This is a genomic window from Rhodococcus sp. KRD175, from assembly GCF_017168275.1.
Lineage (GTDB): Bacteria > Actinomycetota > Actinomycetes > Mycobacteriales > Mycobacteriaceae > Rhodococcoides > Rhodococcoides fascians.
Window position 1 is genome coordinate 56356 of the sequence record NZ_JABFAQ010000004.1, and the last position, 91670, is coordinate 148025.

General features: G+C 65.0%; 95 protein-coding genes, 3 pseudogenes and 3 riboswitches (1 of these 101 running past the window's edge). Of the genes and pseudogenes, 40 read left to right on the forward strand and 58 right to left on the reverse strand.

Annotated features, from left to right (window positions below; translation table 11 throughout):
• Positions 1-80: the 3' end of a VOC family protein gene (locus J1M81_RS04720; protein ID WP_032399578.1), read on the forward strand. The gene continues 274 nt to the left of window position 1, outside the view; 80 of the gene's 354 nt are visible here — the last part of the coding sequence; its start codon lies beyond the left edge, outside the window; the stop codon is at positions 78-80.
• 115 nt (positions 81-195) lie between these two features.
• On the opposite strand, the gene groL is transcribed toward J1M81_RS04720, so the two are convergent.
• Positions 196-1821 carry a chaperonin GroEL gene (groL, locus tag J1M81_RS04725; RefSeq protein WP_008713461.1) on the reverse strand — a complete coding sequence of 542 codons (1626 nt, stop codon included), beginning with the start codon at positions 1819-1821 and terminating at the stop codon, positions 196-198.
• A gap of 406 nt (positions 1822-2227) precedes the next feature.
• Here groL and J1M81_RS04730 point away from each other — a divergent pair, with 406 nt between their 5' ends.
• Complete coding sequence (locus tag J1M81_RS04730) at positions 2228-3709, forward strand: amino acid permease (protein ID WP_027498447.1); 1482 nt, start codon at positions 2228-2230, stop codon at positions 3707-3709.
• A gap of 65 nt (positions 3710-3774) precedes the next feature.
• Here the strand turns inward: J1M81_RS04730 and J1M81_RS04735 are convergent, their stop codons facing one another.
• The gene (locus J1M81_RS04735) at positions 3775-4692 is read right to left on the reverse strand and encodes a serine/threonine-protein kinase (RefSeq protein WP_032390649.1); all 918 of its coding nucleotides are present in this window, start codon (positions 4690-4692) and stop codon (positions 3775-3777) included.
• Between the two features lie 289 nt (positions 4693-4981).
• Between J1M81_RS04735 and J1M81_RS04740 the strand changes: the two genes are divergently transcribed.
• A complete protein-coding gene (locus tag J1M81_RS04740) occupies positions 4982-6850 on the forward strand; it encodes a BCCT family transporter (protein ID WP_032382256.1) in 1869 nt (622 codons plus the stop codon).
• A gap of 49 nt (positions 6851-6899) precedes the next feature.
• Here J1M81_RS04740 and J1M81_RS04745 read toward each other — a convergent pair whose 3' ends face one another.
• Entirely contained in the window at positions 6900-7229 is a 330-nt protein-coding gene (locus J1M81_RS04745; RefSeq protein ID WP_032399579.1) for a helix-turn-helix domain-containing protein, read from the reverse strand.
• 79 nt (positions 7230-7308) lie between these two features.
• On the opposite strand from J1M81_RS04745, the gene J1M81_RS04750 reads away from it, so the two are divergent.
• The gene (locus tag J1M81_RS04750; RefSeq protein WP_032399598.1) at positions 7309-7656 is read left to right on the forward strand and encodes a DoxX family protein; all 348 of its coding nucleotides are present in this window, start codon (positions 7309-7311) and stop codon (positions 7654-7656) included.
• On the opposite strand, the gene J1M81_RS04755 is transcribed toward J1M81_RS04750, so the two are convergent.
• From J1M81_RS04755 to J1M81_RS04780, 6 genes are all read right to left on the reverse strand, one after another.
• Positions 7636-8238 carry a DJ-1/PfpI family protein gene (locus tag J1M81_RS04755; RefSeq protein WP_032399580.1) on the reverse strand — a complete coding sequence of 201 codons (603 nt, stop codon included), beginning with the start codon at positions 8236-8238 and terminating at the stop codon, positions 7636-7638. The genes J1M81_RS04750 and J1M81_RS04755 overlap by 21 nt on opposite strands.
• Positions 8239-8244: 6 nt before the next feature.
• Positions 8245-8922, reverse strand: a complete 678-nt coding sequence (locus tag J1M81_RS04760) for a GPP34 family phosphoprotein (RefSeq protein WP_032399581.1) — start codon at positions 8920-8922, stop codon at positions 8245-8247.
• Between the two features lie 80 nt (positions 8923-9002).
• Positions 9003-9347, reverse strand: a complete 345-nt coding sequence (locus J1M81_RS04765; protein ID WP_032382254.1) for a UBP-type zinc finger domain-containing protein — start codon at positions 9345-9347, stop codon at positions 9003-9005.
• A complete protein-coding gene (locus J1M81_RS04770; protein ID WP_032399582.1) occupies positions 9344-10777 on the reverse strand; it encodes an ATP-binding protein in 1434 nt (477 codons plus the stop codon). The genes J1M81_RS04765 and J1M81_RS04770 overlap by 4 nt, the downstream gene beginning before the upstream one ends.
• Entirely contained in the window at positions 10774-12429 is a 1656-nt protein-coding gene (locus J1M81_RS04775) for an FAD-dependent oxidoreductase (RefSeq protein WP_032399583.1), read from the reverse strand. The genes J1M81_RS04770 and J1M81_RS04775 overlap by 4 nt, the downstream gene beginning before the upstream one ends.
• A 97-nt stretch (positions 12430-12526) precedes the next feature.
• Positions 12527-12664: a hypothetical protein gene (locus J1M81_RS04780; RefSeq protein ID WP_155288428.1), complete on the reverse strand. Its 138-nt coding sequence runs from the start codon at positions 12662-12664 to the stop codon at positions 12527-12529.
• Positions 12665-12928: 264 nt separating this feature from the next.
• On the opposite strand from J1M81_RS04780, the gene J1M81_RS04785 reads away from it, so the two are divergent.
• The 6 genes from J1M81_RS04785 (at position 12929) to J1M81_RS04810 (ending at position 18576) form a co-directional block, all read left to right on the forward strand.
• Positions 12929-13705: a DUF1206 domain-containing protein gene (locus J1M81_RS04785; RefSeq protein ID WP_027498457.1), complete on the forward strand. Its 777-nt coding sequence runs from the start codon at positions 12929-12931 to the stop codon at positions 13703-13705.
• 126 nt (positions 13706-13831) lie between these two features.
• On the forward strand, positions 13832-14296 hold the full coding sequence (locus J1M81_RS04790) for an SRPBCC family protein (RefSeq protein WP_032399584.1): 465 nt from the start codon (positions 13832-13834) through the stop codon (positions 14294-14296).
• Between the two features lie 87 nt (positions 14297-14383).
• Positions 14384-14653 carry a GlsB/YeaQ/YmgE family stress response membrane protein gene (locus tag J1M81_RS04795; protein ID WP_027498459.1) on the forward strand — a complete coding sequence of 90 codons (270 nt, stop codon included), beginning with the start codon at positions 14384-14386 and terminating at the stop codon, positions 14651-14653.
• Positions 14654-14792: 139 nt separating this feature from the next.
• Positions 14793-15509: a phosphatidylserine decarboxylase gene (locus J1M81_RS04800; RefSeq protein WP_027498460.1), complete on the forward strand. Its 717-nt coding sequence runs from the start codon at positions 14793-14795 to the stop codon at positions 15507-15509.
• A 7-nt stretch (positions 15510-15516) separates the two neighbouring features.
• Entirely contained in the window at positions 15517-16371 is an 855-nt protein-coding gene (locus tag J1M81_RS04805; RefSeq protein ID WP_027498461.1) for a phosphatidylcholine/phosphatidylserine synthase, read from the forward strand.
• A gap of 21 nt (positions 16372-16392) precedes the next feature.
• Positions 16393-18576, forward strand: a complete 2184-nt coding sequence (locus tag J1M81_RS04810; RefSeq protein ID WP_032399585.1) for an AAA family ATPase — start codon at positions 16393-16395, stop codon at positions 18574-18576.
• A 79-nt stretch (positions 18577-18655) separates the two neighbouring features.
• Here the strand turns inward: J1M81_RS04810 and J1M81_RS04815 are convergent, their stop codons facing one another.
• The 3 genes from J1M81_RS04815 to J1M81_RS04825 form a co-directional block, all read right to left on the reverse strand.
• Complete coding sequence (locus J1M81_RS04815) at positions 18656-19210, reverse strand: integrase core domain-containing protein (protein WP_241257734.1); 555 nt, start codon at positions 19208-19210, stop codon at positions 18656-18658.
• Positions 19211-19315: 105 nt separating this feature from the next.
• Complete coding sequence (locus J1M81_RS04820) at positions 19316-20068, reverse strand: isocitrate lyase/phosphoenolpyruvate mutase family protein (protein ID WP_032365137.1); 753 nt, start codon at positions 20066-20068, stop codon at positions 19316-19318.
• A gap of 60 nt (positions 20069-20128) precedes the next feature.
• On the reverse strand, positions 20129-20539 hold the full coding sequence (locus J1M81_RS04825; RefSeq protein ID WP_052061644.1) for an NUDIX domain-containing protein: 411 nt from the start codon (positions 20537-20539) through the stop codon (positions 20129-20131).
• Between the two features lie 248 nt (positions 20540-20787).
• Here J1M81_RS04825 and J1M81_RS04830 point away from each other — a divergent pair, with 248 nt between their 5' ends.
• From J1M81_RS04830 to mnhG, 6 genes are read left to right on the forward strand one after another with little or no spacing between them, the layout of a single operon-like run.
• Positions 20788-23637 carry a Na+/H+ antiporter subunit A gene (locus J1M81_RS04830; protein WP_032401070.1) on the forward strand — a complete coding sequence of 950 codons (2850 nt, stop codon included), beginning with the start codon at positions 20788-20790 and terminating at the stop codon, positions 23635-23637.
• Complete coding sequence (locus J1M81_RS04835) at positions 23634-24305, forward strand: Na(+)/H(+) antiporter subunit C (protein ID WP_032401071.1); 672 nt, start codon at positions 23634-23636, stop codon at positions 24303-24305. Before J1M81_RS04830 ends, J1M81_RS04835 begins: the two co-directional genes overlap by 4 nt.
• Positions 24302-25945 carry a Na+/H+ antiporter subunit D gene (locus J1M81_RS04840; protein WP_027498466.1) on the forward strand — a complete coding sequence of 548 codons (1644 nt, stop codon included), beginning with the start codon at positions 24302-24304 and terminating at the stop codon, positions 25943-25945. The genes J1M81_RS04835 and J1M81_RS04840 overlap by 4 nt, the downstream gene beginning before the upstream one ends.
• 2 nt (positions 25946-25947) lie before the next feature.
• On the forward strand, positions 25948-26589 hold the full coding sequence (locus J1M81_RS04845) for a Na+/H+ antiporter subunit E (protein WP_371828124.1): 642 nt from the start codon (positions 25948-25950) through the stop codon (positions 26587-26589).
• A complete protein-coding gene (locus J1M81_RS04850) occupies positions 26586-26843 on the forward strand; it encodes a monovalent cation/H+ antiporter complex subunit F (RefSeq protein ID WP_032401073.1) in 258 nt (85 codons plus the stop codon). The genes J1M81_RS04845 and J1M81_RS04850 overlap by 4 nt, the downstream gene beginning before the upstream one ends.
• Complete coding sequence (gene mnhG, locus J1M81_RS04855) at positions 26840-27181, forward strand: monovalent cation/H(+) antiporter subunit G (protein WP_032374729.1); 342 nt, start codon at positions 26840-26842, stop codon at positions 27179-27181. Before J1M81_RS04850 ends, mnhG begins: the two co-directional genes overlap by 4 nt.
• Here the strand turns inward: mnhG and J1M81_RS04860 are convergent.
• From J1M81_RS04860 to J1M81_RS04880, 5 genes are all read right to left on the reverse strand, one after another.
• Complete coding sequence (locus tag J1M81_RS04860; protein ID WP_032401074.1) at positions 27147-28436, reverse strand: phosphatase PAP2 family protein; 1290 nt, start codon at positions 28434-28436, stop codon at positions 27147-27149. The genes mnhG and J1M81_RS04860 overlap by 35 nt on opposite strands.
• A gap of 38 nt (positions 28437-28474) precedes the next feature.
• Positions 28475-29605: a glutamate--cysteine ligase gene (locus tag J1M81_RS04865; protein WP_027498472.1), complete on the reverse strand. Its 1131-nt coding sequence runs from the start codon at positions 29603-29605 to the stop codon at positions 28475-28477.
• A 1-nt stretch (position 29606) separates the two neighbouring features.
• Positions 29607-30329 carry a superoxide dismutase family protein gene (locus J1M81_RS04870; RefSeq protein ID WP_032365131.1) on the reverse strand — a complete coding sequence of 241 codons (723 nt, stop codon included), beginning with the start codon at positions 30327-30329 and terminating at the stop codon, positions 29607-29609.
• Between the two features lie 96 nt (positions 30330-30425).
• Complete coding sequence (locus J1M81_RS04875; RefSeq protein ID WP_230593534.1) at positions 30426-30962, reverse strand: LytR C-terminal domain-containing protein; 537 nt, start codon at positions 30960-30962, stop codon at positions 30426-30428.
• Between the two features lie 103 nt (positions 30963-31065).
• Positions 31066-31401: a DUF3263 domain-containing protein gene (locus tag J1M81_RS04880; RefSeq protein WP_032365130.1), complete on the reverse strand. Its 336-nt coding sequence runs from the start codon at positions 31399-31401 to the stop codon at positions 31066-31068.
• A 295-nt stretch (positions 31402-31696) separates the two neighbouring features.
• Here J1M81_RS04880 and J1M81_RS04885 point away from each other — a divergent pair, with 295 nt between their 5' ends.
• Genes J1M81_RS04885 through J1M81_RS04895 form a run of 3 tightly spaced genes read left to right on the forward strand, consistent with a single transcriptional unit; the run spans position 31697 to position 34091 of the window.
• On the forward strand, positions 31697-32299 hold the full coding sequence (locus J1M81_RS04885) for a peptide deformylase (protein WP_027498476.1): 603 nt from the start codon (positions 31697-31699) through the stop codon (positions 32297-32299).
• Between the two features lie 35 nt (positions 32300-32334).
• Positions 32335-33279 carry a GNAT family N-acetyltransferase gene (locus tag J1M81_RS04890; protein ID WP_045840665.1) on the forward strand — a complete coding sequence of 315 codons (945 nt, stop codon included), beginning with the start codon at positions 32335-32337 and terminating at the stop codon, positions 33277-33279.
• The gene (locus J1M81_RS04895) at positions 33276-34091 is read left to right on the forward strand and encodes an exodeoxyribonuclease III (RefSeq protein ID WP_206497881.1); all 816 of its coding nucleotides are present in this window, start codon (positions 33276-33278) and stop codon (positions 34089-34091) included. Before J1M81_RS04890 ends, J1M81_RS04895 begins: the two co-directional genes overlap by 4 nt.
• A 16-nt stretch (positions 34092-34107) precedes the next feature.
• Here J1M81_RS04895 and J1M81_RS04900 read toward each other — a convergent pair whose 3' ends face one another.
• The gene (locus J1M81_RS04900; RefSeq protein ID WP_045840626.1) at positions 34108-34464 is read right to left on the reverse strand and encodes a GNAT family N-acetyltransferase; all 357 of its coding nucleotides are present in this window, start codon (positions 34462-34464) and stop codon (positions 34108-34110) included.
• 114 nt (positions 34465-34578) lie between these two features.
• Positions 34579-34905 (reverse strand): GNAT family N-acetyltransferase, encoded by a 327-nt coding sequence (locus J1M81_RS04905; protein WP_027498479.1) that lies wholly within the window; start codon positions 34903-34905, stop codon positions 34579-34581.
• A 301-nt stretch (positions 34906-35206) separates the two neighbouring features.
• Between J1M81_RS04905 and thiD the strand changes: the two genes are divergently transcribed.
• Positions 35207-36061, forward strand: a complete 855-nt coding sequence (gene thiD / locus J1M81_RS04910) for a bifunctional hydroxymethylpyrimidine kinase/phosphomethylpyrimidine kinase (RefSeq protein WP_032365126.1) — start codon at positions 35207-35209, stop codon at positions 36059-36061.
• On the opposite strand, the gene J1M81_RS04915 is transcribed toward thiD, so the two are convergent.
• From J1M81_RS04915 to thiO, 7 genes are all read right to left on the reverse strand, one after another.
• On the reverse strand, positions 36023-36844 hold the full coding sequence (locus J1M81_RS04915) for an adenylate/guanylate cyclase domain-containing protein (RefSeq protein WP_032365125.1): 822 nt from the start codon (positions 36842-36844) through the stop codon (positions 36023-36025). The two genes, thiD and J1M81_RS04915, sit on opposite strands and share 39 nt — an antisense overlap.
• A gap of 36 nt (positions 36845-36880) precedes the next feature.
• On the reverse strand, positions 36881-38347 hold the full coding sequence (locus J1M81_RS04920) for a M28 family peptidase (RefSeq protein ID WP_206497675.1): 1467 nt from the start codon (positions 38345-38347) through the stop codon (positions 36881-36883).
• 25 nt (positions 38348-38372) lie between these two features.
• Positions 38373-39143 (reverse strand): ABC transporter permease, encoded by a 771-nt coding sequence (locus J1M81_RS04925; protein ID WP_032369837.1) that lies wholly within the window; start codon positions 39141-39143, stop codon positions 38373-38375.
• Positions 39143-40105, reverse strand: coding sequence for an ABC transporter ATP-binding protein (locus J1M81_RS04930; RefSeq protein ID WP_027498484.1), 963 nt, complete (start codon positions 40103-40105; stop codon positions 39143-39145). Before J1M81_RS04930 ends, J1M81_RS04925 begins: the two co-directional genes overlap by 1 nt.
• A gap of 266 nt (positions 40106-40371) precedes the next feature.
• Positions 40372-41124 carry a thiazole synthase gene (locus J1M81_RS04935; protein WP_032374723.1) on the reverse strand — a complete coding sequence of 251 codons (753 nt, stop codon included), beginning with the start codon at positions 41122-41124 and terminating at the stop codon, positions 40372-40374.
• A complete protein-coding gene (thiS, locus tag J1M81_RS04940) occupies positions 41117-41332 on the reverse strand; it encodes a sulfur carrier protein ThiS (protein ID WP_027498486.1) in 216 nt (71 codons plus the stop codon). Before thiS ends, J1M81_RS04935 begins: the two co-directional genes overlap by 8 nt.
• On the reverse strand, positions 41329-42381 hold the full coding sequence (thiO, locus tag J1M81_RS04945; protein ID WP_080733361.1) for a glycine oxidase ThiO: 1053 nt from the start codon (positions 42379-42381) through the stop codon (positions 41329-41331). Before thiO ends, thiS begins: the two co-directional genes overlap by 4 nt.
• A riboswitch (TPP riboswitch) is annotated at positions 42382-42493 on the reverse strand.
• 46 nt (positions 42494-42539) lie between these two features.
• Between thiO and thiE the strand changes: the two genes are divergently transcribed.
• On the forward strand, positions 42540-43232 hold the full coding sequence (gene thiE, locus J1M81_RS04950; protein ID WP_027498488.1) for a thiamine phosphate synthase: 693 nt from the start codon (positions 42540-42542) through the stop codon (positions 43230-43232).
• A gap of 2 nt (positions 43233-43234) precedes the next feature.
• Here the strand turns inward: thiE and J1M81_RS04955 are convergent, their stop codons facing one another.
• Positions 43235-44071, reverse strand: a complete 837-nt coding sequence (locus J1M81_RS04955; RefSeq protein WP_032365122.1) for an NUDIX hydrolase — start codon at positions 44069-44071, stop codon at positions 43235-43237.
• 85 nt (positions 44072-44156) lie between these two features.
• Here J1M81_RS04955 and J1M81_RS04960 point away from each other — a divergent pair, with 85 nt between their 5' ends.
• The 3 genes from J1M81_RS04960 to J1M81_RS04970 are packed head-to-tail and all read left to right on the forward strand — an operon-like array spanning position 44157 to position 48924.
• Positions 44157-45461: a hypothetical protein gene (locus J1M81_RS04960; protein WP_032365121.1), complete on the forward strand. Its 1305-nt coding sequence runs from the start codon at positions 44157-44159 to the stop codon at positions 45459-45461.
• Complete coding sequence (locus J1M81_RS04965; RefSeq protein ID WP_032365120.1) at positions 45458-46429, forward strand: glutamate ABC transporter substrate-binding protein; 972 nt, start codon at positions 45458-45460, stop codon at positions 46427-46429. The genes J1M81_RS04960 and J1M81_RS04965 overlap by 4 nt, the downstream gene beginning before the upstream one ends.
• 11 nt (positions 46430-46440) lie before the next feature.
• A complete protein-coding gene (locus J1M81_RS04970) occupies positions 46441-48924 on the forward strand; it encodes a serine/threonine-protein kinase (protein ID WP_206497676.1) in 2484 nt (827 codons plus the stop codon).
• Between the two features lie 7 nt (positions 48925-48931).
• Here J1M81_RS04970 and J1M81_RS04975 read toward each other — a convergent pair whose 3' ends face one another.
• Positions 48932-50116, reverse strand: coding sequence for an acetate kinase (locus J1M81_RS04975; protein ID WP_206497677.1), 1185 nt, complete (start codon positions 50114-50116; stop codon positions 48932-48934).
• A complete protein-coding gene (gene pta, locus J1M81_RS04980; protein ID WP_179274113.1) occupies positions 50113-52230 on the reverse strand; it encodes a phosphate acetyltransferase in 2118 nt (705 codons plus the stop codon). Before pta ends, J1M81_RS04975 begins: the two co-directional genes overlap by 4 nt.
• 60 nt (positions 52231-52290) lie before the next feature.
• On the opposite strand from pta, the gene J1M81_RS04985 reads away from it, so the two are divergent.
• On the forward strand, positions 52291-52815 hold the full coding sequence (locus tag J1M81_RS04985; protein ID WP_032369841.1) for a nitroreductase/quinone reductase family protein: 525 nt from the start codon (positions 52291-52293) through the stop codon (positions 52813-52815).
• Here the strand turns inward: J1M81_RS04985 and fgd are convergent, their stop codons facing one another.
• The 3 genes from fgd to J1M81_RS05000 form a co-directional block, all read right to left on the reverse strand.
• The gene (gene fgd / locus J1M81_RS04990) at positions 52816-53829 is read right to left on the reverse strand and encodes a glucose-6-phosphate dehydrogenase (coenzyme-F420) (protein WP_032369842.1); all 1014 of its coding nucleotides are present in this window, start codon (positions 53827-53829) and stop codon (positions 52816-52818) included.
• A gap of 63 nt (positions 53830-53892) precedes the next feature.
• On the reverse strand, positions 53893-54225 hold the full coding sequence (locus tag J1M81_RS04995) for a YidH family protein (RefSeq protein ID WP_027498497.1): 333 nt from the start codon (positions 54223-54225) through the stop codon (positions 53893-53895).
• Positions 54222-54560: a hypothetical protein gene (locus tag J1M81_RS05000; protein ID WP_206497678.1), complete on the reverse strand. Its 339-nt coding sequence runs from the start codon at positions 54558-54560 to the stop codon at positions 54222-54224. Before J1M81_RS05000 ends, J1M81_RS04995 begins: the two co-directional genes overlap by 4 nt.
• A 117-nt stretch (positions 54561-54677) precedes the next feature.
• Between J1M81_RS05000 and J1M81_RS05005 the strand changes: the two genes are divergently transcribed.
• Positions 54678-54971, forward strand: a complete 294-nt coding sequence (locus J1M81_RS05005) for a DUF222 domain-containing protein (RefSeq protein WP_032374718.1) — start codon at positions 54678-54680, stop codon at positions 54969-54971.
• Positions 54972-55407: 436 nt separating this feature from the next.
• On the opposite strand, the gene J1M81_RS05010 is transcribed toward J1M81_RS05005, so the two are convergent.
• Positions 55408-56103 carry a GNAT family N-acetyltransferase gene (locus J1M81_RS05010; protein WP_094643879.1) on the reverse strand — a complete coding sequence of 232 codons (696 nt, stop codon included), beginning with the start codon at positions 56101-56103 and terminating at the stop codon, positions 55408-55410.
• 103 nt (positions 56104-56206) lie between these two features.
• On the opposite strand from J1M81_RS05010, the gene map reads away from it, so the two are divergent.
• Positions 56207-56977: a type I methionyl aminopeptidase gene (gene map / locus J1M81_RS05015; protein WP_032366687.1), complete on the forward strand. Its 771-nt coding sequence runs from the start codon at positions 56207-56209 to the stop codon at positions 56975-56977.
• An 18-nt stretch (positions 56978-56995) separates the two neighbouring features.
• On the opposite strand, the gene J1M81_RS05020 is transcribed toward map, so the two are convergent.
• Complete coding sequence (locus J1M81_RS05020) at positions 56996-57409, reverse strand: GNAT family N-acetyltransferase (protein WP_080736226.1); 414 nt, start codon at positions 57407-57409, stop codon at positions 56996-56998.
• A 279-nt stretch (positions 57410-57688) separates the two neighbouring features.
• Between J1M81_RS05020 and J1M81_RS05025 the strand changes: the two genes are divergently transcribed.
• Positions 57689-58168, forward strand: a complete 480-nt coding sequence (locus J1M81_RS05025) for a winged helix-turn-helix domain-containing protein (protein WP_032366689.1) — start codon at positions 57689-57691, stop codon at positions 58166-58168.
• A gap of 14 nt (positions 58169-58182) precedes the next feature.
• Here the strand turns inward: J1M81_RS05025 and J1M81_RS05030 are convergent, their stop codons facing one another.
• The 4 genes from J1M81_RS05030 to J1M81_RS05045 form a co-directional block, all read right to left on the reverse strand.
• Complete coding sequence (locus tag J1M81_RS05030) at positions 58183-58707, reverse strand: hypothetical protein (RefSeq protein WP_027494251.1); 525 nt, start codon at positions 58705-58707, stop codon at positions 58183-58185.
• A gap of 78 nt (positions 58708-58785) precedes the next feature.
• On the reverse strand, positions 58786-60132 hold the full coding sequence (locus J1M81_RS05035) for an LLM class flavin-dependent oxidoreductase (protein WP_032374717.1): 1347 nt from the start codon (positions 60130-60132) through the stop codon (positions 58786-58788).
• Between the two features lie 12 nt (positions 60133-60144).
• Positions 60145-61017 (reverse strand): LLM class flavin-dependent oxidoreductase, encoded by an 873-nt coding sequence (locus J1M81_RS05040; RefSeq protein WP_032374716.1) that lies wholly within the window; start codon positions 61015-61017, stop codon positions 60145-60147.
• Positions 61018-61344: 327 nt separating this feature from the next.
• Positions 61345-61755, reverse strand: a complete 411-nt coding sequence (locus J1M81_RS05045; RefSeq protein WP_027494254.1) for a nuclear transport factor 2 family protein — start codon at positions 61753-61755, stop codon at positions 61345-61347.
• Positions 61756-61881: 126 nt separating this feature from the next.
• Here J1M81_RS05045 and J1M81_RS05050 point away from each other — a divergent pair, with 126 nt between their 5' ends.
• Positions 61882-63696, forward strand: coding sequence for an FAD/NAD(P)-binding domain-containing protein (locus J1M81_RS05050; RefSeq protein WP_032374715.1), 1815 nt, complete (start codon positions 61882-61884; stop codon positions 63694-63696).
• Between the two features lie 29 nt (positions 63697-63725).
• Here J1M81_RS05050 and J1M81_RS05055 read toward each other — a convergent pair whose 3' ends face one another.
• Positions 63726-64316 carry a TetR/AcrR family transcriptional regulator gene (locus tag J1M81_RS05055; protein WP_032374714.1) on the reverse strand — a complete coding sequence of 197 codons (591 nt, stop codon included), beginning with the start codon at positions 64314-64316 and terminating at the stop codon, positions 63726-63728.
• Between the two features lie 93 nt (positions 64317-64409).
• On the opposite strand from J1M81_RS05055, the gene J1M81_RS05060 reads away from it, so the two are divergent.
• On the forward strand, positions 64410-65429 hold the full coding sequence (locus J1M81_RS05060) for an aldo/keto reductase (protein ID WP_032369853.1): 1020 nt from the start codon (positions 64410-64412) through the stop codon (positions 65427-65429).
• A 19-nt stretch (positions 65430-65448) separates the two neighbouring features.
• Positions 65449-66099 (forward strand): annotated as a pseudogene (locus J1M81_RS05065) (LLM class flavin-dependent oxidoreductase); the annotation flags it as partial.
• Here the strand turns inward: J1M81_RS05065 and J1M81_RS26175 are convergent.
• The 11 genes from J1M81_RS26175 to J1M81_RS05115 all read right to left on the reverse strand — a co-directional run bounded on the left by J1M81_RS26175 (position 66073) and on the right by J1M81_RS05115 (position 77577).
• Entirely contained in the window at positions 66073-66210 is a 138-nt protein-coding gene (locus tag J1M81_RS26175) for a hypothetical protein (protein WP_241257703.1), read from the reverse strand. The pseudogene J1M81_RS05065 and the gene J1M81_RS26175 sit on opposite strands and share 27 nt — an antisense overlap.
• Before the next feature lie 101 nt (positions 66211-66311).
• Complete coding sequence (locus tag J1M81_RS05070; RefSeq protein WP_206497679.1) at positions 66312-67247, reverse strand: NADP-dependent oxidoreductase; 936 nt, start codon at positions 67245-67247, stop codon at positions 66312-66314.
• 37 nt (positions 67248-67284) lie between these two features.
• Positions 67285-68409: an LLM class flavin-dependent oxidoreductase gene (locus J1M81_RS05075; protein WP_032374711.1), complete on the reverse strand. Its 1125-nt coding sequence runs from the start codon at positions 68407-68409 to the stop codon at positions 67285-67287.
• A complete protein-coding gene (locus J1M81_RS05080) occupies positions 68406-69146 on the reverse strand; it encodes a DUF1684 domain-containing protein (RefSeq protein WP_283348668.1) in 741 nt (246 codons plus the stop codon). Before J1M81_RS05080 ends, J1M81_RS05075 begins: the two co-directional genes overlap by 4 nt.
• A complete protein-coding gene (locus J1M81_RS05085; protein WP_032374733.1) occupies positions 69143-70507 on the reverse strand; it encodes an NtaA/DmoA family FMN-dependent monooxygenase in 1365 nt (454 codons plus the stop codon). Before J1M81_RS05085 ends, J1M81_RS05080 begins: the two co-directional genes overlap by 4 nt.
• Positions 70508-70509: 2 nt before the next feature.
• The gene (locus tag J1M81_RS05090; protein ID WP_206497680.1) at positions 70510-71589 is read right to left on the reverse strand and encodes an LLM class flavin-dependent oxidoreductase; all 1080 of its coding nucleotides are present in this window, start codon (positions 71587-71589) and stop codon (positions 70510-70512) included.
• Complete coding sequence (locus J1M81_RS05095; RefSeq protein WP_206497681.1) at positions 71582-73180, reverse strand: ABC transporter ATP-binding protein; 1599 nt, start codon at positions 73178-73180, stop codon at positions 71582-71584. The genes J1M81_RS05090 and J1M81_RS05095 overlap by 8 nt, the downstream gene beginning before the upstream one ends.
• Positions 73177-74073: an ABC transporter permease gene (locus tag J1M81_RS05100; protein WP_206497682.1), complete on the reverse strand. Its 897-nt coding sequence runs from the start codon at positions 74071-74073 to the stop codon at positions 73177-73179. Before J1M81_RS05100 ends, J1M81_RS05095 begins: the two co-directional genes overlap by 4 nt.
• On the reverse strand, positions 74066-75046 hold the full coding sequence (locus J1M81_RS05105; protein WP_032366702.1) for an ABC transporter permease: 981 nt from the start codon (positions 75044-75046) through the stop codon (positions 74066-74068). The genes J1M81_RS05100 and J1M81_RS05105 overlap by 8 nt, the downstream gene beginning before the upstream one ends.
• Positions 75043-76653 carry an ABC transporter substrate-binding protein gene (locus J1M81_RS05110; RefSeq protein WP_032374707.1) on the reverse strand — a complete coding sequence of 537 codons (1611 nt, stop codon included), beginning with the start codon at positions 76651-76653 and terminating at the stop codon, positions 75043-75045. The genes J1M81_RS05105 and J1M81_RS05110 overlap by 4 nt, the downstream gene beginning before the upstream one ends.
• Before the next feature lie 220 nt (positions 76654-76873).
• Positions 76874-76967, reverse strand: a riboswitch (SAM riboswitch).
• 103 nt (positions 76968-77070) lie between these two features.
• The gene (locus tag J1M81_RS05115) at positions 77071-77577 is read right to left on the reverse strand and encodes a hypothetical protein (RefSeq protein ID WP_155289598.1); all 507 of its coding nucleotides are present in this window, start codon (positions 77575-77577) and stop codon (positions 77071-77073) included.
• Positions 77578-78127: 550 nt separating this feature from the next.
• On the opposite strand from J1M81_RS05115, the pseudogene J1M81_RS26180 reads away from it, so the two are divergent.
• The 4 genes and pseudogenes from J1M81_RS26180 to J1M81_RS05125 all read left to right on the forward strand — a co-directional run.
• Positions 78128-78715: pseudogene (locus J1M81_RS26180) on the forward strand (DUF222 domain-containing protein); the annotation flags it as partial.
• Between the two features lie 458 nt (positions 78716-79173).
• Positions 79174-79233: pseudogene (locus tag J1M81_RS26185) on the forward strand (hypothetical protein); the annotation flags it as partial.
• Positions 79234-79410: 177 nt separating this feature from the next.
• Positions 79411-79659 carry a hypothetical protein gene (locus tag J1M81_RS26190; protein ID WP_241257826.1) on the forward strand — a complete coding sequence of 83 codons (249 nt, stop codon included), beginning with the start codon at positions 79411-79413 and terminating at the stop codon, positions 79657-79659.
• 146 nt (positions 79660-79805) lie between these two features.
• The gene (locus J1M81_RS05125; protein WP_032374705.1) at positions 79806-80138 is read left to right on the forward strand and encodes a TfoX/Sxy family protein; all 333 of its coding nucleotides are present in this window, start codon (positions 79806-79808) and stop codon (positions 80136-80138) included.
• 68 nt (positions 80139-80206) lie between these two features.
• Here the strand turns inward: J1M81_RS05125 and J1M81_RS05130 are convergent, their stop codons facing one another.
• The 4 genes from J1M81_RS05130 to J1M81_RS05145 are packed head-to-tail and all read right to left on the reverse strand — an operon-like array spanning position 80207 to position 83471.
• Positions 80207-80731 carry a GNAT family N-acetyltransferase gene (locus tag J1M81_RS05130; protein ID WP_045840623.1) on the reverse strand — a complete coding sequence of 175 codons (525 nt, stop codon included), beginning with the start codon at positions 80729-80731 and terminating at the stop codon, positions 80207-80209.
• 50 nt (positions 80732-80781) lie between these two features.
• Positions 80782-81774 carry an ABC transporter substrate-binding protein gene (locus J1M81_RS05135; RefSeq protein WP_206497684.1) on the reverse strand — a complete coding sequence of 331 codons (993 nt, stop codon included), beginning with the start codon at positions 81772-81774 and terminating at the stop codon, positions 80782-80784.
• A gap of 42 nt (positions 81775-81816) precedes the next feature.
• The gene (locus tag J1M81_RS05140) at positions 81817-82614 is read right to left on the reverse strand and encodes an amino acid ABC transporter ATP-binding protein (protein WP_032371471.1); all 798 of its coding nucleotides are present in this window, start codon (positions 82612-82614) and stop codon (positions 81817-81819) included.
• Positions 82611-83471, reverse strand: a complete 861-nt coding sequence (locus J1M81_RS05145; protein ID WP_371828125.1) for an amino acid ABC transporter permease — start codon at positions 83469-83471, stop codon at positions 82611-82613. Before J1M81_RS05145 ends, J1M81_RS05140 begins: the two co-directional genes overlap by 4 nt.
• A 213-nt stretch (positions 83472-83684) precedes the next feature.
• Positions 83685-83778: riboswitch (SAM riboswitch) on the reverse strand.
• Between the two features lie 156 nt (positions 83779-83934).
• On the opposite strand from J1M81_RS05145, the gene J1M81_RS05150 reads away from it, so the two are divergent.
• From J1M81_RS05150 to J1M81_RS05165, 4 genes are all read left to right on the forward strand, one after another.
• The gene (locus J1M81_RS05150) at positions 83935-84336 is read left to right on the forward strand and encodes a hypothetical protein (RefSeq protein WP_032374702.1); all 402 of its coding nucleotides are present in this window, start codon (positions 83935-83937) and stop codon (positions 84334-84336) included.
• A gap of 100 nt (positions 84337-84436) precedes the next feature.
• Positions 84437-84778, forward strand: coding sequence for a WhiB family transcriptional regulator (locus J1M81_RS05155; protein WP_370878629.1), 342 nt, complete (start codon positions 84437-84439; stop codon positions 84776-84778).
• A 33-nt stretch (positions 84779-84811) separates the two neighbouring features.
• A complete protein-coding gene (locus J1M81_RS05160; protein ID WP_045840622.1) occupies positions 84812-85627 on the forward strand; it encodes an HAD-IIA family hydrolase in 816 nt (271 codons plus the stop codon).
• On the forward strand, positions 85627-86700 hold the full coding sequence (locus J1M81_RS05165; RefSeq protein WP_032374701.1) for an isochorismate synthase MenF: 1074 nt from the start codon (positions 85627-85629) through the stop codon (positions 86698-86700). The genes J1M81_RS05160 and J1M81_RS05165 overlap by 1 nt, the downstream gene beginning before the upstream one ends.
• 5 nt (positions 86701-86705) lie before the next feature.
• Here J1M81_RS05165 and J1M81_RS05170 read toward each other — a convergent pair whose 3' ends face one another.
• The 4 genes from J1M81_RS05170 to J1M81_RS05185 all read right to left on the reverse strand — a co-directional run bounded on the left by J1M81_RS05170 (position 86706) and on the right by J1M81_RS05185 (position 89856).
• Positions 86706-87929, reverse strand: coding sequence for an O-succinylhomoserine sulfhydrylase (locus tag J1M81_RS05170; protein WP_032364984.1), 1224 nt, complete (start codon positions 87927-87929; stop codon positions 86706-86708).
• Positions 87926-88339 carry a rhodanese-like domain-containing protein gene (locus J1M81_RS05175; protein WP_032371475.1) on the reverse strand — a complete coding sequence of 138 codons (414 nt, stop codon included), beginning with the start codon at positions 88337-88339 and terminating at the stop codon, positions 87926-87928. Before J1M81_RS05175 ends, J1M81_RS05170 begins: the two co-directional genes overlap by 4 nt.
• A 45-nt stretch (positions 88340-88384) precedes the next feature.
• A complete protein-coding gene (locus tag J1M81_RS05180; protein ID WP_032374700.1) occupies positions 88385-88912 on the reverse strand; it encodes a hypothetical protein in 528 nt (175 codons plus the stop codon).
• An 80-nt stretch (positions 88913-88992) separates the two neighbouring features.
• Positions 88993-89856 (reverse strand): TauD/TfdA family dioxygenase, encoded by an 864-nt coding sequence (locus tag J1M81_RS05185; RefSeq protein ID WP_032374699.1) that lies wholly within the window; start codon positions 89854-89856, stop codon positions 88993-88995.
• A gap of 304 nt (positions 89857-90160) precedes the next feature.
• Here J1M81_RS05185 and J1M81_RS05190 point away from each other — a divergent pair, with 304 nt between their 5' ends.
• Positions 90161-91546 (forward strand): FAD-dependent oxidoreductase, encoded by a 1386-nt coding sequence (locus J1M81_RS05190; protein WP_032364954.1) that lies wholly within the window; start codon positions 90161-90163, stop codon positions 91544-91546.
• The last annotated feature ends 124 nt before the right edge of the window (positions 91547-91670 follow it).

Here is a 91670-nt window from a genome sequence, read left to right on the forward strand (position 1 = left end):
CCGAGCCGTGGGGTGTGCGCCCCTTCTTCGTTCGCGCTCCCGACGGCAACGTCGTCAACATCGCGTATCACCGGGACTGACTACAGCACATCGGGTGCAGCCGACCGCGCTGAGCGCGGCTGGTTGCACCCGATTCGAACGTGAAAAAGCCCGGCACCTCGAAAGGTGCCGGGCTTCTTCAGTGCAAGACGGGACTCAGAAGTCCATGCCGCCCATGCCACCGGTCGGATCGCCAGCGGGCGCTCCGGCCTTCTCGGGCTTGTCGGCGACGACGGCCTCGGTGGTGAGGAACAGAGCCGCGATGGACGCTGCGTTCTGCAGTGCCGAGCGGGTGACCTTGACCGGGTCGTTGATGCCTGCAGCGAGCAGGTCCTCGTACTCGTTGGTCGCGGCGTTGAGGCCGTGACCTGCGGGCAGGTTGGAGACCTTGTCCGCAACGACGCCGGGCTCGAGGCCTGCGTTGAATGCGATCTGCTTGAGCGGGGCGGACAGTGCGACGCGAACGATGTTCACGCCGGTTGCCTCGTCACCGTCGAGCTTGAGGTTGTCGAGTGCGGGCGCTGCCTGGAGCAGTGCCACGCCGCCACCGGCGACGATGCCTTCTTCGACGGCTGCCTTGGCGTTGCGCACTGCATCTTCGATGCGGTGCTTGCGCTCCTTGAGCTCGACCTCGGTTGCCGCTCCGGCCTTGATGACTGCAACGCCACCGGCCAGCTTGGCCAGGCGCTCCTGCAGCTTCTCGCGGTCGTAGTCGGAATCGGAGTTCTCGATCTCGGCGCGGATCTGGTTGACGCGACCGGCGATGGCGTCGGAATCTCCCGAGCCTTCGACGATGGTGGTCTCGTCCTTGGTGATGACGACCTTGCGTGCCTGACCGAGCAGCTCGAGTCCGGCGGTCTCCAGGGAGAGGCCGACCTCTTCGCTGATGACCTCGCCACCGGTGAGGATGGCGATGTCGGCGAGCTGCGCCTTGCGACGGTCACCGAATCCGGGAGCCTTGACGGCGACGGACTTGAAGGTGCCACGGATCTTGTTCACCACGAGTGTGGAGAGAGCTTCGCCCTCGACGTCCTCGGCGATGATGACGAGCGGCTTGCCGGACTGGATGACCTTCTCCAGCAGCGGCAGCAGGTCCTTGACGGTGCTGATCTTGGAGCTGACGAGCAGGATGTACGCGTCTTCGAGGACGGCTTCCTGACGCTCTGCATCGGTGGCGAAGTACGCCGAGATGTAGCCCTTGTCGAAGCGCATGCCCTCGGTGAGCTCGAGCTGCAGGCCGAAGGTGTTGGACTCCTCGACCGTGATGACGCCTTCCTTGCCGACCTTGTCCATTGCCTCGGCGATGAGCTCGCCGATGGACGGGTCGCCTGCGGAGATGCCAGCGGTAGCAGCGATCTGCTCCTTGGTGTCGATCTCCTTGGCGGACGCGAGCAGCGACTCGGTGACGGCTGCAACAGCCTTCTCGATGCCGCGCTTGAGGCCGAGCGGGTTCGCGCCGGCTGCGACGTTGCGCAGGCCTTCACGGACGAGTGCCTGAGCGAGAACGGTAGCGGTGGTGGTGCCGTCGCCTGCGACGTCGTCGGTCTTCTTGGCGACCTCCTTGACGAGCTCGGCACCGATCTTCTCGTAGGGATCTTCGAGCTCGATCTCCTTGGCGATGGAAACACCATCGTTGGTGATCGTGGGAGCTCCCCACTTCTTCTCGAGTACGACGTTGCGACCCTTGGGGCCCAACGTCACCTTTACTGCGTCGGCGAGGGCATTGAGGCCTCGCTCGAGGCCACGGCGTGCCTCTTCGTCGAACGCGATGATCTTGGCCATTGCGAAGTGATCCTCCGGATTGGGGGTGACACATTGCTGGCCGAGCTCGGTGCCCGCGACGGACGACCAGGGGTGTCGTTGATTCCCCGGCCTCACCGTGTCCCGACCTGGCACTCACGTGTCGAGAGTGCCAACTGCATTTCTAGCACTCGCCCATGGTGAGTGCAAGGTCGTCCGCCGCCAGCGAACCGCCGCACCCCCCATGCTCGACGCCACCGCGGGACGCAGGTCTCGAGCAGATGCTCGGCCGAGCCGGTATCCGTCACACACTGTTCACACCCGGACGCATTGTTAACATCCGAATACTGTGCATCGAACCCGCGACGCTAATACCGTTGAGCGACAACGGTTTCGACACCCGAAAAATTCGGGCAAACCCCCGCAAAAGCGACAGTGAGGATCGAATATGTCCGATACGGTCGACACGTCGTACGACAACTCGGCGATGGACCACGAGGAAGAGGGCTACCACAAGGGCCTCAAACCTCGACAGTTGCAGATGATCGCGATCGGTGGCGCAATCGGCACCGGCCTGTTCCTCGGCGCGGGCGGACGCCTCGCCAGTGCCGGCCCCGGCCTGTTCCTCGCCTACGCCCTCTGTGGAATTTTCGTCTTCTTCATTCTCCGCGCCCTCGGCGAATTGGTGTTGCACCGCCCGTCGTCGGGCAGCTTCGTCTCGTACGCTCGCGAGTTCTTCGGCGAGAAGGCCGCATTCGTCGCCGGGTGGATGTACTTCCTCAACTGGGCGATGACGGCCATCGTCGACGTCACGGCCATCGCGACCTACATGCATTACTGGGGAAGTTTCGAGGTGATTCCGCAGTGGGCCATCGCCTTGGTCGCACTGGTTCTGGTGATGAGCCTGAACCTGGTGTCGGTCAAGTGGTTCGGTGAAATGGAGTTCTGGGCGGCCATGATCAAGGTCATCGCGCTGGTGACCTTCTTGATCGTCGGCATCGTCTTCCTGGCCGGCCGCATCCCCGTCGGCTCCGAGATGCCCGGAATCAGCTTGATCACCGACAACGGCGGTCTGTTCCCGTCCGGCGCGTGGCCCCTGGTCATCGTCATCTCGGGCGTCGTGTTCGCCTATGCTGCAGTGGAACTGGTGGGTACCGCCGCCGGTGAGACCGAGAACCCGGAGAAGATCATGCCGCGGGCGATCAACTCGGTCATCGCCCGTATCGCACTGTTCTACGTCGGCTCGCTGGTACTGCTCGCACTACTGTTGCCGTACACCGCATATCAGGCCGGTACCTCGCCGTTCGTGACGTTCTTCTCGAGCATCGGCCTCGGGGGCGCGGGCACCATCATGAACATCGTGGTGCTCACCGCGGCGCTGTCCAGCCTCAATGCCGGTCTCTACTCGACCGGCCGCATCCTGCGGTCGATGGCGATGAACGGTAGTGCGCCGGAGTTCACCAAGAAGATGACCAAGGGCGGAGTGCCGTTCGGCGGCATTCTGCTGACCTGCTTCATCACGTTGTTCGGTGTCGCCCTCAACGCCATCGCCCCCGGCGAGGCCTTCGAGATCGTGCTCAACATGTCCGCACTGGGCATCATCGCCAGCTGGGCGACCATCGTGCTGTGCCAGATTCAGCTGTACCGCTGGTCCAAGAAGGGCATCCTGAAGCGGCCCAAGTTCCGACTGTTCGGTGCGCCGTACACGAGCTACGCGACGCTGGTGTTCCTGTTCGGCGTGCTGGTCCTGATGGCCTTCGATGCCCCGATCGGCTCGTGGACCATCGCGACCCTCGTCGTCATCATCCCCGCACTGATCGGCGGCTGGTTCCTGGTGCGCACCAAGGTGCTCTCGGTGGCCGAGGAACGAATGGGCTACACCGGCCAGTACCCGGTGGTGGCCAACCGTCCGACCGAACCGGAGGAGTGACCCTTCCCAACCCCCTCTCGAGCCAGGGCCCCGCATCGACCCGATGCGGGGCCCTGCTCATGGAGTCAAGAAAACCTGAGCCATCGCGAGCGGGTGAACGGTGAGCGTCGCGCCGGCGGCTCCGGCACTCCGGCAGAAACAGCAGCAGCGACGGCGTCGGCAAGCTCCACGCAGGTCTGGAATCGATCCGCCGGGTCCTTGGCCAACGCGCGTGCGACCACCGCGTCGAGACCCCGCGGCAGTGATCGGCGGCGCCGCGTCACCGCAGGAGGTTCGGCCGACAGATGTGCGGCGGTGATCGCGAGCGGCGTGGCCAACGGGTACGGCGTTCGCCCGGTCAGCAATTCGACCAGCGTCGCCCCCAATGCGTAGACGTCGGTCTGCGCGCTCAGCACTCCCCCGCGAAGCAGTTCCGGTGCCGCGTAGTGGATGGACGCCAGCACCGTTCCGCCGACGACCAGCGGCGTCGAGTCGTCGACCAGACGCGCAATTCCCCAGTCGGACAACAACACCTGCTCGTACCCGTCCACCCGCTCGGTGGAGATGAGGATGTTCGACGGCTTGACGTCGCGGTGCAGGACGCCGTTCGAGTGGGCGTAGTCGAGGCCCTTGGCCACCTCGGCGACGATGCGTGCCACGCGGGAGACGTCGAGAGCGATCTGACCGCGAGCGACCAACCGCGCCGCGCTGTACCCGTCGACGTAGTGCATCGACATCCACAACTGGCCCTCGAACTCACCGTGTTCGTGCACCGACACGATGTTCGGATGCACCAGCAGCTCGGCCACCGTGGCCTCGGTCCGAAATTTGGTGCGCAGTCGCGGCGAGCGCGAGGCGTCGCGGTCGAGGATCTTCAGAGCTTCGAGCCGATCGTGTCCGCGGCCGAGTACGAGGTACACCTCACTCATGCCGCCGACCCCGAGGCGACGCTGCACCCGGAAGCCGGCGAACTCCGCACCCGGCTGCAGCTGGCCGGGATTCACGGAATCTCCTGTGCAGCAGTGCTACTCGCGGCACATCGACTCCACAAGGGGACGACCGGGCGAGACCGCAACATCGACAGAACTGTAGTCCGTTCGGGTGCTCGCGGCGACTCGGCAGACTTTCGACGCGGGCCTGTCTCCCCAGCTCACCGGCTCGGTCACGTTTCGCCGCCCGCGCCGACGTCGTTTATGGTGATTACCGGTACTTGACCAAAACAAGGGAAAAAGAACGGCATACCGATAGTGGTCAGCCGATCACCTCGACTCGAGTTGTAAGGAAGTCAAGTAAGTGAAAGCAGTAAAGGAAGCGTGGGGCGGCCTGCTCAAACCGGTCTTCGTGCCCGCGTCCGTCATCATCTTCGTCATGATCGCCTTCTCCGTGGTCTATTCGAGCACCGCGGCGGATTCGTTCGACACACTCAACAAGGCGATCACGTCCGGCGTCGGCTGGTGGTACATCCTCGCCGCGACCGGCTTCGTACTGTTCGCGCTGTACTGCGGCCTCAGTAGGGTCGGCAATATTCGCCTGGGCCGAGACGACGAGAAGCCGGAGTTCGGCGTCCTGTCCTGGTTCGCGATGCTCTTCAGCGCCGGCATGGGCATCGGCCTGGTGTTCTACGGCGTCGCCGAGCCCCTCTCGCACTACGTGACACCACCCGAGGCCGGAGGCATCCCCGGCAGCACCGACGCGTCCGCACGCCAGGCGATGGAGCTGACGCTCTTCCACTGGGGTCTGCACGCATGGGCCATCTACGTGGTCGTCGGCCTCGGTATGGCGTACATGACCTACCGCAAGGGTCGCCCGCTGACCGTGCGTTGGCTGCTCGAGCCACTGCTGGGCCGCAAGCGCATCGAGGGCGCAATCGGGCACACCATCGATACGGTCGCCATCGTCGGCACCCTGTTCGGTGTGGCGACCTCGCTCGGATTCGGTGTACAGCAGATTTCGGCGGGGCTGGAATACCTCGGCTGGGTGGAGACCACCAACTGGTTCGTCATCCTGCTCATCGCCGCCATCACCGGCATCGCCACCTTCTCGGTGGTCAGTGGAGTGTCCAAGGGCCTCAAGTGGCTGTCCAACATCAACATGGGTCTGGCAGCTGCGCTCGCCCTGTTCGTGCTGCTCCTCGGCCCGACGCTCTTCCTGATGCAGTCCTGGGTGCAGAATCTCGGCGGTTACGTCCAGGCCCTGCCCGAGTTGGCGCTGCGCACCTCTCCGTTCTCCGACGACGGTTGGGCCGGCGGCTGGACCATCTTCTACTGGGGCTGGTGGATGAGCTGGGCACCCTTCGTCGGCATGTTCATCGCCCGCATCTCTCGCGGTCGCACCATCCGTGAATTCGTCTTCGGCGTACTGCTTGCACCGACCATCGTCGGTTCGCTGTGGTTCACGATCTTCGGTGACACGGGCATTCTGCGTCAGCGCAACGACGGCGATCTGCTCGACGCCGAAGGGGCCGTGAACACCAACACCAGTCTGTTCCAGGTGCTCGACGGTCTGCCGATTGCGGCGTTGACCAGCGTCATAGCCATTGCTGTGATCGTGTTCTTCTTCGTGACGTCCTCGGACTCCGGCTCGCTGGTGATCGACATCCTCGCGACCGGCGGCGAGCTGGAAACCCCGAAGATCACGCGGGTCTACTGGGCCGTCCTGCAGGGCGTGGCTGCGGCCGTGCTGCTGCTGATCGGAGGAACCAGTTCTCTGACTGCCCTGCAGACGATGTCGATAGCCACGGCAGTACCGTTCTCGATCGTGTTGGTGCTGGCATGCGTGTCGATGCTCAAGGCCTTCCGCTACGACGTCGCCACCACCCCGCGGTACCTGCGCGTCACCGCGACACCCGATGTCGGGGAGGACGAGCCTCAGGCAGCACCGGTGTCACCGGCGGCACGCAAGCGAGTGAGTGCCGGGATTTCGTCGACATTCTCCGGCTTGGCACCGTCTCGGGAAGGGGTGACGCCGCCGCGCACGGACGGCAGCGTCGTACTGGCGGTGCACGAGGTGCCCACCGAACAACTCGAGATTCACCCCGAGACGGGTGCGGTCGAGTACTCCGGCGACAACGCGCCGGTCGATCCCCTGGGCGGCGAAGTGTTCGACACTCAGGAGTTCGCAGATTCGGCCGAAGGCCAGAACGTCAGCAAGAACGCGGACTGAACGCCTTCTCACCCACCGATCTCTGGCCCTCGCGACATGTTCGCGGGGGTCAGAGGTTTTTCGAAGCCCAGTCGGTCAGTGCCTGCAGGGACGGCAGCAGCGCCGCACCGGACTGAGTCAGGCTGTACTGCACCGACAGCGGCGGTCCGTGATCCACTGTTCGCTGAACCAGGCCGGCTTTGCCGAGCTCTCCGAGCCGCTCGGACAGGACCGAATCGCTGATGCCACCGACGGCCCGGCGTAGGTCCGCGAATCCCATCGCCCCGTTCATCAGGGTGGCCAGCAGAATTCCGTTCCATCGCTTGCCGAGGAAGCCGAACGCTTTGGTCAAGGCTCCGTCGCAGGCACGAGGTTCGTGAGTGGGTTCGTTCGCGGCCATGACCCCACCGTACCGAAGTGCTACTGTCTGCCTTGCCACTTCTGATTCACTAGTGGCCTCAGAAATGAAAGCAGGGCTCATGTTCATCGCAACAGTCGTCGTATCGGTGCTGCTGGCCGTGGCACTCTCGTTCTCCGCCGTCGGGAAGCTGACGCGCAACCCCTCCGTCGTCCCGATGCTCGAGCAGGTGGGCGTGCCCGCAGACAAGATTCCGTGGTTGGCCTACGCAGAGATCCTCGGTGCCGTCGGCCTGCTCGTCGGCCTGTTCGCGTGGCCGATCGGGGTCGCGGCAGCCATCGGCGTCATCGCGTACTTCGTCGGAGCAGTCGTCGCGCACCTGCGCGTCAAGGACAAGGAATTCGGGCCGGCGGCAGGCCTGGCCGTGTTCGCCGTCGTCGCCCTGGTCCTACGGGTGCTCAGCGCCTGACCAGTCGTAGTCCATCTGGCCCGCGGTGGCGAGAGCCTGATCGGTGCTCGTCCACCGCGCGACCAGATGCAGTGCAAGGTCCAGGCCCGCACTGATACCGGCCGACGTCGCCAAATCACCGTGGTCGATGTATCGAACTCCCTCGTGCACAGCCAGCGCAGGCCAGCGCGTGCGCAACAGGTCGAGGTCCTCCCAGTGCGTGGTGACCGGACGCGAATCGAGCAGGCCCGCCGCGGCGAGAACGAACGCACCGGTGCACACCGATGCGACAACTTCTGCGGTGGGTCGAAGTCGCTGCAGCCACTGAAGAACTCGGCCGTCCGCTTCGACCGCGTCGACGACACCCCCGGGAATCAGGACGAGGTCGTAGGTCCGTGGATCGTCGATCGTGGTGTCGACGCCGATCCTCATCCCACCTCGCGCGCGTACCGCTCCGTTTTCGAGCCCGACGAGCGTCACGTCGAAAGGCACCGCGCCACCGGCACGTTGGGCCACCCGATTGGCCACCGAGAACACCTCGAACGGCCCGCAGGCATCGAGCACCTCGACGTCGTCGAACAACAGAATCGCAATGCTTCTCATTTCGCCTCAGCTGCTCGTGGTCGAAACGATGACGGGAACCATGATCGCTGCCGTCACCGCGGCATTGACGTCCGAGACCGCTTTGCGGACAGCCGCACCCGCCCACTCACCCTCGGCGATCTGCTTGGCCCTGGTCTTCAGTAGTTTCTTGTCGGCGTCGACGATGACCTTGTGCGTCAGATCGACTGCCGAGATCAGTGAGATCAGGGCAGCCGAATGCGGCGTCGGCGTCGTGTCGTCGACGAGGGCACTACGCAGTGCATCCCGCAGCACCTTCTCCCGAGAGGTGTCGCGAGCCGGCCACGTCATCGTCGGGAACAGTCCCCAGACCTTGTCCTGCTTCTCGGTGACGAAACCCTGCGCGACCAGACGCGCAGCCAGTTCCTTCGCCAGGTTCTTCTGCGACTTCTCGATCACCTTCTGCGGCTTCATCGGCCGCGACGCCGTTGCCACGAGATCGAACACCCGGCGCAGCAACGGGTCTGCGGGCGGATCTCCCGCGACGACGACGTGGTCCTTTTTGGTCTGCTCACCGGGACCGGTGATGCGGAGCGACCCGCCCAGGGCGAGCTCGACGACCAGCGCACCCGCGAGAACACGGGGCAACTTGGTGGAATCGGCCGATGGCTTGCCCGATTCGTCGTCGAGCAACAACAGCAGCAGGTCCTCCGCAATCAAGGTCATGCTGCGAGATTACCCACAGTGCGCGCTGGATTTGCGGTGTTCATCCGGGCGAAATCGACTGTTCAGTCGGCCCCGCCCACTCAGTTGATCAGACTCTGCCAATTCGAGGGCACCCGTTCACGGGGGCCCGGAACCGTCTGATCGAGCGGATGATGTTGCGGCGGAGCAAGTTCGGGCCCGTCGTACATCTGCTCGTCCTCGTAGTTGTAGAACCAGTCCTCACCGGGCTCGTAGCTGCGCACGAATTGGTGCCGAGTGGATTCGGCGTGCTTGCTGGCATGCTGCGACGGAGACGAGTCACAGCACCCGATGTGCCCGCACTGCGCACATCGCCGCAGATGCACCCACCACCCCTGCGTCTGCGTGCACTCCACGCAGCCCGGACCGGACGGCGGGACCGTCGGATCGATACCGTCGATTGTCATGATGCCTCCTCGATTGCTGGATGAACGGGCAGTCGCACGATGAACCGGGTGTCCCCTGGCTCGGACACCACTCGCAGATCGCCCTGATGTTTCTTCACCACGATCCGCCACGAGATGTCCAGACCCAGTCCCGTGCCCTCACCGACGGCCTTGGTGGTGAAGAACGGCTCGAATATTCGTGACCGAATGTCCTCCGGCACACCGGGTCCGGTGTCGCACACCTCGATCTGCACCTGATCGTCGTCGAGAAGTGTGCGGACGGTGAGTGTGCCGCGGCCCTCCATGGCCTGCACCGCGTTGTCGGTCAGATTGGTCCACACCTGATTGAGCTCGGCGGCATATGCGGGAATCGGCGGCACCGACGGGTCGTATTCCTTCACCACGCGGATATCGTCACCGATCTTGCGCCCCAGCATGATCAGCGTGCTGTCGAGTAGTTCCCGCACGTCGACGGTCTGGTACGGCGCTCGATCCATCTGCGAATACTGCTTGGCTGCGCCGACCAGAGTGGAGATGCGAGTGGTCGAATCCGAGATCTCGTTCATCAACAACTCGGTTTCCACCGTGTAGTTGAGCCACCTGATCGCCCCTTCGAGCATGGCCGGATCCCCCACCGTCGCCGACACCCGATCCAGCCACGGCACGTCGAGACCCGCCGAGACGAAAGTGGGGGCCAGATCCCATCCCCCGTCGATTCCGTTGTCGTCGAACCACTCTCCGAGCTCGTCCTCCCTGTCCGACGCCTCCATGGCCGTCAACTGGGGCGCCTTGGCCACCAACTCCACGGCCTCGTTCTGCAGTCCGACCAGATGCGACAAGCTCGAGCGATCGAGAGTCCCGCCGGCAATCATTGCCAATTTCTGCCGCATGTGCGCCACCCGATTTCGCAACGCGGACGTCGCCCGCACCGCGGCCGCGGCCGGATTGTTCAGCTCGTGCGTCAACCCGGCCGACAGAGAACCCAACGCCAACAAGCGTTCTCGTTGCTCGACGACCTGCTTGGTGTTCTGGTTTCCGAAGAACAATCCCTCGAGCAGATGCAGGGCCATCGGGAACCACTCGCGCACGATCGAGGCGAAGCAGTCGGCATCGAGGACGAAGAACCGGGACTGCGCGGTCACCCGCATCGAACCCTGATAGGTCTGCGGCACTCGATCACCCAGATATGCCTGCCACGCACCGGCATACACCCCACGCTGCGAGGTGCGATTGACCACCAGGTCTTCCCCGCCCGAGAGCTTCGAGAGCACCACCGAGCCCTCGATCAACACGTAGAAGCACGTCGCTGGGTCGCCCTCCGCGTACACCGGCCCCGGCTCGATCGTCTCGATGCGGCCGTCTCGACACAGCTCGGCGAGCTGTGCGTCGGTGAGCTGCTCGAACAAGAACAGCGTCCGCAACTCCTCCGGATCACACAGGGGCGCGTTCACGGGTTCGCCAGATATCTGTGCACCAACATCACGGCCATCGCTCCCTCTCCCACTGCCGACGCGACACGTTTGGCCGAGTCGGATCGAACGTCCCCGGCCGCGAACACCCCGGGCACACTGGTCTCGAGGTGATGCGGCAGCCGCGCGGGGGTCCACCCGGCAGGACCGCGGCCGTCGACGACCAGATCGGGGCCCGTCACCACGAATCCATGATCGTCACGAACGAGCACGCCCTCGAGCCAATCGGTGCGCGGTGCCGCGCCGATGAACAGGAACAGGTACTGCGCGTCCACTGTCGTCGTCTCGTCGGTTGCCCTGTTGTGCAGCGTGATCTGCTCGAGGTGCCCGTCACCGGAGACGCCGACGACCTCGGTGCACGGCCGAACGCTGATCTTCGGGTTCTCCTCGATCTGCTTGATGAGGTAGTACGACATCGATGCTTCGAGGGACGCCGCGCGGATCAGGATCGTCACCGACCTCGCGCCTCGCGAAAGATAGACCGCTGCCTGGCCGGCCGAGTTCGCGCCGCCGACGATGAAGACGTCCTGCTCGGCGCAGCGAGCTGCCTCGGTCATCGCCGACCCGTAGAACACCCCGCGGCCGGTGAAGTCGTCGATTCCGGGGGCCTCCAACCGGCGGTAGGCGACGCCGGTGGACAGGATGATCGTCTGGGCGCTGATGCTGCGGCCGTCGGCGAATCGCACGGTCCGCGCAGCGCCGTTGGTCTCCAAGGCCACGACGTCCTGCGTGGTGACCACCTCGGCACCGAACTTCAGCGCCTGCCGCCGAGCCCGCTCCGCGAGTTGTGCACCCGAGACGCCGTCGGGAAAGCCGAGGTAGTTCTCGATGCGTGAACTCTGCCCGGCCTGCCCGCCCGTCGCAGTGCGCTCGATCAACGTGGTGCGCAGTCCCTCGGACGCGCCGTAGAGCGCAGCGCCGAGACCGGCCGGGCCGCCGCCGATGACGACGAGGTCGTAGAACTCTTCCGACGGTGAGACCGTCAGCCCCAGGCGGTTGCCGAGTTCGGCATCGGACGGCTCGATCAGCGCGTCACCTTCGGTGGTGATGACCACCGGGAGCCGGTCGTCTGCCACTCCGGCCGCGGCCAGCAGACGCGCGCCCTCGGACTCGTCGGACATGTACCAGCGGTACGGCAGTCGATTGCGGGCGAGAAACTCGCGAATCTCCGACGACCGCGCAGACCATCGGTGGCCGACGATCTTGGTGTCCTCGACGGCTCGGTGGTCGTACGCGCACCAGGCCTCGAGTTGGGCGTCGAGCACGGGGTAGAGCTTTTCCTCGGGTGGGTCCCACGGCTTGAGTAGGTAGTAGTCGAGATCGATGACGTTGATGGCGTCGATCGCAGCGTCGGTGTCGGCATACGCGGTGAGCAGGATTCGCCGCGCCGTCGGGAACAGATCCATGGCCTGTTCGAGAAATTCCATGCCGCTCATGTTCGGCATGCGGTAGTCGGCCAACAGAATCGCGACCGGAGTGCCGCGCAACGTCAGCTCCTTGAGCGCATCGAGCGCCCCGGCACCGGATTCCGCGCGCACGATCCGGTACTGCTCGCCGTACCGGCGGCGCAGGTCGCGGGCGACCGAACGCGATACTCCGGGATCGTCGTCGACGCTGAGAATGACCGGTTTCATGACCCTCCAGGACTGGTGCTCGTCAACCTCATGAGCATGCCACCACCGGACCCCTTATGGGAGGTGAGTGACGGCGTCGAGCCTGGGAACAGCAGGGTCAGATTCGGCCGCGCCTGATCAGATCGATCTCCTGCGGGGTGAGCAGCCGCTCGAGCTTCTCGGCCGGCCAGGTACGCGGACTGCCGCTCATCCTGGCGGTCTTCAACAGGGGCAGATCACTGCTGGTACGACGCATTATCGACTGTAATTTCACGGTGGATCACTCCGAACAATTTCTTCGTTGGTCCCGACACTCCGCTTGCTACATCGATCAGTGTCCGCCCGGCGTTAACGCCGGGCTGGGATCTCGTACGGCGTTTCGCGCCGAAAGACCGTTTCTCCCCGCTCTACGTGGGGTAAACATCGGCCCACATCAACTGATCGGGGAACGTTCGTGAACACGTCGGGAAAATCCACGTCGGGACATTCGGGAACAGGCAAATCGGCTACAGGAAAATCACTGGCCAATTCGGTTCAGGACAACGGTGCATTCGAGAAGGCGGCCCGGGCCGGACACTTCGTCAGCGGAGTGCTGCACATCCTGATCGGATACATCGCCATCCGATTGGCGTTCGGTCAGGGCGGTAACGCCGACCAGTCCGGAGCACTCGCCGAACTGGCCGAGAAGCCCGGCGGCAAAATCGCACTGTGGGTTGCCGTCGTCGCGTTCGTGGCACTGGCCCTGTGGCGCATCGTCGAGGCCATCGTCGGCAAGAAGTCCGATTCCGACGAGGGCAGCGCGATGGATCGACTGAAGGCGGCGGCGCTGGCCGTCGTCTACATTGCCTTCGCGTTCTCCACCTACGGTTTCGCGACCGGGTCCGGTAAGTCCAGCGGACAACAGAACGCCGGCTACTCCGCGCGATTGATGGAATCCGGTGGCGGCAAGCTCGTTCTGATCGTCATCGCCCTGATCGTCATCGGCGTCGGCGGATACCACGTTTACAAGGGCGTCTCGAAGAATTTCCTCGACGACCTCGAAGGCAGCCAGAGCGGAGCGGTCGTCAAACTCGGCATCGCCGGATACGCGGCCAAGGGCACGGCGCTCGTGGGAGCGGGAATCCTCGTCGTCGTGGCGGTACTGCAGTCCGACCCGTCGAAGGCCACCGGAATCGATGGTGCTGTCAAGACCCTGGGAGCCCAGCCGTACGGGCAGGTTCTGTTGATCCTCGCCGGCGTGGGAATCGCTCTGTACGGCCTGTATGCGTTCGTCCTGGCTCGCTTCGCTCGCATGTGAGTGGAAGTTCGTAGTGGGCTACGAGGTTTCACTCACATGGTGGCCGAGTGTGGTCACGGCCACATAGGATGCACACGATTGGTGTGACGATCAGTTGCAGCTATTCCTACAACCCGGAGGCCCACGTTGAGCAAGACCCTCGAAGCCACGATCGACATCGATGCCAGTCCGCAGGCCGTGTGGTCGGTCGTCTCGGACCTACAGCGCATGGGCGAGTGGAGTCCGCAGTGCAAGAAGATGAAGGTCTTCGGCGGACCCGTCGGCAAGGGCACCCGAACGCTCAACATCAACCGCAAGGGCCTGCTCGTCTGGCCGACCAGCGCCAAGGTCGTCACCTTCGAGCCGAACAAGGCACTGGCGTTCCGCATCGTCGAGAACAAGACGACCTGGTCGTACACGCTCACTCCTACGGCAACCGGAACCACCGTCGTCGAGAAGCGGGAAGCCCCCAGCGGCACCTCGGCCGTGTCGTCGTTGCTGGTCAAGCGGATCCTCGGCGGGATCGACGAGTTCGATGTCGAGCTGGTCGAAGGCATGAACAGCACGCTCCGACGAATCAAGACCGAAAGCGAAAAGTCGAGCCGAAAATAACTTTTCTCAGGAAGGTTTCAGGTTTGTTGCCCCTGGGCATCCATGGTTTCGACAAGCAATCGAACACACGGAAAGTGGGGGCAACACATGTTGGGTCTCGGAATCATCGGCTGGATCATCATCGGCGGGCTCGCAGGCTGGATCGGCAGCAAGATCATGAAGACCGATGCTCAGATGGGCATCATCCTGAACATCGTCGTCGGCATCATCGGCGGCCTCATCGGCGGTTACCTGCTCAAGGTCTTCGGCGTCGACGTCGAAGGTGGCGGCCTGATCTTCAGCTTCATCACCTGCATCCTCGGTGCATGCATCCTGCTGTTCCTGGTCAAGCTCGTGACCGGTCGCAGCCGCGTCTGATTTCACTCGCACTTCCCGACTGCCGGGGCCGCTCACGTACTCTGTGAGGGCCCCGGCAGTCGTTTTGTTCGCCGTCCGATCAGTCCCCGGCGTCCAATCCCTGCCCGCATCCGAGCTCGCCCAACAGTAAGAGGAGACCGTGGCACGCCGTCCCGCCCCGATTGATCAACCACCCCGCACGGGAGTGGCTCACATCGTCGACCTGGTTCGCGAAACGGTTCCACCGCTACACCCCGCCGGACTGCCCTTCGTCGGCGGTCCCCTGGCCGTCGCAGTGCTCGGCCGTCGGTCGAAGTGGGTCCGCAATGCCGGGCTCGTCGCCGCAGGAGCCTGCGCCACCTTCTTCCGCCACCCGTCGCGGGTGCCGCCGAACCGCCCCGGCGTCGTCGTCGCTCCCGCCGACGGTTTGGTCACCCTCGTCGACACCGCCGTCCCGCCCGCCGAGCTCGATCTCGGTGCACAGCCCGTGCCGCGAGTGAGCATCTTCCTGTCCGTTCTGGACGTGCACGTGCAGCGTGTTCCCGTCGGCGGACGCGTGGTCGAGGTCGTGCATCGCCGCGGTCAGTTCAAGTCCGCAGACCTGGCCGAGGCCAGTGAGGTCAACGAACGCAACAGCATGCACATCGAAACCGATTCCGGTCACCACGTCGGCGTGGTGCAGATCGCCGGTCTCATCGCTCGACGCATCGTCAACAACGCGAAGGTCGGAGACGTGCTCTCCATCGGCGACACGTACGGCCTGATCCGATTCGGCTCCCGCGTCGACACCTACTTCCCGGCCGGGACGACGCTCCTCGTCGAACGCGGCCAACGAGCGGTCGGTGCCGAGACGGTACTCGCCGAGCTCCCCCAGTAGAAACGACATGATCACCAGACGCGCCAAGCCGCCTGCTGCTATCCGTCTGCTTCCGTCGGTCGTCACCATTCTCGCGTTGTGCTCCGGGCTGTCGGCGGTCAAGTTCGCTCTCGACGGTCAACTCGGAACCGCACTCGCGATGATCGGTGCCGCTGCGATACTCGATGCACTGGACGGCCGCATCGCTCGTCTGCTCGACGCCACCAGCAAGATCGGTGCCGAGCTGGATTCTCTGTCCGATGCAATCTCGTTCGGCGTCGCGCCCGCCCTGGTGCTCTACGTGACTCTGCTCGAGGGCAGTAGTGGCGGTTGGATCGTCGCACTGGTGTACGCCGTGAGCATCGTGCTCCGCCTCGCCCGGTTCAACACCCTGCTCGACGAGGACGACACCCCGGCGTACGCCCGCGAGTTCTTCACCGGGGTCCCCGCACCCGCAGGTGCACTCATCGCGCTCGCCCCGATCGCTGCGTTCGAGGAATTCGGCGACGGCTGGTGGGCCTCGTTCTACGTCGTCGCCGGCTGGTCGATCCTCACCGCAGGTCTGATCGTCAGCACCATCCCCACTCTCGCGCTCAAGACGGTCTCGGTGCCACCGCGCTTGGCCGCCGGTTTGCTGGTGTTGGTCGCGCTGCTCGCTGCCGCGCTCATCACCTTCCCGCTGGTCCTGCTGATGGGATTGGTGTTCGCCTACCTCGTGCACATTCCGTTCGCGGTGCGCTCGCAGCGCTGGACGGCTGCACGCCCGTACACGTGGGATGCGAAGCCGGCCGAGCGTCGCGCGGAACGCCGCGCCATTCGACGGTCACCCGGCAACGCGCGCCGGTCGCAGGCGCGTCTGGGACTTCGCCGACCGCGCAGCTGACGACCCCATTAGGTTGGACGTGTGACCGAATCCCGAACCCCCGAGCTCGTTCTCACCACCCGATTGAACACCTCCGCTGCCGACGCCAGACGAGGCGTCGTCCGGCTCCATCCCGAGGTCTTGGCGGCGCTCGGTCTGCGGGAATGGGATGCCGTCTCGCTCATCGGTTCTCGGCGTACGGCTGCGGTGGTTGCCGAGGCTCCCAGCGGAATCCCGCAGGGTACCGCGCTGCTCGACGACGTCACGCTCTCCAACGCCGGACTACGCGAAAATGCCTCTGTGGCAGTCGCTCCCGTGACGGTCTACGGGGCGAGAACCGTCAAGGTCACCGGATCGGCCCTGGCCACCGGTTCCATCTCCGACGCCACCCTGCGCCAAGCGCTACTCGGCAAGGTCCTCACCGTGGGCGACACCGTGTCGCTCCTCCCCCGCGATCTGGGGCCCGGCACATCGACGTCGACGGCCACGCAGGCACTGTCGCGAACGTTCGGGGTGGCGTGGACGACCGAACTGTTGACGGTCTCGGCCGTCGAACCCTCCGGCGGTCCCGTGAGCGTGCAACCCAATTCTGCGGTGAGCTGGGGACGCGGCACGGTCGCCTCGGGATCACCCGAATCGGCCTCGGCCACATCGGTTCCGACGCCCGGAGCTGCGGCCCCGCCACGCGTCAGCGCAGCCGACCTGGTGGGTATGAGCACTGCACAGGCCAAACTCACCGAGTGGCTACGACTGGCGCTCGACGAGTCGGAACTGCTCGCCACCCTCGGCGCATCTCCGCATCTGGGTGTGCTGATCACCGGCCCCGGCGGAGTGGGCAAGACGACGTTGGCACGCGCCGTCATCGGCGAACGGCGATGCGTCGTGCTGGACGGGCCGTCGATCGGCGCATTGGAGGCGTCGGCTCGCGTCGAACGCGTCACTGCTGCGGTGGACGAACTGACCGGCTCGGGGGTGCTGCTGATCACCGATGTCGACGCGTTGCTGCCGTCCGATCCGGAGCCTGCGTCGACGTTCGTCCTCGATGTGCTGCGCCGTGCCGTCGACACTCCCGGCTTCGCACTGATCGTGACGACGGCACATCCCGAGGCCACCGACGCCAGAGTGCGTGGGCAGGATCTGTGCGATCGCGAACTGACCCTCACTCTCCCCGATGCCGCCGGTCGCAGAGCGTTACTGGAGCATCTACTGAAGAAGGTCCCTCAGGAAGATGTCGACCTTGTCGAAATAGCCTCACGGGCACCGGGTTTCGTTGTCGCCGATCTCGCTGCCCTGGTGCGCGAAGCGGCGCTACGAGCGGCTGCGCGGGCATCCAACGATGCCACCGCCGCCTCACTGATGCACGACGACCTGATCGGCGCGTTGCAGGTGATTCGGCCGTTGTCGCGCTCGGGTGCCGAGGAATTGGCGATCGGCAGCCTCTCCCTCGAGGACGTGGGAGACATGGTCGAGACCAAGCAGGCCCTGACCGAGGCCGTATTGTGGCCGCTGCGTCATCCGGATTCGTTCGCGCGCTTGGGCATCGAGCCACCGCGAGGGGTTCTACTGTACGGCCCACCCGGATGCGGCAAGACGTTTCTGGTGCGCGCCCTGGCCAGTTCGGGCCAGCTCAGCGTGCACTCGGTCAAGGGCGCGGAACTGATGGACAAATGGGTCGGGTCCTCGGAAAAGGCTGTGCGCGAACTGTTTCAGCGCGCCCGCGACTCCGCCCCCTCGCTCATCTTTCTCGACGAAGTAGACGCCCTCGTACCGCGTCGCGGGCAGAGTTCGGATTCCGGTGTCGGCGACCGAGTGGTCGCGGCACTGCTGACCGAGCTCGACGGCGTCGAACCACTGCGCGACGTCGTCGTTCTCGGCGCAACGAACCGGCCCGATCTGATCGACCCGGCTCTACTGCGGCCCGGCAGGCTCGAGCGCCTGGTCTTCGTCCCGCCGCCGGATGCCGATGCGCGAGTGGACATCCTGAAGGCGTCGGGCAAGTCGATCCCGCTCGCCGAGGATGTCGATCTCGAAGCCCTCGCACGCGATCTCGACGGCTACTCCGCCGCGGACTGCGCGGCCCTGCTGCGCGAGGCCGCACTGACGGCGATGCGTCGGTCGATGGACGCAGCGGACGTCACCGCCGACGATGTCGCCACCGCTCGGGCGACGGTCAAACCGTCACTCGATCCCGAGCAGGTGGCGCATCTGCGGGCCTACGGGTCGTGAGCGGAAACTCGTAGCAGGCTACGTGTGCTGTCTTGATACATGTGGGACACGGGTGTCTCGATACATGTGAGACACGATTCTAGGCTGCGGGGCGGTGGAGTTGTCCTTGGTAGCGCTTGTCGGTGTTCAGGTGCAAGTGGCCGAGGACTTCTCCGCTGGCCGTGTAGGTGGTGATGTGGTTGCCGTCGCGCAGGACGGTCACGCGAGTGTGTGCGTGGGGCCGTCCGACCGAGATCGTGTGGTCGCCGACGGAGATCACGCCGGAGCCGGAGACGGAGTGGGTGCCGACTGTGGCGTCGACCTGGGTGGGTAGGTGCTGCGGGCCGCCCAGGGTTGCAGCGCGGTTCCATGCCTGCTGCGGGGGCATGTTCACGGCACTGTGGCGGCGGTCGTTGTTGTAGAACTTCTGGTAGCGGTTGCACGATGTCTGCAACTCGGCGGTGGTGGCGGGCCGGGTGGGTTGGTCGGTGAGCCACTGTTTGAAGGTGCGGTGGTGGCGTTCGACTTTGCCGTTGGTCTGCGGGTGGTACGGGCTCGAGTGAATGAGCCTGGCACCGGACCCGGTGACGACATCCGGGCATCCGATCTGGCCATGGATTACTCCATAGCCGGTCACAGTGCCCCGCAGCATCATCACAGCCCGTGTGTCACATGTCCGTGGACATCTCGTGTCTCATATGTCCCCAGACTGAACACGTAGCAGGCTACGAAGTTTCACTCACATGCGGCGCAGCCGCTCTCACTTCCAGCGGGCCAGAACTTCTTCGGCGCGCTTGGCGAGCACCATCTGGAAGATCGGGCCGAAGCTGATGCGACCGACGCCGAGGGAAGCGAAGTGCGAGAGGTCGCCCTCGGCGGGGTTGGCGATGGCGTTGATGGGCAGCGGGAGTTCTTCGGCGAGACGCTTGTAGTCGTCGTCGTTGTGGAAGCCGACGGGGTAGAGCGAGTCGGCACCGGCAGCGGCGGCCAGTTTCAGGCGTGCGATGGCGCGGTCGACGCGATCGTTCTCGTCACCGATCTGCTTGACGAACAGGTCGGTGCGAGCGTTGATGACGACGTGGACGTCGGTGGCGTCGGATGCCGCGCGGAGGGCTCCGACGAAGTCGGCGTGTTCCTGTGCTTCACGAAGTCGGCCGCCCTCGCTGTGGACGGTGTCCTCGATGTTGAGGCCGACGGCTCCGGCGGAGATCAGTCCGTCGATCAGGCGCTTGGGGTCTTCTCCGTAGCCGGACTCGATGTCGACCGAGAGCGGTGCGTCCACGGCGGCGGAGATCTGGGAGATGCGGGTGAGCAGTTCGTCGAAGGTGATGCCCTCGTTGTCCGGCTTGCCGATCGAGTCGGAGACGGGGTGGCTGCCGACGGTCAGTGCAGTGAAGCCGGCGGACACGGCGAGGTTGGCGGACCAGGCGTCCCATACGGTCGGCAGGACGACCGGGTTGCCCGGCTGGTGCAGCTCGAGCAGGGTGGTGGCCTTCTGGGACAGGTCGGTCATGGAGACTCCTTCGCGGCGGTTGTGGAGAACGTACGTTCTCCCACGTCCAACATACGCGCTTCAGTCGATCAAATCGAGGGCCTTCATTCGGTCGAACACCATCAACGACCCCGGGGCGACATCGGGCATGGCGGCGTACTCGTCGCGAGTGAAGTACCGAATCTCGGCGATCTCGCTGGTCGGCGTCGGCTCGTCGGCAAGATCGGCGAGAAAACACGTGATCTCGAGCGGGGTGCCCATCGGATGGCCCCAGGCCTGGCACTCGAATACTCCGAGCAGCCGAACGTCGATGACCGCGGCGTCGAGTTCTTCCCTGATCTCGCGGTGCAGCGCCTGCTCGGGCGACTCGCCGGGATCGATCTTGCCGCCGGCCATGTAGAAGGCAGATTTGCCCGTCGACCGCGTCTGAAGCATGCGGCGGTGGCGAACGTAGGCAAGACCGGCGGTGCGAATGGGTCTCGAATTACTCATCGACGATCGACTCTCTCTATCGGAAACGTCCGGTTTGTACCGCATGGCACGCCGTCGACCACGCAAAGTAGGATGGAAACCGACAAACGTGCCCGCCACCGTTCGGTGGTCGGTCCGCTATTTCTCAAAGACCGAGTCTTCGGAGACCCAGGTCGATTTCACACACAATTTCACGACCCTACTCATCGCCGCCCTACGACCACCGCCCCGGCCCGAAAGCCGAGGCGACCGAGACGACGGAGTGATTTTTGCTCTCTATTCTTCTTGCGCACGCCGCCGCCGCGCTGCTCGCGCCGCTTCTCGTCCGATGGTGGGGACGTACTGCATTCTTCCCTTTGGCCCTGGTGCCACTGCTCAGCCTGATCTGGGTGTTCGGCAACTGGAACACCGACCAGAAGCTGCACATCGAATGGGTTCCCGGCCTGTCGATGGACATCGACATGCGCTTCGATTCGCTCGCCGCCATCATGTCGTTGCTCGTTCTGGGCATCGGTTCGCTGATCCTGCTGTACTGCGCGCGCTACTTCGAGGACGACGAGCCCAGGCTGGGCCTGTTCGCCGCCGAGATGGTCGCGTTCTCCGGAGCCATGTTCGGTCTGATCACCAGCGACAACATGCTCGTGCTCTACATCTTCTGGGAAATCACGACGGTGTTGTCGTTCCTGCTGGTCGGCCACTATGCAGAACGCGCGTCGAGTCGGCGCGCCGCGACGCAGGCTCTGCTCGTCACCACCGCAGGTGGTCTGGCGATGCTGGTGGGCATCATCGTCCTCGGCCAGGCCGCTGGGTCGTACAACCTGTCCGACGTCGTCGCGAACGCCCCGGGCGGCTGGCTGCCCGGAGTGGCGATCGTGTTGATCCTCATCGGCGCACTGAGTAAATCGGCCATCGTGCCGATGCACTTCTGGCTGCCCGGTGCCATGGCCGCGCCGACACCGGTCAGTGGGTACCTGCACGCCGCCGCGATGGTCAAGGCCGGTATCTACCTGGTCGCGCGTCTCGCTCCGGGTTTCGCGGACTCCGGTCCGTGGCGCGCCACGGTCATCAGCCTCGGATTGCTGTCGATGATTCTGGCCGGCTGGAGAGCACTCCGTGCCTTCGACCTCAAGCTCATTCTGGCGTTCGGCACGGTCAGCCAGCTGGGCTTCCTGATGGTCCTGGTCGGCATCGGATCCGAGAAGGCCATGCTGGCCGGTCTGACGATGGTGATCGCGCACGCGATGTTCAAGGCCACCCTGTTCATGGTGGTCGGCATCATCGACCACACCACCGGCACTCGAGACATTCGTAAGCTCGCCCACCTGGGCAAGAAGGCCCCGTGGCTCGCCGCCATTGCAGCGCTCGCGGCGGCGAGCATGGCCGGACTACCACCGATGATCGGGTTCGTCGGCAAGGAAACAGCCCTGTCGGCCGTGATCAGCACTCCGACGCTCGACCCCACGGTCGCGGCTGTCGTCGTCGCAGGCCTGGTGATCGGCTCGATTCTGACAGTCACATACAGCATTCGGTTCGTCTGGGGCGCGTTCGCCCGCAAACAGCTCAAGCGTCCGAGCCCGTCCGTCAGAGCAATGCATGCACCCTCCGCTTTGTTCCTCGCCGCGCCCGCGTTCCTCGCCGTTCTGGGTCTGATCGCCGGATTCACGTCCTCGGTCGTCGACCACATCGTCAGTCCCTACGCCCGAACCCTGCCGTCGTACGGGCAGGAGCCTTACCACCTGGCGTTGTGGCACGGGTTCAACCTGCCGCTGGCGTTGACCGTCGTCGTCGTCACCGGCGGCGTCGGGCTGTTCATCGCACATCGGGTGGTCAACCGACTCAAGTTCGAGCATCCCCCGCTCGGCAACGCAGACCGCATCTACGACAACGTGCTCAAGTTCATGGACACCCTGTCCATCCGCCTCACCGGCACCACGCAGCGCGGTTCGCTCCCCCTCACCCAGGGCACCATCTTGCTGACCCTGGTGCTGCTGCCGATCATCGTGTTGCTCGTCGGGCAGAAGCCAGGCCTGGAGTACACCCTCTGGAACACCCCGCTGCAGTTGGTCATCGGAGTGATCATGATCGCGGGTGGCCTCGGCGCAACAGTGATGCGCAACCGTCTGGCCAGCGTCATCCTCGTCGGACTCACCGGATACGGCTGCGGCGTCATCTTCGCCATCCACGGTGCACCCGACCTCGCCCTGACTCAGTTCCTCGTCGAGACGCTGACCCTCGTGGTCTTCGTGCTGGTGCTGCGCAAGCTACCGGCCGAGGTCGACGACCGGGGCTCGGCGGGTTCGCGTGGCCCCCGCGCCGCACTCGCCGTCGCCGTCGGAGCGACCGTCAGCGTGCTCGGCGCGTTCGCGATGAACGCCCGCAGTGCCGCGCCGGTCTCACTGCAGTTCCCCGAGGCCGCGTACGAGCTCGGCGACGGCAAGAACATTGTTAACGTGATCCTCGTCGACATCCGCGCCTGGGACACACTCGGCGAAATCTGCGTACTCCTCGTCGCCGCGACCGGCGTGGCCAGCCTGGTGTTCCGCAACCGCCGGTTCGGCAGCGCTCCGCGGGTGTCCGACGCCCCCGCATCGTCCTCGGACACGAACGACGCGGCGGAGACGACGTGGCTGCTCGGCGGCGATCTGATCGATCCGCGGCATCGTTCGTTGATTCTCGAGGTCACGACGCGGTTGATCTTCCCGACGATCATGGTGCTGTCGATCTACTTCTTCTTCTCCGGACACAATGCCCCCGGCGGCGGTTTCGCCGGTGGTCTGACGGCGGGCCTCGCGCTGGTGCTGCGGTATCTCGCCGGCGGCCGGTACGAGCTCGGTGAAGCGGTCCCGATCGACGCAGGCAAGATCCTGGGTCTCGGGTTGATCTTCGCGGCCGGCACGGCGGTGGCGTCGATGTTCCTCGGCGCTCCGGCACTGTCGTCGGCGACGTTGGAAGTGACACTGCCGATTCTCGGTGACATCAAGCTGGTCACCGCATTGTTCTTCGACCTCGGTGTCTATCTCATCGTGGTCGGGTTGGTACTCGACGTGCTCCGCAGTCTCGGCGCGCGTCTCGACGCACAGGTGGAAATGCAGAGCCAAGGCCGAGTGAGTGCCCGATGACCGCAGATGTCGGAATGCTCGTCATCGTCGGCGTTCTCGTCGCATCGGGTGTGTACCTGCTGCTCGAACGCAGCATCACCAAGATGCTGCTCGGTCTGCTGCTGTTCGGCAACGGAGTCAATCTGTTGCTGCTCACCGTCGGCGGCCCGGCAGGTACCCCGCCTATCGTCGGTCGAGACAACTCGCTGCACCAGAACATGGCCGATCCGCTGGCTCAGGCCATGATCCTGACGGCGATCGTCATCACCATGGGTATCGCCGCCTTCGTGCTCGCGCTGGCGTATCGATCGTTCACGCTCAACACCAAGGACGACCTCGAGAACGACCCCGAGGACACCAAGGTCTCCCAGCGCCGTTCGATGGCCGAAGCACCGGACCGCGACCGTTCCGACGACCCGGTCACCGGTGAGCCGAGCTTCGGCGGCGACGCTTTCGACTCGAAGGGCAATCCGATCCCGCTCGAGCAGATCAGGAACCTCGAAGACCTGGAGTGCTACGAGGATCTGCACGACGGCGACTTCGACAACGACGACGACAACCCCCAGCTCCGCGGTCTCGACGGACTCGACACGGCCGAGAAAGACGACAGCCGACCGGAGCACCCCAGCACCGACGACTCCAGCACCGACGACTCCAGCTCCGACGACACGAAGGGAGACGACAAGTGACGATCTCCCCGGGCGTGATCGATGCCCTGACGCCGCTGCCCGTGCTCATCCCGATGCTCGCCGCGGCACTGACGCTGGTGCTGGGACGTCGCCCCCGCGCGCAGCGTTTCATCACTCTCGCCGCGCTGACCGCGGTGGTCGCGATTTCGTCGATGATGCTCTACCTCGCCGATCGCGATGGGACCAGCGCACTGCAGGTCGGCGGCTGGGATTCACCACTGGGCATTTCGCTGGTGGTGGACCGGCTGTCGGCGATGATGCTCGTCGTCTCGTCGATCGTGTTGCTCGCGGTCATGGTGTACTCGATCGGCCAGGGCATCCGCGACGGCAGCGAGAATCAGCCAGTCTCGATCTTCCTGCCCACCTATCTGGCCTTGACCGCAGGCGTCTGCAACGCGTTTCTCGCCGGCGACCTGTTCAATCTGTTCGTCGGCTTCGAGGTACTGCTCGCCGCCTCGTTCGTGTTGCTGACGCTCGGTGCGAGTGCCGACCGGGTCCGCGCCGGCGTGTCCTACGTGATGGTCTCGATGGTCTCCTCGCTGATCTTCCTGATCGGCATCGCATTGGTCTACGGCGCCACCGGAACACTGAACTTGGCCCACATCGCAGTGCGGATGGACGACATCCCGTCCGGCACTCGTACGGCCATCTTCGCGGTGTTGCTGGTTGCGTTCGGCATCAAGGCCGCGGTGTTCCCGCTGTCCACGTGGCTGCCCGACTCATACCCCACAGCCCCGGCTCCGGTCACCGCGGTGTTCGCCGGCTTGCTGACGAAAGTCGGTGTCTACGCCATCATTCGCGCGCACACGCTGCTGTTCCCGGACGGCTCACTCGACAACGTGCTGATGGTCTGCGGCCTGCTGACGATGCTCGTCGGCATCCTCGGCTCCATCGCACAGAGCGACATCAAACGACTGCTCTCGTTCACTCTGGTCAGCCACATCGGCTACATGATCTTCGGCGTCGCGCTGTCGACTCAATCGGGACTGTCCGGCTCGATCTACTATGTGGCCCACCACATTCTGGTGCAGACGACCCTGTTCCTCGTCGTCGGCCTGATCGAACGTCAGGCCGGTTCGTCGTCACTGCGACGGCTCGGCGGATTGGCCGCGGCCAGCCCGGTGCTGGCCATCGTCTTCCTGGTGCCGGCCCTCAATCTCGGTGGTATTCCACCGTTCTCGGGGTTCATCGGCAAGGTCGCCCTGCTGCAGGCCGGCAGCGACCAGGGCAGCGTACTGGCCTGGTTGCTCGTGGCCGGCGGCACTGTCACCAGCCTGCTGACGCTCTACGTGGTTGCTCGCGTCTGGACCAAGGCGTTCTGGCGAGCCCGCGCCGACGCACCGGAAGGCGACCTCGCGGACAACAGCCCCTCTGCCCTGCTCGACGATTCCTCGGACATCCAGTTCGGTGACCGCGAGGATGTGGGCCGGATGCCCGCCTTCATGTTGATCCCGACGATCGGCCTGGTCGTCGTCGGTTTGGCGATGACGGTGTTCGCCGGGCGCATCATCGACATCAGCGATCGGGCGGCGGCGGATCTGCGGGATCGCTCGGTGTACATCGACGCGGTGCGTGGAGCCGAGTTCGTCGGCGATCAGGCCTACGAACAGGCACGCGCAGACGAGGAGGGCACCCGATGAAGATGAACCGTTCCTTCCTGCTGCGAATCTGGACACTGGGATGGTTGACGGCTATCTGGGTTCTGTTGTGGGGCAACGTCTCTGCGGCCAACATCCTCGGCGGACTCGCGGTCGGCCTGCTCATCATGGTGCTGTTGCCGTTGCCGCGGGTGCCGGTCGAGGGACGCATCCACGTGTTCTCGCTCGTAAAGCTCGCAGTCGTATTTCTCTATTACGCAGCCGAATCCAGTGTCAGTGTGGCGTGGTTGGCGATCCGCCCGAAGGCACCGCCGGTCACCGGTGTGCTGCGCTGCCGCATCGCCATCAAGTCCGATCTGGTGCTCACCCTCTTCGTCGACGCGATGAATCTCGTGCCGGGCACGATGGTCCTCGAGATCGATCGCACCCGACGCCTGTTGTACGTGCACGTGCTGGACATGGGTACCCAGAAGGCAGTCGACGGCTTCTACGCCTACGTCCGGCATCTGGAGAAGCTGTTCATCGCCGGCTTCGAGCGTGATTCCGACTGGAAGCCCAGCCCCCTGCACTACCAGGAGTACGAGCGGTACCACGGGGTGCTCGGTGACGACCCCGTGGAAGCCGATTCGGACGCTCCTCGGGACGACAAGAAGACCGACGACAAGAGGAAGGGGGACTGGTCGTGACCGTTGTTCTCGCAATAGCCGGCGTCCTCCTGATCGCCGCCGCGATCCTCACCGCGTTCCGACTGCTCGACGGCCCCAGCACGCTCGACCGGCTCGTGGCCATGGACACGATTCTTGCCGTCTCCATGTGTGGCCTCGCCGTCTGGGCCGTCTACAGCCGCGACACCACGCTGGTACCAGCCATCGTCGCGCTGTCGCTGGTCAGCTTCGTCGGGTCGGTCAGCATCGCACGATTCCGGGTGAGGGACGAATGAGCACGATTGCCCAGGTCATTGCCTCGACCTTCATCCTGTTGGGGGCTCTGCTGGCCTTCACGGCCGCCGTGGGCATCGTTCGCTTTCCCGATACCCTCTCGCGCATGCACGCGGCCACAAAGCCGCAGGTGGTCGGGTTGATCATGGTGTTGGTCGGCGCGATCATCAGCCTGCGCGGCAATGTCGACATCTGGATGCTGGTGCTGGTCGGCATCTTCACTCTCGTCACTGCTCCGGTGATTGCGCACACCGTGGGACGCGTCGCCTACCGGGAACAGCGCGGGCGCGACGGCCTGCTCATCGTCAACGAGATGGAACCGAACGAACCCGATCAGTGAAGCGCGAGCGATCGGCGAAGAACGCGGTATGGAATCCGAACGCCATACCGATCAGGATTCCGAGCACGAGCGGACCGAACACCAGTGGGTTCGCGGCGAATTCCTCGGCGAGGTAGCGGTAGCTCAGCAGTAGGGCGGCCATCGCGACGCAACCGTAGGTCACCAGCGTGATCCGGTCGCGGTCCCATCCCCGTTCCGGGTCGCGCAGCAAAGATTCGATGGTGAGGCACAGGACCGCGCCCGCCACCAGGTCGACGCCGTAGTGGTAACCGAATCCGAGCGTCGCAGCCAGTGTTCCCAACAGCCACAGTGTGCCGCCGGTGCGCAGCCACCAGGGGCCGCGTCGGGAATGGATGAAGATGCTCAGAGCCCACGCGGTGTGCAGGCTCGGCATGCAGTTGCGCGGCGTCTGCGAGTCGAACGGGATCTCGCCGAGGCTGCCCGAGAGCGAAACCGACTGCGTCGGCCACGACTCGAACGCGAACATCGGGCCCACCACCGGGAACAGCAGGTAGAACACCGGTCCGACGAGTCCGATGAGCAGGAACGTGCGGAACAGGAAGTGTCTCGGCCACGCTGAGCCCGCGGCGACCCCACGCAGTTGGTACAGCGCAACGATGATCGCCGCGACGGGGAGCTGAATGTAGATCCAGTGCAGCGTTCCCTCGGCGACCGGGCCGAGTCGGTCCAGAATGCTGCCGAGCACCCAGGACGGATTTCCCAGCGCATGATCGGCGGCGTATGCGTATTCGTCGAGAACGTAGGGCCGGACCAAGGTCGTGATGTGCAACCAGGCATCGCCGGCCTTGGTCGCGAGCAGCAACAGTGCGCCGAGGGCGACGCCGCGCATCGCCCGAGCGTCATGCCGCCGGACGACATGGAACGCGAGCGCGACCAGCACCAGCGACGGCCCGTTCCCGACGGTCGGTGGCACATCCAACAGATACCGGCCGCCCAGTACGACGGCATCGAGCGCGGCAGCGACGGCCAGTACGCGCAGGCGGGACGAGCTGTTCAGACCTACCGTGGCCAGGACGAGCGCCGCCCACGGCAGCGACATCGACTTCGGTGTTCCGAACATGTCGTTCCACATGCTCGGCAACGGGCCGGGGAAGTTCCATTTCCACGCGACGACCTGCAGCGTCAGCAGAAACGCTGCGACAAGGACCGCACCGACGATCAGAGGACGAACAGAGTCCTCACGTGTCGCATCGACCTCGACGCTCTCGACGTCCCCCTGCAGCACGCCGTTGATCGTAAACGCTGAGTGAACACAAAATTAAATACAGAGGGTCACGATTGGAGATCGGTGACCAACGACTCCACGACGGCACGTAGATCGCCGCCGGATTTCGCGGCCACTGCACGCTGGCGTTGATACGAGGCACCGAGGCGGGGAATGTCGGCCACCGCGGCAAGCTCGTCGACGCAATTCAACCGGACCGCCGTCGGAGTCAACTTCTCCAGTAAGTCGTGCAGATCATCGGTGACCAGCCGCTCGTTGCTGTCGGCGTCGAGAATGATCTCGGCGTCGAGGCCGTACCGGGCAGCTCGCCACTTGTTCTCCTGGACGTGCCACGGCGGGATCGTCGGCAGGGTCTCGCCTGCTTCGAGTCGTTCGTCGAGATGCACGATCAGGCAGTGCGTCAACGCGACGAGGGCCGCGAGTTCACGCTTGGTCGATGCGCCGTCGCACACCCGAACCTCGATGGTTCCCCACTTCGGAGCCGGGCGGATGTCCCAGTGCATGCCCCCGAGCTGCTCGATGACGCCGGTCTTGAGCTGATCACGAACGAATCCCTCGAACTGCGACCAGTCGTCGAACTGAAACGGCAGACCGGCCGTCGGCAACTGTTGAAACATCAGTGCTCGGTTGCTGGCGTATCCGGTGTCGTTGCCCGCCCAGATCGGCGACGACGCCGACAGTGCCAACAGATGCGGGTATTGCAGCAGCAACGAGTTGAGGATGGGAAAGACCTTGTCGGGAGAGGACACCCCGACGTGGACGTGCACGCCCCAGATGAGCATCTGTCGGCCCCACCACTGGGTACGCGCGATGAGCTCGTCGTAGCTCGGGGAGCTGGTCAGCTGCTGCGTCGACCATTCCGCGAACGGGTGCGTCCCGGCCGAGAACAGATCGATCCCCAGAGGATCCGCGGCTCGGCGCACCAGGTCCAACGAGCCGCCGAGGTCCTCCATGGCCTCCCCGACGTTCTCGCACACTCCGGTGACGAGTTCGACGGTGTTGCGCAGCAGTTCCTTCGTCACCCGAGGCGTGTCTCCGGCGAGGTCACGAACGCCGTCCATGACTGCCTCGGCGGAGTTGACGAGATCCCGCGTGCTCTTGTCAACCAGCGCAATTTCCCACTCCACGCCGAGCGTGGGTCGCGGAGAACTCGCGAAGTCGATCCGGGGAGCGTTCAAACTACTTCAGTACCGCGCACGCCGCCCGAGCACCGGCATCACCGGTCATCAGGGTCGCCATGTCGGGTACCGCAGCACCGTCGGGCAACGTGTACCGCGGCGGGATGTTGGCGAAGTTGTCTGCGCCCTCGTGCACGATGACCGACGTTCCGGCACCACCGGCGCGCAGGTCGTCCAGCGTGATCGCATCGGTGGTGGTGACCAGGCGGCCCGTGCCGTCCTCGCCCACCTGGATCGACGACAGGTCGCCGCTGGAGGGGTGTTCGGTGCGTCCGTCGACCTGCAGGTGACCACCCGCAGAGAGGAAGTTGCCCGGCTCACCGCCGGTAGGTGCCACCGAGTTGGGCTCGCAGGCCCCGACGGTGTGGACGTGGAAGCCGTGGAAGCCCGGCGTCATGTTCTCGACCTCGGCCGTGACGGTGAGCTTCTCGCCCTCCGACGCGAACGACACGGTGCCCACCTCGGCACCGGACGCGTTGCGGAGCACGCCCTCGATCATGTTCTCGGAGCTGCCTTCCGAGCCACTCTCTGCCCGACCGTCACCGGCGACTGCGGCCGCGGACGGGTCTGCTTCACCGGTCCACACCGGCGGCACCGTGCCGGGTGTGTCGGACGCGACCTCGCCGTTGCTGCAGGCGGAGAGCCCGAGAGCGGCGATCGCGAGGACCGGGGCCACGTAACGCAAAGAGCGGGTCGCAGCAGTGCGTCGCTTGAACAGGTCCATCGAAGAGTGCTCCTCTTTCGGGCAGGGTGAAGGGCTTGCAAAATCATAACGTGCCGACCGATTCGGCCGAACCGGACAGGTTGTCATGCCGGCGAGTTACTGCGTCACGATGACGACGACACCCGCGGTGGATTCGAGTGAACTCGGTTTGGGCTCGGCCGGAATGCCGAGTTGGGTGGCGATCGTCTGCGCTGCCTGCTGCTCACCGGTGTCGGTGCCGTAGTACACCGCGGTCTGGGCGAACTGGGCTTCGCTGAAGTTGCCGGTCTCGGCGACCGTCCAGCCCTTGGCGGTGAGTGTGCTCGCAGTGCCGGCGGCGAGCCCGGAGACGTTGGAGTTGTTGAGCACGCGCACCTCGACATCGGCGGCGGCGCGAGAGGTGGTTGCCGCGGAGGACGTGGTCGACGACGCGGCAGGAGCCTGCGCGGCGGGAGCTTGGGTACCGGGAGCTTGCGCGACCGGAGCGGCAGCCGTCGTCGTCGCGGCAGCGGGCGCCTCTGCGGCGGCATCCTCGGAATCGGAGCCGGTCAGAGACAGTGCACCGACCGCTGCGAACAGGATCGCGAGCGAGATCAGCACCATGGCCAGGGCACGGAGGGGTGGCCCGGTCTGTTCCGGGTTGGGGCTGCTCACGTACTCGACCCTAGCCGACCGTCGATCGAGGCCTTTTTAACGGAGCTTGCACCTTCCCCAGGGAGCAACATCTCTCGGCAGAGTCGAAACCCGGCGCGGGGGATCAGACGTCGAAACCGAGCCGACGTGCGGCGCGGGCCTTCTGCCTGCTCGCACGCAAACGGCGCAGTCGCTTGACCAGCATCGGGTCTGCGGCAAGGGCTTCGGGACGATCCACCAACGCGTTGAGGATCTGGTAGTAGCGGGTTGCCGACATGGAGAAGAGTTCCTTGATCGCCTCTTCCTTGGCCCCGGCGTACTTCCACCACTGGCGCTCGAAGGACAGGATGTCGTGCTCTCGTCGGCTCAAGCCGTCCGCACCGACTTCGTTCGGATCGTGAGAGCCGTCCGATCCCGGTTGCTGAGACTGGTTCGAGTCACGCGCTGCTGCGCCGTCCATCCCACTCCTCGACTTCTCGACTCCCCTGGGCCCGTGCGACAACCGACCCCGAGGAAATCTGCTTCCCCCAGTGCTGCCGGCACCCGTACGAGTACCGACCGAACTTCGAGCGAATTACACAGTTGTACTTCGGGGATCATTCAACCACGTTCGACCGCCCGGACCCGGCTCCCGCGAGGTACTCGCGCGTGGCGTGTTCGTCGACGACCGAACCGTCGGTGCGACACTCGTCCACCGGCTCCGCTCCCGACGGGCCGGTGGGTGGGCCGGGCGTCACCCACTATCCTTGTCGACCATGGCAATTCTTCCCATCCGGATCGTCGGCGATCCGGTGCTCCACACTGCGACCGATCCCGTCACCGAGTCGCCGGCCGAGCTCGCCGAGCTGATCGCCGACATGTACGAGACGTTGGCGGCTGCCAACGGCGTCGGACTGGCGGCGAACCAGGTGGGCGTCGGTAAGCGTCTGTTCATCTACGACTGCCCCGACCAGGGCGCGGACGGCAAGGTTTTCCGCCGCCGCGGAGAGGTCGTCAACCCGGTGCTCGAGACGTCCGAAATTCCCGAGACGATGCCCGACCCCGACGATGACGACGAGGGGTGCCTCTCGGTCCCCGGTGAGCAGTACCCCACCGGTCGGGCCGACTGGGCGCGAGTGACCGGTACCGACGCCAACGGCGATCCGGTGGACATCGAGGGCCGCGGGTTCTTCGCCCGGATGTTGCAGCACGAGGTGGGTCACCTCGACGGCTTCCTCTACACCGATGTGCTCATCGGTCGCCACGCGCGAGCGGCGAAGAAGGCGATCAAGCGCTCCGGGTGGGGCGTCCCCGGCCTCAGCTGGGTGCCGGGCACCGTCGACGACCCCTTCGGCCACGACGACGAGGACGAGGACTGATCGCTGCCGTGACCGTTCCGCCGGGGACGCGGGTGATGCTGCGGTACCGACTGCCACCCGGCCACACCCATCCGATGACGGACGTCATCGGGGAATTGGTGTCGGCCGACGCGGTCGCGGTGTCGGTCCGCGCCAAGGACGGCGCTCTGGTGCAGGTGGCCGCCGATCGCATAGTGGCCTTGAAGCCGTTGGGCCCCAAACCTGTTCGCACCTCGGAGATTCGGGCTCTCGAGGCGGCCGCGGCCGACGGGTGGCCGGGTGTCGAACAGGAGTGGATCACCGGCTGGCAGTTGCGTTTCGGGCACGGCTTCACCGGGCGCGCCAATTCGGCGGTGCCTCTCGAGCCCGGCGCAGCAGCAGATTCCGAGACGGTGGCCGCGATCTCCGCCCGATACGACGCACGAGGACTGACGCCGATCCTCGCCCTCCCCGACCGTCTCGCGACCGCACCGGCCGGTTGGTCGACGTTCAACGAGACCGTCGTCATGGCGGCGGATATCTCGAATCTGGTTCTACGCGAGGGCGACTCGCCTGTCACCGTCACCCCCGAACCGACCGCCGACTGGTTGAGTTCTCTGCGCTACCAAGGCCGAGAGGCGACGACGGGTGCTGCCGAGGTGGTCTCGGCGGTGCGCAACGGAACCCTCGGTTTCGGCGCGATCGGGAACGCAGGAGTCGGATCGATCGCAGTGGGCCGAGCCGCCGTCACCGCGGCCCCGGACGGTCGGTCGTGGGTGGGCTTGACCGCGCTCTGGGTGTCCCCCGAGCATCGCCGCAACGGTCTCGGCACGCTGATGTGCGGCGAGCTGGTGCGGTGGGGATGCGAGAACGGCGCCACGCACGCATACCTTCAGGTGGCCGTCGACAACACCGATGCCCAGGCGCTCTACCGCGATCTGGGATTCGGCGAGCATCACCGCTATCGCTACGCGCGCCCGGACGACACGATCGGCCGCGAGCCTGTCGGACGCGTTCTATAGGGTTCCTTCCCGTACGCTTTGCTACCTGGAATGTGAACTCCGTCCGCTCTCGGCAGGATCGAATCGTCGATTGGTTGCAGCGATCCGACGTCGACGTGCTGGCGATGCAGGAAACCAAGTGCAAGGACGCACAGTTTCCGTACGAGCGGTTCACCGAGATCGGCTACGAGGTTGCCCACGTCGGGCTCAGTCAGTGGAACGGCGTGGCGATCGCGTCGCGCGTCGGCTTGGACGACGTGCAGGCCGGCTTCGAGGACCAGCCCGGGTTCAGCAAGGATCCCGAGGTCGAGGCCGCAGACGAGGCCCGAGCCATCGGAGCGACCTGCAACGGGGTGCGCATCTGGAGCCTGTACGTGCCGAACGGCCGCGAGCTCGCCGATCCGCACTACACCTACAAGCTCGAGTGGCTCGCGGCACTGAAGGCCGACGCGCAGGCGTGGGTGGCGGCGGACCCACAGGCGCAGATCGCGCTCGTCGGCGACTGGAACATCGCTCCCACCGACGACGACGTGTGGGATCCCGCCCTGTTCGAGGGCAAGACTCACACCTCGCAGCCGGAGCGTGATGCCTTCGCGGCATTCTCCGAGGCCGGTTTCACCGAAGTGACGCGGCAGTTCACTCCCGAGCCCAGGACGTTCACGTACTGGGACTACACCCAGCTCAGATTTCCGAAGAAACAAGGTCTGCGTATCGACATGGCGTTGACCTCACCTGCCCTGACGGCTCGCGTGACCGGCGCATCGATCGATCGCGAGGAGCGTAAGGGCAAGGGTGCCAGCGATCATGCTCCGGTGATCGTGGAGATCGGCTGAGCCGCGGCCGTCTCTGCTATTCGACGACCAGGTCCAAGAACTCCGGGTGCTGCGCCAGGTAGCGACGGACGTAGGTGCAGATCGGCACGATGCGCCAGTCGCGGTCGCGCGCGGTGTTCAGCGATGCGCGCACGAGCACTCCTGCCCAGCCGCGGTCGCCGTATTCCTCTTTGACGACCGTGTGCATCAGCGCGACGACCGATTCGTCGCCGGCTGCGTCGTCGCCATCGCCGAACCGATAGCCGAGGATGCCGACGAGATCGTCGTCGACGAACAGATCGAATCTGTTGTGATCGGCGTTGTCCTCGATGCGGACCGAGGGGCGCTCGACCGGAATCGCCGCGTCGGAGCGGCGGTGAATGATGTGACTCATGTCACTTATGAGACCAGAGTTGCTCGAGTGTCGCGGGGAAAGTGCACCGATCGACGCCGAGTCGAGTCCTTTACGTAACCAGCCGTGGCGTGACCGGCCGGGCAGTGCAAGTACTCAGAGAGCGACGAGCATGTCGTTGTACTCGGGGTTGGCCGCCGCGAAGCGCTGGACGTAGGTGCAGACCGGCTTGACCTTCCAGCCGTAGGACCGCGCGCTGTCGAGGGCGCGGCGAACCAGAATGCCGGCCAAGCCTTGATGACCGAAGTCCTCGGTGACGACGGTGTGCATGAAGGAGACGACATGCGTGCGTGTCGCACGGGCTCCGTTTCCTTCGACTTCGAAGAATCCGACGATGCCGACGAGGTCGCCGTTCAGTCGAAGCTCGAAGCGATTCTGGTCTTTGTTGATCGAGACATCAGCACTGGGAGAACTCGCAAGCATGGACGCCTCCTTTGCTGGGTGTGGAGTGGTGGAGGAACTTCGGAACCGAGACGGTATGTGACGTGCACCACTATTAAACATGCGCGAGGTGGGTCTGTCACCTTTTCTACCAACAAACCTTCGGATGCGTAGGTTTGTCCATCGATCCCGAACCGGATGCTGGTACAGCTCATAAGTGTCCCCGTGCGGCGTTGTGATACAACAACATTCAAAGTGTCACCATGTTTTCACCAACATTCACCTCCGGCGGCTCGCCTGCCGAGACCCTGCCGATCGCGGCCCGCCGGTACTGTCGTCTCTCGTGAAGTTCCTACCGCTCACGCCCAACGGCGAGACTCCCGTCCGCGCGCTGACGATCGCCGGAACCGACTCCGGCGGCGGTGCCGGAATCCAGGCGGACAGTCGCACGATGGCCATGTTGGGCGTGCACGCATGTGTTGCCGTCGCGGCGGTGACGGTCCAGAACACCGTCGGCGTGACGGGCTTCCACGAGATCCCGCCGGAGATCGTCGCGGCTCAGGTTCGCTCGGTGGTATCGGACATCGGCGTCGGCGCAGCGAAGACCGGGATGCTGGCGTCCACCGCGATCATCGAGGCGGTCACGGCCGTGTGCACCGAGGTGGGTATCGGCCGCGACCACCCGGTGCCGCTCGTCGTCGACCCGGTGTGCGCGTCCATGCATGGTGACCCCCTACTGCACGCCGAGGCGCTCGACGCCATCCGGCACACGCTGTTTCCCATCGCCTCGCTGGTGACTCCCAACCTCGACGAGGTTCGGTTGATCACCGGCATCGATGTCGTCGACGACGCCGGCGCGCGTCGCGCCGCCGAGGCGCTGCACGGATTGGGCGCGCAATGGGCCCTGGTCAAGGGCGGTCACCTCCGCACCTCGACCCACAGCACCGATCTACTGTTCGACGGCGACACCTTCCTCGAATTCACCAGCGAACGCATCGACACCGGCAACGATCACGGCGGCGGCGACACCCTCGCGGCCTCGATCGCGTCGGCGCTGGCCCACGGATACTCGATGCCCGACGCGGTAGCGTTCGGCAAGGAATGGGTCACCCGTTGCCTGGCCGCGTCCTACGACCTCGGTGCGGGCCACGGCCCGGTGTCACCGCTGTGGCGACTGCACGAGTCGGAGGATGCGTAGGTCGTCGGGTGCGCCCTTGATCTTCGGAGCGAAGAAGCTGCGCCGATAAGGCTTGGCGACCACGTGCAACGCGTCGAGCACCTCCGGTGACACGGCGTCGAGTGCGGCGGCCGAGATCATGATGTTGCCGTTTCCGCCGGTCTGCATGACCCGCGCTGCGACGGTGACGTCGACACCGAGCCAGTCGGAACCGACCTGACGCGGGCTTCCGGTGTGGATTCCGACGCGCATCGTCGGGGTGTAGCCGTCGACGTCCACGCTGGTGAGGGCCTCACGCGCCGCGAATACGGCGTCCACGGCTTTGCCCGCGTCGGCGAACACGGCCATGATGCCGTCGCCCAGCCTTTTCACGACGTGACCGCCGCGGAACACGACCTCTGGTTCGACGGCTTTGGAGACTTTGCGAAGCAACGTCAATGTGGCGGTATCGCCGGCGCGCAGCGACCACGACGAGAATCCGACGAGGTCGGTGAAGACGATCGTGACGTCCTCGTCGCCGCGGCCCCGGCCTGCTCGCTCGAGGATGGCCTGCCACACCTGCAGGGCACCGAGGCCGAGTTCGCGGGATGCGCCCGGTTCGTCGTCGAGTCCATTGGCAGCGAGGAACCGGTCCGCCACGCGCGCGACGGCCAGTGCGCGTCCCGGACCGTCGATCGACAGCGGGTCACCGAATGTGGGGTCGCCGGGTAACGCGCGACGCACACGCCGAACCGCCCCGACGACGGTGGGCGCTCGGTTGGTGGTGCGGACCCACTCCACCACCGAGGAGACGACTGCGTTCACAGCATCGAGCGTAACTCACGGTTACACATACTTCCCTTACCCTTCGGCGCGTGCTGCCTCGCGCGCAGCCCCGACCGGCACTCCGTTGGGGCCCTCCACCGACTGCGCGTAGACGCCGATGCCGTACGCCACGGCGGCACCGTTCTTCGCCAGCGCCGCGCGGTCGACGTTCGCCAGGGTGTCCTGATCGGTGTGGTAATTCTCGTCGAACGTCTGATCGGCCGTGCCGCCCCACTTCGCGGCCTGCTCCGCAGTCTTGTTCTCGTCCGCGCCGCTGAAGACACCGCCTGCGGGAATACCGACCTCGATGAACGGGCCGTAGTCGGATCGACCGTCGAAATCCGTACCGTCGACGGCGATACCGTCGGCCGCCAAATGCTCGACGAACGTACGCTCGATGGCGTCGGATCCGGCCGGTCCCGCGGGCTCACCGACCTGGTCGGAGTCGTCGCCGTCGTAGGCGAGGTAGCCGGGGTTGTGCGAGCCGATCATGTCGAAGTTCAAGTACAGCGCGATGTTTCGCTTGTCCTCGTCGGACAGGCCCTCGACGTACTTGGTCGAACCGACGAGCCCGTTCTCCTCGGCACCCCAGAATGCGAACCGGACCGCGTTGGTCACCTCGGGTGCACTGCCCATCTGCAGAGCAGTCTCGAGCACGGCGGAGGTGCCGGTGCCGTTGTCGTTGATGCCCGGGCCCTCGGGGACGCTGTCGAGGTGGGCACCCGCGACCACCACGTTCTCGGTCGAGCCGGTGGTGGTCTGCGCGATGATGTTGCGGCTCGTGGTCGACTCGGTCGTCGTGACGAGAGTCAGCGTGACCTCGGGGGCCGCGAGGACCGCTGCCCCGTCCTCCTGGCTGACACCGCCGGTCGGAATCTTCGCGGTCTCGGAATCACCGAGCGTTCCCGAATCCAGTGGTCCGGGTTCGTTGTTGACGATGATCGCTGCTGCCGCACCCAATTCGGCGGCGACGGTCTGCTTCGCACCGAACGGGCACACCCCTCGCGGCACGACTGCCACCGCTCCCGTCAGGTCGAGACCGGCGTAATCGGTTGCCTCGCACCCGTCTGCCCCGGCGGGAGCGCCGACGACGCGTGCGGTGATCCCCTCGGCGGACGTGGTGGGCGAGTAGCTGAGCGCGAACACCGGAATCTCGGTGCCCGCGAGCGAGAGGGTTTGCGTCTGCGCCTCGAAGGTGTCGAAATCGAATTCGGGAGTGGTGACGTCGAATCCGGCCGATTCCAGTTGGGAGACAACGTAATCGACACTCGAGTCGTATCCGGCAGTCCCGGCCGCGCGGTTACCGTCGTGCGCGGCGGCGATGTCCTCTAATTCCTGCAGGTGCCCGACGAGGGCATCCTCGGTGACCGCTTCCGACAGTCCGGCCCCGTCGGGTGTCGCGAAAACTCTGGCCGGTTCCTCGTCCCCCGTACCGGAGGAGGACGAGCAACCGGCCAGAATCAGGACAGTGACGGCGCTACCTGCAAGCAAGGAAATCCGCATAGCGGACACCCTACCCAGGCAGGTGTCAGGCGTCCCGGCGATTGACGACGAACACTGCCACTCCGAAGATCACCGCGGTGAAGACGACGAAGTAGATCAGGCTGCCGACGGGTCCCCAGTGGAAGTCCGTTCCCGCGGATCCGCCGAGGAAATGGTCGGCGTTCTTGAACGGCAGGAACGGCTGAATCTTCTCGCCGACCTTCGGAATGATCCCGACGAGGTTCTCGATGAGCAACGGCCACAACAACAACACGGCGATGGCACCGGCGGACTGGCGAATCAGCGCACCCACGGCAACGGCCAGAACGATCTGCACGAACGCCAGAACTGCGGTGCCGTAGACGACGCGCCAGGTGCCGTCGACGTCGAAGCTCAGCAATGCGCCGGCTTCCTCACCGGCGATGGATTTGGCCAGGAACAACGCGCCGAAGGCGAGAACCAACGACAGCACTGCCCCGTACACGCCGACGATCAGTGCCTTCGCACCGAGCACCGAGGCCCGGTTGGTGATCGCCTGGAACGTGGTTCGGATCAGGCCGAAGCGGTATTCGCTGGTGACGGTGAGTGCACCGAGGATCATCAGCACCATGATGCCGAGTCCGCCGACGCCGCTGCCGACGACGTCGTATGCGGTGGTCGGTGGCAGACCTTCCGGCGCATCCGGGCCGACGGCGGTCTTTGCGGCCCAACCCAGGATGGCTCCGAACCCGAGGCCGAAGACCACCACGATCGCGCTGCACCACCACGGCGACTTGGTCGAGGTGAACTTGATTCTTTCTGCTGCCAAGACGCCCATCAGAGTGCACCGCCCATTGCTTGCTGAGTGTTCTGGTCTTCGGCTCCCGAGCCGTGATATTGCACTGTGTCTCCGGTGAGTTTCATGAATGCTTCCTCGAGCGAGCCGCGCTGAGAGGCCAACTCGTGCAATGTGATTCCGGCCCGGCCGGCGAGGTCGCCGATCGCATCGGTGGTGGAGTTCAGCACGACGAGCGAGGGCTGCAGTTCGTCGGACTTGTCCGGCTCACGCACCGTGAGGCCGGCGGTGGTCAGCACCTGACGTAGGCCGTCGAGCTGTGGGCTGCGCACGCGTACCGAGGCCTCGGAGGCATGGTCGATGAATTCCTGCACCGAGGAATCCGAGATCAGCTTGCCGCGTCCGATGACGATGAGGTGTTCGGCCGTCTGCGCCATCTCCGAGAGCAGGTGGCTCGACACCAGGACCGTGCGGCCCTCGGCTGCCAAGCGCTGCATGAACTTTCGGATCCAGACGATGCCCTCGGGATCGAGTCCGTTGACCGGCTCGTCGAACAACAACACCTTGGGGTCACCGAGAAGAGCGCCGGCGAGACCGAGCCGCTGCGACATGCCGAGCGAGAATCCGCCCGCATTCTTCTTCGCTACCTCGGACAGGCCCACCAGCCGCAGCACCTCGTCGACGCGGGACTTGGGGATGCCGTTGGACGCGGCCATCCATTCCAGGTGCGCACGCGCAGATCGGTTGGGGTGCACCCACTTGGCGTCGAGCAGAGCGCCGACGGTACGCAGTGGCTGCTTCAGGTGGCTGTAGCTCTTGCCCTCGATGGTCGCCGTCCCCGAGGTGGGGCGGTCGAGCCCGAGAATCATTCGCATCGTGGTGGACTTACCCGCACCGTTCGGTCCGAGAAAGCCGGTCACGATGCCGGGTTTGATGGTGAAGGTGAGGTTGTCGACCGCCGTCACCGCTCCGTACTGCTTGGTCAGTCCTGTCACTTCGATCATGGGACAACTGTCCCCGATCGACGGCGTGTCCACATCGCCCCACAGTCGCGACTTGCATCATCCTTTTGGATGACACAGACCCTGAGACAGCCGAGGCCTGGCTGGGGCACGCGGTCGCCTGAGCGCAGCCGCAAATGCGCGCGCGTTTGCCAGATGCGCGGGGATTCGCCCTCATTTTCGCCACTATTCTGCGCGCGTTTCGCAAACGCGCTCGCGTTTGCGAAATACGCAGCACCACACAAAGGGCCGCGCCGCCGACGCAGCCGCTACATCGGCGAGCTGGCCTGCGCCCAGAATCGTTTCGGGATGCGGCCTGCATGTCGGGCCTGGTAACCCGCGGCCACCGCATGACGCATCGCCGACGCCATCAGCGCCGGGTCCTTCGCGCGGGTCACCGCGGTGGCGAGCAGCACTGCGTCGCAGCCGAGTTCCATCGCGAGGGTGGCGTCGCTGGCGGTGCCGATGCCCGCGTCGAGGATCACGGGCACCCCTGCGGCCTCGACGATCATCTCGATGTTGTGTGGGTTGGCGATGCCGAGGCCGGTGCCGATGGGTGAGCCGAGCGGCATGACGGCAACGCAGCCGATGTCTTCGAGACGCTTGGCCAGTACCGGGTCGTCGGTGGTGTACGGCAGCACCTGGAAACCGTCGTCGACGAGTTGCTCTGCGGCCTTGACCAATTCGATGGCGTCGGGCAGCAGGGTTCGCTCGTCGGCGATCACTTCGAGTTTCACCCAGTCGGTCTCGAGCGCTTCGCGGCCGAGCTGCGCGGTGAGCACGGCCTCGGCCGATCCTCGACACCCCGCAGTGTTCGGCAGCGGGGCGATGTTCAACCGCCGCAGCAGATCGAGCACTCCCGTCCCACCCGCGGCGTCGACGCGGCGCATCGCGACGGTGGTCAGTTCGGTTCCCGACGCGACGAGGGCTTCCTCGAGGACGGCGAGGTTGGCCGCTCCCCCGGTGCCGGTGATGAGCCGGGATGTGAAGGTGCGATCGGCGATGGTGAGTGCGCTAGCCACCCTGCACCGCCGTGAGAACGTCGATGGTCCAACCCTTTTGGACGTCGGTGGTGTCCCATCGACTCTTGGGCAGCACGGCACCGTCGACGGCGACGGCAATGCCTTTCTCGGGCAAGCCAAGGAATTCGAGCAGCCGACGCATGGTCATGTCCTCGGTGAGCAGGTGATCCTCGCCGTTGACGGTGATCCCGATGGCAACCTGGGTCATGGTGTCCTTTCGATCTGTGAGAAGCGTTCGGGTGTGGCGGCTTTCGCCTCGGGCAGCGTGTCGCCCGATACCAGCGCGGCGACGGCGTCGGCGGTGATCGGCGCGAGCAGAATGCCGTTGCGGCCGTGCCCGGTAGCGACGATCACGTTGTCGGCGAGTCTGCCGATCAACGGCAGTCCGTCGGGGCTCATCGGCCGTAATCCTGCAGCAGTTTCGTACAGCTCGTACTCGCCGATACTCGGCATGAGTCGTTCGGCGTCGGCGATCAGGTCTCGCACCCCCGCCACGGTGACCTGGGTGTCCTCACCGGATTCGTATTGTGTTGCGCCGACGACCAATCCGTCGCCGCGTGGCACCAGGTAGACGGGTCGGCCGTGCACGGTTCCGCGGATCGTGCGGTGCGGTGGCGGTGCGGCACTTGGCCTACGACGCAGCCGCAGGATCTCGCCTTTCACCGGTCTGACCGGCAGTGTCGGCCACAGTGCGGCGCAGCGAGAACCGGCGGCCAGGACCACCTGATCGGCGTCGGGAATTGCGTCGACCGAGGTTGCCACGAACTCCACTCCGGCGTCGAGACATCCCTGCTCGAGCGCGGTAACCAGGGCCCGATTGTCGACGGACAGCTCGGTCGGTGCCAACAACCCGAGCCGAATGTTCTGCGCCAATGCAGGTTCGAGTTCACGCACCTGCGCGCGGCCGAGAATCTCGAGCTCGTGTCCCTGCTCGCCCACCCATTCGGCGATCGTGCGCAGGTCGGTGGCGTCGGCGGAGTCGAGGGCGACGGTCATGGATCCGGTGGCCGAGAACACCGACGGGCCGGGGAGGCGTCCGGCGAAGTCCGGCCACCGCTCGAGCGACGCGGCACCGAGCCGTAGGAGTTCGTGTTCACCGGGCCACCCCTCGGACAGCGGGGCCAGCATGCCCCCGGCGACCCACGACGCGCCTCGACCCAGCGCAGGATCGTGCACCACCACCCGATGGCCGTCCTCCGCCAGTCGTAGTGCCGTCGACAGCCCGATGACGCCTCCGCCGATAACGACGATATGCACGCGATTCACGTCCTCACTCCCTGCGCCCGCATGATCGGGTTCAGGTATTGACGGTAAGGGCGGCGAACCCACTCTCAGCCCCACGATCCCCGGGACTCCCGCGATATGTCGGCCACTCCGTCGTCGGTCGCGGCTGCCATGAGAATACAGTTCGTTTCGTGCACCCAACTCAGACCGTCCGCAACCAGACTCCTCGCGAGCGTCTTGCGTCCGCTCGCCTCTACCTGTGTACCGATGCCCGACGCGACAAGGGCGATCTCGCGCAGTTCGCCGAGGCCGCGTTGTCCGGTGGCGTCGACATCATCCAGCTGCGCGACAAGAACTCCGCCGGTGAGCGCCAGTTCGGGCCGCTCGAGGCCAAGGACGAGCTCGCTGCGCTGGCGATTCTGCTCGCGGCCACCAAACGTCACGGTGCCTTGCTGGCCGTCAACGACCGCGCGGATCTGGCGCTGGCGTCCGGTGCCGACGTCCTGCATCTGGGCCAGGGCGACCTGCCGGTGCACTACGCGCGCCAGATTCTGGGCCCGGACGTGGTGATCGGACGCTCGACTCAGAACCGCGCGCAGTCCTCGCTCGCCGCCATCGAGGACGGCGTCGACTACTTCGCCGTCGGTCCGGTGTGGCCGACGCCCACCAAGCCCAACCGCTCGGCCGCCGGCCTGGAAACTCTGCGGGCCACCGCGGATGCGTTGCCGGAGCGCCCGTGGTTCGCCATCGGCGGCGTCGACGCGACCAATGTGGATCAGGTTCGAGCGGCGGGAGCCGAGCGCATCGTGGTCGTTCGGGCGATCACCGAGGCACGTGATCCGCAGGCCGCTGCGCGCGCGCTGGTACAGGCGCTACAGAACTGACGTCACAGCCAGGCGAGCACGGCAGACGGCGAGAGCACGTGCACCGCGCCGGGCAGTCGATTCTGGAGTCCGCGGTCGGCGGTGACCAGCGCGGTCAGGTCTGTCGATCGGTGGGCCTGATCTGTGAGGGTGTCGTCGCCACTGCCGTCCGCGAGGATCACCGGGATGCGCGGATCGTCGACAACGGCGTCGCGCGCTTGCCCCTCGAGCACGGCCTCGATGCGGGTGAGCCAGCCGTACTGGCCGCTGGGTAGTTCCACCGTGCGCGGCAGTGTCGCGGCCAGCGACGTCAACAGTGCGCCGGTCGAGCCGGCGCGGTCCTTCCACCAGCCGTCGGGCCGGGAGCCGAGGACGTTGGCGGTGTCGAGCAGCACGCGCAGCGGCTCGGTACGCAGCGACGGCCAGCTCGACGCGAAACCCGGGTGCAGTGGCAGCTCGCCGACGATGGACTCCGGCACCCACCGCAGTTCCGTGCTCTCGCCGTTCGGGACGGTGGCCAGCGGGTGATCGGTGTCGGCGATGACCGTGGTGTACGACCAACCGCTCGGGACTGCGGCGGTGACACGCTCGCTGCGCACGCTCAACTGTTCGGCCGAGATACCGGCTTCCTCGTGCGCCTCGCGGACCGCCGCGTGCTCGGTGCTCTCGTGCGAATCGCGAGCCCCGCCCGGCAGGGCCCACGTTCCGCCCTGGTGACTCCACAACGCGCGGTGCTGCAGCAACACCATCGGTTCGCCCGCATCGGAGGGCGCACGGAGCAGCAGACCGGCGGCACCGTGCTTGCCCCAGTGCCGAGAACCGTTCTCACCGATCACCCAACCGTCCCCGTCACCGCGCATGCTCCCCACCCTAGGTGAACCGCCTCGCCGTAGTGACTGTGCTGTAGTGGCTGCAGTGCGGTCCGCCTGCTTATATGCTCGATGCGTGATCGCGGCCGGCATTACTCCCTCTGCTGCCGTCCCCCCGACAACGGCACCCCACGTCGGTGCCGCTGCAGGCAAGCCACCGGTTCGATACACGATGCGTTCGACGCCTGCGCGGTTGGTCGCGATGGGTACCGCGCTGGTCGTCTTGGCGCTGACGGTCGGAAATCTCGCGTCCACGGCGGTGACCGATCGAGTCGACACTCTCGGGACACTGCTGGTGCGCACCGAGCCGTTCGCCAACTCGGCTCAGAATCTCTACGGTGCCCTGTCGGTGGCCGACGCGGCGGCCGCGTCGGCATTCATTGCCGGTGGGCTCGAGCAACCCGAAGTACGTGACCGGTACTCGCAGGCATTGGGTGAGGCGTCGTCGGAATTGATCGCCGCGTCCGCCGGGGTCACCGACAAGGACGAGGCCACCAGCGCAGTGCTGACTCAGATCGCTACCGGGTTGCCGGTGTACAGCGGGCTGGTCGAGACGGCGCGAGCGAACAATCGCAGCGGGAACCCGGTGGGTGCGGCATATCTCGGCGAGGCGTCGACGATGATGCAGTCCAGCCTGTTGCCGCTGGCCGAGAAGTTGTACACCGAGCAGGCCTCCCGCGTCTCGGCCGATCAGGAGAGGTTCACCAGTCCCCCGTACTTCGCGATCGGGTCGGTGGTGTTTCTGTTGCTGATGACCGGTCTCGCCCAGTGGTATCTGTCCCGGACGACGCGTCGCACACTCAATGTCGGTTTTCTCGGTGCCACGGCCGCTCTGGCGGGCTTGCTCGGGTGGATGTTGGTGGTGGGGTTGATCTCGTCGATCGCCACCGACCGCGCGATCGACCGCGGGGTGGCACCGCTGAAGTCCTACACGACGGGGTTCATTCTGGCCCAGCAGGCCAGGGCGGACGAGACACTCGACCTGGCCCGCCGCGGTGGCAGCCAGGATTACGGACAGTCGTTCGCCGGCAACGTCTCTCGGCTCGCGGACATGTTCGAGGGCGACCCCGAGGTGACCGAGGCCCTGAACAACTGGTCGGCCTCGCATGCGCGCATCGATTCGGCGCTCGAGGTGGGCGACTTCAACGGTGCGGTGTCGATAGCGACCGGATCGGGTGATTCGGATTCGGCGGCTGCGTTCAACGCTCTCGACAGTGTGCTGGTCGACGGGATCGACAGTGCCCGAAGCGAACTACGCTCCAATATCGATCGATCGGTCTGGGTCCTGTCGGGCTTGTCCAACGGCGCGTACGTGCTCACGGTGGTGGCCTCGGTGGCGTTCGGAGTCGGCCTGTTCCCGAGGCTGCGTGAATACCTGTGAGACGCCTACTCGCCGCCGGCCTCGTCGCGACCGCCCTGCTCGTCGGATGCTCGCCGCCGGAAAGAATTGCGGCACAGAGCGATACGATGTTCACCGAACCGCCTCTGCCCGACGGAGCAACCGTCGCGGCTCGGCCCACCGAAACACCGGCGGACGACGAGTGCGCCCGCCCCACGGCCAGTCTGCGGCCGCTACCGACCGGCACCGACGCGCCACTGCCTCCGCAGCCGACCATCGATGCACTCCGAGCCAAGGGTCGCCTCGTCGTCGGCCTCGACACGGGCAGTAACCTTTTCAGCTTTCGCGACCCCATGACCGGGCAGCTGGTCGGGTTCGACGTCGACATCGCTCGGGAGATCTCACGCGACCTGTTCGGAGACCCGAACCGGTTGGACTTCCGAATTCTGACGTCCGCACAGCGCCTCGAAGCTCTGCAGGACTCGACGGTGGACATCGTGGTGAAAACCATGACGATCACGTGCGCCCGGCGTAAGGACGTCCAGTTCTCCACCGTGTACTTCCAAGCGCAGCACCGAGTTCTGGTGGTGCAGGGCTCGGGTATCCGTGGGGTCGGGGATCTGGCGGGCAAGCGGGTGTGCGCGGTGGAGGGCACCACGTCGCTGCGTCGCCTGCAGCGGGTGCAGCCGGCCGCGACCGTGGTGACGGTGCCGATGTGGTCGGATTGCCTGGTGGTACTGCAACAACGACAGGTCGACGCCATCAGCACCGACGACGCCATCCTGGCCGGACTTGCCGCACAGGACCCGTACCTCGAGATCGTCGGCGACAGTCTGAGCCCGGAACCGTACGGCGTGGGCATCAACAAGAAGAACGAGGATCTCGTGCGCTTCGTCAACGGAACGTTGGCACGCATCAGGTCCGACGGCACCTGGAACCGCATCTACAACAAATGGCTGACGGTGCTCGGTCCCTCCCCCGGTCCACCCACCGCGTCGTACAGCGATTAGAGGCGCACGTCATGGACGAGGACGAACAGCAACCCACCGCTCCCGCGCAACGCACGCAGGCGGTGTCACGCGAGCAGCTCACATCGACGGACGGCGTCGAACGCACGCAGGCGGTCTCGCGGCCGGAAGCCACGCCGACGGACGGCGTCGAACGCACGCAGGCGGTGTCCCGGTCGCCGATCGACGACCGGACCGCACCGACTCCGGGGCCGAATTCGCCGGTAGGTGAGGACAACTCGAAATCGGCAGCCGCCAAATTCACAGCCGCCAAATCCGGCATGTCGCAGAGCGCGTCCACTCGGGCCAGAACCGGTCGATCTCGGTCCGGTCGTTCCCGCAGCACCGGTATTCGGCGTCGTCTGGGCGGCGGCCTGGTGGAGGTTCCGCGGGTGGAGCCGATCGATCCGGCGACCGCGGTGATGTCGGACCCTACGGTGCCGCAGCACAAACGGTTCTGCTGGAAGTGCAACGCCAAGGTCGGGCGCAGCGAACCGGGCGAGCCCGACATCTCGGTGGGCGTGTGCCCGCACTGCGGCACCACCTTCGATTTCACGCCGCTGCTCGAGCCGGGTGATCGGGTGGTGGGCCAGTACGACGTTCAGGGCTGCATCGCGCACGGCGGTCTGGGGTGGATCTACCTGGCCATCGACCGTAACGTCAGCGACCGCTGGGTGGTGCTCAAAGGCCTACTGCATTTCGGCGACGAGGAAGCCCATGCGGTCGCGGTCGCGGAGCGTCAATTCCTGGCCGAGGTAGCGCATCCCGGCGTCGTCAAGATCTACAACTTCGTCGAACAACCCCGCGGCGACGGCACTTCCGTCGGCTTCATCGTCATGGAGTACGTGGGTGGTCGTTCGCTGCGCGACATCCTGACCGCATGCGGTGACGACGCCCGCATGCCGGTCGAGCAGGCGCTCGCCTATGTTCTCGAAGTGCTTCCGGCACTGGGTTATCTACATTCGATCGGGCTCGTCTACAACGATCTCAAGCCCGAGAACATCATGGTCTCCGAGGACCAGATCAAGTTGATCGACCTCGGCGCGGTCGCGGGCATCGAGGATTACGGCTACCTGTACGGCACGGTGGGGTACCAGGCACCGGAGATCGTGAAGACCGGGCCGACGGTGGCGTCGGACATCTACACCGTCGGCCGCACCCTCGCGGTGCTGACGCTGGACATGCCGTCGAAGAACGGCAAGTACCTCGACGGCCTGCCCTCCGTCGCAGAATCGGACGTGCTGCAGCAGTTTCCGTCACTGCATCGCCTGCTGCTTCGAGCCACCAACGCAGACCCGACGCGGCGGTTCCGGTCCGCGGACGAGTTCGCGGGGCAGGCAACCGGCGTGCTGCGCGAGATCCTGGCTATCCGGACGGGCGTCGAGCGACCCGGCCTGTCCGCAGTCTTCAGCCCGCCCCGGACGACGTTCGGTACGGAGCAGTCGGTGGGTCGTACCGATACCTACGTCGACGGCAAAGTACGCCACGAGCGCATGACGGCAGCCGAAGTGGTTGCCGCACTGCCGGTTCCCCTGGTAGATCCCAACGATCCGAGCGCTCCCCTGCTGGCTGCCGCCGTGCACGTCGAAGCTCAGCAGACTCTGGACTCACTGCAGCACGCCAAGCGGAACGGCATCGAGCGAGTGTCGGCCGGTACGTCAGGTGCCACCGGTTCCGCGCCCGCGGGAGCGAGCCTGGAGATCACCCTCGCGGAGGTCAAGGCGCACCTCGATCTGGGCCACGTCGTGGAGGCCACCGACATCCTGTCGAAGGTGCAATCCGAGGATCACGCCGCCGATCCGTGGCGGGTGCAGTGGTACGCCGGATTGATCGCCTTGCTGCACCACGAATACGACTCTGCGTTCACGAGTTTCGACAACGTGCTCGGAGCGATGCCCGGCGAGCTCGCGCCCAAACTGGCGCTCGGTGCCACGTCGGAATTGTTGGGGCATGTCGCGCTCGGCAACGACGAGGACGCCGAGAAGTGGCGGGCCAGGGCCGAGGGCCTGTACCGCGCCGTGTGGCGCACCAACAGGGGCATCGTCAGCTCGGCGTTCGGTCTGGCCCGGCAGCTGCAGCGCCGCGGTGATCAGACCGGTGCCATCGCGGCACTGGACCAGGTTCCGATCAGCTCGCGGCACTACTCGATGGCACGCATGACCAGTGTGCTGACCTTGCTGATGGATCGCTCGCGCGCCGAGCTGTCCGAGGCCGACTTTCGTTCTGCCGCACGGCGAGTGGCGCTGCTCCCCAAGGCGGAAAGCCGAGCACTGCAGATGCGGACGTTGGTCCTGGCGATGGCCCTGGACTGGATCGTCTCCGGTCACGCGTCCACGGCAGAACGCGAACCGATACTCAGCGTGCCGTTCACCGAGGACGGTTTGCGGCGCGGCACCGAGAAGGGTCTGCGGGCACTGGCCCGCAGCGCGACCGATCGCGCGCACCGGTTCTCGTTGGTGGACCTGGCGAATGCGATCCGTCCGCGTTCGCTGTTCTAGCGGTACGTCAGGAGCGAACCAGATCGTCCGTCGCCCGGGCGATCGCCAGCTCCTCGTTCGTCGGCACCACCAGCACCGTGACGGCCGAGGATTCGGCGGAGATCACGCGAGCCGACTTGCTGCGCACGGCATTACGTTCGGAGTCGATCCGAATTCCGCAGTGTTCCAGGTTCGCCAGCGCGTCGGCGCGCACGGCAGCAGCGTTCTCGCCGACTCCCGCGGTGAACGTGATGACGTCGAGCCGCCCGAGCCCGATCATGTACGCGCCGATGTACTTACGCAGCCGGTGGATGTACACGTCGTAGGCCAACCGGGCCGATGCATCGCCGTCGTCGATGCGTTGTTGCAGTTCCCGGAAGTCGTTGACCCCGGACAGTCCGATCAGACCCGACCGGCGGTTGAGGAGAGTGTCGATGTCGTCGACACTCATCCCCGCGCTACGACGTAGATGCATGATCACACCGGGGTCGATATCCCCACTGCGGGTGCCCATCACCAGTCCCTCGAGTGGGGTCAGACCCATCGACGTATCGACCGCCCGGCCCCCGTCGACCGCCGATGCCGACGCACCGTTGCCCAGATGCAGCACGATCTGCTTCAGGTCCTCGAGATCGCGTTCCAAGAACCGGGCAACCTGCTCGGAAACGTAGCGGTGCGAGGTGCCGTGAAAGCCGTAGCGCCTGATGTCGTGTTCGGCTGCGACGGCGGCGTCGATCGCGTACGTCGCAGCAGCGTCGGGCAGAGAATGGAAGAACGCCGTGTCGAACACGGCTACATGCGGCACGTTCGGCAGTTGCTTCCGCGCCACCTCGATACCGAGGACGTTGGGCGGATTGTGCAGCGGCGCAAGACTGCTCAGATCCGAGATCTGCTGAACGACAGCGTCGTCGATGATCGTGGGGCGATAGAACACCGTGCCACCGTGCACGACGCGATGCCCGACGGCGGTGACGTCGGACCCCAGTTCGATGCCGGCGTCGGCAAGCATCTCGAACGCGAGAGCCAACCCGTCCCCGTGGTCCTCGATGTGCTGGATTCGCTCGGTGCTCTCGCCGCGGTAGTCCAGTTCGACGCGCCCGTCGGATTCACCGATGCGCTCGACGAGACCACTGGCCAGCGATTCGCCCGAATCGGGATCGACCAGTTGGAATTTGACCGAGGACGAACCCGAGTTGACGACGAGGATGCTCACGCCTGTGCCTCCTGCTGGGAGATACCCTGCGCCTGAATGGCGGTGATGGCGACGGTGTTGACGATGTCCTCGACCAGTGCCCCACGCGAGAGGTCGTTGACGGGCTTGCGCAGGCCCTGCAGTACCGGCCCGACAGCGACGGCACCGGCGCTGCGCTGAACGGCCTTGTAGGTGTTGTTGCCGGTGTTGAGGTCGGGGAAGATGAACACCGTTGCGCGGCCTGCCACGTCGGAATCCGGCAGCTTCGATTTCGCGACCGACGGTTCGATGGCCGCGTCGTACTGAATGGGGCCCTCCACCAACAGTTCCGGGTTGCGTTCGCGCACGATGGCCGTCGCTTGCCGCACCTTGTCGACGTCGGCTCCCGAGCCGGATTCGCCGGTGGAGTACGACAGCATCGCCACTCGCGGTTCGATACCGAACTGGGCCGAGGTCTGCGCCGAGGAGATGGCGATGTCGGCCAATTGCTCGGCCGTCGGGTCCGGCACGACAGCGCAGTCGCCGTAGGCCAGTACGCGATCGGACAGACACATCAGGAAGATCGACGACACCGTCGACACGCCCTCGGTGGTCTTGATGATCTCGAACGACGGCTTGATGGTGTGCGCGGTCGTGTGCGCCGCTCCCGACACCATGCCATCGGCAATGCCCTTGTGCACCATCATGGTTCCGAAGTAGGAGATGTCGGCCATGATCTCGCGGGCACGCTCGATCGTCATCCCCTTGTGCTTGCGCAGTTCCGTGTACTCCTGCGCGAATTCCTCGGCGTAGTCACAGTTCTTAGGGTCGAGGATGGTCGCCGAATCCAGATCCACTCCCAGTTCCGATGCACGACGTCGAATCGGGCCTTCTTCGCCGAGGATCGTGAGGTCCGCGACCTGGCGTTGCAACAGCCTTCCGGCGGCCCGCAGAATCCGGTCGTCGCCGCCCTCGGGGAGCACGATGTGCTTGCGATCGGCACGCGCTCGATGGATCAGCTGGTATTCGAACATCTGCGGCGTCGTGATGGTCGGGATGGCGATATCGAGCCGTCCCAGAAGGGTTTTGGCGTCCACCCGCTGCTCCATCAGGCCCAGCGCGGTGTCGACCTTGCGCTGAGAACCGACGGCAACACGGCCACGGGTCTGCGCCGCAGCCGATGCGGTGTCGAAGGTTCCGAGCTCGGTGGTCAGAATCGGCAGTCTCGGACCGAGACCGGCGACCAGTCGTGCGATTGCCGGGTGCGGTTCGATGCCGCCGTTCATGATGATGCCGGCGAGGGACGGAAAACCCTCCGCCTCATGAGCATTGACGAGTGCGAGAAGTACGTCGGACCGGTCTGCCGGCGCGATGACGACGACACCTTCGGTGAGCCGCTCCAGAATGTGCTCGGCCGTCATACCGCCGACCATCACCCGCATCGCTTCTCGCTGCAGCAACGACGAGTCGCCGCTGTAGAGCGTTCCGTCCACCGCGTCGAGCAACTCCGCCATGGTCGGCGCGACGAGCAACGGGATCTCGGGAAGGCTCCACGCAGGAACGTCGACCGACGCCAATGCGTCGGTGACGGCGTCCAACTGATCCGGATCGCACCGGTTCGCCACGATCGCGGCGAGATGGGCGTGGTGCTGCCGCAGTTCGGCCTGGCACAGCGCCGCCAACTGAGCAATCTCGTCGGGGGTTCGATCGGAGCCACGCAGCGCGAGGAGCACGGGGGCACCGAGATTGACCGCGATGCGCGCATTGAAGCCGAGTTCACTCGGGCTGCCGACGTCGGTGTAATCGCTACCCACGATCACCACGGCGTCGCACTGCGCAGCCACCTCGTGATACCGACTGACGATCTCGCTCAGCGCCGCATCCTGATCGGAATGCACCTGCTCGTAAGTGACCCCCAGAGACTGCTCGTAACTCAGATCGGCGGTCGTGTGCTCGACGAGCAATTCGAGAATGTAATCCGGCTCCTCCGTCGAGCGAGCGATAGGCCGAAACACACCGACCCGGGCCGTCGTCGCGGCGAGCATCTGCAGCACACCCAACGCAATCGTGGACTTGCCGGAGTCGCCTTCCGGTGACGCGACATAAATACTCGAGGGATACATGTCAGCCGTCTCGGCGCCGGTGGACTCAGCCATGGCCGCCAGCTTAATGGTTGGGGTGTTGACACCGAGCACAGTCGGGTTGTCCCATGAGCCATGGCCGAATCACCGTTTCCGGATGTTCGTTGGGGCAGCGAGACATCGTTCATCCGCAAGCCCGCCGTCAAGTTCGCGTCGACCAAGCCCGGTTCGTGGGTGATCAGAAACCTCGCAGGCGTCGACCGCTGGTTGTTGACCAAGTCGAACGGCCGATTCACCGTCCTCGGGCCGATCGCTGCCCCGGTGGTGTTGTTGACCACCACCGGACGCAAATCCGGTAAGCCGAGGACGAGTCCGCTGTTGTACTACCGGGAGGGTGATCGGATTTTCGTCGTCGGATCCAATTTCGGCCAACAACACCATCCGGCATGGACGTCGAATCTTCTGGCCGATCCGAAGGCCGTGGTGGCCATCGGCGGCAGGAAAATACCGGTGACGGCCACCCGAATCACCGGCGACGAGAAGGCGCGTATCTACCGACAGTTCGACGCGATGGTCGAGGTTTACGGCGAGTACGAAACCAGGACCGACCGAGACATGCGATTGTTCGCACTCTCGGCCGATCCCCGCACTTCGACGTAACTAGCCGAGCTTGCGCAGGCGCGGTGCCAGATCCTTCTCGAACAGCTCGAGGAAGCGCTTCTGGTCGTGTCCGGGCGCGTGGAACACGAGGTGGTTCAGGCCCGCGTCGGTGTACTGCTTGACCTTCTCGACGGCCTCGTCCGGGTCCGACGCCACGATCCAACGCTTGGCGACCTGCTCGATCGGCAGCTCGTCGGCAGCCTTCTCCATCTCCATCGGGTCGTCGATGGAATGCTTCTGCTCCGGCGTCAGAGACAGCGGAGCCCAGAAGCGACAATTCTCCAGTGCCAGTTCGGGATCGGTGTCGTAGCTGATCTTGATCTCGATCATCTTGTCGATCTCGCCGGCGTCACGCTCTGCCTTGCCTGCACCCTCTTCGACGGCCGGGAGGAGCTTTTCGGTGTAGAGCTCCATGCCCTTGCCCGACGTACAGATGAAGCCGTCACCCGCGCGTCCTGCATACCGCGCGACGACGGGTCCGCCGGCCGCGATGTAGACGGGGATGCCGCCCTCGGGGACGTCGTAGATCGACGCGCCCTTGGTCGTGTAGTACTCGCCCTCGAAGTCGACGCGATCGCCGAGCCACAGCTCGCGCATCAAGCGAACCGACTCACGCAGTCGTGCGAAACGCTCCTTGAACTCCGGCCACTCGCCGGTGAACCCGGTGGCGATCTCGTTGAGCGCCTCACCGGTTCCCACTCCGAGCATGATGCGTCCGGGGTAGAGGCAGCCCATCGTGGCGAACGCCTGCGCGATGACCGACGGGTTGTAACGGAACGTCGGCGTGAGCACCGAGGTACCGAGCTGGATCGTCTTCGTGCGCTCGCCGACGGCCGTCATCCAGGCCAGCGAGAACGGGGCGTGACCGCCCTCGTGACGCCACGGTTGAAAGTGGTCACTGACAGTCGCGGAGTCCATACCGTGTTGCTCGGCGAGAACACCGAGTTCGACGAGCTCCCGCGGCCCGAACTGCTCCGCCGATGCCTTGTACCCGAGCTTGAGACCCTGCGCCACGCCGAACTCCTGTCGTTGGTCGTCTAGTACTTCGATTGTGCACCTGTGGCGATTGGCGGTGTGCTACTGGATCCCCAGAACAGTGACCACCGCAGCCAATACTGCTACTGCGCCAATGCCGACCGCGAAGATCCACAGGTCCCGGGACTCGGGCATGGGCGCTCCGCTCTCGAGGGCGGCACGTACACGCATCCATCGCCGTAGTCCGATGACGGGTGCGGCGGCCGCGAGGCCGATGAGAATCAGACCTAGTGCAGTGCGAACCCAGCCGGTGCTGAATCCGGGAACCAGGTGAACGATTGCGATCCCGCCGGCGAGCAACCCGAGCGATGTTCTGAGCCAGGCAAGAAAGGTGCGTTCACTGGCGAGGGTGAACCGCTCGTCGGGGCGCGTCACGCTGGAGCGGTGATGCGTTCGCGGATGAGTCGGGCAACGAGTTCAGGATCGTCGGGGGTGAAGACCGGCGAGACGCGGCGGATGGTGAGCACCACTGCAGTGTCCTTCTTCGGACGCATGACGTCCAGCGGGAGCCACTGGTCGGTTGTCGACGCGCCCCACAGCCGCCAACGTCCGTTCCAGTTGCCCAGCACGGCGGTGTCGACGGCGCGAATGTCGCAGTAGGGGACGAACTTCTCGATCCCGAACGGAAAGTAGTAGTGCCGCAACGTGACCCCGCTATCGTCCACGCGCACGAGACCGTCGTCGTAGTGGGCCGTGGATGTTGTTCGCATAGTTAACGGTAGGCCTGCTCGGGACGCTCTCGCAACCGTGATCTCGAAACCTGTCGGTGGGTCGAGATACTCTTTCTTCGGTTCGAACGCACGTTCTGAACTGGGGGTCACCGGGGGGTGAAAAATGGCTGCACCAGTGCCGCGCGGGAAGAGAATCGGCATGCGGCCCGAAAGATCGCTGCCTGCTACGACTTCCACCTCACCTGCATCGCGCAGGATGCGAAGCATCGGCAGTACAGCCGGTACGGACGCACCGAAATGGCACTCGCGTTGAGCTGCTCCGCCACCGTCGCCGAAGCGTACGTGTCCGTCGGCGTGGCCCTGCACACCCGGCTTCCTCTGCTGAAAGCCGCATTCGAGGCCGGTGACATCGACCTCCCCCGCGCGACCCACTCACCGACCGAGCCCTGATCTACAGACCCGACGCCCTCACCACCGCCGCCGTACGACTACGCGATCGCCACTGCCGCTTCCCCGGCTGCCACCACCCCGCCGCACGCTGCCAACTCGACCACGTCAACCCGTTCGACCACGCCAATCCCCTCGGCGGCGGCTGGACCACCGTCAACAACCTCCAATGCCTCTGCGAATACCACCACAGCGTCAAAACCGCAGGCTACTGGACCGCCGTCATACTCCCCGGCGGCGCCATCCTGTGGACCTCCACCTCGAAGACCACCCGAATCACCCTGCCAGCCAACGGAACAGCCGTACCCATCATCGGCAACGACCTCCGGCCGTACATCCCCACCAAACCCAGACGATCAGGCGTCATCGCCTACCCCGACAACCCGACCCCCGAGCCAGAACCGACCAACGAAGAAGACGAGGAGCCGCCATTCTGACCTCAGACGTCGGCCGCTCGTTCCGGCGTTCTCACCAGCGTCAGCTGCGAGGTCTGGCGCAGAGAGAATCCGATGGAGAGGTACAGCTCGATAGCGCGGATGTTCGTCGCGGCGGCATGCAGGAAAGGCTCGTCGCCTCGGGCCCTGATGCCGTGACCGACCGCGCGGACCAGCTCGGTGGCCAAGCCCTGTCCGCGATGAGCCGGGTCGGTACACACTGCGCTGATCTCGGTCCACCCCGGCGGACGCATGCGCTCCCCTGCCATCGCGATCAGAGCGCCGCCTCGTCGGATACCGAGATACGTGCCGAGTTCGCGGGTGCGAGGAAGGAACGGGCCCGGCTCGGTGCGTCGCACGAGATCGAGCATCTCGGGCACGTCGTCGGCTGTCAGTTCTACCGCCTCGGCCAACGGCCGAGTCTCGAGCTCGGTGCCCACGAGTTGAACGATCCCGAAGCTGTCGACCACGGACCACCCCTCGGGCACATCCAGCACCGGCCCCCGCAATCCCACGATGCTCCGCGGCCCGAACAGCACTGCGATGTCGTCCCAATCCCGTGGCTGCAGAACGTCGGGATGCGCCAGAAAGGGCGAGACCTGGGGATCAGCGCGAATCACTCGGCCGCGCGTGATCGCAAACCGCGACAGCGGACCACCGAGGGAGGTACGAATGGGATCGTCGAGAGGGTGAACAGACACGTCGGTCAGCGTCCCATGTCGGGCTCGGTCAGTTGCTCACGACCCACTCCGTCACCAATACTTATACCGGTATAGTTATTCGCATCGAACCGAAAGGCATTCCGTGATCGAAATCCTGCCCCCGAGCAAGATTCCCCTTGCCCGTGAAACCGGTGCACTCGTCGCCGAAATTCTCGAGACCGTCCGCGAACGCGCGACCGTCGGCACCAACCTGCTCGAGATCGACGAATGGACCAAGGACATCATCCTCGGGGCGGGGGCGACGTCGTGCTACGTCGATTACGCGCCGTCCTTCGGGCGCGGACCGTTCGGCCACTACATCTGCACGTCGGTCAACGACGCTGTGCTGCACGGTTTGCCGCACGACTACAACCTGGCCGACGGCGATCTGCTGACCCTCGATCTTGCCGTGATCCTCGGCGGCGTGGCATCGGACTCGGCCATCAGTTTCGTCGTCGGCGAGAACAAGCCGGCAGAGAGCCTGGCGATGATCGATGCCACCGAACGAGCGTTGGCCGCGGGTATCGCCGCGGCACGTCCGGGCAACAAGATCGGCGATATCTCCCACGCCATCGGGACGGTTCTTCGTGAAGCCGGCTTTCCCATCAACGTTCAGTTCGGTGGTCACGGAATCGGATCGACCATGCATCAGGATCCGCACGTATCCAATACCGGCAGGCCCGGCCGCGGCTACGGCCTTCGCCCCGGCCTGATGTTGGCGCTCGAGCCCTGGGTGATGGCGGATACCGATGAGCTGGTCACCGACCCCGACGGGTGGACGTTGCGCAGCACCACCGGTTGCCGCACCGCGCACAGCGAACACACCGTCGTCATCACCGACAGCGGGGCCGAAATCATGACCCTACGTTCGTGATTCTGCGTCGGTAGTGAGTCACAAACGCTTCTCGAAAGTGTTGGAGAACGGCAGCAGTTCGTACGGCGAAAACACCGGGATGCGGGTGTAGCCGCTCTTCTCGTACAGCCGCACCGCGTCGGGCTGACGATCACCGGTCTGCAGAATCAAACGCCGCAATCCCTGGTCGCGGGCCGCATTCTCGGACGCCTGCAGCAGCGCGGTGGAGACTCCCGACCCACGGTGATCAGGATGAACGAACATTCGCTTCAGTTCGAGGTCGGGGCCGTTCCACCGCAGAGCGGCATGCCCGACGGCCTGCTCGACGTTCTGCGCATCGCACCGATAGACGACGAACGTGCGATGCACGTCGCCTTCGTTCACGGCATTGGCCTGCGTCTTCGCCATCAAGGCCGCTCGGTCCGCGTATCGGGGACCCACCTCCGATGCCATTGCTGCACGGAGCGATTCGGCGTCGGGATGGTTCCAGTCGACGGCGCGGGTGACGAGGTCTGTTCGGGACTGCGCTACATCGGTCACGCTCGATCGGACCACGCGTTACGGGCCGCCGTCAACCGCTGCAATCACGGTGAGTTTATTGCTGGTGCGATCAGTCGTCGTCGTGCACTGTGACAGCGTGAACACGAACTGTCGCTGCCCACGCTGACCATCCGACCTACCCACCGTCGACAGCACTTGTCACAGTCGACACTTGTCACAGGAGCCACAGCCATGAGCACCGAAGCGACCGTCGTTCTTCGCATCTCCGATTCCGGGACGTCATCCTTGCAGGGATTGACCCGACCGCAGTTGCACGCCCTCGCCGATGCTCTCCGCGTCGCCGCCAAAAGCTATGCACCACATGCCAAGATCCTGACGCGTTTCGACGTCCGGGTGAACGAACTCAACGCTCCCCTTGTCATCGACCTACCCGCGCGCGATGTGGTTCTCGCCGGCAAGAGCGTTCGGTTCAGCCACACCGAGTTCGAGATCTTCGCCTATCTCGCCCAGCATCCTCGTGTCGTGGTGAACAGATCCGAGCTGAGTGACTCGAACGGCGGCCGCAGTGTCGACGTCCATCTCTCCAGGGTGCGAACCAAACTCGGGCAGTACGGCCGACTGATCACGACGGTCCGCGGCACCGGCTACCGATTCGACCCCGAGCCCGGAATCCGCGTCATCACCGAGCCGTCGGTGCTGCGCAGCGCCTGAGATCAGTTACACGACTACCGCGTCAGTGCTGCTGTTCGACGTCGACGGTTCCGACGTACCACCACGAACACGAGCAACGCGACCAGAACCACCGCGATGATCGCGCCCAGTGCCGTCGCGCCGCGGAAGCCGGGTGCGCTGGTATCGAGGGTGCGTTCGCCGGCGTGGGCGGCATTGCTGGTACCCAGAACGATGGTCAGAGTCAGCAGGTTCGGGATGGCGGTGACGACTGCGAGAATCACCGATCCGATCGCCAACTGCTTTCCCGCCCTACCCTTTCGGACCGACCACGCACTCCAGAAGAACATCAGTGGCGCGAACGTGCAGACGATTCCGAACAGCAGGCCCCACAGAATTCCCTTGGTGAACGTGCGATCCGCCAGGCTCTCGACGCGCAGGCTCCACCACCGCGGCAGGAACGCCGCCAGAACGAAGTAAGCGATCAACAGAAGAACGACGCCGGCACCGAGCAGGATGCCGCGCCGCTTCCAATTCGCCGAGCTGGTCGACGGTGCAGGCGTGGTCGGGTCAGCAGTCATAGGCCCATGGTAGAGCGTCGAACACCTCGTACGACCTCACCCGAGACCTGATCGTTAGATGGGGATGTGCCCAGCCCGCTACGACGCCCGTGCACGGTCGGAAGCAGCGTCACCGTCGAGGCCCAGGTGTCCCCGCAACGTCGTCGAGGTGTATTCGGTACGGAACACCCCTCGCTCCTGCAATGCCGGGACCAATTTGTCGACCAGATCGCCGATGGCGTCGCGCAAGTGGTACGGGTTGATGTTGAAGCCGTCGACCACACGGTGACGCACGAGGGCTGCCCAGTGGTCTGCCACTGCCGCAGGGGTTCCCGAGTGGAAGCGCGACGCCGGCGACACTTCGAGCACCAACTCTCGGATGGACAGCCCTTTCTCTTCCGAGAGGGCTCGCCATTGCGCGATCTGAGTCAGTTTGCCGGTCCGAGCGTCGATGGACAGCGTGCCGCGTGACGGATCCAGCTCGGCGTCCACCGGATCGATGTCGGGTAGTGGGCCCTCCGGGTCGTACGCCGAGAGGTCCTTGCCCCAATAGTGCTCGAGAAAGGCGATGGCTCGAACACCGTTGTGCGCGTTGGATCGAAGCCACCGAACCTTTTCTTCGGCCTCGGCTTCGGTATCACCGAGTACGACGGTCACCCCGGGCAAGATCTTCACGGCATCGGCGGGTCGGCCGTAGGCGACCGTCCGGGCACGTAGATCTTTGGCGTAGGCCACCGCTGCGTCGTAGGCGTTGTTGGCCGAGAAGACGACGTCGGCGTGCCGGGCCGCGAGGTCCCGTCCTCCCGGCGAGTCGCCGGCCTGGAACAGCACCGGCCCACCTTGCACACGGGACCGAACGTTGGGTGCCGCAACCGCTTCGAGCAGATCGGTGTGGAACTCCACAGGGGAACCTGCCCAGTACTGCTTCGCCAGTTCGACCACCTGGGTGGCGCGCTCGTAACGGCGTTCGTGCTCCAACCATCCTCCGCGCCTGAAGTTTCTACCCGTCCAGGCGTTGTCGGTGGTGACGATGTTCCATCCGGCGCGCCCGTCCGACAGCGCGTCCAGGCTGGCCAAACGACGAGCCAACTCCACCGGGATGCTGTACGTGGTGTTCTGGGTCGCGACAAGTCCGATGCGCTCGGTCACCGACGCCAGAGCCGCCAGTTGTGTGATGGCGTCGGGCCTGCCGGCGATGTCGGTGGAGAGAATGTCGCCACGGTTCTCTCGGATACGTTGACCGTCCCCGAGAAAGAACGCGTCGAACAAACCGCGTTCGAGTGTGCCGGCGACCTCGATGAACGTGTCGGTGGCCACTTGATCGGGGGCGTGCGAATCCTCCCAGATCGTCTGCGCGCCGATCCCTGGATAGAACACGCCCAGATGAATCTGCGCGTTCGGGTCGAACGGTGCGCCGGTGTCCGGGTGATGGTCGATGATGCCCATGACAGCTCTTCTCTACTCGTGCGCAGCCGCGGCGTAGCGGCTGACCGGACGCGGCAACCCCAGGTTCTCCCGCAGCGACAGTCCCGGCGTCGGTCGACGAATCAGATGTGCCGGTACCGCAAGCTCTTTCAACGCCGCACCACCGAGGTGCAGCCGGACGCCGTCGACGACTCCGGCGAGGGCCTCGGCCTTCGACAGGTGGTCGATATCGGCGAACACCAGCGCGGCCCCGTCGCGGCGAGCGGTGTCGGCCTGCTCGCCGATGCCGTCCCCGCGTACGAGTGCGACATCGAGCAGATCGGTGACTCCCAGGTCGGCGTCGCCGATGACGACGACCTGCCCCTGCGGCGGACGAGGAGTGATCAGTGGCCCTACGACGTCGAAGAATTCGCCCTCGAAGCGCACGTGATGCACGCGAGCGGGATCGAGATACCGGCCGGACTCCGCGTCTCGAACGACGGCGTCGTCTTCCCACGAATCCCACAGCCGCCCCGCCACGTCGATGACGTCCCGCACTTCGGCGGTGGTCTCGGAGCGGACCTCGGATCCGACAGCCGCGTGAGTGTCCGCGCTGTTGTCGACACCGACCACCCAGGCCCCGCGGCCGTGCGAGGCGTGGTCCACACTCGCGAGTTGTGTTGCGAGAAAGAACGGTTCGGTCGTCAGAGTGTGGACCGTGGGAGCCAGGCCGAGGGTGGACGTGGTGGAGGCGACGAATGCCGCACGAGTACCTGCATCGAGGCGCTCGCGTGAGGAGACCAGCGAATCACCGAAGGTGACGAGGGTGAAGCCGGCGCGTTCGGCGGCGGCCGCGTTCTCCTTCAGGAGCGCAGGTGTCTCGTCGAACCCGTCGAGTTCGACGGCGAAGTACAACGTCTCGGTCATCCTCGGTTCAGCCCTTCGCACTCGTCGTGTTCCTGCGTCCTCTGTACCGACGATCTTCACCGGACGGCTCAACCACGAGTTCCGAAGTCCAGCGCCGCGGCGGTGCAGGCAGGCTGAGCTCCGAGTCGATCGATCAACGCCGCCGCCAGTGCTTTCAGCCAGGTCATACGTGGACCCTAGGTTCATCCGCTGTAGAGCACACCCGTTGCGATCACGCTGATTCGAACGACGTAGACGCCGGTACGTAGACGCGCAGTGTCAGCACGAGGTCACCACTTCGCGGGCCCGGACCCCCTGCCTGTGCTGCCACCGATCAGGTCGTGCGACCTACGTCGACCTCCACGAGGACCCGGTTTCGCGCTCGAAGACCGGCCGCACATCCACGGTGTCGTAGACGATGGACAGTGCAGAAATGCGTCCGTTCTCGTCGAGTTCGGCGACGTCGACCACGTCGAACGGGGCCGCCACACCCGAGGGCAGTCTCCAGTCGAAATGGAACCAGAACGTGACGAGTCGAGCGCCCTCGGACGTACGACCTTCGGCGACGCCCTTCGAGGTCAGCGTCGCACCCGAGGTGTCCGCGAAAAGCGCGCGATAGAAGTCGGATGCGGGCGTCGGTCCGTACAGCGGCGAGTGCACAACCGCACCGGGTGCGAACAGAGTCAGGACCGCATCGACGTCGGCCCGTCGAAGTGCATCGAGGTACTGCTCGACCAAGTGGTCCGCGGACGAGTTCATGAAGCAAGGGTAGCCGACCGCCAGGACGCAAGACATTCGCTCATCGTGATTTTTTGCCCCTGCAGCAACGACTTTCGGCGTGTGCATACTTCTCGTAGTGGGACAGTGTCAGATGGAGGGCCGCCGGTGAAATCGTTCACTATCGCCATTGTGGGTGCGGGTCCGCGCGGCACAGGTGTACTCGAACGACTGCTGGCGCGCCGGTCCGATGCGGAGCTGCACATCCACGTCGTCGATCCGTTCCCTCCGGGGGCCGGTCGCATCTGGCGTAGCAGTCAACCACCGCTGCTGTGGATGAATTCGGTGGCCGCCGACGTCACCATGTTCACCGACGACACCACCGTCGTCGACGGTCCGATTCGCCCCGGTCCGACGCTGGCGCAGTGGGTTCTGGAACATGCCGACACCCTGCGCCAGGACCTCGAATTGCGGGACGAACTGCGCGATTTCGGTCCGCATTCCTTCGCGTCGCGGACTTTACAGAGTCGCTACCTCAGCTGGGTGTTCGAGCACGCCGTTGCCGACACCGACACGCACGTTCACGTTCATCGAGCACGGGTGACGGACCTGACCGCCGACCAGGTACTGCTACTCGACGACGGGTCGACCATCCGCACCGATGCCGTGCTCTTGGCCCAGGGACATCCGGATGCGCTTGCATCGCACCGTGAATCACAGCTCGATGAGTTCTCCCGAACCCATGGGCTGACGTACATCGGCCCCGGATACACCGCAGATCTCGATCCCAGCCGAGTGCCTGCGGGAGAACCGGTGCTGATTGCCGGGCTCGGATTGGCATTCATCGACTGGATGGTGTTGCTCGCGGAAACTCGCGGTGGATCGTTCGCCCGCAACGCGGACGGCGTGCTCGAGTACACCGCCTCCGGCCGCGAACCGATTCTCTATGCGGGTTCGCGGCGCGGAGTTCCGTACCACGCGAAGATCTCCTACGACATCGCCGCGGCGCGCCCGCCCCTCCCGAAGTTTTTCACCGCCGACGCCTTCCCCGGCCACGGCCCTCTGCACTTCCGCGACGAAATCTGGCCGCTCGCATCCAAAGAACTGGCCTGGGCTCATTACTACGAGTTGTTCACGGCCCACCCCGAGCGAACAGTCGGCTCCTGGCCGGAGTTCGAGATCGGATTGAGCGAGATCACCTGGGGATCGCAGGAACTCACCGCCTTCGTGGAGCAATTCGTTCCGAAGGACGAGGACCGCATCGATCTGGCACGGCTCGACAAGCCCTTTGCCGGACGGCGTTTCGAGGGACTCGATGAGGTAGGTACCGAGCTGCAGACCTACATCGAGACCGACCTTCGTCGTCGAGCAGATCCCTACTACAGCTCGGATGCCGCCGTCTTCTCGGCACTGCTCTCGGTGTACATGACCATCGGAGAGTTGTTGCGACGCGGGCGCATTTCGGCGCAGTCGGTCGCAGGCGATGTGGAAGGGTGGCTGCACTCGTTCTTCAGTTTCGTCGCGAGCGGTCCGCCACCGGAACGGCTCGAACAACTCCTGGCCCTCAGCCGGGCCGACATCGTTCACTTCCTCGGCCCCGATGTCACCTTCTCCACGGAGAACGGGTCGTTCGTCGCCCGTAGCTCTGCACACGATGTGGTGGTGCACGCCGACACTCTGATCGACGCGCGCTTACCCGTCGCAACCATCGCCGCCGCCGAAGACGAATTGCTTCGCACCCTGCATACGCGCGGCGACATCACCGACATCCGCGCCACCGAGCACAGCGCAGCGAAAGTAGCTGTCGACGGGCGCTCTCGATTGATCACCGCGTCGGGAGAGGCGGCCGAGAACCGCTACGCGGTGGGTCCATGGGTCGCCGGACACACGTGGTCGAGTGCCTTTCCGCGGCCGAGGACCAACGCCGGCTTCTTCCGACACAACGACCAGCTCGCGGCAGAACTACTGCGGCACAGCCGCTGAACCGTCGGTCGGCCGGACAACGGACCGGATCACGGCGCGATGCGCAGTCCGGCGATCAGCACCCGCGCCATCTTGCGCGGGTCGTAGCGGCTGTCCGTGGCACCGATGCACAGGTTGCCGACCGCCCGCATCAACTCCAATGCGGTCTGCCCCGGGGCGATCTCCCCCGAGTCCGCAGCGGCGTCGAGCAATGACTCGCACACCGGAACCAGCCGGTTCAGGAAGTAGCTGTGCAAGGTCTCGAATCCGGCGCTGTCCGACTGCATGGCCTGGGCCAGACCGTGTTTGCTGACCAGGAAGTCGACGAACCGATCGATCCAGAGCACCAACGCCGCGTGCGGTGATTCGCGGCCGGCGAGAAGCTCCTGACCGGCGACGGCGCAGGCCTCCACCTGATGTCGGAAGACGGCGACGACGAGGTCGCCCCGCGTCGGGAAGTGCCGGTAGATGGTTCCCACGCCGACGCCGGCCCGCCTGGCGATATCGCGCACCGGCACTTCTACTCCCGACTCGACGAACGCAGCCGCCGCCGCGTCGAGCAGGGTCGCTTCGTTGCGCCTCGCATCCGCCCGCTTTCTGGGCTGCTCGGCTTCGGCCTCGGTCACTGTTCCTCCAGCCATCGACAAACGGAACAACGTTCCGTATGTTTGTTTACGGAACGTTGTTCCGCTTACTCGCAGAGTAACCCCTCCAGAGGCCACAAGGAGATCCCCATGCAGTACCGCACACTGGGACGCACCGGCGTCCAGGTCAGCACTCTCTCGCTCGGCGCGATGAACTTCGGTGCCATCGGACGCACCACGCAAGACGAGGCAACCGCGATCGTCGACGCCGCACTCGAGGGCGGTATCAACCTCATCGACACCGCGGACATGTACAGCCAGGGACAATCCGAGGAAATGGTCGGCAAGGCGATCGAAGGTCGGCGCGAGAACATCGTGCTGGCCACCAAAGTGTTCAACCCCATGGGCGACGAACGCAATCATCAGGGCAGCTCCCGCCGCTGGATCGTCACCGAACTGGAGAACAGTCTGCGCCGACTCGGTACCGATCACGTCGACCTCTACCAGATACACCGCTGGGACCCCACCACGAGCGACGAGGAAACCCTCTCGGCGCTGACAGATCTGCAGCGTGCCGGGAAGATTCGATACTTCGGCTCCTCCACCTATCCGGCTTACCGAATCGTGCAGGCGCAGTGGACCGCACGGGAGCACCGTCTAGGGCGGTTCGTCACCGAGCAGCCGCCGTACTCGATCCTGCAGCGCGGCATCGAATCCCACGTCCTTCCGGTCGCGCAGGAGTACGGAATGGGGGTTCTGGCGTGGAGTCCCCTGGCGGGCGGCTTCCTCTCCGGAGCCATCCGGGCCGGGCGAGAGACCACCACCAACCGCGCGGCGATGATGCCCGAGCGATTCGGCACGGACACTCCCACGGGACGGGCCAAACTCGACGCCGTCGAGAAACTGGTCGGTGTTGCCGACGAAGCCGGACTGACACTGATCCAACTCGCACTCGGTTTCGTGACGGCTCATCCGGGAGTCACCAGCGCGATCGTCGGGCCGCGTACCGTCGAGCACCTACACTCGCAGCTCGCTGCCGCCGACACCGTCCTCCCGGCCGATGTCCTCGACAGGATCGACGAGATCGTAGCTCCGGGAGTCGATCTCGCGCCGGACGACAAGTTCGACACCCCGCCGGCACTGCTCGACGCCTCCCTGCGGAGACGCTGACATGGTCAGCTACGGGATCATGACCCCTCCCCAGAACGTCTCCTACGCCGACCTGCTCCGGGTGTGGCGCGAGGCAGACGGCATTCCGGAAATCGAGCACGCGTGGCTGTTCGATCACCTCATGCCCATCGGCGGTGACCTCGACGGCCCGATCTTCGAAGGCTGGACCATGCTGTCCGCATTGGCCGCTCGTACCGAGCGGTTGCGATTGGGAATCATGGTCACCAGCAACCGCATTCGTCCACCCGCGATCCTCGCGAAGATCGCCACTACGGTCGACGCTGTCTCGCACGGGCGGCTGGACTTCGGCATCGGTGCCGGATCACGGCCGAGCGTGCCGATGGCGAGACGGGAGTACGACGGGAGCGGGCTGCCCTACAGCGACGCTGCGAACGCTGTTGCGCGACTGGGTGAATCGCTCACGGTGATTCGTAGGCTCTGGACCGAGAGCGAACCCTTCGACTTTCACGGCAGCCACGTCGACCTCGTCGGGGCGTTCCAGAATCCGAAACCGATTCAGCGACCGGGCCCGCCGATCGTGATCGGCGGCCGGGCGGCAGGAGTGCTGCGCCTCGTCGCCGAACACGCCGACGTATGGAACATTCCCGGTGGGGACCTGGCCGACGCACTGGACAGAGGCAGACTACTCGACCGGTACTGCGCCGAGATCGGGCGCGATCCAGGGGCGATCACCCGATCGATCGCGCTCGGGGTGTCGTTCGAAGAACCCGAGAGAACGAGAAACGACATCGGCGACGCGGTGGCCGCCGGATTCGATCATGTCGTTCTCATCCTCCCCGGCCCCTATCCCGACGGCATCGCGCAGAGAGTGACCGAGGAGTTCATCGGTCCGAGTACGAGCTCGTGCGCCGGGCCTTGTCCTCACGGAACCAGAACGAACTTTCCACGCGGGTGCGTCGACTGCAGTTCGGCATGCGCCTTCGCGACGTCCTCGAGCGGGAAGGTCTTGGCAACAATCACTTCGAACACGCCTGCACCTGCCTGCTCCAGCAGCACCGGGGATGCGAGGCGTCGACGCTCCATACTCACCGGCCCACCGACGGTGAGGAACCCGTCTGCCGAAGCTCGCCCGAAGGCGGCCGTGCTGACCAATCTCGCTCTGTCCGTCAGTAATTCGAGAGAGACGTCGACGGCCTCGTCGGTGCCCACCGTGTCGATTGCCGCATCCACCCCATTCGGTGCGGCTGCTCGTACCCGGTCGATCAGTCCGTCACCGTATTCGACGGGCTCGACACCGTATGCCCGGAGTGCATCGTGGTTCTGGTGGCGCGCAGTCCCGATGACGGTGGCCCCGCGCTCCAGAGCGAGCTGAGCCACCACGGACCCGACGCCGCCCGCCGCCCCGTGCACGAGAACGGTGTCTCCGCTCTCGACACCGACGGATTCGAGTGCGTCGTAGGCCGTTCCAGCCACGGCGAGTACACCCGCAGCAACGTTCCAGTCCAGGGCTTCCGGCTTCGGAAACACGAACCGCGCAGGAACCAGAATCCGCTCGGCATACGTACCGTTCTGGCCGGAGACAACCACCTCGTCGCCGACGGCGACAGGACCGACCGGGCCCTCGACGGTTCCGCCGACCGCCAGCACGATGCCCGACGCCTCGCTGCCCAACGCAATCGGAAGCTTCGACCCGTCGGTACCGAAGGCGCCGCTGTAGCTCTTGTAGTCGAAGGGGTTGACGCCGATCGCCTTGACCTCGACCAGAACCTGGCCCTCGGACGGTTCAGGCAGCTCTCGTTCGACGATCTCGACGACGTCCGGTCCACCGTAGGACGCTGCAACTGCAACTCGTGTCATGCGCGGTACAACGGTCACCACGACGCAAATGTTCCGCTCAGATCCGCAGGCGCGGCAGTCCCCATTCCCTACCGAGCAATTCGTACGAGCGCAGCCGGTCCGCATGGTCGTATGTGACCGAGGTGAGCACGAGTTCGTCCGCATCGGTCGCTTCCTGCAGGGCGTCGAGCTTCACCGCGACCGTCGCCGCAGATCCGACGATCTGAGTGTCCACTCGATCAGCGACGAGCTCGTATTGCTCGCCGGTCAGCGGTGCCACGTTCTTCGGATCCGGATACTCGATCGCACCTCGACCGCTGCGAATGCTGTGCACCCATTGCGGAAAAGACTCTGCCAGCTCTCGGGCCTGCGAATCTGATTCTGCAACAACCACATCGGCCGACACCGCCACGTACGGCGAGGGCAACCGGGCCGACGGCACGAAAGCACGGCGATACTCGTCGATCGCCTCGAGAGTCGTCCCCGGGCTGAAGTGATAACTCGCCGCGAACGGCAGACCGCGGGCACCGGCCTCACGGGCAGTCGGCCCAGCGCTGCTGCCGAACAGCCACAGCGCCACATCGGCCCCGACACCCGGGCGTGCCGTCAACGGCACCCCGTCGCGCTCGTAGCTACCGGCAAGCAGCGCAACAAGGTCGTCGAGTTGATCGACGAATTCCGGGACCTCAGCGTGTGGCTGCTGCAGCGCAGCCAGAGACGCAGCCAGCAGCGGGGTCGTTCGCGGGGTCGCCGCAGCGGGCGCCACTGGAAACAGTCCACCGGGTTCCGATGACACCGCGTGCTCGGGCGCAGCCTGCTGTGCACCGGTCAGGGCTGCTGCTCTGCGCTGCCCGGATCGACCCACACCAAGATCGATACGACCCGGATACAGCGCGTCCACCGTTCCGAAGGACTCCACAACGGCAGCAGCTGTCGTGAAACCGAGCTGGACCGCAGCCGATCCGACACGAATGCGGTTGGTGGCAGCCGCAATCAAACCCACCAGTACGGCAGGCGCAGAACTGGCCGCAGCGACGAAGTGATGCTCGGCAACCCAGTAGCGCTCGTAGCCCCACTCTTCGGCCTGTCGTGCCAGATCGAGCGAATTCCGGAGCGCCTGAGCAGTGCTCGACCCAGCGCTGATCGGTGCCAGGTCGAGAACGGACAGCGGCACGCGCGTCATCCGGGCGTCTTCTCCCCTGCTTCGACAGCCACCGTCAGCCGGTTCTCCGCCGGCGCGACCGGGCACGTCGCGTAGTCGGTGAACGCGCACGGCAGGTTCGCTGCTCGGTTGAAATCGAGTGCCACGGAGCCACCCTCGGGTTCCGCCACAGCAAGGATCCGCGCTGCCGGGTACGTGGTGACCCCGCTCGTGGCATCGGTGAACAGAACCTTCAGACCAGTGTCGTTGCCGCCGAACGCAACCAACTGCTGGGCTGTACCGGCCAGCTCGAAATCGAGGGTGCCCACCGCAGTGTGGTGGTGTTCGAGACCCTCGACCACGGCACCTGTCGTCACGGTGACCGGGGCGTCGTAGGGCGTGAACGTGGCGCGGGCCACGAACTCCTCGCTGGGTTCGTAGGCCGGTATCCCGTTGTAGGACTGCAGGGTCGAGGCTTTCGGATCGTGGACCCGCAACGCCACCGCGCCGGTGCGGCGGATGACCTCGATACGGCGTTCACCGTCGTGGACGAGGATCCCGGGCGCACCCTCCACCGGATTCAGAGTCGTCACCCCGTCCACTCCCTCGACGGTCACCGAGTCCGCATCGGCCCGCCATCGGCCGGGCAGATCGGCAACGATCTCGAAATCGTCGGTCAGCCAATACAATCCGGTCAGCGACAACCATCCCAATGGATCGCCGTAGGACGCTTCCCGGTCCGCGTGCCACTGCTTCCAGTCCTGCTCGAATTCACTCACGATGCTCGCACTCCTTCACGCTGTTGGTACGGGTGACGCAGACCGAGGTGATCACGCAGCGTGTTCCCGGTGTACTCGGTACGGAAACTACCGCGATCCTGCAGTTCTGGGACGACTTGGTCGACGAACTCGTCGAGCCCGGCCGGCGTGATGTGCGGAACGAGGATGAACCCGTCGCACGCATCGTTCTGGACGTAGCTGTCGATGTCCTCAGCTACCTGTGCCGGCGTTCCGACGAACTGTTGCCGGGTCGTCACCGCGATGATGAGCTCCCGAATGCTCAGATTCTCGGCCTCGGCACGCTCACGGTACTGCTGCGCAAGGGTTCTCGGGTCACCGTGGCGAGCGCGGCCACGGGTGATGCTCACGTCACCGCTCGGCTCGACGTCGGGCAACGGTCCGTCCGGGTCGTACTCGGACAGGTCTCGTCCCCACACCTGCTCCAGAAACGAGATGGCAGTCTTGCCGCTGACCTGCTGGTGCCGAATACGGTCGGCCTTCTCGGCTGCATCCTGGGCCGAGTCCCCGAGGACGAACGTCGCGGCGGGCAGCACCTTCAGGTCTGCGTGCTCGCGGCCGTATTTGGCCAACCTTCCCTTGACGTCGGTGTAGAACTTCTGCCCGTCCTCCAGCGTCCCGTGGATGGTGAAGATCGCATCCGCCTTGGCCGCACCGAACTCACGACCTTCGTCGGAATCGCCGGCCTGCAACAACACCGGGTGTCCCTGCGGACTGCGCGGCAACGTGAAGCGGCCCGTCACATCGAACTGAGGACCCGAATGCGAGACCGTGCGGATCTCGGATTCTCGGCCGAAGACACCTCGATCCCGATCGACGACGAACGCATCGGACTGCCACGAATCCCAGAACTCTCGGGCGACGTCGATGATCTCGTTCGCTCGCACGTAGCGGTCGGCCCGGTCGAGGTAGCCACCGCGTCGGAAGTTCTCTCCGGTGAACGCGTCGGACGAGGTCACCATGTTCCACGCCGCGCGCCCGTCGGACAGGTGGTCCAGCGAAGAGAACTGCTTGGCGAGCTCGAAGGGCTCGTTGAACGTGGTGTTGATCGTCCCGGCGAGTCCGAGCTTCGTCGTCACCGATGCCAACGCGTTCAACACCGTGAGCGTGTCCGGGCGGCCGACGACGTCGAGATCGTGAATCTTGTTGCGATGCTCGCGTAATCGCAGACCTTCGGCGAGGAAGAAGAAGTCGAACAGCCCACGCTCTGCGGACTCGGCCAGGTGGACGAACGAATCGAATTCGATCTGGCTCTTCGACGCCGGGTCGGTCCAGACGGTGGTGTTGTTGACGCCAGGGAAATGCGCGCCGAGGTGGATCTGCTTCTTGGTCCGCTTCGAGATCGTCACCGACTGTTCCTTTCGGGTGCTGCAAAACGATTTGTCGGACGAGCCAGGCCGAGGCGCTCACGCACCGCCGCTCCGGTTCTGCTGTCCGTGGCCGGGAGTGTCTTCACTCCCGACGGAAGCGCGAGCGGCACGAGGGTGACCCCGTCCAGTCCCGCGGATTCGGCCGCTCCGAGAAGCAAGTTGAGCCCGGCGACGTCGCCCACGTACTGCAGCGATTGCGGCGTACGTACCCGACCTGCCCAGTTGTCGAGCTGCGCCAATTCTTCGGCCGCGGTCTCCGACACCAAGGTCTCGACGTCGAGTAGTACGAACACGTCCACCGGGTCGCGGCCCTCGGCCACGACGGCCCGTCGAACACGCGCCGCGAGGGCAGCTGCGCCCTCGATCGAGTCTGCAGCAATCCGCACGATGTCCGCTCTGGCGGCCGCTACCGCGGTGGATTCGGCGGAGTGGGCGCGCACTGCTACCAGTGGCTGTCCTTGAGGTGACCTCGGCGTGATGGACGGCCCTTTCACCGAGAAGTGCTCACCCTGAAAGTCGATGTAGTGCAACTTGTCTCGGTCGACGAACCGACCCGTCGCAGCGTCTCGAATCTCGGCGTCGTCCTCCCAGCTGTCCCACAGCCGAGCGACGACCTCGATGGCCTCGTCGGCCTCCTGCCACAGGCTCTCTTCGTCCTGCTCGCCCTTACGCCCGAACAGTGCTGCCTGCTCCGCGCCGCCGGACACCTCGACCTGCCAACCTGCGCGACCGTGTGAGGCGAAGTCCAGACTCGCGATCTGCTTGGAGATGTGGAACGGCTCGGTGTGGGTGACGGTGACCGTCGGGATCAAACCGATACGTTCGGTGAGCGCAGCAGCCCGGGCTGCCACGGCAACCGCCTCGAGGGTCCGGGAAGCGAAGGAGTCTGCGAGGAATACCAGATCGATCCCGGCCCGGTCGGCCGCGCGGAGCTGATCGATCCAGAATGCCGCGGTGAACACTTCCTCGGCGCGAGAATCCTGTCGCCGCCACGCCTGTGGATGTGCGCCGGTTCCCCTCGGTTCGATTGCGGTGACGAAAAGCTTGTCAGACACCGGTACCCACTCTCTGTGTCGCTGTTCCTGGGATGGCCGCGAGCAACTCGCGGGTGTACTCCTGCTGGGGGTTGTCGAATATCGAAGCTGCGCTGCCGTATTCGACGATCACACCCGACTGCATCACAGCCACGGTGTCGCTGATCTGGCGCACCACGGCCAGGTCGTGCGAGATGAACAGATAGCTCAGACCGAACTCGGATTGCAGGTCGCCGAGCAGCGAGAGAATTTGCGCTTGCACCGAGACGTCCAGGGCCGATACGGGCTCGTCGAGCACCACCACCTCCGGTGCCAACGCCAGTGCCCGAGCGATTGCGACGCGTTGACGTTGACCACCCGACAACTCGGCCGGGCGACGCGCCAGGTGGTCACTGCTCAGAGCCACTTGGTCGAGCAGTTCCGCGGCACGCGCCGAGCGGTCTCGGGACGTCCCGATCTTGAACGCGTCCAGCGGTTCTCGCACGATCTCGCCGACGCGCAACTTCGGGTTCAGTGATGCGTACGGGTTCTGATAGACGATCTGGACTCGACGCCGCAGCTCCCGCCTCGCCGTGCCACGAAGGCCGGTGACATCGATTCCGTCGAACGTGACCGTGCCCGCGGAGGGTGTTTCCAGGCCGATCGCGATACGCGCCAGGGTGGACTTCCCCGAACCGGATTCGCCGACGACAGAGACGGTTCGACCCCGCTCGACCGTGATCGTGGCGTCTCGCACCGCATCCAGGTGAACGCCTCGTCCGATGGCGAAACGCTTCGACACCGACGAGACGAACAGAATTGGATCGCCCGCACCCGTCCTGGCCGGACGGAGCGTCGAGTTCAGAGACGGCGCGGCCGCGAGCAGCTTCTGTGTGTAGGGATGGGTGGGGTTCGCCAACACCTCTGCAGTCGGACCGGTTTCGACGATCTCACCACCACTCATGACGACCAGCCGGTCGGCGCGATCGGCCGCAACGCCCAGATCGTGCGTGATCAACAGAACTGCGGCACCCGTCTCGGCAATTCGGGCGTCCAGATGGTCGAGGATGCGTCGTTGCACGGTGACGTCCAGGGCGCTGGTCGGTTCGTCTGCGATCACCAGTTCGGGGCGGCACGCGAGAGCGATACCGATCAGTACCCGCTGCCGCTGCCCACCGGACAGGTCCTGCGGGTACTGGCGTGCCCGCACCTCGGGGTTGTCGAGGCCCGCGTCGGTGAGAATGCGGATCGCCTCGAGCTTCGCGGTACGCCGATCTGCCAACCCGTGCACACGCAGCACCTCGGCCACCTGGTCTCCGACGCGTACGACGGGGTTCAGTGAGGTGGTCGGATCCTGCGGGACGAGCCCGATATGCCGACCGCGCAAGCGATTCAGTGTCTTGTCCGATGCGGTGTCCAGGCGCCGGCCGTCGAAGGTCACCGAGCCACTTCGGATCCGGCCGTTGCCGGCCAGCAAGCCGATGACCGCGTGGGCCGTGGTGGATTTTCCCGAACCGGATTCGCCTACGACGGCCAGTACCTCGCCGCGTTCGACGGTGAACGAAATTCCGCGCACGGCCGTCGTCGTGCCGTAGCCGACCGTGAGGTTGTCGACTTCGAGGATGGGGCTCATTCGGATCGCCTCTCGAGTGCGTGCCCGAGACGGTGCGCGGACAGCACGACTGCCACGATCACCAGGCCCGGCAAGGTGGTCATCCACCAGGCGGTGGCGAGGAAGTTCCGACCCTCGGAGATCAGCGATCCCCACTCCGGTGTGGGCGGAACAGCGCCGAATCCCAGGAAGCTCAACGCCGAGACCGCCAGGACCGCCATACCGAATTCGACTGCTGCGAGGGCAATCACGGGACCGTACGAGTTGCGGAGGATGTGTCGGCGAAAGACGTCGAACCATCGCACACCCGAGGCGTACGCCGCCTCGACATACAGCGATCGACGCACACGCAACACCTCCGACCGCATGACCCGGGCGAAGTTGGCGATGAGGGTGACCCCCACGGCGATGGCAACGTTGACGGTTCCGAAGCCGAGCGCTGTGACCAGGGCCAGCGACAGCAGCAGCGTCGGAATCGACAGCAGCACATCGACGATACGCATCAGCACGGCGTCGACGAGTCCCCCGACGGCCCCGGAGATCAGGCCGACGATCGATCCGACGACCAGTGCGATCCCGACGGCGAGCAGTGTCGCGGTCAACGACAGGCCGGAGCCGTGCACCACGCGGGTGAAGACGTCACGGCCGATGTTGTCGGTGCCGAACCAATGTGCCGTACTGGGGGCCTGGAGCTTGTCGGCGGGCACGCCCACCAACGGGTCTCCGCTCGCGAACACGGAGGGGAAGAGTGCGAATCCCAGCGCGAGCAGCAGCACGAGCGCGGACAAGGCAAGCCACACGTGCTTCAGGGCGTCCGTCAGAACCCGGCGACGCCGAGCTGTCGACGGCACCGGCTCTGCCTCGAGCAACGCCTCCGCCCGAACCTCGCGGTCACGAATCAGAATGTCAGACATGAGCTTTCTCCGGTTCCGCGACTGCGCGCGCAGGCTTGTACTCGCGCACGATGCGCGGGTCTATCAGCGGATACAGCAGGTCCACGGCCAGGTTCACCACGACGAACACCAGCGAGGTCAACACCACGATGCCCTGCACCACCGGAATGTCCTGGGCCAACACCGAGGTCTGGGTCAGCCGTCCCACTCCGGCCCGCGAGAAGACCGTCTCGACGACGACCGATCCGGCGAGCAGCGTCCCCACCAACACACCCGCGATCGTGAAAGCCGGGATGGACGACAGCCGCGCTATATGCCGCGTTTGCACCCGTAGCCGCGAGACGCCCTTGGCGCGAGCAACATCGACGAACGGCTGCTTCCAGGTAGTCGACATGCTGGTGGCCAACACCTGAGCGATGACCGCACCGGTCGGCAATGCCAATGTGACCCCAGGCAACACCAGTGCAGCCGCTCCGGCGTCACCGAAGGCCGGGAACCACCTCAACTGGAACGAGAACAGTTGCAGTAACAACAGTCCCACCCAGAAGGTCGGTACAGCCACCCCGAGCGGCGGGAGTGCGAACAACAGATTTTTCAGCCACGGCGTTCGGGTGTACGTCGCGGCGTACGCCAGTGCCGACCCGAACACGACCGCCAATACCAGTGCGGTGCCTGCGAGGCCGAGCGTGCTCGGCACGGCATCGAGGATCGCCGTCGTCACCGGCTGTCCGGTGGCGATGGACAATCCGAAATCGCCGTGCACAGCCCCGGTCAGCGAATGCCAGTACTGCACCCACACCGGCTGGTCCAAACCGTAGCGGGCCTGCAATTCTGCGACGGCCGCCGCGTCGACCGGTGTGCCCGAACCGGCAGAGTCGACAGCGAGACTGACCGGGTCCGAGGGCAGCAGGAACAGCACGCCGAACGAGATGGTGAACGCGGCCCACAGCACTGCCACTGCCTGCAGTACGCGCTGTCCGAGGTACCGGATCATGCGCTCAGCCAGGTATCGAAGAACTGCAGTCGAGCGGAGGCCTCGAACTTCAGATCCTGCACTTTCGACGCCGCGCCGACGGCCTGCGACAGCTCGATGGTGGGGATCCACAGTCCGTTGTCGAGCACCTGCTGCTGAGCGGTGGCGAGGATGTCGTTGCGCGCCGTCAGATCGGTGGTCGAGAGCTGATCGGTCAGCGATGCATCCAGATCGGGAATCGGGCCGCGCGCGTTCAGGTTACGTCCGTCCACGGCGAACGTGGTGCGCAGAATGTCGCCGTCGGCGCGGGTGCTGTTGTAGTACGTGGAGTCGTAGTCCTTGGTGCCCTGACGTGCTGTCGCCTCGGACGTCGAGACCAACTCGAGCTGCAGGTCGACGCCCACCGCACGTAGCTGCTGCTGCGTCAACTCCAGGATCGCCTGGTTGCCAGCGAACACTGCGGAGTACATGACCTCGAAACTCAGCCTCTGCCCGTCCTTTTCACGGATTCCGTCGGCACCGGGAACCCAGCCGGCGCCGTCGAGCAGCGATTTGGACTTCTCGGGATCGTTGGTGACATCGACGAGCTCGACGTAACCTGGGGTGGCGCTCGCCAACGTGCTTGTCGCCGTGCGGAAGTCGGGTCCGAGGACGGTATCGACGAGTTCCTGACGGTTGATCGCCGGTACCAGGGCCTTCCGGACGGCGGGGTCTTGTAGCGCACCGCGAGTGACGTTGGGCTGAATGCCGAACGGGACTCCCGGGTTCGAGGTGGTCAGAATTCGGCCGCCGGTCGCTTCGATCTGCGGAGCGTCCTGCGGCAACGCGTCGCTGACGGCGTCGAGCTGATCGGAGGACAAGCTTCCTGTACGAACGCCCGACTCGGGCACGATGGTGAAATCGATGCGATCGAGATAGGCCTCGCCGGTATGACCGAATACCGCTGAACCCCAGTTGTATCCGCTTCGCTTGGCCAGAGTCACTGAACGGTCCTGCTGGTAATCCGCGTAGGTGAACGGTCCCGATCCGATATTGGTACCCAAGCACCGCGACTCGGCCGACTGCGCCGAGGTCGCGATGGATTGAACTCCGAGCTGAGGTGTCGAACTCGCCTGCAGGAACTGCGCATTCGGTGCTGCGAAGTCGATGCGCACCGTCGAGGGGTCGACCACCGTGGCGCTCTGATAACCGGTCAGATAGCTCGCCGCCAACGGTGCCTTCGCTGCGCCGAGGCCGATGATCGCGTCGAAATTCGCCTTCACCGCCGCCGCGTCGAGCACCGTGCCGTCACTGAAGGTGACGCCGTCCTTCAGCGTGAATGTGAAGGATTTCGCATCGGGACCCACGTCCCACCGCTCGGCCAGCCACGGTTCGATCTCACCGGTTTCGGGGTTCTGATCGGTGAGTGAATCGACGACCTGACGGGTGACGTAGATGGTCTGGTTGGTGCCGGACTGGGCAGGATCCGAGCAGGTCGGGGCCCCGGACAAGCCGTAACGCAGAGTTCCGCCGGGCTGGGCCGGACCGGCGTCGGCGGCCGTGGTGGCGGCACCACCGGCGCATCCGGCGAGGACTGTGGCCGTAGTGGCGATCAGGCCGGCCACCAGGAATGCAGGACGAGTGGACACGTAGGTGTCTCCGATATCTGGTCGATCGCGCGCACGATCCCGCATCCGAGCTGGGTGTGCCCAGGAAGGAGTGCGCGCAGATGATGAGGTGAGGTGTGAAGTACGAGTTGTGACGAAATGTCAGCTGCGACAGGTCGAACCGTTGAGGCGGCACAGATCGACATGGAGACGGCGGCAACCGTTGACGAAGCCTGCGGCAACTCGGGTGTTCACGTGCAATCCTCCATCGGTCCCGGCGGTAGCACCCTCACCCGACGAGCGGGGGGTTGCTGCGACGTCATAGAGCCAGGTCTCTCGGTCGCTCTGGATGGTCCTACAGTTTCCGATACTACGAGAGCATCGCCCCGGTTGCCAACCGGGGTAGGAAAACCCGCCGAAAACAGACGCGAGAAGCGCGGTCGGACCGACGCCTACCGTTCAGACGGCCAGCGCCAGTCCAGCGCTCCCACTCGCGCAAGATCTCGAATCATCATGCGACGCAAATTTGTTCAACTCTGGCGCATTCACGCGGTGCACCCAGTAGTCGATCGCTTCGCCGGCATGAGCGAATCGGACGAGGACGTCCATGCAGAGCCAAGTCGCGACCGAGAAGTCCTGTTCCGCACCGTCGAGACCGATCAGTGTCAATTCTTCTCCCACAGCAAGCAACGCGCGATCGATATCGGAACCGCCGGGGCCGAGCCACGCCAGTGCTCGTCCGAGTAGCGCCCAGTCTCCGGCGGTCACAGGCTCATCGGCCGATTGTCTGCACAGTTCCGCAGCCGCAGCGAGAGCATCCGCCACCGGAGTCGACACCGAACCGTGGAGCTCAGCGAGAATGCCGCGATCGGAGTCGACCAGATCGGCCATGTAGCGCCAGCGGGCAGGAAGCGCCGCGTCCTCTGGCCATAGGTCGGCGGTGCCGAACTGGAGACGGGTGATCATGTCCTTGGGCGAACTGCACGAAAGCGCGGAGCCACACGAGTCGTTCATGTCGATCATCCCCACTGGGTCAACACACAACATTGGACACCGGCTCGACACACGCGTTCGGAGATACCGTCGAGCAGTGGCTTTCGTCACCGATGCAAGCAACGCTGCTGTGGTCGTTACGTCCGCCTTGGGAGATATTGAACGCCGCCACCAGCATCTTCGCGACTCGTGGTTGCACAAAACCGACAACGTCACACTTTTGGTCCATATGTAATTGGCCGCATAGTGCCGTGCTCCGACTCCAGCTGGGCCGCAGCGACAGCCGAATGATGCGGGAACAAACGTTCGAATACTTGTCGGTGGGTCGCGGTAGATTCTGTTCATGCTTTCGGGGGACGGCGGATCAGGGGTGGACGGCATCGAAACGGTGCCTCCTGCCCCCGTCGTGTCCGACCCTGTCTTGGCGGGGTTGGTCGAGGCGGTGGAGTCGGCGGTTGCCGAGTTGGCGGGGCAAGGGTCGGTGGCGTGGTCGAATGCCGACCGACGTGCGGTGATCCAGCGCATGGAAACTGTGTCGCGGTCCGTGACGGCGTACTCGCACACCTGGCTCAACGAGCTGATCTCACAACACGGCCTCGACGTGTATCCGGGGTCGGTGCCGTGCTCGGTGGCATGGATGCTGCGAATCACCCCACGAACAGCCGGTGCGCGAGTACGTCTGGCCGCAGAGTTGGGTGACCGCACCGCACTGTCCGGCGAACCGCTACCGCCTTTGCTGCCACACACCGCTGCAGCGGTGCGGGCAGGGTTGCTCGACGCCAAGCACGTGCAGATGATTCGTGAGTTCTTCCGGCACCTACCGTCGAGTGTCGATCCGCAGACCCGCGATCGCGCCGAACAGCAGTTGGTGGGTCTCGCCTCGACCAGACGGCCCGACGACTTCGCACCGCTGGTGGCGCACCTGGACTCGATCCTCGACCCCGACGGCGACTTCGACGAGAACGAAGACGAAGACAAGAACGCGAACCCGAGGCCACGGAAACGGGATGCGTTCTTCTACCTCGGTGAGCAGGGTTCCGACGGCATGTCAGAAGGAAAGTTCTGCGTCGACTCCGAGCTACGCGCCTACCTCGAAGCCCTGTTCTCGAAAGCCGCGAAACCCGGTGTGAACAATCCTGCCGACCCGACATCGGTCGTCCACGAGGATGAAGCTGACAGCAAGTCCACTGCAGAGCAGCCCGAGCCGACGTCCGAGCCGTCGTCCGGTGATGCCGGGTCGAGCGATGCAGGCCTGTGGGATGGGACGACCCGCAACGGGGACAGTGACTGCAGTGACGACGACTGCGGTGACGAGGACTGCTGCGAAGGCGACTGCGGCGAGTGCGACGGTGACGACTGTGGTTGCGGCACAGGGTTTAACGGCACAGCTGCAGCCAAGGACGCAGCGGCACCCAAGGACACCAACGACGATGCCGGCTCCGACAGCACTGCTGAACCCGGTGGCCACGCCGACGCCGACGCATCGGACACCGCTGCTCGCGACGCTGCCGCCGCACGTGATCGACGCACCCAGAACGAACGCCGCTCTCGATCCGCGACGCCATCCGCATGGCCTCGCACGCCCACCACTACCTCACCATCTTCGACGACAACGGCAGAGCCCTCTACCTCGGCCGATCCAAACGCATCGCCTCCGCCGACCAACGCATCGTGCTCATCGCCCGCGACCGCGGCTGCAGCTTCCCCTCCTGCACCCGCCCCGCGACCTGGTGCCAGTCACATCACCTCGACGACTGGGTCGAGGGCGGACCCACCGACATCGACTCCCTGACCTTCGCCTGCGACATGCACCACGCACTCGTCGGCACCGGTCCCGGAAAGTGGGCCACCACCAAAACCACAGCAGGACATCGCTATCCAGGCCGCACCCTGTGGCACCCACCCGCCGGAATGGACCCCACACGCCGCGGGCTGATCAACCACGCACACCACCCCGAGGAAGTGCTGTACCCACCCGACCACCACAGCGACAACACCCACGACACCCGCGACACAGGCGACACCGCCGACGAAGAACCACGACAACCCGCCTGAAGACCCACACCACCACCACGGCACAGCTCTGCCTCCGGCAGGACTGCAACGCAGATACCGAATCCCCCATTGCGTCGACCCACAGTTGCGCTCGACACGACCAGGGGGTTCCATCGATACAACCATCACAGGAGGAGTACGAGCGCATGGCGTACGACGAGCTTCTTGCGGACCGCATCCGCGACGCTCTCTGGGACCAGGAGAGTCTGCGTGAGCAGAAGATGTTCGGCGGTGTCGCGTTCATGGTGCGAGACAGAATGGTGGTGTGTGTCGGCACCGAAAACCGTGCCTTGCTTGTTCGTGTGGACGGGGTACGCGAACCCGAATACCTCCAGCTCGATGGGGCCCACCATGCCGTCATGGGCAAGGGGCGGTCGATGGGTGAAGGCTGGATCACCGTCGATGCAGAAGCGCTGACGAGCGAACAGGCACTGCAGTTCTGGGTCGGTGCAGCTCTGGAACACCACGCCGACACGTAGGGCTGACAAACATTGCTCGGCGATACCGCACCCCACTCGGGCCGTAGTCGGGCATCACTGAACCGGGCTCATTCGAGACTCTTCTCGAAGGGGTGCGATCCGACTGTTCTGGACGGCAGACTTCGGTCGTAGAGCGGGGTGTATCCAGCTGCCAGGTACAGCGCAACGGCCTCGGGCTGATTCCAGCCGGTCGTCAGGTAGACCCTGCGATATCCGCGATCACGTGCGCTGCGTTCCAGCTCGGCCACGACGAGTCTGCCGAATCCCCTGCCGCGGTGCACTTTCGATGTCCAGATACGTTTGAGCTCTGCGGTTTCCGAGTCGTATTTCCGGTACGCACCTCCGGCAACAGGAACGCCATCGGCCAAGGCAATTACCAACACACCACCCGGCGGTGCGAACTCCCGGGCGGGATAGGACTTCAGTTCCTCGTATTGGACACCGGGGCTCCGGCCGTATCGGGACGAATATTCGATCGCCAGTTCTTGCAGCAGGGGCATCGCCAGCCGATCGTGCTGATCGACCTCGACGAAGTCCACGCGTCCTGGACCCGTGTCACCAGTGCGAATGTTGACATCGAACGTCGCGCTCATGTGCTTCCTGTCTCGATTAACTGTCGACCAGATCAGCTTCCCGGCCGACGTCAACTCTGCTCAGTTGTCTGACCTTCCTTGCGGGGTAGCCCGGGCGGGTTGATGACGGACTCGGTCACTGCCTCGGACTGCAGGCCCCAACGATCGATCACCTTCTGATAGCTGCCGTCCTCGATGGCGTGGTTCACTGCGTCCTGCACGGCGTCGATGAGCCCATTGTCCTTCTTGGTCAGTACTGCTATTTCACCCTGCAGCGCATCTCCGGCACCCGAGAACGTGCCGATGATCTTGGTTTCACCACCGGTTGCCGCGTGATAAACCGCGGACGGATTGGGTCCCAGGTACCCGTCGATACGGCCTGACCCGAGCGCCAGGTAGTAATCGGAGGTGTTCTGGTAATAAGCGATCTCGGCTGGAGCCAGACCCTCGGCTACGTTCTGCTCGTTCCAGTCGACCAGCAACTGCTCTTGGTTGGTACCGGAGCCGACACCGATCTTCTTGCCTGCGATGTCCTGACGCTTCTCGACTGTCCAATCGGTGTCCTTCTGCGCCTCGAAAGCGAGGTTGTCCAGTCGATAGGTCGCGAAGTCGTACTTGTCCTTGCGCTCCTCGGTGACGGTGACATTGGAGATGAACACGTCGTTCTCGCCGGAGTCGATCTTCACGAAGTTCTGCGACCAATCTGCGACCTGAAGATCGACGTCGAGACCGAGAATGTCGGCGATCAGGTACGAGAAGTCCACCTCGGACCCCACGATGGTGGTGTCGTCGGTCGCGTAGAAACGCAGCGGTGGCGCGGTACCGCCCGCCCCGGTGACGATCAGGGTGCCGCGATCGCGAATCGCTTGCGGCACTTCCGCTGCGATGTCGTCGACCTTCTGGGCGCGAACGCGGTCGGCCTGCTCGGGTGAAAGATCGAACGATCCGCCGTCCTCGGTGACGACCTGAGATTCGGCAGTGGGCTCGCTGCATGCTGTCGCAGTGAGTGCCAGGACAGCGAATGCCGACGCTACTACCGCGAGCCTACGAGATGATCCGGACATGACTTTCCCCGTTCGTGGGTGCAGGTGAAGCAAGAGTGAGAGCTAGAGAACGTGAGCGAGGAACGACTTGGTGCGTTCCTCCTGGGGTGAATCGAGAAGCTCTGCAGGAGAGCCTTGTTCGACGATGACGCCGCCATCCATGAAGACGACGGTGTCGGCGATCTCGCGGGCGAACCCGACCTCGTGCGTGACGATCACCAGGGTGGCACCATCGCGTGCCAGGCCGCGGATGACCTCGAGAACCTCTCCCACCAATTCGGGGTCGAGCGCTGACGTCGGCTCGTCGAACAGAATGACTGTGGGACGCAGGGCAAGTGCACGCGCGATGGCGACCCGCTGCTGTTGTCCGCCGGAGAGTCGTCGCGGATAATCATGGGCTTTCGCGTGCACCCCGACTCGTTCGAGGAGAGCCAGCGCCTCGGGTTCGACGTCGGAACGCGTGCGCTTCTGCGCAGAGATCGGGGCTTCGATGACATTCTCGAGGACCGTCAGGTGAGGAAACAGATTGAAGTTCTGAAACACGAAACCGATCTGGGAACGCTGCCGCAGAATCTCCTTGTTGCTGAGTTCGTGCAGTTTGTTGCCTTTGCGCCGATATCCCACCAGATCACCGTCGATCCGGACGGTGCCCTGATCCACCTTCTCCAGATGGTTCAGAGCGCGCAGCAGGGTCGACTTGCCCGAACCCGAGGGGCCGATAATCGCGGTCACCTCACCGGGACGTACGAGGAGGTCGACGCCTTTGAGCACCTCGAGCCCGCCGTAGGACTTGTGGACGCCGCGCACCTCGACCGCGTATCTCGTTGCGGCAGTGGATGTGGAGGCATCGAGAGTGGTCATCGGGTTGCCCCTCTCGGCGCGAAGGTGACGTTGGAGAGCTTGTGGCGTATCTGCTGGATCGGCGTCAGCGGAATGTTGCGTACCGCGCCCTTGGCGTAGTGCCGCTCGACGTAGAACTGCACGATCGACAGCACCGACGTCAGAATGATGTACCAGACGGTCGCGACCATGAGCAGCGGAACCACGCGCCCGTTGCGTCCGTATATGACTTGCACCTGATAGAACAATTCGGCAATGGCCATCACCGACACGATCGACGTGCCTTTGAACAGACTGATCACCTCGTTGGCCGCGTTGGGGAGAATCCCTCGCATCGCCTGCGGCAGAACGATCTTGAAGAACTCCCGCCTTTTCGGAATACCCAGCGCTGCTGCAGCTTCGAGTTGCCCCTGGTCCACGGAGATGATGCCGGCCCGAACGATCTCGGCGGAGTAGGCCGCTTGGTGCAGGGCCAGGCCGATGATGGCCGCCGTCGATCCACTGATGACGCTGTTGACGTCGAATTGAAAGAAGCTGGGACCGAACGGAATTCCCAAAGACAGAGTCTGGTACAGGTACGCAATATTGAACCAGAACAGAAGCTGCACGATCAACGGGATGGAACGGAAGGCCCAGATGTAGAACCAGGAAATAACCTGCAGCACAGGATTGTCGGACAGCCGGGCCACCGCCAGGCCGATACCGATGGCGAAACCGATCAGCGTTCCCCAGAAGGTGAGCTGGATGGTCAACCACAGCGCCGACATCACCGATGGTGCAGTGAAGTACTGCGCGAAGGTGCCCCAATCCCAGCCGGGGTTGGTGACGAAGCCGTGCAGGAACTGACCGACCACGATCAGCGTTGCGACCGCGATCACCCAGCGCCACGGGTGCCACGTGCGTGCAACGACGAGTTGTTCGTCGGGAATGTCGTCCGTCGTATCCACAACGGGACGAGAGTCGAGTTGAGTCACCGGAACCGCCGGGTCGGATGGGCAGCGATCATCGCTGGGTTGCCTTTCGAAGATTTCGTGCTGTGAGTACGCCGATCGGTCAAGCGTGCGTACAGATACAGATGTTCATCGGTCGTGCCTCCATCGGTCCTGGCGGTAGCACCCACACGCCGTAGGGCGGGGTTGCTGCGACGTCATCGAGCCAAGGTCTCTCGGTCGCTCTGGATGGTGACAGGAACGTACAGAACAATCTATCGAAAAGTCAAGTGCACGTGCGCATTCGGTTATAATCACGATGATTTCAACCCTTGCCACCGGCGCAACCGCCCCCGGGTTGGATCTGTAGAGGGTCGACGAACTCCACCACCCTCGTGCGAGAATTCGACCCATGCACGTGCGGAAAGCCAGGAGCGGTGACGATGGCTTTCGAAGAACGCCGCGCTATCGGCAGCTGAACGCAGCGAGTGTTGTCTTTCTCGGTTCGCTGGTCGTGATCGGCACGTTCCAGGCGGCCGACACGTCCGATTCGATACGTCTGGCCACTCACAGCGCCGTCCTCGTGGCGATCGCAGCCGCAATTCTGTACGCGCTCAGGCGAACCGACCGAAAGCCGACGTGGCTCCTTCCCCGTACGACACTGATTCTGTTCGGTCTCGGCAGTCTCGTGTGTGTCGTCGCAGGCGACTATCTCCCTGCTGTGATCGCCGCGATCCAGGCTGTGACCCTTCCGCTGTTCATGCTGGACGACCGAGTGAACGCCCTCTATCGGTACACCCCCGACGTGTCCTGAACCGCGGTCTCGAATCACCCTGATTTCAACCATTGCCTCGCGCCTTCGACACGGCAAGGGTTCCTAGCGACAGCGTCGACGAAAGGAATGGGTCGCCACGATGCCGAACGAATCTGCCCCGTCGAAGAACACCGCAATTGCCATGATCGAACGCAGGATTTCCTCGTCTGCCGCCGAATCCTGGGACTGGCAGCTCGACGCACTGTGCCGGGGTCAGGACTCGGAGATCTTCTTCTCCCCCTCGGGTGAGGGGCGAACGGCGCGTCGCCAACGCGAGGATCGCGCCAAGCAGGTGTGCGCCGGCTGCGGAGTGCTCGACGCCTGCAAGCGGTTCGCGTTGGCAGCCAACGAACCGTTCGGAGTGTGGGGCGGCATGACGGCCCGCGAACGGCTGGTGCATCGGGCCAACTCGCGACGCGACCACGAGCGGCGGGCGAGTTAGGCCGCGACCAGAAGATGGTCCGCAGGTCGCCGGATGGTCCACAATGGAGGGGTGACCGATATCGAGAAGCCCCTGCCGTGGACGTACCTGATGGACATGGACGGAGTTCTGGTCCACGAGGATCACCTAATCCCCGGTGCCGACACGTTCCTCGCCGAGCTGCAGGCCAACGAGATCCCGTTCATCGTGTTGACGAACAATTCGATCCGCACCCCACGTGACCTGCGCGCACGTCTCGCATTCACCGGCTTGGACATTCCGGAGAAGTCGATCTGGACCTCGGCTCTCGCCACCGCCACCTTCCTCGGCAATCAGCGGCCCGGCGGCAGTGCGTATGTCGTCGGCGAGTCCGGTCTGACCACCGCGCTGCACGACATCGGCTACACCCTCACCGACTCCAGCCCCGACTACGTGGTGCTCGGGGAGACCCGCACGTACTCGTTCGAGGCCATCACCACCGCCATTCGTCTCGTCGAGAAGGGTTCACGCTTCATCGCCACCAACCCCGACGCGACCGGTCCGTCGCGCGAGGGTTCGCTGCCCGCGACCGGTTCGGTCGCCGCACTCATCACCAAGGCGACGGGCAAGGAGCCGTACTACGTGGGCAAGCCCAACGCGTTGATGATGCGTTCGGCTCTGCGCGCCATCGGTGGGCACTCCGAGAACACGTTGATGATCGGCGACCGGATGGACACCGACGTGCTGTCCGGCCTGGAAGCCGGATTGCAGACCATTCTGGTGTTGACCGGCATTTCGACCGTGCAGTCCGTCGAGCAGTACCCGTACCGTCCGACGAAAGTGCTCGATTCCGTCGCAGACCTGGTGGGCCGCACACAGAACCCGTTCTGATGAAACTCCGATTCGTTCTGTCTCGGCAGGATCATCACGTCGTCGGCTTGGGAGTGGAGCAAGAGTTTCCGGACGTCGCCGACGCAGTCGCGGCGGTACAGCAAGGCCGAAACGTCGTTGGGGTACTGCCTTTCGACATGTCCGACGCCACCGCGCTGATCGAGCCGGCGGAGTTCTACCGCCGCGCCGGTGCGTGGGCGGTACCGGACGCACAGCCGCCGCTTCCGTCCGTCACCGTCGTACGCCAGATCCCCGAGCCGGGCGTCCACGTCGAACGGGTACGTGAGGTCGTGCGGCGTGTGAAAGCCGGTGTCGCCGAGAAGATCGTGCTCGCACGAGCGATCGAACTGGCCGCCGAGTCGCCCATCGATCCGTCAGCGGTGTTGAGCGCGTTGGTGACTCGCGATCCGATGGGAAACGGCTTTTTCGCAGACCTCTCGCCCACAGACGAGCCCGGCAGACATCTCGTCGGCGCAAGCCCCGAACTGCTGGTGCGTAAACGCGGCAACGTCGTCAGCTGCCATCCCTTCGCCGGGACGGCCGCGCGATCCACCGACCCCGACGACGACGCGCGTATCTCGGCGGCACTAGCGGCCAGCGCGAAGGACCAGGCCGAGCATCGCTTCGTCGTCGATGAGATCCGGACGGCATTGGCGCCGTTCTGCGAGACACTGGACGTACCCGCGACACCTCAGCTGAGCAGCACTCCGCAGCTGTGGCACCTGTCCACGCCGATCGTCGGTACGTTGGCCGACCCGTCGACGTCGGCCCTCGACCTCGCATTGGCGCTGCATCCCACCGCTGCCGTCGCCGGTGTTCCCCGCGCCGCCGCCATGCGAGCGATCACCGAGATCGAGGGATCCCGCGGCTTCTACGCCGGTGCGCTCGGATGGACCGACGGCAGCGGGGACGGTGAATGGATGGTCGCGATCCGGTGCATCGAACTCACCGCGGACGGCCTGTCCGGTACCGCCACAGCCGGCGGCGGCATCGTCGCCGACTCGGACCCCGACGCCGAGCTGGACGAAACCACGGCAAAGTTCAGAACGGTACTCAGCGTCTTCGAGAACTGACCCAGCTACTTCAACGCCTGGTCCAGATCCCCGATCAGGTCCTCGGTGTCCTCGAGACCGATGGAGATCCGCACGACGCCATCGGTGATGCCCACTGCGGCACGACCTTCCGGCCCCATCGCGCGGTGCGTGGTGGTGGCCGGGTGGGTGATGAGCGTCTTGGAATCGCCGAGGTTGTTCGAGATGTCCACGATCTTCAGGCCGTCGAGCAACTCGAAAGCACGCTGCTTGCCTGCGCCCTCGGGGGCATCGAGCTCGAACGTGACGACCGTGCCGCCGCCCGACATCTGCGACGTCGCCAGCTCGTACTGCGGATGTGACGGCAGGAACGGGTATTTGACCCACCGCACCGCCGAATGCCCTTCGAGGAACTCGGCGATCTGCAGCGCGGAGTTCACCGAATGCCGCACGCGCACCGGCATCGTCTCCAAGCCCTTGAGCAGTGTCCAGGCGTTGAACGGGCTCAGGGCAGGCCCGGTGTGCCGCATCAGCGTCTGCACCGGACCGTCGATGTACTCCTTCGATCCCAGGATCGCACCGCCGAGTACCCGGCCCTGACCGTCGATGTGCTTGGTGCCGGAATACACCACCACGTCGGCACCGAGTTCGAGACTGCGCTGCAGCAGAGGCGTCGCGAACACGTTGTCCAACACCACCGTTGCGCCGGCGGCGTGCGCCATCTCGGACACCCGCCTGACATCGACGAGCGACTGCATCGGATTGGACGGGGTCTCGAAGAACACCGCGGTCGTCGGCACCGACAGTGCCTGCTCCCACTGCTCGAGGTCCTCGCCGTCGACGAAGACGGTCTCGACGCCCCAGCGCGGCAGAATCTCGTTGCACACCACGAAGCAGGAACCGAAAAGGCTACGCGCAGCGACCAATCGATCACCGGCCTTCAACAGTGCGCCGAGCGCGGTGAACACTGCCGACATTCCACTCGACGTGCCGAAACACGCCTCGGCACCCTCGATCAGCCGCAACCGCTCCTCGAACATCTTGACCGTCGGGTTGCCGTAGCGCGAGTACACGAAATGATCGATGTCACCGGTGAACGCCCGCTCGGCGGCACCGGCACTCTCGTAGACGAAACCCGAAGTGAGATACAGCGCTTCGGCGTTCTCGTCGAAGCCCGATCGCATCAGACCGCCGCGAACTCCCAGCGTTCCCTGACCCACACCGTCGGGTAGCGGCTTCTGAAAACCCCCGCCTCTGGGAATGTTCGTCACGACTGCCTCCAGGGCAACCCGACCGCACGCCACCCCACGGCACCGCGGTGGCCGTCAGCATCGGTGGCGCCTTCGAAACCGTCGAGCACGTTGTAGGACGGGCCGATTCCCGCAGCCGTGGCGGCCTCCGCCGCACCGATGGATCGCTGACCGGAGCGGCACAGGAACACCACCGGCCGATCGCCGTCCACGCCTGCCGCTTTCAGCTCGTCGACGAAGCCGGTGTTGCGAGCGCCGTCGGGGTAGCTCACCCACTCGATCAGGTGGGTCGGGCGATCGATGCCGGAGGTGTCGGGTACGCCGACGTACTGCCACTCGGCGTGCGTGCGGACGTCGACGAGAACGGCATCGGGGTTGCTCTGCAACAACTCCCACGCCGCCTGCGGGGTTATGTCACCTGCGTAGGTCACTGGATCAGCCTTCCGTCACTTGCTGTTACGTCACACATACCGAGATCAGACATTGCACACCAACCACGTGTCGTTCACCCGGACGAACTTCCATTCGTCGTCGGATCGCGCTCCGGATTTCTCTTCCTTCAGCGGTACCGTGACGACGCCGCGGTCGCCGTTGACCTCGTACCCCGTGGGCACTCCGTCGATCGACGTCTCGCCGTTGCGTTCCACGTCGCCTGCGCGGTCGGTGCGGTACTGGGCGTCGTCGCCGGGAATCAGGCGCTCGACCTGATCGGCGCACGTGTTCGCACGCAGCAGATCCGCGTCACCGGTGTTCTGTGCTTCGAGGAAACCGTCGACGGCGTCGGTGAGCAACTGCGCCTGTGTCACGTTGTCCTCCGCGGGGGCGAACTTGGACGCCGCAAAGATGCCGACGAGCAGCACGACGACGATGCCCGCAGCGATGATGAACGGCCACGCGGTGGGCGGACGCTGCTCACCGGAGTCGGCGGCCGCTTTGGAAGCGTTGTTGCGCGCTTCCTCACGACTGTCGACCCACTGCTGCCTACGTTCACTCCACGACGCCATGTAGGCAATCTTCCTCGATCCGACGGGTCTGCGTTCAGCTGGGTCCTGCAGTGTGTGGGTCCTTGTAGTAAGTGGGTCCTTCAGCGAGTGGGCCCGACGGGGATGTCGCCCTTCAACGTGATGCGATGCATCTTGCGGTGCTCGGTGCCGTAATCGCGGTTGGCGTAGTGCGAGGTGCTGCGGTTGTCCCACAGCACCAGATCACCCAGACGCCAACGGTGGCGCACGATGTGCTCGGGCTTGGTGAGGTGCACGTACAGCAGATCCAGGATTCCGCGGCTCTCCGCCTCCGAGACGCCCACGATGTGGGAGGTGAAACCCGGATTGACGAACAGCCCCTTGCGGCCGGTTTCCGGATGCACCCGCACGACGGGATGTTCGACGGGAACCAGCGCGGTCACTTCCTTGCCGTCCCACACGTTGCCCTTACCGCCGCGCTTCTGCGCGAGGTAGTAGCCGAACTCACGGTTACCGTCGTGAATTGCGGTGAGCCCGTCGATCATTCGGCGAACCGGCGCGGACAGGGACTCGTAGGCCAGTTGACTGTCGGCCCAGTTGGTGTCGCCGCCGTGCGGAGGCAGTACGACGGGCCGCAGGATAGACCCCATCGGTGGGCGCTCCATGAATGTCACGTCGGTGTGCCACACGTCGGCGAAACCGTTGTCCTGGCTGTCGAGGGCATAGACCTCGGGGGCGACGTGACCACTGTCGTGCACGGGGTGCCCGGCGGTGAGGTCACCGAGTCGGCGGCCGAACTCGATGTGGCCTGCGTCGTCGATCGACTGACCTCGGAGCACGAGAACCTTGTGCTCGACGAGAGCTCGGCGGACGGCGTGGATCTGCGCATCGGAGGCCGACGCGACATCGAGACCGATGACTTCGGCACCGAACGACGGGCCGAGCTTGTCGAGAGTGAGCGAAACTGTCTGTTCCAGAGTGGTCATGTGTCCTCGAATCCGAGAGACAGCGGTGCGCCTACTGGTCGCGGCACGGCCGTCGAGGGAGGGATCCCGTCCCGACGACGTCGGGGAACAGGGATTGGGCGTCGGGTCAGGTCACCGACAACACATGTTGGTGCAGGTGCGACAGAAGTCGACGGTGAACCGTCGGACCAGGTATGTCGTCTGCACGGGTCAATTCCTACCGGAACCCGGGGAATACGGCAAGTTGCCCACTGCCCCAGCTCAGGTTGTCCTTAATTTATGCTGGGGTGTCCGCACTTCCCTCGAAGAAGGTAGCTCGCTGCACATGACTGATCAGACTCGTCCACTCCGCGTCGCCATCGTCGGTGCCGGACCGGCAGGCATCTACGCCGCCGACGCGCTCATGAAGTCCGACCACAATGTCAGCGGACCGGGCGTGAGCATCGACCTCTTCGAGCGGATGCCGGCCCCGTTCGGGCTCATTCGCTACGGCGTTGCCCCTGACCACCCACGCATCAAGGGCATCATCACCGCCCTGCACAAGGTGCTCGACAAGCCTCAGGTTCGCCTGCTCGGCAACATCGACTACGGCACCGACATCAACCTCGACGACCTGCGTCGCTTCTACGACGCCGTCATCTTCTCCACCGGAGCCAACGCGGACCGCGCACTGAACATCCCCGGCATCGACCTCGACGGCAGCTACGGTGCCGCCGACTTCGTCTCCTGGTACGACGGCCACCCCGACGTCCCCCGCACCTGGCCCCTCGAGGCCGAGAAGGTCGCCGTCCTCGGCGTCGGCAACGTCGCCCTCGACGTCGCACGCGTTCTCGCCAAGACCGGCGACGAACTGCTCCCCACCGAAATCCCCGCCAACGTCTACGAAGGCCTCAAGGCCAACAAGGCACTCGAGGTGCACGTCTTCGGACGTCGCGGCCCGGCTCAGGCCAAGTTCACCCCGCTCGAACTGCGCGAGCTCGACCACTCGCCCAACATCGAGGTCATCGTCGCCCCCGAGGACATCGACTACGACGAAGGCTCCGAGCAGGCTCGCCGCAGCTCCAAGCAGATCGACATGGTCGCCAACACCCTGCAGGACTGGGCCATCCGCGACGTCGGCGCTCGCCCGCACAAGCTGTTCCTGCACTTCTTCGAGTCCCCGCACGAGGTACTCGGCGAGGACGGCAAGGTCGTCGGTCTGCGTACCGAACGCACCGAACTCGACGGCACCGGCAACGTCCGCGGCACCGGAAAGTACAACGACTGGGACGTCCAAGCCGTCTACCGCGCCGTGGGCTACCTCAGCCAGAACATCAGCCAGCTCCCGTTCGACGAGCAGGCAGGCACCATCCCCAACGAGGCCGGACGCGTCGTCGAATCGCCGCACTCCACCACGCCCGTTCCCGCCACGTACGTCACCGGCTGGATCAAGCGCGGACCCGTCGGCCTCATCGGTCACACCAAGGGCGACGCCAACGAAACAGTCGCGAACCTGCTCGAGGATGCGCCGAGCTTCGCCGGTGCGGCCGAGCCGGACCTCGATGCCGTCACCTCGTTCCTCGAAGGCAAGCAGGTTCCGTTCACCACCTGGGACGGCTGGTACCGCCTCGACGCCCACGAACGCTCCCTCGGCGAAGAAGAAGGCCGCGAGCGCGTCAAGGTCGTCGAGCGTGAGGACATGCTGAAGGCCTCCGAGCCTGACAAGGCCTAGAGCGGCTGGCGCCGCATGTGATGCTCCTATGAGTGTCAAGTGGCAGTTTTCTGGGTGAGATGTTGGAACATTTCGCGGGCGACGGCTCGCTTGAGGCAGCGGATGATGTCGCGTTTGCTCTTGC

What these genes read in the sequence shown, in the direction of transcription:
- groL (WP_008713461.1), bottom strand. Translation starts at nt 1,821, where the DNA reads ATGGCCAAGATCATCGCGTTCGACGAAGAGGCACGCCGTGGCCTCGAG.
- J1M81_RS04730 (WP_027498447.1), top strand. Translation starts at nt 2,228, where the DNA reads ATGTCCGATACGGTCGACACGTCGTACGACAACTCGGCGATGGACCAC.
- J1M81_RS04745 (WP_032399579.1), bottom strand. Translation starts at nt 7,229, where the DNA reads ATGGCCGCGAACGAACCCACTCACGAACCTCGTGCCTGCGACGGAGCC.
- J1M81_RS04750 (WP_032399598.1), top strand. Translation starts at nt 7,309, where the DNA reads ATGTTCATCGCAACAGTCGTCGTATCGGTGCTGCTGGCCGTGGCACTC.
- J1M81_RS04755 (WP_032399580.1), bottom strand. Translation starts at nt 8,238, where the DNA reads ATGAGAAGCATTGCGATTCTGTTGTTCGACGACGTCGAGGTGCTCGAT.
- J1M81_RS04760 (WP_032399581.1), bottom strand. Translation starts at nt 8,922, where the DNA reads ATGACCTTGATTGCGGAGGACCTGCTGCTGTTGTTGCTCGACGACGAA.
- J1M81_RS04765 (WP_032382254.1), bottom strand. Translation starts at nt 9,347, where the DNA reads ATGACAATCGACGGTATCGATCCGACGGTCCCGCCGTCCGGTCCGGGC.
- J1M81_RS04775 (WP_032399583.1), bottom strand. Translation starts at nt 12,429, where the DNA reads ATGAAACCGGTCATTCTCAGCGTCGACGACGATCCCGGAGTATCGCGT.
- J1M81_RS04780 (WP_155288428.1), bottom strand. Translation starts at nt 12,664, where the DNA reads ATGCGTCGTACCAGCAGTGATCTGCCCCTGTTGAAGACCGCCAGGATG.
- J1M81_RS04795 (WP_027498459.1), top strand. Translation starts at nt 14,384, where the DNA reads ATGTTGGGTCTCGGAATCATCGGCTGGATCATCATCGGCGGGCTCGCA.
- J1M81_RS04805 (WP_027498461.1), top strand. Translation starts at nt 15,517, where the DNA reads ATGATCACCAGACGCGCCAAGCCGCCTGCTGCTATCCGTCTGCTTCCG.
- J1M81_RS04815 (WP_241257734.1), bottom strand. Translation starts at nt 19,210, where the DNA reads ATGATGCTGCGGGGCACTGTGACCGGCTATGGAGTAATCCATGGCCAG.
- J1M81_RS04820 (WP_032365137.1), bottom strand. Translation starts at nt 20,068, where the DNA reads ATGACCGACCTGTCCCAGAAGGCCACCACCCTGCTCGAGCTGCACCAG.
- J1M81_RS04825 (WP_052061644.1), bottom strand. Translation starts at nt 20,539, where the DNA reads ATGAGTAATTCGAGACCCATTCGCACCGCCGGTCTTGCCTACGTTCGC.
- J1M81_RS04835 (WP_032401071.1), top strand. Translation starts at nt 23,634, where the DNA reads ATGACCGCAGATGTCGGAATGCTCGTCATCGTCGGCGTTCTCGTCGCA.
- J1M81_RS04845 (WP_371828124.1), top strand. Translation starts at nt 25,948, where the DNA reads ATGAACCGTTCCTTCCTGCTGCGAATCTGGACACTGGGATGGTTGACG.
- mnhG (WP_032374729.1), top strand. Translation starts at nt 26,840, where the DNA reads ATGAGCACGATTGCCCAGGTCATTGCCTCGACCTTCATCCTGTTGGGG.
- J1M81_RS04870 (WP_032365131.1), bottom strand. Translation starts at nt 30,329, where the DNA reads ATGGACCTGTTCAAGCGACGCACTGCTGCGACCCGCTCTTTGCGTTAC.
- J1M81_RS04880 (WP_032365130.1), bottom strand. Translation starts at nt 31,401, where the DNA reads ATGGACGGCGCAGCAGCGCGTGACTCGAACCAGTCTCAGCAACCGGGA.
- J1M81_RS04885 (WP_027498476.1), top strand. Translation starts at nt 31,697, where the DNA reads ATGGCAATTCTTCCCATCCGGATCGTCGGCGATCCGGTGCTCCACACT.
- J1M81_RS04890 (WP_045840665.1), top strand. Translation starts at nt 32,335, where the DNA reads ATGCTGCGGTACCGACTGCCACCCGGCCACACCCATCCGATGACGGAC.
- J1M81_RS04900 (WP_045840626.1), bottom strand. Translation starts at nt 34,464, where the DNA reads ATGAGTCACATCATTCACCGCCGCTCCGACGCGGCGATTCCGGTCGAG.
- J1M81_RS04905 (WP_027498479.1), bottom strand. Translation starts at nt 34,905, where the DNA reads ATGCTTGCGAGTTCTCCCAGTGCTGATGTCTCGATCAACAAAGACCAG.
- J1M81_RS04920 (WP_206497675.1), bottom strand. Translation starts at nt 38,347, where the DNA reads ATGCGGATTTCCTTGCTTGCAGGTAGCGCCGTCACTGTCCTGATTCTG.
- J1M81_RS04925 (WP_032369837.1), bottom strand. Translation starts at nt 39,143, where the DNA reads ATGGGCGTCTTGGCAGCAGAAAGAATCAAGTTCACCTCGACCAAGTCG.
- J1M81_RS04930 (WP_027498484.1), bottom strand. Translation starts at nt 40,105, where the DNA reads ATGATCGAAGTGACAGGACTGACCAAGCAGTACGGAGCGGTGACGGCG.
- thiS (WP_027498486.1), bottom strand. Translation starts at nt 41,332, where the DNA reads ATGACCCAGGTTGCCATCGGGATCACCGTCAACGGCGAGGATCACCTG.
- J1M81_RS04955 (WP_032365122.1), bottom strand. Translation starts at nt 44,071, where the DNA reads ATGCGCGGTGACGGGGACGGTTGGGTGATCGGTGAGAACGGTTCTCGG.
- J1M81_RS04970 (WP_206497676.1), top strand. Translation starts at nt 46,441, where the DNA reads ATGGACGAGGACGAACAGCAACCCACCGCTCCCGCGCAACGCACGCAG.
- pta (WP_179274113.1), bottom strand. Translation starts at nt 52,230, where the DNA reads ATGGCTGAGTCCACCGGCGCCGAGACGGCTGACATGTATCCCTCGAGT.
- J1M81_RS04985 (WP_032369841.1), top strand. Translation starts at nt 52,291, where the DNA reads ATGGCCGAATCACCGTTTCCGGATGTTCGTTGGGGCAGCGAGACATCG.
- J1M81_RS05000 (WP_206497678.1), bottom strand. Translation starts at nt 54,560, where the DNA reads ATGCGAACAACATCCACGGCCCACTACGACGACGGTCTCGTGCGCGTG.
- J1M81_RS05020 (WP_080736226.1), bottom strand. Translation starts at nt 57,409, where the DNA reads ATGGCATCGGAGGTGGGTCCCCGATACGCGGACCGAGCGGCCTTGATG.
- J1M81_RS05025 (WP_032366689.1), top strand. Translation starts at nt 57,689, where the DNA reads ATGAGCACCGAAGCGACCGTCGTTCTTCGCATCTCCGATTCCGGGACG.
- J1M81_RS05030 (WP_027494251.1), bottom strand. Translation starts at nt 58,707, where the DNA reads ATGACTGCTGACCCGACCACGCCTGCACCGTCGACCAGCTCGGCGAAT.
- J1M81_RS05035 (WP_032374717.1), bottom strand. Translation starts at nt 60,132, where the DNA reads ATGGGCATCATCGACCATCACCCGGACACCGGCGCACCGTTCGACCCG.
- J1M81_RS05040 (WP_032374716.1), bottom strand. Translation starts at nt 61,017, where the DNA reads ATGACCGAGACGTTGTACTTCGCCGTCGAACTCGACGGGTTCGACGAG.
- J1M81_RS05045 (WP_027494254.1), bottom strand. Translation starts at nt 61,755, where the DNA reads ATGAACTCGTCCGCGGACCACTTGGTCGAGCAGTACCTCGATGCACTT.
- J1M81_RS05055 (WP_032374714.1), bottom strand. Translation starts at nt 64,316, where the DNA reads ATGGCTGGAGGAACAGTGACCGAGGCCGAAGCCGAGCAGCCCAGAAAG.
- J1M81_RS05060 (WP_032369853.1), top strand. Translation starts at nt 64,410, where the DNA reads ATGCAGTACCGCACACTGGGACGCACCGGCGTCCAGGTCAGCACTCTC.
- J1M81_RS26175 (WP_241257703.1), bottom strand. Translation starts at nt 66,210, where the DNA reads ATGATCGAATCCGGCGGCCACCGCGTCGCCGATGTCGTTTCTCGTTCT.
- J1M81_RS05070 (WP_206497679.1), bottom strand. Translation starts at nt 67,247, where the DNA reads ATGACACGAGTTGCAGTTGCAGCGTCCTACGGTGGACCGGACGTCGTC.
- J1M81_RS05075 (WP_032374711.1), bottom strand. Translation starts at nt 68,409, where the DNA reads ATGACGCGCGTGCCGCTGTCCGTTCTCGACCTGGCACCGATCAGCGCT.
- J1M81_RS05095 (WP_206497681.1), bottom strand. Translation starts at nt 73,180, where the DNA reads ATGAGCCCCATCCTCGAAGTCGACAACCTCACGGTCGGCTACGGCACG.
- J1M81_RS05100 (WP_206497682.1), bottom strand. Translation starts at nt 74,073, where the DNA reads ATGTCTGACATTCTGATTCGTGACCGCGAGGTTCGGGCGGAGGCGTTG.
- J1M81_RS05105 (WP_032366702.1), bottom strand. Translation starts at nt 75,046, where the DNA reads ATGATCCGGTACCTCGGACAGCGCGTACTGCAGGCAGTGGCAGTGCTG.
- J1M81_RS05115 (WP_155289598.1), bottom strand. Translation starts at nt 77,577, where the DNA reads ATGATCACCCGTCTCCAGTTCGGCACCGCCGACCTATGGCCAGAGGAC.
- J1M81_RS26190 (WP_241257826.1), top strand. Translation starts at nt 79,411, where the DNA reads ATGCACCACGCACTCGTCGGCACCGGTCCCGGAAAGTGGGCCACCACC.
- J1M81_RS05125 (WP_032374705.1), top strand. Translation starts at nt 79,806, where the DNA reads ATGGCGTACGACGAGCTTCTTGCGGACCGCATCCGCGACGCTCTCTGG.
- J1M81_RS05130 (WP_045840623.1), bottom strand. Translation starts at nt 80,731, where the DNA reads ATGAGCGCGACGTTCGATGTCAACATTCGCACTGGTGACACGGGTCCA.
- J1M81_RS05135 (WP_206497684.1), bottom strand. Translation starts at nt 81,774, where the DNA reads ATGTCCGGATCATCTCGTAGGCTCGCGGTAGTAGCGTCGGCATTCGCT.
- J1M81_RS05140 (WP_032371471.1), bottom strand. Translation starts at nt 82,614, where the DNA reads ATGACCACTCTCGATGCCTCCACATCCACTGCCGCAACGAGATACGCG.
- J1M81_RS05150 (WP_032374702.1), top strand. Translation starts at nt 83,935, where the DNA reads ATGCACGTGCGGAAAGCCAGGAGCGGTGACGATGGCTTTCGAAGAACG.
- J1M81_RS05155 (WP_370878629.1), top strand. Translation starts at nt 84,437, where the DNA reads ATGCCGAACGAATCTGCCCCGTCGAAGAACACCGCAATTGCCATGATC.
- J1M81_RS05160 (WP_045840622.1), top strand. Translation starts at nt 84,812, where the DNA reads ATGGTCCACAATGGAGGGGTGACCGATATCGAGAAGCCCCTGCCGTGG.
- J1M81_RS05165 (WP_032374701.1), top strand. Translation starts at nt 85,627, where the DNA reads ATGAAACTCCGATTCGTTCTGTCTCGGCAGGATCATCACGTCGTCGGC.
- J1M81_RS05180 (WP_032374700.1), bottom strand. Translation starts at nt 88,912, where the DNA reads ATGGCGTCGTGGAGTGAACGTAGGCAGCAGTGGGTCGACAGTCGTGAG.
- J1M81_RS05185 (WP_032374699.1), bottom strand. Translation starts at nt 89,856, where the DNA reads ATGACCACTCTGGAACAGACAGTTTCGCTCACTCTCGACAAGCTCGGC.
- J1M81_RS05190 (WP_032364954.1), top strand. Translation starts at nt 90,161, where the DNA reads ATGACTGATCAGACTCGTCCACTCCGCGTCGCCATCGTCGGTGCCGGA.